The 114,642-nt window shown below is 64.2% G+C and carries 99 protein-coding genes and 6 pseudogenes (1 of these 105 running past the window's edge); 56 read left to right on the top strand and 49 right to left on the bottom strand.

The window, feature by feature from the left end:
- Window positions 1-458, bottom strand: partial view of a fructosamine kinase family protein gene (locus A7A08_RS03605; protein ID WP_069094122.1) — the 5' portion only. The gene continues 424 nt to the left of window position 1, outside the view; the window shows 458 of its 882 coding nt (coding positions 1-458); its start codon is at window positions 456-458; its stop codon lies off the left edge, out of view.
- Between the two features lie 66 nt (window positions 459-524).
- Between A7A08_RS03605 and A7A08_RS03600 the strand changes: the two genes are divergently transcribed.
- Complete coding sequence (locus A7A08_RS03600; protein ID WP_069094304.1) at window positions 525-1,346, top strand: UDP-2,3-diacylglucosamine diphosphatase; 822 nt, start codon at window positions 525-527, stop codon at window positions 1,344-1,346.
- Entirely contained in the window at window positions 1,346-2,548 is a 1,203-nt protein-coding gene (locus A7A08_RS03595; RefSeq protein WP_069094121.1) for a glycosyltransferase family 4 protein, read from the top strand. The genes A7A08_RS03600 and A7A08_RS03595 overlap by 1 nt, the downstream gene beginning before the upstream one ends.
- Window positions 2,549-2,592: 44 nt before the next feature.
- Here A7A08_RS03595 and A7A08_RS03590 read toward each other — a convergent pair whose 3' ends face one another.
- Genes A7A08_RS03590 through A7A08_RS03580 form a run of 3 tightly spaced genes read right to left on the bottom strand, consistent with a single transcriptional unit; the run spans window position 2,593 to window position 8,293 of the window.
- Window positions 2,593-3,525 carry a hypothetical protein gene (locus A7A08_RS03590; protein ID WP_141693823.1) on the bottom strand — a complete coding sequence of 311 codons (933 nt, stop codon included), beginning with the start codon at window positions 3,523-3,525 and terminating at the stop codon, window positions 2,593-2,595.
- Between the two features lie 40 nt (window positions 3,526-3,565).
- Window positions 3,566-4,576 (bottom strand): N-acetyl-D-Glu racemase DgcA, encoded by a 1,011-nt coding sequence (gene dgcA, locus A7A08_RS03585; protein ID WP_069094119.1) that lies wholly within the window; start codon window positions 4,574-4,576, stop codon window positions 3,566-3,568.
- 21 nt (window positions 4,577-4,597) lie between these two features.
- Window positions 4,598-8,293 (bottom strand): coiled-coil domain-containing protein, encoded by a 3,696-nt coding sequence (locus tag A7A08_RS03580; protein ID WP_069094118.1) that lies wholly within the window; start codon window positions 8,291-8,293, stop codon window positions 4,598-4,600.
- 424 nt (window positions 8,294-8,717) lie between these two features.
- On the opposite strand from A7A08_RS03580, the gene A7A08_RS03575 reads away from it, so the two are divergent.
- The 3 genes from A7A08_RS03575 (at window position 8,718) to A7A08_RS03565 (ending at window position 10,630) form a co-directional block, all read left to right on the top strand.
- Window positions 8,718-9,110 carry an Hpt domain-containing protein gene (locus A7A08_RS03575; RefSeq protein WP_141693822.1) on the top strand — a complete coding sequence of 131 codons (393 nt, stop codon included), beginning with the start codon at window positions 8,718-8,720 and terminating at the stop codon, window positions 9,108-9,110.
- Between the two features lie 162 nt (window positions 9,111-9,272).
- Window positions 9,273-9,593, top strand: a complete 321-nt coding sequence (locus A7A08_RS03570) for a 2Fe-2S iron-sulfur cluster-binding protein (protein ID WP_069094116.1) — start codon at window positions 9,273-9,275, stop codon at window positions 9,591-9,593.
- A gap of 8 nt (window positions 9,594-9,601) precedes the next feature.
- Complete coding sequence (locus A7A08_RS03565) at window positions 9,602-10,630, top strand: NAD(P)/FAD-dependent oxidoreductase (protein ID WP_069094115.1); 1,029 nt, start codon at window positions 9,602-9,604, stop codon at window positions 10,628-10,630.
- Window positions 10,631-10,661: 31 nt separating this feature from the next.
- On the opposite strand, the gene A7A08_RS03560 is transcribed toward A7A08_RS03565, so the two are convergent.
- On the bottom strand, window positions 10,662-11,726 hold the full coding sequence (locus A7A08_RS03560; RefSeq protein WP_069094114.1) for a hypothetical protein: 1,065 nt from the start codon (window positions 11,724-11,726) through the stop codon (window positions 10,662-10,664).
- A gap of 170 nt (window positions 11,727-11,896) precedes the next feature.
- Between A7A08_RS03560 and A7A08_RS03555 the strand changes: the two genes are divergently transcribed.
- Entirely contained in the window at window positions 11,897-12,457 is a 561-nt protein-coding gene (locus A7A08_RS03555) for an RNA polymerase sigma factor (protein ID WP_069094113.1), read from the top strand.
- A complete protein-coding gene (locus tag A7A08_RS03550; RefSeq protein WP_069094112.1) occupies window positions 12,457-13,620 on the top strand; it encodes an anti-sigma factor family protein in 1,164 nt (387 codons plus the stop codon). Before A7A08_RS03555 ends, A7A08_RS03550 begins: the two co-directional genes overlap by 1 nt.
- On the opposite strand, the gene A7A08_RS03545 is transcribed toward A7A08_RS03550, so the two are convergent.
- A complete protein-coding gene (locus A7A08_RS03545) occupies window positions 13,617-14,027 on the bottom strand; it encodes a hypothetical protein (protein WP_141693821.1) in 411 nt (136 codons plus the stop codon). The genes A7A08_RS03550 and A7A08_RS03545 overlap by 4 nt on opposite strands.
- Before the next feature lie 1,013 nt (window positions 14,028-15,040).
- Between A7A08_RS03545 and A7A08_RS03540 the strand changes: the two genes are divergently transcribed.
- Window positions 15,041-16,108 carry a hypothetical protein gene (locus tag A7A08_RS03540; RefSeq protein WP_141693820.1) on the top strand — a complete coding sequence of 356 codons (1,068 nt, stop codon included), beginning with the start codon at window positions 15,041-15,043 and terminating at the stop codon, window positions 16,106-16,108.
- A 15-nt stretch (window positions 16,109-16,123) separates the two neighbouring features.
- On the opposite strand, the gene A7A08_RS03535 is transcribed toward A7A08_RS03540, so the two are convergent.
- Together A7A08_RS03535 and A7A08_RS03530 are read right to left on the bottom strand one after the other, a co-directional pair.
- Window positions 16,124-17,101, bottom strand: a complete 978-nt coding sequence (locus tag A7A08_RS03535; RefSeq protein ID WP_069094109.1) for a YcjF family protein — start codon at window positions 17,099-17,101, stop codon at window positions 16,124-16,126.
- On the bottom strand, window positions 17,098-18,549 hold the full coding sequence (locus A7A08_RS03530; RefSeq protein ID WP_069094108.1) for a YcjX family GTP-binding protein: 1,452 nt from the start codon (window positions 18,547-18,549) through the stop codon (window positions 17,098-17,100). The genes A7A08_RS03535 and A7A08_RS03530 overlap by 4 nt, the downstream gene beginning before the upstream one ends.
- 290 nt (window positions 18,550-18,839) lie before the next feature.
- Here A7A08_RS03530 and dksA point away from each other — a divergent pair, with 290 nt between their 5' ends.
- Entirely contained in the window at window positions 18,840-19,262 is a 423-nt protein-coding gene (gene dksA, locus A7A08_RS03525) for an RNA polymerase-binding protein DksA (RefSeq protein WP_069094107.1), read from the top strand.
- A 58-nt stretch (window positions 19,263-19,320) separates the two neighbouring features.
- Here dksA and A7A08_RS03520 read toward each other — a convergent pair whose 3' ends face one another.
- Genes A7A08_RS03520 through A7A08_RS03510 form a run of 3 tightly spaced genes read right to left on the bottom strand, consistent with a single transcriptional unit; the run spans window position 19,321 to window position 22,230 of the window.
- Window positions 19,321-20,760 (bottom strand): MFS transporter, encoded by a 1,440-nt coding sequence (locus A7A08_RS03520; protein WP_069094106.1) that lies wholly within the window; start codon window positions 20,758-20,760, stop codon window positions 19,321-19,323.
- Complete coding sequence (locus A7A08_RS03515) at window positions 20,757-21,530, bottom strand: M15 family metallopeptidase (RefSeq protein WP_069094105.1); 774 nt, start codon at window positions 21,528-21,530, stop codon at window positions 20,757-20,759. The genes A7A08_RS03520 and A7A08_RS03515 overlap by 4 nt, the downstream gene beginning before the upstream one ends.
- A 31-nt stretch (window positions 21,531-21,561) precedes the next feature.
- On the bottom strand, window positions 21,562-22,230 hold the full coding sequence (locus A7A08_RS03510; RefSeq protein ID WP_069094104.1) for a transglycosylase domain-containing protein: 669 nt from the start codon (window positions 22,228-22,230) through the stop codon (window positions 21,562-21,564).
- A 272-nt stretch (window positions 22,231-22,502) separates the two neighbouring features.
- On the opposite strand from A7A08_RS03510, the gene A7A08_RS15845 reads away from it, so the two are divergent.
- Complete coding sequence (locus A7A08_RS15845; RefSeq protein ID WP_141693819.1) at window positions 22,503-22,712, top strand: hypothetical protein; 210 nt, start codon at window positions 22,503-22,505, stop codon at window positions 22,710-22,712.
- A gap of 138 nt (window positions 22,713-22,850) precedes the next feature.
- On the opposite strand, the gene A7A08_RS03505 is transcribed toward A7A08_RS15845, so the two are convergent.
- Window positions 22,851-23,204 (bottom strand): flagellar biosynthetic protein FliO, encoded by a 354-nt coding sequence (locus A7A08_RS03505; RefSeq protein ID WP_069094103.1) that lies wholly within the window; start codon window positions 23,202-23,204, stop codon window positions 22,851-22,853.
- Window positions 23,205-23,553: 349 nt separating this feature from the next.
- Between A7A08_RS03505 and A7A08_RS17250 the strand changes: the two are divergent.
- From A7A08_RS17250 to A7A08_RS03485, 5 genes and pseudogenes are all read left to right on the top strand, one after another.
- Window positions 23,554-24,429, top strand: a pseudogene (locus tag A7A08_RS17250) (PAS domain-containing protein); the annotation flags it as partial.
- A complete protein-coding gene (locus A7A08_RS03500; protein ID WP_342586614.1) occupies window positions 24,312-26,096 on the top strand; it encodes a response regulator in 1,785 nt (594 codons plus the stop codon). The pseudogene A7A08_RS17250 and the gene A7A08_RS03500, both read left to right, overlap by 118 nt.
- A gap of 92 nt (window positions 26,097-26,188) precedes the next feature.
- Complete coding sequence (locus A7A08_RS03495) at window positions 26,189-27,466, top strand: sulfotransferase family protein (protein ID WP_141693818.1); 1,278 nt, start codon at window positions 26,189-26,191, stop codon at window positions 27,464-27,466.
- Window positions 27,467-27,714: 248 nt separating this feature from the next.
- Window positions 27,715-27,963, top strand: a complete 249-nt coding sequence (locus A7A08_RS03490; RefSeq protein WP_069094101.1) for a KTSC domain-containing protein — start codon at window positions 27,715-27,717, stop codon at window positions 27,961-27,963.
- Window positions 27,964-28,060: 97 nt separating this feature from the next.
- A complete protein-coding gene (locus A7A08_RS03485) occupies window positions 28,061-28,267 on the top strand; it encodes a KTSC domain-containing protein (protein WP_069094303.1) in 207 nt (68 codons plus the stop codon).
- Between the two features lie 14 nt (window positions 28,268-28,281).
- Here A7A08_RS03485 and A7A08_RS03480 read toward each other — a convergent pair whose 3' ends face one another.
- Window positions 28,282-28,866, bottom strand: a complete 585-nt coding sequence (locus A7A08_RS03480; protein ID WP_245290789.1) for a cation efflux transmembrane domain-containing protein — start codon at window positions 28,864-28,866, stop codon at window positions 28,282-28,284.
- Window positions 28,867-29,113: 247 nt separating this feature from the next.
- On the opposite strand from A7A08_RS03480, the gene recA reads away from it, so the two are divergent.
- From recA to A7A08_RS03460, 5 genes and pseudogenes are all read left to right on the top strand, one after another.
- On the top strand, window positions 29,114-30,262 hold the full coding sequence (gene recA / locus A7A08_RS03475; RefSeq protein WP_069094099.1) for a recombinase RecA: 1,149 nt from the start codon (window positions 29,114-29,116) through the stop codon (window positions 30,260-30,262).
- 282 nt (window positions 30,263-30,544) lie between these two features.
- Window positions 30,545-32,220, top strand: a pseudogene (alaS, locus tag A7A08_RS17530) (alanine--tRNA ligase); the annotation flags it as partial.
- 126 nt (window positions 32,221-32,346) lie between these two features.
- Window positions 32,347-33,321 (top strand): DHHA1 domain-containing protein, encoded by a 975-nt coding sequence (locus A7A08_RS17525; protein ID WP_425348994.1) that lies wholly within the window; start codon window positions 32,347-32,349, stop codon window positions 33,319-33,321.
- Window positions 33,322-33,334: 13 nt separating this feature from the next.
- Window positions 33,335-34,108, top strand: a complete 774-nt coding sequence (locus A7A08_RS16690) for an ion transporter (RefSeq protein ID WP_069094098.1) — start codon at window positions 33,335-33,337, stop codon at window positions 34,106-34,108.
- Window positions 34,006-34,536 (top strand): cyclic nucleotide-binding domain-containing protein, encoded by a 531-nt coding sequence (locus A7A08_RS03460; RefSeq protein WP_425348990.1) that lies wholly within the window; start codon window positions 34,006-34,008, stop codon window positions 34,534-34,536. The genes A7A08_RS16690 and A7A08_RS03460 overlap by 103 nt, the downstream gene beginning before the upstream one ends.
- Before the next feature lie 23 nt (window positions 34,537-34,559).
- Here A7A08_RS03460 and A7A08_RS03455 read toward each other — a convergent pair.
- A pseudogene (locus A7A08_RS03455) lies at window positions 34,560-35,779 on the bottom strand (NADP-dependent isocitrate dehydrogenase).
- A gap of 218 nt (window positions 35,780-35,997) precedes the next feature.
- On the opposite strand from A7A08_RS03455, the gene A7A08_RS03450 reads away from it, so the two are divergent.
- The 3 genes from A7A08_RS03450 to rpsD all read left to right on the top strand — a co-directional run bounded on the left by A7A08_RS03450 (window position 35,998) and on the right by rpsD (window position 38,564).
- Window positions 35,998-36,816, top strand: coding sequence for an RNA methyltransferase (locus tag A7A08_RS03450; protein ID WP_069094096.1), 819 nt, complete (start codon window positions 35,998-36,000; stop codon window positions 36,814-36,816).
- Between the two features lie 94 nt (window positions 36,817-36,910).
- Entirely contained in the window at window positions 36,911-37,699 is a 789-nt protein-coding gene (locus tag A7A08_RS03445) for a hypothetical protein (protein WP_141693816.1), read from the top strand.
- A 247-nt stretch (window positions 37,700-37,946) separates the two neighbouring features.
- Window positions 37,947-38,564 carry a 30S ribosomal protein S4 gene (gene rpsD / locus A7A08_RS03440; RefSeq protein ID WP_069094094.1) on the top strand — a complete coding sequence of 206 codons (618 nt, stop codon included), beginning with the start codon at window positions 37,947-37,949 and terminating at the stop codon, window positions 38,562-38,564.
- Window positions 38,565-38,694: 130 nt separating this feature from the next.
- Here rpsD and grxD read toward each other — a convergent pair whose 3' ends face one another.
- The 6 genes from grxD to purC form a co-directional block, all read right to left on the bottom strand.
- Window positions 38,695-39,045: a Grx4 family monothiol glutaredoxin gene (gene grxD / locus A7A08_RS03435; protein WP_069094093.1), complete on the bottom strand. Its 351-nt coding sequence runs from the start codon at window positions 39,043-39,045 to the stop codon at window positions 38,695-38,697.
- Window positions 39,046-39,061: 16 nt separating this feature from the next.
- Entirely contained in the window at window positions 39,062-39,295 is a 234-nt protein-coding gene (locus A7A08_RS03430; RefSeq protein WP_069094092.1) for a BolA family protein, read from the bottom strand.
- Between the two features lie 31 nt (window positions 39,296-39,326).
- A complete protein-coding gene (purL, locus tag A7A08_RS03425) occupies window positions 39,327-41,555 on the bottom strand; it encodes a phosphoribosylformylglycinamidine synthase subunit PurL (RefSeq protein WP_069094091.1) in 2,229 nt (742 codons plus the stop codon).
- Window positions 41,552-42,241 (bottom strand): phosphoribosylformylglycinamidine synthase subunit PurQ, encoded by a 690-nt coding sequence (gene purQ / locus A7A08_RS03420; protein ID WP_069094090.1) that lies wholly within the window; start codon window positions 42,239-42,241, stop codon window positions 41,552-41,554. Before purQ ends, purL begins: the two co-directional genes overlap by 4 nt.
- A gap of 120 nt (window positions 42,242-42,361) precedes the next feature.
- Window positions 42,362-42,607, bottom strand: a complete 246-nt coding sequence (gene purS / locus A7A08_RS03415) for a phosphoribosylformylglycinamidine synthase subunit PurS (protein ID WP_069094089.1) — start codon at window positions 42,605-42,607, stop codon at window positions 42,362-42,364.
- Window positions 42,608-42,630: 23 nt separating this feature from the next.
- Complete coding sequence (purC, locus tag A7A08_RS03410; RefSeq protein WP_069094088.1) at window positions 42,631-43,404, bottom strand: phosphoribosylaminoimidazolesuccinocarboxamide synthase; 774 nt, start codon at window positions 43,402-43,404, stop codon at window positions 42,631-42,633.
- Between the two features lie 292 nt (window positions 43,405-43,696).
- Here purC and A7A08_RS03405 point away from each other — a divergent pair, with 292 nt between their 5' ends.
- The 4 genes from A7A08_RS03405 to A7A08_RS03390 all read left to right on the top strand — a co-directional run bounded on the left by A7A08_RS03405 (window position 43,697) and on the right by A7A08_RS03390 (window position 46,434).
- Window positions 43,697-44,020 (top strand): DUF1476 domain-containing protein, encoded by a 324-nt coding sequence (locus A7A08_RS03405; protein ID WP_069094087.1) that lies wholly within the window; start codon window positions 43,697-43,699, stop codon window positions 44,018-44,020.
- A gap of 65 nt (window positions 44,021-44,085) precedes the next feature.
- Window positions 44,086-44,844, top strand: coding sequence for an HpcH/HpaI aldolase family protein (locus A7A08_RS03400; protein ID WP_069094086.1), 759 nt, complete (start codon window positions 44,086-44,088; stop codon window positions 44,842-44,844).
- Window positions 44,845-44,974: 130 nt separating this feature from the next.
- Entirely contained in the window at window positions 44,975-45,466 is a 492-nt protein-coding gene (locus tag A7A08_RS03395; RefSeq protein WP_169822908.1) for an SH3 domain-containing protein, read from the top strand.
- A gap of 89 nt (window positions 45,467-45,555) precedes the next feature.
- Window positions 45,556-46,434, top strand: coding sequence for an SH3 domain-containing protein (locus tag A7A08_RS03390; protein WP_069094084.1), 879 nt, complete (start codon window positions 45,556-45,558; stop codon window positions 46,432-46,434).
- A gap of 41 nt (window positions 46,435-46,475) precedes the next feature.
- On the opposite strand, the gene purB is transcribed toward A7A08_RS03390, so the two are convergent.
- On the bottom strand, window positions 46,476-47,771 hold the full coding sequence (gene purB / locus A7A08_RS03385; protein WP_069094083.1) for an adenylosuccinate lyase: 1,296 nt from the start codon (window positions 47,769-47,771) through the stop codon (window positions 46,476-46,478).
- 124 nt (window positions 47,772-47,895) lie between these two features.
- Window positions 47,896-48,384 carry a hypothetical protein gene (locus A7A08_RS03380; RefSeq protein WP_069094082.1) on the bottom strand — a complete coding sequence of 163 codons (489 nt, stop codon included), beginning with the start codon at window positions 48,382-48,384 and terminating at the stop codon, window positions 47,896-47,898.
- Window positions 48,385-48,519: 135 nt separating this feature from the next.
- Between A7A08_RS03380 and A7A08_RS03375 the strand changes: the two genes are divergently transcribed.
- Window positions 48,520-48,738, top strand: coding sequence for a hypothetical protein (locus A7A08_RS03375; RefSeq protein ID WP_069094081.1), 219 nt, complete (start codon window positions 48,520-48,522; stop codon window positions 48,736-48,738).
- 73 nt (window positions 48,739-48,811) lie between these two features.
- On the opposite strand, the pseudogene A7A08_RS03365 reads toward A7A08_RS03375, so the two are convergent.
- From A7A08_RS03365 to A7A08_RS03335, 7 genes and pseudogenes are all read right to left on the bottom strand, one after another.
- Window positions 48,812-50,046, bottom strand: a pseudogene (locus A7A08_RS03365) (branched-chain amino acid ABC transporter substrate-binding protein).
- A 101-nt stretch (window positions 50,047-50,147) separates the two neighbouring features.
- Complete coding sequence (locus A7A08_RS03360) at window positions 50,148-50,486, bottom strand: DUF6867 family protein (protein ID WP_069094078.1); 339 nt, start codon at window positions 50,484-50,486, stop codon at window positions 50,148-50,150.
- Window positions 50,483-51,247: an ABC transporter ATP-binding protein gene (locus A7A08_RS03355; RefSeq protein ID WP_069094077.1), complete on the bottom strand. Its 765-nt coding sequence runs from the start codon at window positions 51,245-51,247 to the stop codon at window positions 50,483-50,485. Before A7A08_RS03355 ends, A7A08_RS03360 begins: the two co-directional genes overlap by 4 nt.
- Complete coding sequence (locus A7A08_RS03350) at window positions 51,244-52,092, bottom strand: ABC transporter ATP-binding protein (protein ID WP_069094076.1); 849 nt, start codon at window positions 52,090-52,092, stop codon at window positions 51,244-51,246. Before A7A08_RS03350 ends, A7A08_RS03355 begins: the two co-directional genes overlap by 4 nt.
- Window positions 52,089-53,480, bottom strand: coding sequence for a high-affinity branched-chain amino acid ABC transporter permease LivM (gene livM / locus A7A08_RS03345; RefSeq protein WP_069094075.1), 1,392 nt, complete (start codon window positions 53,478-53,480; stop codon window positions 52,089-52,091). The genes A7A08_RS03350 and livM overlap by 4 nt, the downstream gene beginning before the upstream one ends.
- 2 nt (window positions 53,481-53,482) lie before the next feature.
- A complete protein-coding gene (locus A7A08_RS03340; protein WP_069094074.1) occupies window positions 53,483-54,397 on the bottom strand; it encodes an ABC transporter permease subunit in 915 nt (304 codons plus the stop codon).
- A gap of 174 nt (window positions 54,398-54,571) precedes the next feature.
- Window positions 54,572-54,814, bottom strand: a complete 243-nt coding sequence (locus A7A08_RS03335; protein WP_069094073.1) for a CDGSH iron-sulfur domain-containing protein — start codon at window positions 54,812-54,814, stop codon at window positions 54,572-54,574.
- 345 nt (window positions 54,815-55,159) lie between these two features.
- On the opposite strand from A7A08_RS03335, the gene A7A08_RS03330 reads away from it, so the two are divergent.
- From A7A08_RS03330 to A7A08_RS03315, 4 genes are all read left to right on the top strand, one after another.
- Window positions 55,160-57,664, top strand: a complete 2,505-nt coding sequence (locus tag A7A08_RS03330) for an acyl-CoA dehydrogenase (RefSeq protein WP_083226404.1) — start codon at window positions 55,160-55,162, stop codon at window positions 57,662-57,664.
- Window positions 57,661-59,673, top strand: coding sequence for a 3-hydroxyacyl-CoA dehydrogenase NAD-binding domain-containing protein (locus tag A7A08_RS03325; RefSeq protein WP_069094072.1), 2,013 nt, complete (start codon window positions 57,661-57,663; stop codon window positions 59,671-59,673). The genes A7A08_RS03330 and A7A08_RS03325 overlap by 4 nt, the downstream gene beginning before the upstream one ends.
- Before the next feature lie 9 nt (window positions 59,674-59,682).
- Window positions 59,683-61,110, top strand: a complete 1,428-nt coding sequence (locus A7A08_RS03320) for an acetyl-CoA C-acetyltransferase (RefSeq protein ID WP_069094071.1) — start codon at window positions 59,683-59,685, stop codon at window positions 61,108-61,110.
- Window positions 61,111-61,243: 133 nt separating this feature from the next.
- A complete protein-coding gene (locus tag A7A08_RS03315) occupies window positions 61,244-62,389 on the top strand; it encodes a DUF2147 domain-containing protein (protein ID WP_169822907.1) in 1,146 nt (381 codons plus the stop codon).
- Between the two features lie 45 nt (window positions 62,390-62,434).
- On the opposite strand, the gene A7A08_RS03310 is transcribed toward A7A08_RS03315, so the two are convergent.
- Complete coding sequence (locus tag A7A08_RS03310; protein WP_245290788.1) at window positions 62,435-64,072, bottom strand: long-chain-fatty-acid--CoA ligase; 1,638 nt, start codon at window positions 64,070-64,072, stop codon at window positions 62,435-62,437.
- A 516-nt stretch (window positions 64,073-64,588) separates the two neighbouring features.
- Here A7A08_RS03310 and A7A08_RS03305 point away from each other — a divergent pair.
- From A7A08_RS03305 to A7A08_RS03275, 7 genes are all read left to right on the top strand, one after another.
- Window positions 64,589-64,858, top strand: a complete 270-nt coding sequence (locus A7A08_RS03305) for an acyl carrier protein (RefSeq protein ID WP_069094069.1) — start codon at window positions 64,589-64,591, stop codon at window positions 64,856-64,858.
- Between the two features lie 66 nt (window positions 64,859-64,924).
- A complete protein-coding gene (locus A7A08_RS03300) occupies window positions 64,925-66,163 on the top strand; it encodes a beta-ketoacyl-[acyl-carrier-protein] synthase family protein (RefSeq protein ID WP_069094068.1) in 1,239 nt (412 codons plus the stop codon).
- 32 nt (window positions 66,164-66,195) lie between these two features.
- Window positions 66,196-66,840 (top strand): DsbA family protein, encoded by a 645-nt coding sequence (locus tag A7A08_RS03295; RefSeq protein WP_069094067.1) that lies wholly within the window; start codon window positions 66,196-66,198, stop codon window positions 66,838-66,840.
- 126 nt (window positions 66,841-66,966) lie between these two features.
- Window positions 66,967-67,476: a hypothetical protein gene (locus A7A08_RS03290; RefSeq protein ID WP_069094066.1), complete on the top strand. Its 510-nt coding sequence runs from the start codon at window positions 66,967-66,969 to the stop codon at window positions 67,474-67,476.
- A gap of 60 nt (window positions 67,477-67,536) precedes the next feature.
- Window positions 67,537-67,833, top strand: a complete 297-nt coding sequence (locus tag A7A08_RS03285) for an ArsR/SmtB family transcription factor (RefSeq protein ID WP_069094065.1) — start codon at window positions 67,537-67,539, stop codon at window positions 67,831-67,833.
- A 126-nt stretch (window positions 67,834-67,959) separates the two neighbouring features.
- Window positions 67,960-68,709 carry an SDR family NAD(P)-dependent oxidoreductase gene (locus tag A7A08_RS03280; protein ID WP_069094064.1) on the top strand — a complete coding sequence of 250 codons (750 nt, stop codon included), beginning with the start codon at window positions 67,960-67,962 and terminating at the stop codon, window positions 68,707-68,709.
- 440 nt (window positions 68,710-69,149) lie between these two features.
- The gene (locus A7A08_RS03275) at window positions 69,150-69,413 is read left to right on the top strand and encodes a hypothetical protein (protein ID WP_069094063.1); all 264 of its coding nucleotides are present in this window, start codon (window positions 69,150-69,152) and stop codon (window positions 69,411-69,413) included.
- A 10-nt stretch (window positions 69,414-69,423) separates the two neighbouring features.
- On the opposite strand, the gene radC is transcribed toward A7A08_RS03275, so the two are convergent.
- From radC to sfsA, 3 genes are all read right to left on the bottom strand, one after another.
- Window positions 69,424-70,116 carry a RadC family protein gene (gene radC / locus A7A08_RS03270; protein WP_069094062.1) on the bottom strand — a complete coding sequence of 231 codons (693 nt, stop codon included), beginning with the start codon at window positions 70,114-70,116 and terminating at the stop codon, window positions 69,424-69,426.
- 10 nt (window positions 70,117-70,126) lie between these two features.
- On the bottom strand, window positions 70,127-70,945 hold the full coding sequence (gene map, locus A7A08_RS03265) for a type I methionyl aminopeptidase (protein ID WP_069094061.1): 819 nt from the start codon (window positions 70,943-70,945) through the stop codon (window positions 70,127-70,129).
- A gap of 78 nt (window positions 70,946-71,023) precedes the next feature.
- Window positions 71,024-71,800 (bottom strand): DNA/RNA nuclease SfsA, encoded by a 777-nt coding sequence (gene sfsA / locus A7A08_RS03260; RefSeq protein WP_069094060.1) that lies wholly within the window; start codon window positions 71,798-71,800, stop codon window positions 71,024-71,026.
- A 166-nt stretch (window positions 71,801-71,966) separates the two neighbouring features.
- On the opposite strand from sfsA, the gene A7A08_RS03255 reads away from it, so the two are divergent.
- Window positions 71,967-72,743, top strand: coding sequence for a competence/damage-inducible protein A (locus A7A08_RS03255; protein WP_069094059.1), 777 nt, complete (start codon window positions 71,967-71,969; stop codon window positions 72,741-72,743).
- Window positions 72,744-72,752: 9 nt separating this feature from the next.
- Here A7A08_RS03255 and A7A08_RS03250 read toward each other — a convergent pair whose 3' ends face one another.
- The 3 genes from A7A08_RS03250 to A7A08_RS03240 all read right to left on the bottom strand — a co-directional run bounded on the left by A7A08_RS03250 (window position 72,753) and on the right by A7A08_RS03240 (window position 77,712).
- Window positions 72,753-73,193, bottom strand: coding sequence for a BLUF domain-containing protein (locus tag A7A08_RS03250; RefSeq protein ID WP_069094058.1), 441 nt, complete (start codon window positions 73,191-73,193; stop codon window positions 72,753-72,755).
- Window positions 73,194-73,333: 140 nt separating this feature from the next.
- Window positions 73,334-73,969, bottom strand: a complete 636-nt coding sequence (locus A7A08_RS15840) for a histone H1-like repetitive region-containing protein (RefSeq protein ID WP_069094057.1) — start codon at window positions 73,967-73,969, stop codon at window positions 73,334-73,336.
- Between the two features lie 35 nt (window positions 73,970-74,004).
- A complete protein-coding gene (locus A7A08_RS03240; RefSeq protein WP_069094056.1) occupies window positions 74,005-77,712 on the bottom strand; it encodes a vitamin B12-dependent ribonucleotide reductase in 3,708 nt (1,235 codons plus the stop codon).
- A 313-nt stretch (window positions 77,713-78,025) separates the two neighbouring features.
- Between A7A08_RS03240 and A7A08_RS03235 the strand changes: the two genes are divergently transcribed.
- Both A7A08_RS03235 and A7A08_RS15435 read left to right on the top strand, forming a co-directional pair.
- Window positions 78,026-78,409 (top strand): NADH:ubiquinone oxidoreductase subunit NDUFA12, encoded by a 384-nt coding sequence (locus A7A08_RS03235; RefSeq protein WP_069094055.1) that lies wholly within the window; start codon window positions 78,026-78,028, stop codon window positions 78,407-78,409.
- Between the two features lie 64 nt (window positions 78,410-78,473).
- Window positions 78,474-78,947, top strand: a complete 474-nt coding sequence (locus tag A7A08_RS15435) for a DUF2155 domain-containing protein (RefSeq protein WP_245290787.1) — start codon at window positions 78,474-78,476, stop codon at window positions 78,945-78,947.
- Here the strand turns inward: A7A08_RS15435 and aat are convergent.
- The 7 genes from aat to A7A08_RS15425 form a co-directional block, all read right to left on the bottom strand.
- On the bottom strand, window positions 78,857-79,552 hold the full coding sequence (aat, locus tag A7A08_RS03225; RefSeq protein ID WP_069094053.1) for a leucyl/phenylalanyl-tRNA--protein transferase: 696 nt from the start codon (window positions 79,550-79,552) through the stop codon (window positions 78,857-78,859). The genes A7A08_RS15435 and aat overlap by 91 nt on opposite strands.
- Window positions 79,553-79,575: 23 nt before the next feature.
- A complete protein-coding gene (gene accC / locus A7A08_RS03220; protein ID WP_069094052.1) occupies window positions 79,576-80,919 on the bottom strand; it encodes an acetyl-CoA carboxylase biotin carboxylase subunit in 1,344 nt (447 codons plus the stop codon).
- A gap of 9 nt (window positions 80,920-80,928) precedes the next feature.
- Window positions 80,929-81,423 (bottom strand): acetyl-CoA carboxylase biotin carboxyl carrier protein, encoded by a 495-nt coding sequence (gene accB / locus A7A08_RS03215; RefSeq protein ID WP_069094051.1) that lies wholly within the window; start codon window positions 81,421-81,423, stop codon window positions 80,929-80,931.
- Window positions 81,423-81,875: a type II 3-dehydroquinate dehydratase gene (gene aroQ / locus A7A08_RS03210; protein WP_069094300.1), complete on the bottom strand. Its 453-nt coding sequence runs from the start codon at window positions 81,873-81,875 to the stop codon at window positions 81,423-81,425. Before aroQ ends, accB begins: the two co-directional genes overlap by 1 nt.
- A 218-nt stretch (window positions 81,876-82,093) precedes the next feature.
- Window positions 82,094-82,933, bottom strand: a complete 840-nt coding sequence (locus tag A7A08_RS03205; RefSeq protein ID WP_069094050.1) for a DsbA family protein — start codon at window positions 82,931-82,933, stop codon at window positions 82,094-82,096.
- Between the two features lie 29 nt (window positions 82,934-82,962).
- Window positions 82,963-83,595 carry a tetratricopeptide repeat protein gene (locus A7A08_RS15430; RefSeq protein ID WP_083226402.1) on the bottom strand — a complete coding sequence of 211 codons (633 nt, stop codon included), beginning with the start codon at window positions 83,593-83,595 and terminating at the stop codon, window positions 82,963-82,965.
- Window positions 83,595-84,389 carry a M48 family metallopeptidase gene (locus tag A7A08_RS15425; protein WP_083226401.1) on the bottom strand — a complete coding sequence of 265 codons (795 nt, stop codon included), beginning with the start codon at window positions 84,387-84,389 and terminating at the stop codon, window positions 83,595-83,597. Before A7A08_RS15425 ends, A7A08_RS15430 begins: the two co-directional genes overlap by 1 nt.
- A gap of 273 nt (window positions 84,390-84,662) precedes the next feature.
- Here A7A08_RS15425 and A7A08_RS03195 point away from each other — a divergent pair, with 273 nt between their 5' ends.
- Window positions 84,663-85,781 carry an aminotransferase class I/II-fold pyridoxal phosphate-dependent enzyme gene (locus tag A7A08_RS03195; RefSeq protein WP_069094299.1) on the top strand — a complete coding sequence of 373 codons (1,119 nt, stop codon included), beginning with the start codon at window positions 84,663-84,665 and terminating at the stop codon, window positions 85,779-85,781.
- 96 nt (window positions 85,782-85,877) lie between these two features.
- Here the strand turns inward: A7A08_RS03195 and A7A08_RS03190 are convergent, their stop codons facing one another.
- Window positions 85,878-88,763 carry an Rne/Rng family ribonuclease gene (locus A7A08_RS03190; protein ID WP_069094049.1) on the bottom strand — a complete coding sequence of 962 codons (2,886 nt, stop codon included), beginning with the start codon at window positions 88,761-88,763 and terminating at the stop codon, window positions 85,878-85,880.
- A 705-nt stretch (window positions 88,764-89,468) separates the two neighbouring features.
- Here A7A08_RS03190 and A7A08_RS03185 point away from each other — a divergent pair.
- From A7A08_RS03185 to prfB, 3 genes and pseudogenes are all read left to right on the top strand, one after another.
- On the top strand, window positions 89,469-90,638 hold the full coding sequence (locus A7A08_RS03185) for an N-acetylmuramoyl-L-alanine amidase (protein WP_169822905.1): 1,170 nt from the start codon (window positions 89,469-89,471) through the stop codon (window positions 90,636-90,638).
- Window positions 90,639-90,921: 283 nt separating this feature from the next.
- A pseudogene (locus A7A08_RS15420) lies at window positions 90,922-93,445 on the top strand (penicillin-binding protein 1A).
- Between the two features lie 129 nt (window positions 93,446-93,574).
- Window positions 93,575-94,688 (top strand): peptide chain release factor 2 gene (prfB, locus tag A7A08_RS03165; protein WP_141693815.1). Its coding sequence is split into 2 segments (ribosomal slippage): window positions 93,575-93,643 and window positions 93,645-94,688, totalling 1,113 coding nucleotides; the frame shifts between segments, so codons are not numbered across the junction.
- Window positions 94,689-94,813: 125 nt separating this feature from the next.
- On the opposite strand, the gene A7A08_RS03160 is transcribed toward prfB, so the two are convergent.
- Window positions 94,814-95,344 carry a bactofilin family protein gene (locus A7A08_RS03160; RefSeq protein WP_069094043.1) on the bottom strand — a complete coding sequence of 177 codons (531 nt, stop codon included), beginning with the start codon at window positions 95,342-95,344 and terminating at the stop codon, window positions 94,814-94,816.
- Between the two features lie 617 nt (window positions 95,345-95,961).
- Between A7A08_RS03160 and A7A08_RS03155 the strand changes: the two genes are divergently transcribed.
- Window positions 95,962-98,715: a YhdP family protein gene (locus tag A7A08_RS03155; RefSeq protein ID WP_069094042.1), complete on the top strand. Its 2,754-nt coding sequence runs from the start codon at window positions 95,962-95,964 to the stop codon at window positions 98,713-98,715.
- A complete protein-coding gene (locus tag A7A08_RS03150; protein ID WP_069094041.1) occupies window positions 98,712-99,512 on the top strand; it encodes an AsmA-like C-terminal domain-containing protein in 801 nt (266 codons plus the stop codon). The genes A7A08_RS03155 and A7A08_RS03150 overlap by 4 nt, the downstream gene beginning before the upstream one ends.
- A gap of 13 nt (window positions 99,513-99,525) precedes the next feature.
- On the opposite strand, the gene tyrS is transcribed toward A7A08_RS03150, so the two are convergent.
- Window positions 99,526-100,779, bottom strand: a complete 1,254-nt coding sequence (tyrS, locus tag A7A08_RS03145) for a tyrosine--tRNA ligase (RefSeq protein WP_069094040.1) — start codon at window positions 100,777-100,779, stop codon at window positions 99,526-99,528.
- Window positions 100,780-100,957: 178 nt separating this feature from the next.
- Here tyrS and A7A08_RS03140 point away from each other — a divergent pair, with 178 nt between their 5' ends.
- Window positions 100,958-102,097 carry an anhydro-N-acetylmuramic acid kinase gene (locus A7A08_RS03140; RefSeq protein WP_069094039.1) on the top strand — a complete coding sequence of 380 codons (1,140 nt, stop codon included), beginning with the start codon at window positions 100,958-100,960 and terminating at the stop codon, window positions 102,095-102,097.
- A gap of 23 nt (window positions 102,098-102,120) precedes the next feature.
- Here the strand turns inward: A7A08_RS03140 and A7A08_RS03135 are convergent, their stop codons facing one another.
- Window positions 102,121-102,783: an alpha/beta hydrolase gene (locus A7A08_RS03135; protein ID WP_069094038.1), complete on the bottom strand. Its 663-nt coding sequence runs from the start codon at window positions 102,781-102,783 to the stop codon at window positions 102,121-102,123.
- A 337-nt stretch (window positions 102,784-103,120) separates the two neighbouring features.
- Here A7A08_RS03135 and A7A08_RS03130 point away from each other — a divergent pair, with 337 nt between their 5' ends.
- The 7 genes from A7A08_RS03130 (at window position 103,121) to A7A08_RS03100 (ending at window position 110,390) form a co-directional block, all read left to right on the top strand.
- A complete protein-coding gene (locus A7A08_RS03130; protein ID WP_069094037.1) occupies window positions 103,121-104,275 on the top strand; it encodes a cysteine desulfurase family protein in 1,155 nt (384 codons plus the stop codon).
- Between the two features lie 47 nt (window positions 104,276-104,322).
- Complete coding sequence (sufB, locus tag A7A08_RS03125) at window positions 104,323-105,813, top strand: Fe-S cluster assembly protein SufB (protein ID WP_069094036.1); 1,491 nt, start codon at window positions 104,323-104,325, stop codon at window positions 105,811-105,813.
- 125 nt (window positions 105,814-105,938) lie between these two features.
- Entirely contained in the window at window positions 105,939-106,688 is a 750-nt protein-coding gene (sufC, locus tag A7A08_RS03120) for a Fe-S cluster assembly ATPase SufC (RefSeq protein WP_069094035.1), read from the top strand.
- A 45-nt stretch (window positions 106,689-106,733) separates the two neighbouring features.
- Window positions 106,734-108,131 (top strand): Fe-S cluster assembly protein SufD, encoded by a 1,398-nt coding sequence (gene sufD, locus A7A08_RS03115; RefSeq protein WP_069094034.1) that lies wholly within the window; start codon window positions 106,734-106,736, stop codon window positions 108,129-108,131.
- A gap of 10 nt (window positions 108,132-108,141) precedes the next feature.
- Window positions 108,142-109,410: a cysteine desulfurase gene (locus tag A7A08_RS03110; RefSeq protein ID WP_069094033.1), complete on the top strand. Its 1,269-nt coding sequence runs from the start codon at window positions 108,142-108,144 to the stop codon at window positions 109,408-109,410.
- A gap of 40 nt (window positions 109,411-109,450) precedes the next feature.
- Window positions 109,451-109,924 carry an SUF system Fe-S cluster assembly protein gene (locus tag A7A08_RS03105; protein WP_083226436.1) on the top strand — a complete coding sequence of 158 codons (474 nt, stop codon included), beginning with the start codon at window positions 109,451-109,453 and terminating at the stop codon, window positions 109,922-109,924.
- Window positions 109,925-109,988: 64 nt separating this feature from the next.
- Window positions 109,989-110,390, top strand: a complete 402-nt coding sequence (locus A7A08_RS03100) for a HesB/IscA family protein (RefSeq protein ID WP_245290786.1) — start codon at window positions 109,989-109,991, stop codon at window positions 110,388-110,390.
- Between the two features lie 259 nt (window positions 110,391-110,649).
- On the opposite strand, the gene A7A08_RS03095 is transcribed toward A7A08_RS03100, so the two are convergent.
- Together A7A08_RS03095 and parE are read right to left on the bottom strand one after the other, a co-directional pair.
- Window positions 110,650-112,245: a DEAD/DEAH box helicase gene (locus tag A7A08_RS03095; RefSeq protein ID WP_069094031.1), complete on the bottom strand. Its 1,596-nt coding sequence runs from the start codon at window positions 112,243-112,245 to the stop codon at window positions 110,650-110,652.
- 258 nt (window positions 112,246-112,503) lie between these two features.
- Window positions 112,504-114,584, bottom strand: a pseudogene (parE, locus tag A7A08_RS03090) (DNA topoisomerase IV subunit B).
- Window positions 114,585-114,642: the final 58 nt, after the last annotated feature.

The raw sequence follows: 114,642 nt of genomic DNA, 5'->3' as shown, positions 1-114,642 counted from the left end.
TGCTCCGCGAAGAACGGGATCCAGCGATCGGACTCTGGGTTCCGCTGGGGAAGGGGGCCGATCACAGTGTCCTTGGGGTAGCCGAATCGCGTTCCCCGGACCGAATGCAGGGCCGCGATGATCTCCGCGGCATCCCGTTCCACGGCGCCGGTGATGCGTCCGCCGTCGGTCTCGATGAAATCCATCACCAGCAGATCGGCATCGCAATGATGCACCGCCGGCACCGGGAAATCCGACAGCCGGCGCAGCTCGCTCAGCATATAGCCTTCGATCTTCAGGGGGGCTGCCCATAACCCATTGGAAAGCTGGGTTTTCCCAGGCGATCGCATGGCCTTTACGGCGAGATGCCGACCATCGCGCAGCCGGACCTCCAGCCCCTCCAGACCGAAGCCGACGGGCAAACTGGCCGATTGGACGATTTCGTCGCCCAGCACCGTCTCAAGCCGTTCCTTCAACATGACGCACCCGTGTCGCCTGTCACATCCCTGAAACAATACGGGCTTACCTGCCGCATCATCATGGATATGCCGGTTACACCTCTCACACCCCGCCCTGAAGTGAAGCATTACCGGGCATTGTTCATCTCCGATATTCACCTGGGCACCAAGGCCTCGCAGGCCGCGGCGTTCCTGGAATTCCTCAAGACGGTCGAGGCCGAGAAGATCTACCTGGTCGGCGACATCGTCGATTTCTGGCGGATCCGCCGCGGCGTCTACTGGCCGCAATATCACAACGACGTTCTGCAGAAGTTGCTTCGTAGGGCGCGCAAGGGGACCGAATTGATCGTCATCCCCGGCAATCACGACGAGGTGCTGCGCGACTACTGCGGCGCGAGCTTCGGTGCCATCCGGGTGGAACGGGACACCATTCACGAGGCGGCCGACGGAAAGCGCTACCTCGTGATGCACGGCGACGAGTTCGATGTGGTGGTCCGCTACGCCAAGTGGATCGCCTTCCTCGGCGACGGCGCCTACAACTTCGCGCTCTGGATCAACACCCATTTCAACACGATGCGGCGTTGGTTCGGACTGCCGTACTGGTCTTTGTCTGCGTATCTGAAGCACAAAGTGAAGCGTGCGGTGAATTACATTGGTGAGTTTGAGGCGGCGCTTGTCCAAGAGGCAGCCCGCCGTGGGACACAAGGGGTCATCTGCGGCCATATCCATCATGCCGCGAAGCGCCAGATCGGCGAGGTGACCTATATCAACACCGGAGACTGGGTCGAGAGCTGTACGGCAGTCGCCGAGACCCAGGCGGGGACGTTCGAGATTATTCGATGGACCCCCGCGATCTCCGGGGTAAGACCCCAGCCTATCCCCGACGAGGAGCTCGAGGCGGCGGCCTGATGAAGGTGCTCGTTGCCACGGATGCCTGGCACCCCCAGGTCAATGGTGTGGTGTGCACCTACGATCGCCTGGCCAAGGAGGTCGCCAAGCGGGGGGATGAGCTGCATTTCCTGACACCCCAGGACTTCCGCACCGTCCCGTGCCCCACTTACCCGGAGATCAGGCTGGCGCTCGCATGGCCCCGCAAGGTGGCGCGGCGGATAGAAGAGATCGCCCCCGACTTCATTCATATTGCGACGGAAGGCCCGGTGGGCCTCATGACGCGACGCTACTGCATCACGCGGAAGCGGCCCTTCACGACGAGCTACCACACGCGCTTCCCGGAATACGTTTCGGCCCGTCTGCCGGTGCCACTGCGGCTCGGCTATGCGGTCGAGCGCTGGTTCCACAATCGCGCCGCCGGCACGTTCGTCGCCACCCAATCGATGGCCGAGCAGCTGAAACGGGAGGGGATCGAGCGCATCATGCCTTGGTCCCGGGGCGTCGACACGGAGCACTACCGGCCCCGGCCATCGCGCCTCTTCGGCGACGGCCCTGTCTTCCTCTATGTCGGCCGCATTGCCGTGGAGAAGAATATCGAGGCGTTTCTCTCCCTCGATCTTCCCGGCAAGAAGGTGCTGACGGGCGGCGGGCCCCAGGCGGCCATGCTTGAGAAGAAATATCCCGATGCGATCTTCACTGGGCCCAAACATGGCGAGGAACTGGCCGAGATCTACGCCTCGGCGGATGTGTTCGTCTTCCCCAGCCTCACCGATACCTTCGGGCTGGTGCTGCTGGAAGCCATGGCGAGCGGGGTGCCCGTTGCGGCCTATCCAGTCTGCGGACCGAAAGATGTCGTCACCGATCCGGCGGCGGGCGTGCTGAGTGAGGATCTCCGCGACGCCGCGCTCAAGGCACTCGAGCTCGACGGCAGCGCGGCACGGGCCCACGCGCTGAAATTCAGCTGGGAAGTGTCGGCCGATCAGTTCTTGGAAAATGTGCTTGCCGCAAACGACGTCAGGCCTCGGCGGCGGACCTTCACCCGGTGGCGCAATGCCAACCGGCCTCAGATAGAAGGACGGCCCGGTTGGGGGGAAACCGGGCGTCTCGCACTCATGCGTCTATTGGGGGACGCTTGGGGGATAGTGCGTCCAAACTCAAATGGGAATCAGCCCCGCGGAAATCAAGAGTTTCCGCAAGCGTCTCGCCCGAAAAAATCGTAAGCGACTGAAACGATTCGGCTTTCGCGCCGTGCGCGCGACTGTGGTCAGCCGAACAGTAGGGCCAGCCTTGTCGCGTCCAGGCGGCTCATGGCGGCGTCTAGGGAATCCCGCTCTCTCGCGCTTTCGTCGTCCTGCCCCGCCGTAGGTCTTTGGGCTACATCCGCCTGGAAAGGGGACGAAGCTCCGGCCTGATCTGCAGCTTGCCGGTCTTGGGCTTCCCCAGTCGGGGCTTCGGCGTAGCCGGAGCTGGAATCGGCCGGGACCTCGGCCATGTCGGAAATATCGCCCTCGGCGACGAATTCCGGCGCCAGAGGAATGTCGGGTTCCGCGATCCCTTCCGGCGGCGTGGTTCCGTTGGACCCGGAACCGGAATCCTTCTCACGGGGCGCATCCGAGGCTTGGTGCGTCGAGGCCGGCCCGCCAAGCGCCGTCTCCAGCGCCTCCGCAATCAGCCTGAGGAGATGAATGGCGTTCTCCTTCCGCTGATAGACCACATCCTGGAACGAGCACGCGGCGTAGATATCGGCGGTATGCCGCTCGATGGTCTCGCAGGTCTTCCGGTCGATCCCCTGGTCCCGCATCTCCCAGGAAAAGTCCTGAATGGCTTCCGTGGCGATCAGAATATCCGCGGCGGCATCCTTGCTCGCCTGCTCCATGGCCGCCACGTCCCGTGCGGCGGTCTCAGCGTCTTGTTTCAGCCTCGCGAAGGGCAGGGCGGGGAAGGATCGCGCCGGCGTTCCGGCGGGATCGGATGCGCTCCCCGATACGTTCTCAGCGCCTCCCTTCACCACCCGCTCGAGCCGCTCGATGGCGGAGAGCACAAGGGTCGTGTCGGCGCTGCGGTTGCGGCGCGCATGCTCGGCGAGAAACCAGCGCCCGCGCGGCGTCTGCTGCAGCGCGGTCTCGATCTTCGCGTAATCCTCTTGCCGTCCGCCTTCGCAAGCGGCGGTCTCGGCATTCATCTGTCCCTCGGCCATGGCGAGAGAATCTAGCTGATTCGAACGGAAATCAGGGATTTCATCCCCAAAGCGCCGGCTCGGGCGGCTGAAGCTTCCCGTCGCGATAAGCGAGCGGCGCGAGCCGGTCCTCGGCCAGCAGCAGCGGCCCGTCCAGATCCACCCAATCCGCCTGTTGCGCCAGCAGCATCGCCGGCGCCATGGCAAGCGAGGTTGAGACCATGCAGCCCACCATGATCTTGAGGTCGAGACTCTGGGCCTCACGGAGAAGCGCCAGCGCCTCGGTCAGCCCGCCGGTCTTGTCGAGCTTGATATTGATCGCGTCGTAGCGGCCGGCGAGCGCGCGTAAGCCCTCACGGTCATGCACGGATTCGTCGGCGCAAACCGGGACGTGGTGGGTGATCCCGGCAAGAGCGGCGTCCTCGCCCGCCGGCAATGGCTGCTCGATGAGCTCCACACCGGCGCGCCCGGCGGCCGCCATCAAAGCTTCCAGGTTATCGGGCCGCCAAGCCTCGTTGGCATCGGCGATGAGCCGGACTGACGGCGCCGCCTCACGGATGGCGGCGAGCCGCGCCTCGTCCCCGTCGCCGCCGAGCTTCAGCTTCAGGAGCGGATATTGGGCAGCCGCCTTGGCTTTGGCGGCCATGGCCTCGGGCGTATCCAGCGAGATCGTAAAGGCCGTCTCGACGGCCTCAGGGGCAGCGAGCCCGGCGAGAGCGTAGGCCGGCTTGCCGCGAAGCTTTGCCTCCAGATCCCAAAGGGCGCAATCGAGCGCGTTCCGCGCGGCGCCTGGCGGCAGCAAGTCCTGCAAATGCGCGCGGTCTTCATGGCCAGTCAGCTGGGCGCTGGCCCGATGGATATCCGACACGACGCCTTCCATGGACTCGCCGTACCGCCCATAGGGAACGCATTCCCCACGGCCGATCGCATCGCCCGACGCGAGCGTCGCCACGGCGACCTCAGCGAAGTCCTTGCTGCCGCGGGAGATGGAGAAGCCGCCGCGAATCGGCCATCGCTCGGTGACGACGGCCAGCCGGGGCTGGCGCCCTATGGCGCCTTCCTCAGGAGACATGTCGCAGGCGACCTTGCGTTCCTAGCGCAGCCGACCGCTGGCATGGGCGAGCAGCAGATAGACGCGGCCCGTCTCGGAGACGAGATAATTGTCCAGCATCCGCCCTTCCGGATCGGCCTGCTCGGCCTCGCCGAGCAGCCGCTCGAAATCGCTCATATAGCGGTCCACGGTGGCCCGGAATTCGGCGTCCCGCGTGTAGCGCCGGCTGATCTCGTCGAACGTGCCTTGCCCCTCCTGGGTATAGAGACGGCGGTTCAGCACGCCTTCCTGGCCGGAGCGATAACGCTGCCAGACATCGGCCGCGGTCCGCTGGTCGATCGCCCGTGCGATCTCGTCGAGCCGCAAGCCGCCAGGCGCGGTGCTGCCGCCAGGCTTCGCGTTGCGCGGAGGCTGCTGCGGCCGGCCGGAGGCATTCCCCGCCTTACCGCCTTGGCCGCCCGTGTTGCGGGCGTTGCCCGAGCCGCCATATCCGCTACCCGAATAGGAGGAAGCGCCGCTGAGCTGCTCGGCCAGATTGCTCGCCACCGAGCCGATATCGCCCGACGCGCCGCCGGTCGGGCGGCCATAAGAATCGAACTCCGGCACCGGCGAGTAATCGTATTGATGCACCGGCGGAATGGTCTCGCCGCTCAGAGGCGTGGCGGCGTCGTAAGGCGACGCGCCGTAATCCGAAGATCCCCCGTAGGCGGACGAGGCTGTGCCCTTCGATGCGGAGGATGAGGAGGGGCGATACGCGCCTTCCTGGCCGCGGGAGGAGCCTTGTCCGGCGGCTTGTCCCAGACCCTGGCTGATGCCCTGGGTCGCGGCGCTGGTGAGGACCGGGGTGATCGCCTCGATCTCGGAGATCTGGTTGGCGAGCGCCTTGCGGATCGCTTCCGTCGCCTGGGCGGTATGCTCGGGCAGGGCCTCCATGCGGGTCTGCATCTCGTGGCGCAGAGACTCCAGATCGCCCGCGGTCTGCCGGGCGACCTCGCGCATGCCCTGAGTGGTATGGGCGAACTGACCGCGCATCTGCTCCATCTGCTGACCGAGATCGCCGATCACCTTGGCGAAGCTGTTCTTCAGATCGGCGACGGCGCGGGCCGTGTGGTTCTGCGCGTCGGTGCGAAGCTTCTCGATCTGAGCGACCGCCTGGCGGGCCTGATGAGACGTATCGCGGGAGAGCAGCTGGGTGGCGTGCTTGGCACGCTCCTCCGCCTCCGTCATCGAATTGGTGATGACGCCCACATAGGTCTTCATCTGGTCGTCCAGCTCGCGGGCCTTCGAGTTGACCGTGTGGAGCAGGCCGATGATCGCCTGGTGGCGGCTCTCCAGGATCGAGTCGATCTTGGTGTTGGACGTCTCCAGCGCCTTCGCGGCGGTGAGGATGCCCTGGCCCTGGTTCTCGAACCGCTGGGTGAGGCTGTGGATCTGCTCCAACAGGCCGGAGGAGACCTCTTTCAAGGAATCCGTCTGCTTGGTCAGCACATCGACGGCCTGGCCGGACTGTTTGCCCACGATCGCCGCGGTCTCCTGCAGCGACGCTGAGTTCTCCGACAGAACCCGGTGCAGCAGCTCCGTCTGGCGGCCGAAAGTCTGCTCGGCGCCCTGAACGTGCTTGGCCAGAACCTGATCCACTTCGCCTGTGCGTTGCTGGAAGGTCGTGTCGATGGCCTTGAGCCGCGCATCGAGCCCCTGGGTGACCGCGCCGCCGCGCTGCTCGATCGTGGTGTCGATGGCCTTGAGACGGTCGTCCAGGCCTTTCGCCACCTCTCCGGCGCGGTGCTGGAGCTGCTTGTCCATGGCGATCAGCCGCTCGTCCATCCGCTTGGTGGCGAAGGCCGTCCGCTGCTCGAAGGTCTCGTCGATCGCCTTCATGTTCTCGTCGAGGGTCTTGGAGACCTGCGCGCCGCGCTCCTGGAAGGTCTTGTCCAGAAGGGCCAGCTTGTCGTCGAGATTCTTGGTGACCGAGCCGCCGCGTTCGTCGAGGGTCTTCGCGATGAGGGTGAGACGCTCGTCCAGCCCCTTGTTCACCGCATTGCCGCGCTCCTCGAATGCCTTGTCCAGAAGCGTCAGCCGCTCGTCCAGCCCCTGGGCGACAGCGACCGTGCGATGCTCCAGGATCTTGTCGATGGCCGTCAGGCGCTCGTCGATACCCTTGGCCACCGCGCCCGCCCGCTCGCCGAATGCCGTGTCGACCGCATTAAGCCGCGCATTGAGCGCCTTGGAAACGGAGTCGGAGCGTTCCGCCAGGGTGCGGTCCAGCGCCACTGCGCCCTGGTTGATGCTGGAGGTGAAGGCGTCGGTACGCGAGCGCAGCGCGCTCTCCAGGCCGGTGATGCTCTGGTCGGCCGACACGGCGAACACTTCCGTGCCGTCCTCCAGGGTCTTCACCAGGGTCTGCGCTCCGCGATCGATCTGGGAGCCGAGCGCGTTTGCCCGCTCCTGGAGCCGCGATTCCAGAATGTCGCTGCGCTCCTGCATCGTCGTCTCGATACGGCGTGTGCCGTCCTCGACCAGGGACTCCAGCCCCTGGATCCGCTCCGCCAAGCTCATGGCGAAACCGGCGCTGCGCTCCTGCATCACCCGGTCGAACTGTTCCGTGCGGGAGCCGACCGCCCCTTCGAGGGCTGCGAGGTTGTTCACGGCATCCTCGACCAGCTTGGTGAGGCCGAGCTGTTCCTTGCCGAGCTCCTGCAGAAGGCCGGGCATCTTTGCCGCGATCGCGTCCTGAACCTTGTAGACTTCCTGGGCGGCCTCGTTGGAGCGCGCCACCAGAAGCTGGGTCAGCTTGAGACCGCGATCGGCGAGGTTCTTGTCGATCTCGTTGGTCGCGGCGGCAATGTCCTTGGCCACCTGCTGGCCCACACCTTTGAGCGATGCGCTGACGCGATCGGAATTGTTCAAAAGCGCTTCGCGCTCGCTCGCCAGCTCGCTGATCAGGCCGCGGACCCGGGTCTCGTTATCGCCGTAGGAGCGCTCCAGCGCGGCCACTTCGTTATGGACCAGCGCTTCCAGCTCGCTCGCCCGGCCGATAGCGCGGGAGATGCCGTCGTTCATGGCCGCCACCTGGCGGCGGATGACCTGACCGAGCGACGCGACGGACTGCTCCGCCAGCTTGTCGGGTTCGGCAAGACGAACGGCCACTTCGGTCATGGCGGATGCCATCAGCCGCAGCTCCTGGGCGCGCCATACCAGCAGGGCGAGGAACCAGAAGATCGCGATCGGGATGACGATGGCCATCGCCGCGGCGAGGGTGCTCGGCGTGGTGGAGAGGCTTTCGGAGGTCAGCAGCCCATAGCTGAGGAAGCCGCCGATCACGAACCACACGGCGCTCGCCACGGCGGCGACGACGAAAGGCGTGCTGGAAGGCTTCTGCTGCAGCGAGAAGATCAGACCGCCGATAGAGGGGAGGTCGTCATTGGCGGGGGTAGCGAGCCTGCGCGGCGGGGGGCCCGCCGGACGGCGGCGCGCCGGTTGGGCGGCATCGGGCTCTTCGTCCCGTTCCGCCTTGAGCTCGGGCGCAGCCGGTGCTGCAGGCGTTTCGGTCGCCTTGCGCTGCTGCAAACGTTCCGTCAGGGAGATGCGCCGCTTGCCGCTTGGAGCGCCTGAAGCGTCCGGCCGTGGCCGGTCGGTCGCCGCGAAGCGGGACCTCTTGGCGTCGGATTGCTTGTCCTCAGGCGATTTCTCGGTGTCGTCCGACTTCGCGTCTTTCGACCGGGCTCGTTCCTGCGCCATCACGCATTCCTCGTACAACTATACTCAACGAGAGAATTGGTGCCGCTTGAACTAGATACAGACCCGCTTACGCGCGGCCTCTCCCGGAAGTCGCCTCTATCGGACCATACAGGCCCCGAGCTTCCGTTCTCATTCCCCCGCCAGGTCATGGTTAGCGAAAAATGAATGCCATGGGAAGGTGAATCGCCAAACATCCTAAACGGAGGATAAGTCGCTCTTATTACGCAGAATTCCCTCACCACGCGGCGCATCGGCCAACGGCGCCGCGCGCCGCTGGAGTCTGGCGCTTTCCTCAATGAGATAGTGTTGGGGAGTTCATAACCTCTGACAGAGTATATGAGGCAACTACGCTGAATCGTTTTACAAACCCCGGTCCGAACGCCGCTCTACCGAGGGCGGAGGGGCCGGAGGGCGAAGTATCGACATGACGGCGACCTCAGATCCTTGCGAAACCGGCGGAAAGTTATCCACAGACCCCGGGAAAACCGCGGCATTAGATCGCGCCCATTTGGCTCGCTATACCGCCGGCGATGCCGAACTGGAGCAAGAGGTGCTCGGCCTGTTTGCAGACCAATCCGTCATCTATCTCGAACGCATGCGGTGTGCGGAGACGGAGAGCGCCTGGCGCGACGCAGCGCACTCTATGAAAGGATCGGCAAAGGCTGTCGGCGCCTTCGCCGTGGCGGCAGCGGCCGAAGCGGCTGAAACAAGCCCCGGGGGATACACGTTTGAAGAGCGAAAGAGGTTGCTCGCAACGCTAGAAGCAGCGCTTTCCGAGGCGCAAGAGCAGATCCGGAATCTGCAACGAGAGCGCTAGCGGCACGGCTCCGCAAACATGCTTGCGGGCTGGCAACCCACCGGCAATTGCCTTATAGAGCAACGATCACGCAAGGGAATGCTCCCTTTCACCGTGGGTGCAGACGATGCATTGTCTGCACATCTCCCACAACCGATGAGACGAGCGAACGTAGCCTTACGCATGGCGAAAATAACATTTATTGAGCATAGCGGGCGGGAGCACACTGTTGAGGCAGAGCTTGGCCAGACCGTTATGGAAGCCGCGGTTCAAAACTCCATTCCGGGCATTGCTGCCGAATGCGGCGGTGCCTGTGCCTGCGCGACCTGTCACGTCTATGTGCAGGAGCCGTGGCGCGAGCCCACCGGCACCCCGGAGCCCATGGAAGAGGACATGCTCGATTTCGCCTTCGATGTGCGCGATGAGAGCCGCCTCAGCTGCCAGATTACCGTGACCGAGGAACTCGACGGCCTCGTGGTCAAGGTCCCTGAGAAACAATTCTAGTAGGAACCATGTCGGAAGAACCTATTCAAACCGATGTCGTCATCGTGGGCGCTGGCCCCGTTGGACTGTTTGCCGTCTTCGAGCTCGGTCTCGTCGATCTGAAATGCCACGTCGTCGACATTCTGCCGCGCGCCGGCGGGCAGTGCAGCGAGCTCTATCCCGAGAAGCCGATCTACGACATTCCGGCCCTGCCGACCGTCACCGGCCAGGAGCTGACCGACCGTCTCATGGAGCAGATCGAGCCCTTCGGTGCCGAGTTCCATTTCAATGAGCGCGTCGACCAGCTGGAGCGCCTCGACGAAGGCTTCCGGCTGACCACCGACGGCGGCATCGTTCTCGATTGCAAGGTCGTGGTGATCGCGGCCGGCGGCGGCTCCTTCACGCCGAAGCGCCCGCCGCTGCCCGGCATCGAGGGTTACGAAGGCAAATCCGTCTTCTACTCGGTCAAGAAGATCGAGGATTTCCGCGACAAGGACGTGCTGATCGTCGGCGGCGGCGACTCAGCTCTCGACTGGAGCTTAAACCTGCAGCCTGTCGCCAAGTCGCTGACCCTGATCCATCGACGCGATCAGTTCCGCGCCGCGCCCGACTCCGTGAACAAGATGTTCAAGCTGGTCGAGAACGGCGACATCAAGTTCGAGCTGGGCCAGGTCACCGAGTTGCATGGCGACAACGGCGAGCTGACCGGCGTGACCGTGAAGGCGCCGGACGGCAACACCTTCGAGCAGCCGGCTAACGCCATGCTACCCTTCTTCGGCCTGACCATGAAGCTTGGGCCTGTCGCCGACTGGGGGCTGAACCTGGAAGAGAACCTCATTCCGGTCGACACGGAGAAGTTCGAGACCAGCGAGCCGCGGATCTTCGCCATCGGCGACATCAACAGCTATCCCGGCAAGCTGAAGCTCATCCTGTCCGGCTTCCACGAAGCCGCGCTCATGGCCCAGAAGGCCCATGAGTACATCTATCCGGACAAGAAGCTGACGTTCCAATACACGACGTCGTCCACGAGCCTGCAGAAGAAGCTCGGCGTCAAATAGCGAGGCGGGGGCCCGCAATAGGTTTGCGGGCCTAGCCGTCCTTCGCCCGGTACACTTCGATCCTGTAGGGGCTGAACAGGAAGCTCTCGAGCCGCGCGCCGAGCTTCATGTTGACCCGCGTGAAGAGGCCGGTGCCGCGCACGAGATCCCCGTCGCGGGAATCCAACAGCACGACATAGGCGGGACGGGGCCGCTCCCGGAGAGACGCCGCGATCCCGTTCATCACCTCGGCGAACACCTTGCGCGAAAACGGCGCGAAGAAATAATGCACCGTCGTTCCGCCGGGCGGCACGATCGTGGTGACGTCGGCGAGCTCGCACGCGACCTGGCGGCACTGCATGCGCGGCCGCGGGAACTGGGCGATGTTGAGCCGGGCGTCTTCGAAAAGCTCCTCCGCGAACTCCACCCCGCCGATCGACTTGAACGGATGCTGGGAGGCCATCAGCAACACCCGCCCGCGGCCGGCGCCGTAATCCACAAACCGGTAATGGCTGAGATCGTCTCGGATGGCGCTCATCACCCATTCGAAGACGAGGGCAGGGGTAGGGCGGTAGTCGCGCCCTTCCGCACGGTTGCCCCGAACGGTCAGCGTATTGATCTTGGCCTGCTTCGCCGTAGGCCGGAACAGCAGCTTGTCGAATTCCCGGTCGAACAGCATCCAGTGCCAGAAGAGCATTGAGGCCCGGGCCGCATCGCCGATGCTGGCTGGCGAAAGCGCCTGTCCGAGATCGGAGAATGAACGGACCAGCCAGCCCTGGGCATGGGAGGCCCCGCGCTTGCCGAGCCCGGCGCCCGCTCTGCCGGCCTTGCCGGAAAACGTCCTGATCTGCTTGCCGAGCGGCGCGTCGTTCACCTCGCGCTCCACCTCGGCTTCCCGCGCCAGCGTCTGCCGCGTCCGCCTCACCAGACCCGCGGTATCCTCCTTGCCGGGAGCGCTCTCGCCGTCGTTGCGTGCGGGAACGCCTTCGTCACTGGCAACTCCTTCCGCCGAGGACTGCTCGAGGCGCTTCGCCGACTCGACCGGCTCTCCGCTGCGCGAATCGTCCGGCGGCGTGGCGGCCGGGTCGGTCTCGGATTTTCGTTCGGGCTCCGGCATTTCGGCGGCCTCTGGCACGTTATGTTTTGCGCTGCAGATTAGGTTTTACCCAGATTCGCCAACAGCCTGAACAGTTTGTCGGGCCGTGCCGCCGGTTCCTTATGGTATTCTCCGATTCGCAAATAACAGGCGGCGGCCGAGGGTTCGGGGGGCGCGTCGCCGAGCGGGGAGTGACGGGTGGCAGAGTATGGCGACGAGACCGTAAGGGACGGTTTGATCACCATATTGCCTCGCTGAAGCGCTTCGCCGAGGTTCTCATCGGTGAACAGGAAGAGGGCACGGCGCTCCTAGGCCGCAGCCTGCGCGAGATGCTGGACCATGCCCACAGCTATCAGCGCGGCACGCCGCTCGACCGTTGGGCCTTCGGCGAGATCTACCGTCTCTGGCTTAAGGAGCTGCGTGGCCACGCCAATCCCATGCGCCGCGGCAGCCAGCCCGACGTGGAATTCCAGCAGCTGATCGCCGAGGAGGATGGCGCGCATCCCGATCCGCTGACCGTCTCCTTCATCGCCAATCTGCCGCCCCAGCAGCGGGTGACGCTGCTGCTGATCTACGGCGAAGGCTTCTCCTACGAGGACGCGAGCGTCATCCTGGATTGCGCCTTGGAGAGCATCGAGACCCGGCTGATCCGCGCCAGCGGCGGCCTCGCCAACAAGATCGGCGCGATTGGGGATGTGCTGCCCTCCGCCGAAGTCGAATCCCTCCACGCCCACCAAGCCGGAGCAGCGTGATGACCGAGCTCTCCGACGAGCTGTTGGTGGCCTATGTGGACGGCCAGCTTGCAAAAGATCAGAACCGCGCCATCGAGAAGGTCCTCAAGCAGGACGACGTGGTGGCCAGGCGGGCCGAGGCGCTGCAGGAAGCCCATGGTCGGCTGGAATTCGCCTTCGAATCCATCCTGGCGGGCGAGCTGCGCAACCTGGTGCCGAAGGAAAGCTTCCGCACGAATGCCGCCGAACGGCTGATTGCTGCGGAGCCGGAGCCAAGAGGCTGGCCTCTCCGGGTGCTCGCCATGTGCGGGCTTGTGGCCGGTATCGCCGGGATCGGGCTCGGCGTGATGGTGGCGCCGCGCGCGAGCCTCACGCCGTCCGTCGACCAGGCGGCGACCGATACCCCGGCGCCGGCCGGTCCGTTCGAGGCGCCCGCGAACCTGACCGCAGGCATCGAACCTGTCATGGAGACCGTGAAGGCGAAGTCGCCGAGCTTCGGTGCCTTCGATGCCCCGGCCACGTTGACGGCGGACCTCGCCCTTCCGCCGGCTCCGCCCCCGCCGCCGCCGGCACCGGCGAGCTGGCAGGAGAGGGCGGCCCAAGCCCATGCTCTGGTCAGCCGGGAAAGCCTCGAGGTCAGCATCGAAAGTCAGAAGAACCCGTATCTTTTGTCGTTCCAGCTCACCAAGGCCATCGGCCAGAACGTGAGGGGTCCGGATCTGCGCGCCGATGGCTATCGCTTCATCCGGGCTCAGGTGCTGCGCCTCGACGGCAAGCCCATCGCACAGATGCTCTATCTGCCCCAGTCGGGCGAGCCCCTGGCGCTTTACGCCACGCCTGCCGGCGAAGACGGCCAGCCGGAGTTCCTGAAGGAGGGCCCGGTCGGCGCGGTGAAATGGAGCGAGGGCGGCATTGCCTATCTGCTGGCCGCGGAGGTCGACGAGGGGGATCTCCTCCGCATCGCCGAGAAGATCCGCAACGAGCCGCGGGACGATCAACGCCTGCAAGCCGAAGACGACGCGCCCGACGATGCGGCGGCCGATGACGAAGCCGCCGGCCCGAAGGCTTCCGCAGAAGACACGGCGGAGCCGAAGGCGGAAGGTGGATCGTCTGGAGACGGGGAGTCCGATGCGGCGCCCGCCGAAGATTCGGACGCCGGGCCGAAAGGCTCAGGCAAGGACTAGTCGGCGGGACTCGCCCGGTGGGCGAAGTTCCCGGCGATGTACTGGTTGAGATCGTTCCGGATCGCGTCCGTCTTCTCCTTGGTGCAATAGCCCCGTTGCCCCCGGACCGTCTCCGTCACCGACTGATAGGTGTAGTCGTAGGCTTCCTCGATCCGGCGATATTCGGCCGCCGGTGTGCCGAGCCGCTGCATCTGCGCGAGATAGTTCGCCCGGAGCTGCGCTGGCTCGAAGATGAAGCCGCAACGGCTTGCCCGTGCCGAGGTCCACGCGACCTGCACCGGCCGGGACAGCGGATCCGCCTCGTTCATGTTCCAGGCGGCAGTTTCCTGATTCGACGTTCCGCAGCCCGCAAGGCCGGTCAGAACGGCAAGCAATGCGAGCGCGAATGCCGGAGCAGTCTGACGCAAGACGACCCTCCACTCCCTGAACTCAATCCAACTGCGCGGAGTGTACCGGATTACGCTCCGCGCGCTAACCGGCGGCGATATCAATCGGAAACGGCCGCGGCTGCAAGAGTGGAAGAGATTCGCTCTTGAGAGGTTCCGATTCGTGAGCTGAACGACCGCAACAGCGATCCCAGCAACCGCGATCCCCAACAAGAGAGCCCCTGGAATTCGAAATGCACCTCCAAACGCAAGAAAGGCGGAGCTGGCCAGCCCCGCCTCCCTTTGCGATGTCGATGCCACGCCCGTTCGGAGCGATCTATCGGCGCCGCGAGATCTTGCGATCTCACGCCGCATCGGCTTTCGCGCAAGTCGCCTCGCGCGGGGGCCGATACGACCCGGCTGCAGCCACTTGTTTTGCGTCGCGCTGCCACGACGCGGATCCGGAAATGGCCATCCCAGACCCGGGAACGGCGATGCCGCCTTCTGCGTGGGACACCCTGCCGGCTCAGCCTCAAACGGCATATCGGCAGAACCGTCAGACCGTGGTACCCCATGTTATCCGGCAGCTTCGCCTTCAGCCGTCCATGGCAGTGGACGACCTCGGCTTGCCTTGCCATATGAGCTTTCCCGGGACACCCTGGGTGGCATTGGCACGCTCCGCGAGAACGCCCGGATCACTCCGCTTGTTTTCCCGGAGCGTCCCGCCGCCGCCTTGGGGGAAACGGGTCCGCTCACAATTCGATGTTAGCTTGCCTCTTTTCACGTGCACGCATGCCGTGCAGGTTATCCCCGTTATCCACCGTTCCCGACTGTGGGAGTCTGGATTTCCATCCATCGCGGATTTCGTAAGCCCTACGAATCCGGAGTCTTGCGACCATATTCCGAGGATCGGATTTTGCGTGACCCCCGTGTCGCGTCTCCCATCTCCGCCGGGCCTATGCGACAAGGACACCATGCTTTTCTGCTCCGTCACGCCATTGCTATGCTATCCGGGCCCGCGCCATGGAGCGCGCCGGAAGGATGTGTTGTTTCAGATGAGGCCTGACTTTTTGGGCGGCCGGCCCAGTGCGGGCATCATTGCGCTCGCGTTCGTTGCCGGCATCATCGCCTCGCAAATCGTGCTCCTGCTCACCGCAGGCAGCGTCGGCATTCCAGGCGTCTACTCGGTCCATGTCATCGGGGAGAAGCACGGGGCGTCCGTGCCGGGCGAGCCCTCTGCCGCCACCAAGCCCCGCAGCCGCACCACGCCGCCGCCCATCGCCACCCCCGCACCGCCCGACGGGGAGCAGCTCCCGCAAGCCACGACCGAGGCGCCAGAGGCTGACAGCCCGCCTGTCGCGCAGCCTTCCGTGCCGCAAGAGGCCGATCGCGCCGCTAGCGATCCGGACGCCACTGCTGGGAAGCCTGCGAAGCCGGAAGTCGAACCAACGACCCCATCGAACGGCCCGGTCGGCTGGGAGGGGCCGCGAGGCGCGCCGGGCTCTGCTCCGGAAAGCGAGGGGGAGGCGGTGCTCGATGGCCCCATCGACCTCGATGTCGGCGACGCTGTAACCGATCTGAATCTCGAGGAAGCCAACGAGAACGACGCCGACAAGGACAAGGATAAGGACAAGAACGAGAAGAAGGAGAACGGAGAAGCCTCGCCGTCCGGCGGCCCGGCACCCTCCGCCCAGCCCGCACCGCCGCCGGCCGCCGGCGCCAGCGGCGAGCGCGAGGTGCTGCCTTGGGAGGCCACAGTGCCCGACCCACAGCTCATGGCGCCTGTCGACGTTCCCGAAGGCACGCCGGAGTTCAGCCTGCCGGCTGCGGACGCCGTGAAGGGCTGGCTCCAGGGCCGCGCATCCAACGCCGCCTCCGGAAACACGCGCTACGAGCTATGGCTGGAGCCGCCCATGGACATGCGGTTGCGGCTCACCGCCGTGGGTTATCAGTTCAAGCCCGCCTCGGGGGAGATGATCACGCGGCTCTCCCGCAAACCCGAAAGCGGCTTCCGCGTCTCCTTCGAAGCCGCGGCCTGCGAGGGCAGCATCACCCTCGTTCTCACCTATAAGGACGGCCGCTCCCACAAGGTGCCCGTCGATAGTTGCAACACGTTCAACTGAACGCGGCACTCGCGTCTATCGGATGCCGGCGACCTCGGCGACCATGGCCCGGAATCGCGGGCGCTTCGCCTCTATATAGGGGAGCGGCCGGCACACATCGATGGCGGCGATTCCGATCCGCGTCGTCAGCGCGCCGTTGAACATGCCTTCGCTGAGCCGCGTGGAAAGCCGTGCCGTGAGCCCGTGGCCGACCACCTGCTGGATGACATCGTCGCCCAGCGCGATGCCGCCGGTGAGCACGATGTGGCCCACCACCATGCGGGCGAGCTTCAGAAGCGCCAGCGTGCCGGGGCGCGCCCCATAGAGCGTCGCGAGCTTGCGCAGCATGCGCAGGTTCTCCGCCGCCACGAACATCATGTCGATCAGAGCCGCAGGGCTCACCGCGGTGACGACCGACACGCGCTTGGCAGACGCGGCGACGATGCCCCGCGCCAAGGGATCCAGCGGCGCCACCAGCGTGCGCTCGTCGAGCTTCAGGAGCTCGTCCGCATCCATGATGTCCCGTTCGCTCTCCGCAAGCCGGCTGAGGCCCCAGGCCATGTCCTGGCGGCCGTGATAGAGGCTTCTCAGCCGATGGGTGACGTCCTGGGCCAGCGGCTTGTCCTGCTGCCGGATCGCGCTCTCCGCCTCGTGGCGGATCTTGCCGAGCCGCCCTAGGCGCAAGAGCCCGATCGCTTCTTTGAGGACGATCATGGCAAGCGCCAGCAGCGCCACGACGGCCATCCCGATCGCCGCCCAGCCGATCCAGTCGTCGCGGGCCAAGAGGTCGCGCACCATGGCGTCGAACCAGATGGCGGCCCAGATCGACACCAGCCCGCCGATCGCGCCGATCAGGATGCTGCCCCAGGCGAAGCCGCGCTTCATCTTCGGGAGATTGCGTACGGTCGCTGGCGGGTTCGCGAGCGGCTCCTCCAGGACCGGCGGAGGAGGGGGCGGCGCGTCGATCTCCACCTCGTCGACCCGGAAGGAGGCGGGCTTTCTGGGGGAACTCATTCCAGATGGTCTCCGATCAGACTCTGAATCGCCCGGTCGAGCCGGATATTGGGGAAGGGCGCAAAGCCCCCGCCGGGAAGCGGCACCGGGTCCGGCGGCCGGAAGCGGACGAAGCGCACGTCCTCCGCCTGCATCCCTCCGCCACGCAGCGCAACGGCAGGATCTTCCGGAAGGTCGCCGGGGAAGATGGCGAATTCATCATCGCCGCCGAATTTCCGGCGCCCGATGGCCTCGCCCTGAAGCGGGTTGCCGATAATGCAGGGAAAGGTCTCGCCGCCCCGTTTCGCCGCGCCCTCGCGCGTCGCCCGGATCGCCGCCATGGCGAGCGCCTTCACGTCGGCCCCGCCATACTCGGCCCGCGCCATGGCCTGCTCGGTCAGCGCCTTCAGAATCGCCTGCAGCCGGTCATGGCTGGAATGATGCAGGTGGTCCGCCTTGGTCGCGGCGAAGACCAGTCGGTCGATGCGCGGGAAGAACAGGTTGGACAGGAACGAATTGGAGCCGGTGCGGAAGCATTCCAGGATGTCCGTCATGGCGCGCTCCAGATCGGCCACCGCTTCCGGTCCGCGATTGAGCGCCGCCAGAACGTCCACCAGCACGATCTGCCGGTCGAGACGGGAGAAGTGGTCCCGGAAGAACGGCCGCACAACATGGGTCTTATAGGCCTCGAAGCGCCGCGCCATCATCGCCCAGAGCGAGCCCTTGGGGAACTTGGTCTCGCCCTTCGCATCGAGAGGGGAGAAGGTCAGGGCCGGTGAGCCTTCCAGGTCTCCCGGCATGAGAAAGCGGCCGGGTGGCAGGGTCGAGAGGGCATATTGGTCGGCGCGGGCATCCGCCAGATACGTCTTGAACAGCTCGGAGAGCTGCACCGCCAGCGCTTCGTCGGCCGGCGCCGCCGGATCGATCTCGGCGAGCGCCTTGCGCCACCCAGCGGCGATTTTCTCGCGCCCGGCCTCCGTGCTTTGCCGCAGCGCCTGGGCCGACCATTCCGCGAAATCGAGCGAGAGCAGGGGCAGGTCGAGCAGCCACTCGCCCGGGTAATCGACAATGTCGACATGCAGCCGGTCGTAGCCGAGCTGCCGCTTCCAGAAGCCTTGCGGCTGATACTCGATGGCCAGGCGAAGCTGGCTGATCCGGCGCGTGCTCTCCGGCCAGGTCGGAGGCTCGCCCGTCAGATCCGCCATGTGAGCCTCGAAATCGAAGCGCGGCACCGTGTCGTCGGGCTGCGGCTCGAGGAAGACCCGCGAGACCCGCCCTTCGGCGGCCGCATCGAAGAACGGCAAGCGTCCGCCCGCGATCAGGTTGTGCACCAGCGCCGTGATGAAAACGGTCTTGCCGGAGCGGGCAAGCCCGGTCACGCCCAGCCGCAACGTTGGGCTGACCAGATCGCCGGCATAGTGGCCGACATTGCGGAAGATGTCGGTGGTGTCCTGAATCAGATTGACCATGAGGCGGGGAAGTCGACTTTCCTTGCATCGGCGGACGGGCGCAATCGCGGGCGCCCGGGCCCGCGCTCTTGCGTTTATGCAGCATATAAGCCCTAGCACGCGCCACCGAAACAACGCCGGTTTTGCCCGGTCGCTACAACCTATGCTGTCAAGCGTTCTCATCGCTTGACTTGGGCCATCGCTTCCGCAATACGGGGGCGGCCAGCGGGGGGAACCGGCAACGGAGCTGGCAGAGGGGTTGAGTTTAGCGCGCTCAACTCGGTGAAGTGGTTCGGGAAAAGAGGGCTGTAATGCGGCCTGAGAAGAAGCTCCCCAAGGATTATCGTCCCACCGAGGACGAGCCTTTTATGAATGAGCGCCAGCGCGCTTATTTCAGGGACAAGCTGGAAGACTGGCGTGAGGAGATCCTGCGCTCCACCAAGGAGACGCTGGAGCATCTCCAGAACGAATCGGAGCAGCACGCCGATATCGCGGATCGTGCCAGTTCCGAGAGCGAGCGGGCCTTCGAGCTCCGCGCGCGCGACCGCCAGCGCAAGCTGATCGCCAAGATCGATGCCGCCCTGGAGCGCATCGAGGACGGCACCTACGGATATTGCGAGGAGACCGGCGAGCCGATCAGCCTGAAGCGGCTCGATGCCCGTCCGATCGCCACGCTGAGCGTCGAGGCTCAAGAGCGTCACGAGCGGCGCGAACGCGTCTATCGGGACGAATAAAGAGCGCGTCACGAGCGGCGCGAACGCGTCTATCGGGACGAATTGCAGCCTCTCTCGGTCACTGGGCCGATGACAGGGGCTTTGCGACGGTCTCCAGCGACCTGCGCTCGGCGGCAACGCCCCAGCGCAGGATCACGAACACCACCGCGATCATCAGCGCGGCGCCCAGCAGGTAACCCCAGAAAACGCTCACCCGTGAGCCCGTGTCGATCAGCACGCCGAACAGCGCCGGCGCGAATACGCCGCCGATGCCCGTCCCCACCGCATAGAAGAAGGCGATAGCCAGCGCCCGGATCTCCAGCGGGAACGTCTCCGCGACCGTGAGATAGGCCGAGCTCGCTGCGGCCGATGCGAAGAAGAAGATCACCGACCAGGCAAATGTCTGCCCCGTTGCCGACAGCATATCGGCGGCGAACAGCGCGCCTGTGACCGTCAGCAGCACGCCCGAAAGCCCGTAGGTCAACGCGATCATCGGCCGCCGTCCGACCGTGTCGAAGAACCGGCCGAGGATCACCGGACCGAAGAAGTTGCCCGCCGCGAAGGGCAGCAGATACCAGCCGACGCTTGTCGCCGCGATGCCGTAGAAATCCGTCAGGATCAGCGCGTAGGTGAAGAAGATCGCGTTGTAGAAAAAGGCCTGGGCCGTCATCAGGCTCAAGCCCACGAATGTCCGCTCTCGGTGCTCGTGGAAGAGGCTGTGCCAGACTTCCTCGAGAGGCGTATGGCTGCGCGGCGTGAGCCGGACCCGATCCGGGACTTCAATCTCGTGCGGGGCGTAGTGGGGCCGCGTCTGCCCTTCGATCTCCGCGATCACCCGCTCCGCTTCCCGCGCGCGTCCGTGGGTGATCAGCCAGCGGGGCGATTCGGGAATCCACAGCCGCAGGATCAGGATCGCGAGGCCCAGCACCGAGCCGATGAAGAACGCCGCGCGCCAGCCCATGTCGGGCGGCAGCAGGCCGGGCTCAAGGAGAATGATGGAGCCTGCGGCGCCCACGGCCGCGCCGATCCAGAAGCTTCCGTTGATGACGAGATCGGTCCAGCCGCGATACCGCGCCGGGATCAGCTCCTGGATGGCCGAATTGATGGCCGTGTACTCGCCGCCGATACCGGCGCCCGTCAGAAAGCGGAAGAGGGCGAAGCTCCAGCCATCCCAGGCGAAGGCTGTGGCCGCCGTCGCCACGAGATAGACGCCCAGGGTCACCGTGAAGAGCCGCTTCCGTCCCCACCGGTCCGTCAGCCATCCGAAGAAGATCGCGCCGAGCACCGCGCCGGCGAGATAGGCGCTGTTGGCGAACCCGATCTCCGCATTGCCCATGTCGAGGACCGGGCTCTCCTTCAGCGCGCCGGCCACGGCCCCGGCAAGCGTCACCTCCAGCCCGTCCAGCACCCAGGTGATGCCCAGCGCCAGCACGACCTTTGTGTGGAACAGGCCCCAGGCGAGTCTCTCCAGCCGGGCCGGGATGTCCGTCTCGAGGACTGGCCCGGCGGATGTGCTCATTTCGCTCCGCCGCTCGTCGGACGCGGGAGGATCGGAAAATCGAAATAGGTCGAAGGGTAGGGCTCCGGCCTGAACGTGTAGTGCCAGAACTCCTTCGGGTAGTTCCTGAAGCCGTGCGCCGCCATGACCTCGACCAGACGCTGGCGGTTCTGCCGCTCTTCCGCGGTCAGGCCGGGCGCGGCCGTGTTCGCCTTGGTGTCGAAGCAGTCGAAGCTCGTGCCCATGTCCAGGCTGTCGTCGCTCGGATCGGCCTGGGTGCAGGCGACACGTTGCTGTGTGACCATCGCTTCCGCCGGCGCATCCCCTGGGACGAGGGTAAGATCCACCGTGGCCCCCCGAGAATGGCCCGACCGCGTGGCGATATAGGCCGGGAATAGGGCGTCCTTGGAGAGGCTGGGATAATACTCCCGCTTGGCTTGCGGGTCGTCGGGCGCCTTGGCCCATTCGACGAAAGCTGCCACAGCCCGTTTCGGCCGGTAGCAATCGTAGACCTTGAGCGAAAGACCGTCGCTTTGGATCTCGGCCTGAACCGCCTTCAAAGCCTCGGCCGCCGGACGCGCCAGAATACACTCCGCCGCCTCATATCCGGGCACAGGCTCACCCGTGAAGTTCTTGGAGCCCGCGTATCGCATCTCCTGGCGGATGGACGGCGCAACGTCGCGCAAATAGACGAAGCCGTCGGGCATTGCGCCGTCAGCGGCGATGGCGGGCAGGGTGAAGAGAATCGCCCAGAGGGCTGAAATGACTCCGATGGTGCCGGTTCGGTTCATGCTGTGACTGTTGGAGATGCGTGTGTCCGGGTCAACCGGGCGTTCGCCGGCATCCGTCCAACCAAACGTCCCCATGACCCGTTGGAGCGCATTGTCCGGCAACGAGGCGTTTGATCCGCTCCACGCGAACATCGAGTTCGGGATCTTCTCTCAACAGATCGAATGACGAGGGGGCTATGAGGACGGCCACCAGTCTCAGAAACGCATCTTCGGACAGCTTGGCGGGCGGTTTTCCGTAGACAGCTTGGCTCGCCGCATAGAACCCCGTCATCCACCCTTCAGGACCGCGCCCCATCTCCAATGTGTCGAGCCAGAGAGCGAGAATTTGCTGTTTCGTAAGCCGCTGCTCCAGGCCAAGGGCATAGCCGGTCTGACGCAGCTTCCCCAAACCGGGCCGAAACTGCTCAAACGCCAGCCGCTTCGATAGCGATTGGGAAATGGTCGTCGCGCCGGCCCCATCCGAAGAAAAATCCACGCCCGCATGTTCGTAAAAGGCGGGGTCCTCGACCTGAAGCAAGGATCGAAGACGCTCCGCTCCGAGGTCCCGTCCACTGCGGCCTTCAGCGATTAACGCGTCCGCCCGAGCACGGAGATCATCTGAGTCTCCCAACGCGTCGAGATATCCTTTGGCGCCGTAGCCGACCCCGGCCAGAATCACCACCGCGACGATGACAAGAGAGATCTTGAGAATGCGAGCCATGGCGCGACTTATATCAGCGCCGCTCTGGGAGGCCAGTCGCCAGGTGTTTTGGACCTGGGACCGGAGTTTGACGAACAGGAATCGATGGGCCTTTCGCTGCCTTTCCGTCGCCCCGCTGGGGAGGGGGGCCGTAGCCTGCGCAAGCAGGCGTCAAAACATAAAAATCGCCCCGCTGGGGAGCGGGGCCGTAGCCCGCGCAAGCAGGCGTCAGAACATAAAAAAACGCCCCGCTGGGGAGCGGGGCGTGGAGAGGTTTTGGGGGACTGACAGGGTTGGCTGAACCAACCGATGTCGGACCATTAGCAGGGAACTGCCGGCGATTTCACAGCGAAGCGGTCGAAAGTACCGGCGACAAGTTCTTCCGCCTGCCACAAATTACGCATGGCGACCGTGAAACCGCATCCTTTGTAACCGATCCCGACTCTTTCCACAAGAAAAACCGACGTGGCTTTTCGGCACCAGTCAATCGATTAGTGAAATGAAGGGCTTATGGTCGCGGCGAAAAATTCCCGTTAAGCGTGTGTTCGCCGTCGGGCATGCAGAGCCTGCACCCGGCACGCCACGCCGGGCGGTCTTACGCGCCTTCGTCAAGGGATAGAGGGAGGCCGACGGCCCGGAGGTCAGCTCAGCTCGGGATCCGACTGGGGACGCTCGCTGTGGTCGATGACCACGTCCTCAAGCGGATGGTCGAGAGGCTGGCGCGCTTCGATGCCCGTCTCGATCACCATGTCGACAGGGCCCCCGATCATGACGAGATGCTCCTTGTCGTCGCGGCGGATCAGATAGAGCTTCCGCTTCGCATCGACCACGGCGCTTTCCACCACGTTCAACCGGCGCTCGCGCGCTCGGAAGAAGCCCGGACCGCTTGAGTTGCTGGAGAAAAATGCCTTGAAGCCCCACACCGCCAGGGCGATCAGCGCCATGACGAACAAGAACGTGGAGATGACGAGGATCAGCTGGCTAGTGTCTGACATCCCTTCCTCGCGATCAAATCCGCCGCAATTCGCTAGAGCCCCCGCGGCCCCGGCGGGGGAGAGATAGGGCGGGCCGCTTGCGCTCTCAACCCCAAAGGAGCGTGCGAGCGCGGGAAGCCTCCCCGCAATGCCGACAATCGCTTCGGCAGAGCCCCTTCTATCAGAGGAATACGCCTGAGTGGAGGCTTATGACAATCACCGGATCGCTGCGGCCCCGAACTCGCACTGAACTGACTGCAGCAGCCGAGCGGAATTAGCGATATTCAAACGGTTTGCGGCCAGTCTCGCCGCCGCTGTCTGAGCATAATCTCCGGATCGACTCGGAGACGAATCGGATAGTTTTCCATCCATGACCGACATTGGGGCGCCGATGCGCTATTCACAGCCTGTGACGGACCGCACCGAACGCGAGGGCAGTATCGGCTTGGTCGTGCTGCTGGCCCTTGGCTTGGCGGCTGCGGCCGTCGGCCTCGCCATGGTCTCTCGCGAGATCGCCGAGCCTTTCGTGCTGGCCATCCTGGCGGGCCTGGCGGTGGTCGGCGTCTTCTGCCTGTTCGCCGGCGCCGTGGGCATCCTGCATTTCGGCCAGCGCCAGGTGAAGAACGACGTCGCCAAGGCGTTTATCGACAATCTGCCTCAAGGCGCGCTCATCGCCGACGGAAACGGCCGTGTGCTCTATGCCAATGCGGCCTACCGCGATCTCCTCGGCCTCGAAGGGAAGTCGAGCGTCCCGACCCCGGACAGGGCGTTCGCCGGCAACGCCCATCTCGCCGAGACGATTTTCCGCCTCGCCCGCGCCGCCCAGCAGGGCAGGGCGCTGAAGGAGGAGTTTCGCCTGCCGCCTCTGGGCGAGATGACCGAAGACGATTCCATCACGCCCCGCTGGTTCCGCATCTCCGTCCGGCCCATGCCGTCCTCCGCGGAGATGGAGCGCCACGGCGCCCTCGTCGTCTGGCAGCTCGACGAGATCACCGACGAACGTCAGAACCAGGAAGAGAGCTTCGAGAAGGTTCAGCAGGCCATCGCCTATCTGGATCACGCGCCAGCCGGTTTCTTCACCGCCGATGCGAAGGGCAATATCGAATATCTCAACGCCACCCTTGCCCAGTGGCTCGGCGTCGATCTGTCCGATACCGCCACGAATCAGCTGAAGCTCGAGGACATCATGTCCCGGGACGGGGCAGCCCTTCTGGCCGGCGCCGGCCGCAATACGTCCCAGAGCGCGACGCGCCGGTTCGAGCTCGATCTGGTGAAGGCCGACGGCACCAGCCTGCCGGTCCGCATCCTCCACCGTCTGCCCCGCGGCGCCCAGACTGGCTGGGCCCACGCGCTTGTTCTGAATCGTGCCGCCGGCGAGGCCTACGAGGCGCGCCCGCCGAGCTCCGCTTTGCCCGCCTGTTTCAATCCTCGCCCATCGCCATCGCGACCCTGGGCAAGGACGGCACCATCACCGCGAGCAACGCCGCCTTCGTCAGCCTCTTTGGCGCGCCCGACAAGGTGGAAGGCGCGGCCTCCATCGGCGCCATGCTGGATGCCGAGAGCCGGACGACCTACGAAAAGTCGTTCGACCTCGCCATCGCCGGCCAGGGCCTGGTCGAACCCCTCGACTTCAACCTCGCCGACGACGAGGAGAAGAGCGGCCGCCTGTTTCTCAGCCCCATCGAGCAGGTGGAAGGCGAAACCGATGCGGCAATCGCCTACGCCATCGACACCAGCCAGCAGCGTGTGCTGGAGCGTCAGATCGCCCAGAGCCAGAAGATGCAGGCCATCGGTCAGATGGCCGGCGGCATCGCCCACGACTTCAACAACATGCTCACGGCGATCATCGGCTTCTCGGACTTCCTGCTCCAGAACCACCGGCCCACCGACCCGGCGTTCAAGGACATCATGAACATCAAGCAGAACGCGAACCGGGCCGCCGGCCTGGTGCGGCAGCTGCTTGCCTTCTCCCGCCAGCAGACCCTGCGGCCCCAGGTGCTGCAGATCGGCGATCTGGTGTCGGAGCTGTCCCAGCTGCTGGGCCGGCTGCTGGGCGAGAACGTCGAGCTCGAGCTCGATCAGGGCCGCGACCTCTGGCCGGTGAAGGCCGACCAGCATCAGCTGGAGCAGGTGATCATCAATCTCGCGGTGAACGCGCGCGACGCCATGCCCGGCGGCGGCAAGCTCATCATCCGCACCAGGAACATCTCCGAAGGCGCGTCCCGGGAGATCGGCCAGCGCCATCTCGACCCCGGCGAGTATGTCGAGATCGAAGTGACGGACACCGGCGAGGGCATGCCGCCCGAGGTCATCCAGAAGATCTTCGACCCCTTCTTCTCCACCAAGGAGGTCGGCCGCGGCACGGGTCTGGGCCTCTCCACCGTCTACGGTATCGTGAAGCAGACCGGCGGCTTCATCTTCCCCGAAAGCGAGCCGGGGAAGGGCACCTCCATGCGGGTCTATCTGCCCCGCCACATCGCCCTTCCTTCCGAAGAGCCGGTCGAGGAGGAGAAGCCGGAGAAGCGGGAGACGCGAGATCTCACCGGCCGCGGCACCGTGCTTCTGGTGGAGGACGAGGACGCCGTCCGCAGCTTCGCCGCCCGGGCCCTCGGCCAGCGCGGCTACAACGTCCTGGAGGCCGGCACCGGCGCGGAGGCGCTCGAGGTCTTCAACGAGCATGACGGCGAGGTCGATCTCGTGGTCTCCGACGTCGTCATGCCGGAGATGGACGGACCGACGCTGCTCAAGGAGCTGCGCCGCGATCACCCGGACCTGCGCATCATCTTCATGTCCGGCTACGCGGAAGACGCCTTCAAGCGCAATCTGGACGAGGGCGAGGCCTTCATGTTCATCCAGAAGCCCTTCGATCTGAAGCAGCTCGCGGCGGCCGTCAAAGAGGCGTTCGAGGCTTAACCACGGGAGCCCTCCGGCCCGCGTCCCTTTCGCCTTAGGGGTTTTCTTGGGATGCAATCCCGGCTAACACCCCGGAGCGAATTTTTCCGCTTTTGTCAGCCGATTTTGGGAGCCACGTCAGCGTGCCCGACTACGAGAAGATTCCGGACGATCCCGAGCAGGCGGCCCTTAAGGCCGAGAAGCGCAAGCCGAAGCAGAAGCTCCTCGGTATCCACCGCTACGGCGGCAAGCTTCTTTACATGTGGTACGGCATGCGCTTCGGCACGCTGATGAAGCTGTTTGCCCGGGGCCGCTTCGACTTCACGACGAACTGCATCCCCGACGTGCTGACCCTGGTGCTCTGGTGCCCCATCAATACCCCGCTCTACCTCCTGAGCGAGCTGATCTATCGCCGCCGCATCAAGAACGTGAAGCTCGACAAGGAGCCGGTCTTCGTCATCGGCCACTGGCGCACGGGCACGACCTTCCTGCACGACCTGCTGGCGTCCGATCCGAACACCGCCTATCCGACCACCTATGAGTGCTTCTTCCCGCACCACTTCCTGATCACCGAGCGCACGCTCTCCCGCATCATGAAGGTGCTCCTGCCCAAGAAGCGCCCCCAGGACGACGTGCCCGTCGGCTTCGACCGGCCCCAGGAAGAAGAGTTCGGCGTGATCATGATGGGTCAGGGGAGCCCTCTGAACACCATGGCGTGGCCCCGCCACGGCCCGGTCGACAGCGACTATGTCGATTTCGAAGGCGTGCCGGAGAAGAAGCGCAAGGCCTGGTTCGACGCCTATCTGTGGTTCTACAAGCGCCTCATGGTTCGCCACGACAAGCCGTTGATCCTGAAATCGCCGGCGAACTCCGCGCGTGTTCGGTATCTCCTGGAGCGCTTCCCCAATGCGCGCTTCATCTACATCACCCGCAACCCGCTGGACGTCTATCCTTCCACCGTGAAGCTGTGGCGCGCGCTCTATTCGACCCAGGGCCTGCACAACCCGCCCTATGTCAGCGGCTGGCTCGACGACTACGTCCTCGACATGATGCAGCGGCTCACCGACCGCTATCAGGCCGACCGTCACCTCATCCCGGAGCAGAACCTCTACGAGATCCGCTACGAGGATCTGGTGAAGGATCCCATCGGGCGTCTGTCCGAGATGTACGATAAGCTCCGCATCGGCGACTTTTCGCAAGCCGAGCCGAAGATGCGCGCGCTTCTCGATGCCCGCTCCGAGCACCAGACCTCCCAATACGAGCTGCCCGCCGACATCAAGGCGCGCATCCTGGAGCGCATGGGCCCGCATATGGAGCGCTACGGCTATCTCGATCAGCCCGGCCAGGCGGCCCCGCAACAGCCCGCGGCGGAAACCGAGCAGCCTGCGTGATTTGCTTGACGCCGCTGTCGTCGCGGCGTCACACTTCCTTCTCGAAGGTCGAAACGACTCAGGGAAACTGGGCTTCGGTCTTCGGCCGGCGATCCGCCGGCGGGGGAGGGGTATTCACAGGCGATCGGGTCGGGCGTTCTCCGTTTCATTCGCGTTCGTGGCCGCGGCCTTCGGGTCCCGGCTTTCGGATTCTTGACCTATGGCCTGGGCAATTGTCCCGATGGTGAGATGGGACAGGGAGAGGTTCTATGCCTTACGTGAACTCTGGCAGCATCGTTTACGTCGAGCACGATGCGAAGCGGTCGACCATGGAAATCACCTTCCGGGATGTCGGGACCTTCACCTTTCATGGGGTGAGCGAAGAGGTCTATCTGGCCTTTCTCGATGCGCCGTCCCAGGGCCGCTTCTACAGCGACCATATCCGTCAGAACTATCCGTCCACCTTCGCCGGCTCCGTCATCGAGCCCATGCGGAGCGTGCCCGTTTTCGCCAGCTGACGAATGGGCCCGTCGCGGCCTTAAACCGGACGCGTTCCAGGACCATATGTTTGGCAGGCCTCATCTTGCGGCCGCCGAGGTTCTGGGATTTGAAGAGATGCCCTCCAGCGTCATCCGCACTTTTTTCTACGACTTCGAGTCCGGGCGTCTGACCGTGATCTTCCAGTCCGGCCGGCGCTACGTCTACGAAGCCGTGCCCGAGATCGTCTATCGCGAGCTCGCCGCCGCGCCGTCCACCGGCGCCTATTTCAACGAGCATATCCGCGACCGCTTCCAGTTCCGCCGCTTCGACCAGGCCGGGTAGGGCAACCCTGATTGTCAGCCCGCAGGCTCTTCCTGCGCGGTCGGGTTTCGCTCGGGACTGCTGTGACGCAGCTCTGAGACCGCATGGCGGATCACCGTGTAGCTGCCATGCAGCGCCAGCCCCGCCATGACGCAGGCCACCGCGATATCCGGCAGCGACGAGCCGGTGCCGAACACGCCCGCCGCCGCCGCCAGCACCGCCAGATTGCTATAGGCATCGTTGCGCGAGCAGATCCACACCGAGCGCATGTTGGAATCGCCCTCACGGTAGCGGTAGAGCATGGCGGCGACGCCCGCATTGGCGGCGAGCGCCATCACGCCGACCACGCCCATCACCGGCGCGTCCGGCACCACGCCGCTCACCCAATGCCAGATCGCTTGGCCGATCACCCACAGCCCGAAGGCCGCCATGGTGACGCCCTTGAGAAGCGCCGTTCGCGCCCGCCAGTGAAGCGCGAGTCCCACAACCGCGAGGCTGATCGCGTAATTCGCTGCATCGCCGGCGAAATCGATACCGTCGGCGAGCAGCGAGACCGAGCCGGACAGCAAACCGGCGGTGAGCTCGACGACGAACATCGCAAGATTGACGGCGAGCGCCACCCACAACACCGCGCGCCGGCGTCCTGCCTCAGCGGGATCGAGTTCGGAACAGCAGGCCATGGGGGAAAGGTAAGGGCAGGGGGCGCGGGGACCAAGCAGGACTGGGCAATAAGGCGGTAAGGTTAGTTCCGCAAAAGAACATCTTGCGAACATAGAACAAAGCGTGTACAGTCTTCGGCAATTCGAACCCAATCCCACTTAGCCATTTACCCACGCCCGAATCGCGTGTGAAAAGGGGAGAAATCCGATGTCGAACGCTGCGCTGCGCCTCGTCGAGGGAGCTGAAATGGACAAACAAAAAGCGCTCGAAGCCGCGATTTCCCAGATCGAGCGGAATTGCGGCAAGGGCTCGATCATGCGGTTGGGCGCCAACGAGAAGATCGTCGAGGTGGAGTCGATTCCGACCGGCTCCTTGGGCCTCGACATCGCCCTCGGGATCGGCGGCCTTCCCCGCGGACGCGTCATCGAAATCTACGGTCCGGAATCGTCGGGCAAGACGACCCTGGCCCTCCACGTCGTGGCCGAGGCCCAGAAGAAGGGCGGCGTTTGCGGCTTCGTCGATGCCGAGCACGCCCTCGATACGGTCTACGCCAACAAGCTGGGCGTGAACCTGGAAGATCTGCTGATCTCCCAGCCCGACACCGGCGAGCAGGCCCTTGAGATCGCCGACACCCTGGTGCGCTCCGGCGCCATCGACGTGCTGGTGGTCGACTCCGTCGCCGCACTGACCCCGAAGGCCGAGCTGGAAGGCGAGATGGGTGACATGCAGATGGGCAGCCAGGCCCGGCTCATGAGCCAGGCGCTCCGCAAGCTCACCGGCTCCATCTCCAAGTCGCGCTGCATGGTGATCTTCATCAACCAGATCCGCATGAAGATCGGCGTGATGTTCGGCTCGCCCGAAACCACCACGGGCGGCAATGCCCTGAAATTCTACTCCTCCGTCCGCCTGGATATCCGCCGCATCGGCGCCATCAAGGAGCGGGACGAGGTGGTCGGCAACCAGACCCGCGTCAAGGTGGTGAAGAACAAGGTCGCCCCGCCCTTCAAGCAGGTCGAGTTCGACATCATGTATGGCGAGGGTGTCTCCAAGACCGGCGAGCTCATCGATCTCGGCGTCAAGGCCGGCATCGTGGAGAAGTCCGGCTCGTGGTTCTCCTTCGACTCCGAGCGCATCGGTCAGGGCCGCGAGAACGCGAAGACCTACCTCAAAGAGCACCCGGACGTCGCCGCCAGGATCGAGTCCGCCGTCCGCCAGAATGCAGGCCTGATTGCCGAGCGCATCCTGGACGAGGCGATCGGAGTCGAAAGCGATGGCGAGTCGGATAGCGAATCCGGGGAGGGGGGCGACGACGACGGCGTGACCCCCATCGAGAGCAAGCGCAAAAGCCGCGCGTGATCCGGCTGCCCCGCCCCAGGGTGATGAGACCCAGGGCGATGATACCCGTGGTGTGATGGGCCGACGGGATCGTTGAGCGTATCCGGGCTTAACCGGCCTTCGGGAAATTGAAGACAGCGAACCCACGCCGCCTCATATTGAGGCGGCGTTTTGCGTCTTGTTTGCGCTTGGTTTTGCGTCTTGGCGGCTGGACAGGGTCTTTCAGCCATCATATGTCTCAGCCCGGCGTTCAGGATTTGCTCTATCCTTTCGCGGATAAGGGTTTGCGGGCGAAGCGCTCGCGTGAAAGAACGCCGAAACCGTAATTTTGATGCGATCTTCCTTCGCGACCATTTCTGGAATTTACCCGTGAGCGAAAGCACCGGCGTCAACGAGATCAGGACCGCCTTCCTGGAGTATTTCGGCGAGCGCGATCACCGCATCGTGCCCTCGGCGCCGCTCGTACCCCATAACGATCCAACCCTGATGTTCGTCAACGCAGGGATGGTGCCGTTCAAGAACGTCTTCACCGGCCAGGAGAAGGCGCTGTCTCCGCGCGCCGTGTCGTCCCAGAAATGCGTCCGCGCCGGCGGTAAGCACAACGATCTCGACAATGTCGGCTATACCGCCCGCCACCACACCTTCTTCGAGATGCTGGGGAATTTTTCCTTCGGCGATTATTTCAAGGAAGAGGCGATTCCGCTCGCCTGGGAGTTGCTGACCAAGGGCTTCGGCCTTCCGCCCGAGAAGCTTCTCGTCACCGTCTATGGCGAGGACTCCGAAGCGGCAACGATTTGGAAGAAGGTCACCGGCTTCCCCGACCACAAGATCATCCCGATCTCGACCTCCGACAATTTCTGGTCCATGGGGGAGGTGGGTCCTTGCGGTCCGTGCTCGGAGATCTTCTACGACCACGGCGAGACCATCCCCGGCGGCCCGCCGGGAAGCCCCGACGAGGACGGTGACCGGTTCGTGGAGATCTGGAACCTCGTCTTCATGCAGTTCGACCAGCAGGAGGACGGCAGCCGCAAGGAACTGCCGCGTCCCTCCATCGACACCGGAATGGGCCTGGAACGCATTGCCGCTGTTCTTCAGGGCACCCACGACAATTACGGCATCGACCTGTTCCGTCATCTGATCGAGGCATCCGTCGACCTGACCGGCAAGCCGGCCGAGGGGAAGGACCGCGCCAGCCACCGCATCATCGCCGACCATCTCCGCTCCGCCAGCTTTCTCATCGCAGACGGCGTGCTGCCTTCCAACGAAGGCCGCGGCTATGTGCTCCGCCGCATCATGCGCCGGGCCATGCGCCACGCCCATCTCTTGGGCGCGGAGGAGCCGCTGCTCTATCGCCTCTTCCCGGCCTTGGAGAAGGAGATGGGCCGCGCCTATCCCGAGCTGATCCGCGGTCAGGGTCTCATCACCGAGACGTTGAAGCTCGAAGAGACACGCTTCCGCGAGACCCTCGACCGCGGCCTCAAGCTGCTGGATGAGGCGAGCGGCGACTTGAAGCCGGGCGCCACGCTGCCCGGCGACGTCGCCTTCAAGCTCTACGACACCTATGGATTTCCGTTCGACCTGACCGCCGACGCTCTCAAGGAGCGCGGCATCGGCGTCGATACGGAAGCTTCGCCAAGGCCATGGAGCGCCAGCGAGAAGAGGCGCGCAAATCCTGGTCCGGCTCGGGCGAATCCGCCACCGAGACCCTGTGGTTCGAGCTGGCCGAAGAATTCGGCGCGACGGAATTCCTGGGCTACGAGAACGAGGCCGCCTCCGGCGAGATCGTCGGGCTTATCAAGGACGGACAGCGCGTCGAGGCCCTGGAGCAGGGCGACCGCGGTGCGGTCATCCTCAACCAGACGCCCTTCTACGCGGAATCCGGCGGCCAGGTCGGCGATCGCGGCAGCATCCATGCCGCGGGCACCCTGTTCGAGGTCGACGACACCCAGAAGAAGCTCGGCCGGCTCTTCGTCCATCAGGGCACGTTGGAGAAGGGCGGCCTCAAGGTCGGCGACACTGTCGAGCTGGAGGTGGATCACGGCTTCCGCGCCGGGTCGCGGGCCCATCACTCCGCCACCCATCTCCTCCACGAAGCCCTGCGCCGGGTGCTGGGCACCCACGTCGCCCAGAAGGGTTCCCTGGTCGAGCCGGGACGTCTCCGCTTCGACTTCTCTCATACGAAGCCCATGACCCACGAGCAGATCGAAGAGGTGGAGACCCTCGCCAACCGCATGATCCTCCAGAACAGCGCAGTCGAGACCCATCTCATGAGCCCGGATGAGGCCATTGAGAAGGGCGCCCTGGCGCTGTTCGGCGAGAAATACGGCGACGAGGTCCGGGTGGTCTCCATGGGGACCATCGACGACAGCGAGAAGGCGGGTCACGCCTATTCTATCGAGCTCTGCGGCGGCACTCATGTCGGACGCACCGGCGAGATCGGCATCATGAAGATCGTCGGCGAAACCGCGGTCGGGTCAGGCACGCGCCGCATCGAGGCGCTGACCGGCGAGGCCGCCCGCACCTATCTCAACGCCCAGGCCGATAAGGTTCGCGAGGCGTCGGAGCTGCTGAAGGTCGGTCCCGACGATGTCATCACCCGCCTCGCCGCCCTGGTGGACGAGCGCCGCAAGCTAGAGCGTCAGCTCGCAGAGGCGAAGCGGGAGCTCGCGCTCGGCGGTGGCGGCGCGCAGGCCGGCGGCGATGCGGACGCCATCCAGGATCTCGGCAAAGTGAAGTTGCTCGCTCGCACCGCTCAGGGCGTGCCGGCAAAGGATCTGCGCGGCCTCGTCGACGAGGGCAAGAAGCGCATCGGCTCCGGCGTCGTCGCTATCGTCGGCGTCAGCGAGGACGGCAAGGCGAGCCTGGTCGTCGGGGTCACCGACGATCTGACAGGTGAATACAACGCCGTCGACCTCGCCAAGGCGGGCGCCACCGTGCTCGGTGGCAAGGGCGGGGGCGGGCGCCCCGACATGGCCCAGGCCGGCGGTGCGGATGGCGCGAAAGCCGACGAGGCGCTGGCCGCCATCGCCGCGCAGCTCTCAGGCAGCGCCGCACCGAACCTCGCCGAAACCACCGCGTGAGCGGGTCTGAACGATGAGCGAGGAGACACCGTGGCGCCGCCTTCGCCGCGGCGTCTACGATGTCCTGGAGGTCGGCACCGACGCCCACCCGGCGTCCTCCTTCGTCGACGCCTTCATCATCACGCTCATCGTGGCGAATGTCTTCGCCTTCGCCTTGGAGACGGTGGAGCCCTTCGCCACGGTCCACGCCAACGCGCTCCAGCGCTTCAACACTTTCTCGGTGATCGTCTTCACCATTGAATACGTGCTCCGCATCTGGAGCGCGGTGGAGATCCCGCTGTTCCGCAACGAGCCCAACTGGCGCGCGCGGCTCAAATTCGCCCGGCGCCCGATCATGATCATCGATCTTCTGGCGGTGCTCCCCTGGTATCTCGGCAACCTGCTGCCGATCGACCTGCGCGTCTTGCGCGTGCTGCGTCTCCTGCGCCTGCTGAAGCTGGTGCGCTACTCGCCTGCGCTCCAATCCCTGCAGCGGGTCTTCGCCACGGAATGGCGCGCCCTGGTCGGCACGTTCCTCGTTATCCTGATCCTGCTGCTCTTCTGCTCCACCATCATGTATTTCCTGGAGCACGAGGCGCAGCCGGACAAGATGGGCAGCATCCCCCAGACCCTTTGGTGGGCCATGGCCACCCTGACCACCGTGGCTATGGCGACGTCGTCCCCATCACGCCCCTCGGCAAGATCGTGGGCGCGGTCGTCATGCTGCTGGGGCTCGCCGCCCTGGCGCTTCCCGTGGCGATCCTCGCCACCGGCTTCGGCCAGGAAGCAGGACGCCATCAATTCGTGATCACCTGGGGCAACGTCGCCCGCGTGCCCCTCTTCGATTCCCTGCAGGCGGTTGAGATCGCCGAAGTCTGCAGGCTTCTATATGCCCGGCACTTCCCGGCCGGCGCCCCGATCATCTCGGCGGGCGATAGCGGCAGCGCCATGTACATCATCGAGAGCGGGGAGGCCGTGGCGGAGCACGGCGACGATTTGCGGGAGCCGCTAGGGCCAGGCGACTTCTTCGGGGAGGCGGCGCTGCTGGAGCATCGGCGCCACAAATCCGATGTGGTCGCCACTTCGCCCTGCAGGATCTACGTGCTGGATTCGGTTGCCTTGGCGCAGCTCGGCCGCCGGCATCCGGAGCTCTTGCGGGCCATTCGCGAGGTCGCCAAGGAGCGCCGCCGCGACGTGCCCGAAGACAGACGTCAGACGCCGAAGCAAGAAACGTAGAGCGGCAATCGGTGTGCCACTCCTCAGCCGGCGTCCGCCATCGCCGCCTGCAGGTTCTCGTCGATCTTGTCGAGGAAGCCCGTGGTCGAGAGCCAGCCTTGCTGCGGTCCGACGAGCAGCGCCAGATCCTTGGTCATGAAACCGGACTCGATCGTATCCACCACGACCTTCTCCAGCGTCTCCGCGAACTCGGCCAGCGCCACGTGGCCGTCCAGCTTGGCGCGATGCTTGAGGGCGCGCGTCCAGGCGAAGATCGAGGCGGTGGAGTTGGTGGAGGTCTCCAGCCCCTCTTGGTGGCGGCGGAAATGGCGGGTCACCGTGCCGTGGGCGGCTTCCGTCTCGACCACCTGTCCGTCCGGCGTCATCAGTACCGAGGTCATCAGGCCCAGCGATCCGAAACCCTGCGCCACCGTGTCGGACTGCACGTCGCCGTCGTAATTCTTGCAGGCCCAGACATAGCCGCCCGACCAGCGCAGCGCGCAGGCCACCATGTCGTCGATCAGCCGGTGCTCGTAGGTCAGTCCGCGCTTCTCGAACTCCTCCCGGAACTCGGCATCGTAGATCTCCTGGAACAGATCCTTGAAGCGGCCATCATAGGCCTTGAGGATCGTGTTCTTGGTGGAGAGGAACACCGGATAGTTTCGAGCCAGCCCGTAATTCAACGAGGCGCGGGCGAAGTCGCGGATCGATTCGTCCAGATTGAACATCCCCATGCGACGCCGCCGCCAGGAAAGTCGTAGATCTCTTTTTCGATTCGTTCTCCGTCTTCGCCCACGAAAGAGATCGTGAGCTTGCCCTTGCCGGGGACCACGAAATCCGTCGCCCGGTAGATGTCGCCGAAGGCGTGGCGGCCGATCACGATCGGCTGGGTCCATCCCGGCACGAGCCGCGGCACGTTCTGGCAGATAATCGGCTCGCGGAAGATCACCCCGCCGAGGATGTTGCGGATCGTGCCGTTGGGGGAGCGCCACATCTTCTTGAGGCCGAACTCCTCGACACGCGCCTCGTCCGGCGTGATGGTGGCGCATTTCACGCCCACGCCCGTCGCCTTGATGGCCTCCGCCGCCTCGACCGTCACCTGGTCGTCGGTCGCATCCCGGTTCTCGATGCTAAGATCGAAATATTTGAGCGGAACATCGACATAGGCGAGGATCAGCTTTTCCTTGATGAACTGCCAGATGACTCGTGTCATCTCGTCCCCATCAAGCTCGACGATGGGATTCTCGACTTGAATTTTTTTCAAAACCTGGGCTCCGCGGAGGGCTAGACGCTTGTAATTATCGGGGCGGCCGGTAAGACCGCCTCGAACACGGCATAACTGAAGACGACAAGACCGAAAACGGCAGGATCAAATCTATAACATCAGGCAGCCGCGCCAAAAAGCGAGCTGCCCTGCGTCAAAGGGCAAGGGGTCGGAGCACCGGCCGAGAATAAGCCCGTGACACGAGGGAGGAGCACGAGGTGAGCCGCGCATCGCGAGCAAGCACGAAGGACAAGGCTGCAGCCCAAGCCGTTGTCGGTCCGGCCATCGTCCTGGTGCGGCCCCAGCTGGGCGAAAATATTGGCTTCGCCGCCCGCGCCATGGCGAATTTCGGCCTGGCGGATCTGCGTCTGGTCGCGCCGCGTGACGGCTGGCCCAACGAGAAGGCGACCGCCGCCGCCGCCGGCGCCTATGCCACCGTCGATTCCGCCACCCTCTACGAGACGACCGAGCTCGCGCTCGCCAAGACCAACTACGTCATCGCCACCACCGCCCGGCCGCGGGATATGGTGAAGCCCGTCATGACGCCGGAAAGCGCGGCCGCGGAACTCCTTTCCCGTCAGAAGCAGGGGCAAACTTGCGCGATTCTGTTCGGGCCGGAGCGTAGCGGCCTCGACAACGACGACATCGGCCTTGTCGACGCTCTCGTCACAGCGCCGGTCAATCCGGCCTTCGCCTCTCTCAGCCTGCCGCAGACCGTGCTCCTGATCGCCTATGAATGGCAGAAGCAGGCGGGTCCCGGCGGCCTCGGGCGGGCCACGCGGTTCGACGGTCCGGCCCGCGAAGGAACGCCGCTTCCGAACACGCGGCCGGCTGAGCGCGAGGAGATGTTCGGGCTTTTCGAGCATCTGGAAGCGGAGCTGGACGCCCATGGCTTCCTGCGCCCTGCGGAGAAGCGGCCAACCATGGTCCGCAATATCCGCAATATGTTTCACCGCATGCAGCTGACCGAGCAGGACGTTCGGACATGGCGGGGTATAGTATCGTCGCTCACTGGCGGAAAGCGCCGGAATCCTTGATTCCCAAGGCAGGGGTCATAGTTCCGCCCGCTTTCTCCTATTGCGATGTGGGTCAACAATGATAGCTTCCTGCACGGGAGGAAGAGGGCAGTTTATGGGTATGTTTTGGGTGCGTGCGAGCGCTGGCGCGTTCGCCGCGTTTGCGTTGATGTCCGGTACGCCGGCCGTAGCCGCCGACCAGGAGGCGGGCCAGGTCATGGCCCAGCAGCTTACCGAGCGGACCCGCGAGCCTGAGAGCAGCAGCGAGGGCTCGGAGAAGAAGCTCAGCGACAGCGCCGTCCGTGTCATGACGAGCTATGCCTGGTCCATCATGCCGGAACAGCTTGACGCCGGGAACGGCACGATGATCAGCATCGACAAGTCCGACCCGGCCAAGATTATCATTCCGGTGGATGATGCCCGAGACGTGATTCGGGCTGCCATGCGCTCCGCCTATGCCGAGATCTGCGATGTGCCGGAGCTGGGCCAGAAAAACTTCCGCACCATGATGGACGCGCAGGAGCGCCGGGGTATTTGGACCCTGGAACAGATGCAGTTCATCAACACCCTGCACATGTTCTCCGTCTCCTATTTTACCGGCGATATGAAGATCACCGAAAAAGAGGGCGACGAAGCTGCCGACGGTGCGGCCTCCAAGGCGAACGAGGACGACGAGGCCTTCAATCCCAAGCGGCCCACCTGTACGCCGGAGAAAAAGCAGGCCGTGACCGAGGCCATCAACGAATATCTGCAGACTGTGGAGGCCGAGCAGGCGGCACAGCCTGCGAGCCCTGTCCCTTCAGGTCAGGTGCCGTCGGGGCAAGTTCCTTCCGGTCAGGTCCCAATGAGCCCCGAGGCACCGCTGGCCCAGCCCGTTGCACCAAACAACGCCGGTGCCAATTGACACTTTCTCCGGTTTGCGTGTAACAGAGCCCCAGCGAAAGCTGAGCTTGAGCGCGAGGCGCCCGTGAGGACGGATCGGAAGGTTCGATCGTCAGGGGCCTGTTTCCATTTCATCCAAGCCGCCGCCCCGGATTACCAGGCGAATGGCCGCGTGAGAACGCATCCGGCCTGAGGGGAGAGGCGTCTTATTTGAACTGGAAACCAAGCGGGGCGCTCGCGATCGGCACTGACGAGCTTTGGAGTTTTCGATGACGAAACGCATTAACGCCAAGTACAAGATCGACCGTCGTCTTGGCGAGAATATCTGGGGACGCCCTAAAAGCCCCATCAACAAACGCGAATACGGCCCCGGCGAGCACGGCCAGCGCCGCCGCCAGAAGCTGTCGGATTTCGGCATTCAGCTGCGCGCCAAGCAGAAGCTGAAGGGCTATTACGGCAACATCACCGAGAAGCAGTTCAAGGCCATCTATCACGAGGCCGCCCGTCTGAAGGGCGACACCGGTGAGCGTCTGGTCGGTCTTCTCGAATCCCGCCTGGATGCGATCGTCTACCGCGCGAAGTTCGTCCCGACGGTCTTTGCCGCCCGCCAGTTCGTGTCCCACGGCCATGTGCGCGTGAACGGCAAGAAGGTCGACATCCCCAGCTATCGCTGCAAGGAAGGCGATGTGATCGAGGTTCGCGACCGGGTGAAGGATATCGGTCTGGTGCTGGAGGCTGTACAGAGCCCCGAGCGCGACGTGCCGGATTATCTCGATGTCGACCACAACAAGTTGTCGGCCAAGTATGTCCGGACACCGGCGCTCTCCGATGTGCCGTATCCGGTCATGATGGAACCGAACCTGGTCATCGAGTACTACTCGCGCTAGGGGCGTCTCCCTTGAGCGCTGGGGGCTTGCCTCCAGCGCCTTCTGGTCGAGACGCTTCGGGCGCAAAAAAGGGGCGCGAGGAATTTCCTCAGCGCCCCTTTTTCGTTCTGGAGACGTGTGCCCGGTCGGGCTAGGCCGTCAGTGTCTGATTGTTGTGGGAGATGCCCTTGGAGGTCAGAAGCTCCTGCAGCTCGTTGGCCTGGAACATCTCGCGCACGATATCGGCGCCGCCGACGAATTCGCCCTTCACATAGAGCTGCGGAATGGTCGGCCAGTTGCTGTAGGCCTTGATGCCCTCCCGGACGCTCATATCCTCCAGGACGTTGACGTCTTTGAAGTCCACGCCGAGGTGGTTCAGGATATAGGCCGTCTGAGCGGAGAACCCGCATTGCGGCATCTCCTTCGCGCCCTTCATGAAGAGCACGACGTCGTTTTCGGCCACCTGCCGCTTGATCCAGTCCTGGACGTCCTGTTCGCTCATCTTGGTCTGTCCTTTCCTATGCCGGCGCTTTGGTGTGCAGGGCGAGGGCATGCAGCTCGCCGCCCATCCTGCCCTGCAGCGCCGCGTAAACCATCTGGTGCTGCTGCACCCGGCTCTTGCCTCGGAAGGCCTCTGCCACGATCACTGCCTTGTAGTGATCGCCATCGCCGGCGAGATCCTCGATCTCGATCTCCGCATCGGGAAACTCGTCCCGGAGCAGCGCTTCAATCTGGGTGGCCTGCATGGCCATAAGCGTCGTCTCCTTCGGTAATTCAGGCGCGCTATTGCTCGCGGCCGCCATCCATATAGTCCGGAAGCCACTGCTCATAAGTGGACCGTAAAGTGGCGAGCGGCAAGGGGGGCTCCGCCCCGAGGCTGAGAGAATCGCCGCCCACCGTGCCCAGCGTCAGGGCAGGGAGGTCGGCCTCCGCCGCCGCCGCGATCAACGCCTCGACACCGGTCGAAGGCACCGCAACGACGTAACGGGCCTGATCCTCGCCGAACCAGAACCGGTGCGCAGGCAGGTCGCCGATATCGGCATCCAGCGCCACGCCGCGATCGCCCGCGAGAGCCATCTCCGCGATGGCGACCAGCAGCCCGCCATCGGAAACGTCGTGCACGGCGGTGACCGTGCCGTCCCGGATCAGTCCGCGAACGAAATCGCCAGCCTTGCGCTCCGCGTCGAGATCGACGGATGGGGGCGGGCCTTCCAGCTTGCCGCTGATCCATTCCTGATAGCGCGACTGATGGAGATGTCCCTTCGTCTTGCCGACCACGACGAGCACATCGCCATCGTGGGCGAGGGCGAGATGGGCCATCTTCGCCACATCGGGAATGAGCCCAACGCCGCCGATGGCCGGGGTCGGCGGGATGGCGACGCCGTTGGTCTCGTTGTAGAGCGAAACGTTGCCGGAGACGACCGGGAAGGAGAGCGCCGTGCAGGCCTCTCCCATGCCTTTCACGGCAGCCACGAACTCGCCCATGATCTCCGGCCGCTCCGGATTGCCGAAATTCATGCAGTCGGTGATGGCGAGCGGGTCGGCGCCCACTGACGTCAGATTCCTCCAGCATTCGGCGACGGCCTGCTTGGCACCTTCGAACGCATCGCCCGCGCAATAGCGGGGCGTCACATCGCAGGAGACCGCGACGCCCTTGTTGGTGCCGTGGACGCGCACCACGCCGGCATCCCCGCCCGGGCGCGCGACCGTGTCGGCCATCACCATGTGATCGTATTGTTCGTAGATCCACCGCTTGGAGCAGAGATTGGATGTGCCCATAAGCGCTTCCAGCGAGCTCAACGGGCCGTCCGCCGCGGGCACCTCCTTCGGCGCCACCTGCGGCTCCTTCGGGACCCAGGGACGCTCGTAGACCGGTGCGCCGTCAGCCAGCGCCGAAAGCGGCAGATCGGCCTCCACGGCGCCCTGATGCTTGATCACGAAGCGGCCCGTGTCCGTGGTGATGCCGATCACCGCGAAGTCCAGCTCCCACTTCTTGAAGATGGCCTCTGCCTGAGGCTCGGCACCGGGCTTCAGCACCATGAGCATGCGCTCCTGGCTTTCCGAGAGCATCATCTCATAGGCCGTCATGGCCTCCTCCCGGCAGGGCACCTTGTCGAGATCCAGCTCGATCCCGACGCCGCCCTTGTCGGCCATCTCCACGGACGAGGAGGTAAGACCCGCCGCACCCATGTCCTGGATGCCGATGATGACGTCCTCCGCCATCAGCTCCAGGCAGGCTTCCAGCAGCAGCTTTTCGGTGAAGGGATCGCCGACTTGGACAGTCGGGCGCTTCTCGGCCGACGCATCGTCGAACTCCGCCGAGGCCATGGTCGCGCCGTGAATGCCGTCGCGGCCTGTCTTGGACCCCACATAGACCACGGGTAGCCCCACGCCGCGGGCGGCGGATTTGAAGATCCGGTCGGACTTCAGCAGCCCGACGCACATGGCGTTGACCAGGATGTTGCCGTCATAGCGCGCGTCAAAATTCGTCTCGCCGCCGATGGTCGGCACGCCCATGCAGTTGCCGTAATCGCCGATGCCGGACACGACGCCGGAGACCAGATGCCGGGTTTTCGAATGCTCCGGCGAGCCGAAGCGCAGCGCGTTCATATTGGCCACGGGCCGTGCGCCCATGGTGAACACGTCGCGCATGATGCCGCCCACACCCGTCGCCGCGCCCTGATAGGGCTCGATATAGGAGGGGTGGTTGTGGCTCTCCATCTTGAAGACGGCCGCGTCGCCGTCTCCGAGATCGACCACGCCGGCATTTTCGCCCGGCCCCTGGATGACCTGGGGACCGTCTGTCGGCAGCGTCTTCAGCCAGATGCGCGAGGATTTGTAGGAGCAATGCTCCGACCACATCACCGAGACGATGCCGAGTTCCGTGAGGGTCGGCGTGCGACCGAGCTCCTTGCGGATGCGGGCATATTCGTCGGGCGAAAGCCCGTGCTCCGCGATCAGCTCCTCGGGCAGTTCGTCCGGAGCGTCGACCTTCTGCGTCGCTTCACTCAATGGAGCGCCTCCAGCAGCGAAGTGAAAATCTTGGCCCCGTCGGTGCCGCCCAGGGCCGGCTCGGCCAGCCGCTCGGGGTGGGGCATCATGCCGAGCACGTTGCCGCGCTCGTTATAGAGACCGGCGATATTGTGTTGGGAGCCGTTGGGATTGGCGTCGTCGTCCAGGCCGCCGCTCTCCGACACGTAGCGGAACGCGACTAGCCCTTCGCCCTCGACCCGCGCCAGGGTCTCGTCGTCGGCGAAATAGTTGCCGTCCTTATGGGCGATGGGAATGGTGACGATCTCGCCCGCCTCGTAGCTGCGGGTATAGATCGTGTCGTTGCGCTCCACCTTCAGCCGCACATCCTTGCAGATGAAGCGGAGCGAACGGTTGCGCATCAGGACGCCGGGCAACAGCCCCGTCTCGGTGAGCACCTGGAAACCGTTGCAGATGCCGAGCACCGGCGTACCGGCTTTCGCCCGGGCGATCACCTCGCGCATGATCGGCGAGTGAGCCGCCATGGCGCCGGAACGCAGATAATCGCCATAGGAGAAACCGCCCGGCAGCACGATCAGATCGGCCTCCGGCAGCTCCGCATCCCCGTGCCATACCATGGCCGGGGCCTTGCCGGTCACCTGGGTCAGGACGGTCTTGGCGTCGCGATCGCAGTTGGATCCGGGAAAGACGACGACAGCAGCTTTCATAGTCAAACTTGGATGCCTCTGGCTCATGCTTCGAGACGCCGCCGCGAGCGGCCCTCAGCATGAGAAGTTGCGCCTCACCCTGAGGAGCGGCGGTGCCGCGTCTCGAAGGGCGAGGCCCCCTCACGCCGCCTCGAGCTCGTAGGAATAGTTTTCGATCACCGTGTTGGCGAGCAACTCCTCGCACATGCGCTCTACTTCCGCCTTGGCGCGGTCGGGATCGCTTTCGCCGATCTCGACCTCGATATATTTGCCCTGGCGAACGTCATCGACGCCGCCGAAGCCCAGCGCATGCAGCGCGCCCTCGATGGCCTTGCCTTGCGGATCCAGAACCCCCGGCTTCAGGGTGATGGTGATGCGTGCCTTCATGCCTGCTCCCCCTCTTGAAGACGCTACTGGGAGCGGACCAGCACGGGGCCCGACTGGTTCTGTTGCGGGTTGTTCTCCACATGCAGGCCGAGCCGGCGCGCCACCTCCTGATAGGCCTCCACGAGGCCGCCGAGATCCCGGCGGAAGCGGTCCTTGTCCAGCTTCTCCTGGCTCTCGATATCCCACAGCCGGCAGCAATCGGGCGAGATCTCGTCGGCGAGAACGATCCGCATGGTGTCGTTCTCCCACAGCCGGCCGAACTCGCATTTGAAGTCAACCAGCTTGATGCCGATGCCGAGGAACAGGCCGGACAGGAAGTCGTTGGCCCGCAGCGCCACGGACATCATGTCGTCGATCTCCTGGGGGACCGCCCAGTTGAACGCCGTGATGTGCTCCTCGGTGACCATGGGATCGCCGAGCTCGTCGGACTTGTAGTAGAACTCCACGATGGAGCGGGGCAGGGGCGTTCCTTCCTCCATGCCGAGCCGCTTGGCGATGGAGCCGGCCGCCACGTTGCGCACGACCACCTCGACGGGGATGATTTCGACCTCGCGCACGAGCTGCTCGCGCATGTTCATCCGCTTGATGAAATGGGTCGGCACGCCGATCTCGCCGAGCCGCTGAAACAGGTACTCGGAGATCCGGTTGTTGAGGACGCCCTTGCCTTCGATCTTGTCGTGCTTCTGGTTGTTGAAGGCGGTGGCGTCGTCCTTGAAATGCTGGATGAGCGTGCCCGGCTCCGGGCCCTCATAGAGGATCTTGGCCTTACCTTCATAGATGCGGCGTCGGCGGTTCATACGCTGTCCTTTCAAGCCGGAGTTCCGGCAAAAAGCAAAAAAGCGCGGGGCGAACCAGTGAGCCGCGCGCTTGAGCCAATTGCCATGGTCGGAATCGCCTAGCGAAATTGTGGTTCGGAGCTTATCCGATGGCAAATGCGCACACAACGATTAGGCCCCGCGACCGATTTGCGGCCCTTTGTTGATTTAGGAACGCCGGAGGGCTATGTCTCCCCCGCAAAAATTTGCGGATTTTCGGTATGTTTTACGGCGGCGGACGTGAAGAACCGCCATTTTGGAGGATTGCGGCGCAATGGCCAGCTTTGACGATCGCGAAAAGAGCTTCGAAAAGAAATTCGCTCATGACGAGGAGCTGAAATTCAAGGCCACGGCGCGCCGCAACAAGCTGCTCGGCTTGTGGGCCGCGGAGAAGATGGGCCTCGCCGGAGACGACGCCCAGAACTACGCCCGAGAGGTGGTGAAGGCCGATTTCGACGAGCCGGGCGAGGAGGACGTCTTCCGCAAGGTCCGCGGCGATTTCGACGCTAAGAATATCGAGCAGTCCGATCATCAGATCCGCCGCCAGATGCAGGACCTTCTGGCCGAAGCGATTACCCAGATCGAGAGCGAAAGCTAGATGGCTGCCGCCGGCCGAACCGATCTCTGGCCGGCAGCGAGGCCGCTTTCCGTCGCGGGGGCCTCATGAGCGAGGACCGTTTCAGGGAAGCCGCGAAGGCCGGACGCCCGCTCTACAATGCGTGGCTCACCCTCGGCTCGCCCTTCGCCATTGAACTGATCGCCAAGGCCGGCTGGGATTGCGTCACCATCGACCAGCAGCATGGCATCGGCGGCCATTCGGAGCTGGTCGCATGCCTCACGGCGGCGAGGGCGGCGCGACTGCCTGCCATGGTCCGCATCGCCGAGAACGACAAGGCTCTCATCGGCAGAGCCCTCGATGCCGGGGCTCAAGGGGTGGTCTGCCCCCTTATCGAGTCCGCCGACGACGCGGCCCGCTTCATCCGCGCGGTGAAATATCCGCCTCGCGGCATCCGGAGTTGGGGCCCGTATCGCGCACGGCTGGAATTCGAAGGCGACTACTTCTCCGCCGCCAATGGCTGGACTATCGCCTGTGCCCAGATCGAGACGGCGGGCGCCATGGACTCCCTCGACGAAATCCTCGCCCTGGACGGGCTGGATATGGTCTGCCTGGGCCCCAACGATCTTTCCGTCGCCCTGACCGGCGAGCTGAACATTCGGGCGCCGGAGGTCATCGAGGCGATGGCTCACGTTCTCAGGAAGGCCAAGGAGCGGGGCGTTATCGCTCTCATTTTCGCCAACGATATCGACTTTGCACGCCCGGCCGTCGAGGCGGGTTGGGACGTGGTGGCCATCGGCACCGACGCCTCGTGGCTCGCGAGCACGGCCGCGGAAATCCGGCGTTCCATCGACCGGAAGCCGTAAAGCGTCCAAAGGCCGCTAGCCGAAAGCGGCCATTCCGGTGCATCATGGCGCCGATCAGAGGAACAGAATCGCGGATGCCGTCCGCGGCGCAAGGAGAGGCAGGAGCGGGACCATGGGGAGCAGGAAGACCTTGAGCACGAATAAGCTTGCGCGGCTCGCCGCGGTGCTTGCCGTCGCTTCCGTTTCCGGCCTGTTCGCTGCCGCGGCCGAAGCGCGCCAGGCTCAGACCACCGCCGACCTCAATCTCCGCACCGGTCCCGGCACCCAGTACGCGATCATCGCTACCATGCCTGCCGGCAGCCGGATCGATATCGGCGACTGCGCCGACGGTTGGTGCGCCGTGGACTGGCGCGGTCAGGACGGCTACGCCAGCATGGTTGGCCTCACGGGCGGTCCTGTCGGGCCGGCGCCCGAGGTCATCGTGATCGATCCGCCATATCCCTATCGGGCCGGTCATTACCGCTCCACCAATGTCTATCGGGAGTTGCCGCCCTACGCGGCGGTGCCGCCGCGCTTTTATCCGCGCCGCTTTATCTTGAGTCCGCGGGAGCGCAACCGCTATCGCTACCGGCCCCATATCTTCGGTCCGGCGGGGGATGCGGAAGCCGGCTACATGAAGTAGGCGCGCCGCCTTAATTCCTTTGAAATCAAGCGTTACGCCGTCCGTATAGAACGTCCGGTCCAGCCGAGGCCGGGCGGGAGGACAAACTCATGCGAGCCATCGCCGCGTTTTTCGTGGCCGCCGCCCTGGCGGCTCTGCCCATCACCGCTTCCGCCGCGCCCGCGGTGGTCACCGTCAACCTGAATGTTCGCACCGCGCCCACCACGGGCTCGCCGATCATCAATAATCTGCCGGCGGGCACCACCATCGACGCCACGAACTGCAGCTTCGGCTGGTGCGAAGCCGCGGGCGGCTTCGTCGCCGACATGTATCTGGATTTCGACGCGGTAGGCTATGGCGGGTATGGCTCCTCGCCGGGTTACGGGTATTCCCCGGGCTACGGAGATTACTCCGGCTACGATTATGGGCCCGGCTATGTGCCCTACGACCCGTACCCGCTGGTGCGGCCGTACTCGACCTACCGCTATTACGGCGGCTATGGCGGATATGATCGCTACGACGGGTATCGCGGGCGCGACTGGCACGATCACGACCGGCACTACGACCACGGGCGCTACGACCGATACGACCGGTATGATCGCGACCGGTATCACGGCGGTGGAAGCTACGGCCGTTATGACAATGACCGGGACCGCCACAGGAGCGGCAGCCGTGACGACGATCGGCACAGATCGTCCGGCAACAGGTCTTCGAGCAACAAGTCTTCCAATAAGAAGCCGTCTCAGAAAAAGGGGACCAATCCTGCGGCCCTACAGGGAAGGGCGGCTGCCGAGGGCCGCGCAAGCCCGCCCAAGCGCCCACCGGCGAATAAGCCGTCTGCGAACAAGAAACCGGCTCAGAAGAACAATACCAAGGCGCGCGAAGGCAGGGCGGCCGCCGAGGGGCGTGCAAAACCGCCAAAGCCTGCTCAGGGCCAGGGAAAGCGCGACGGAAACAATCCGATTCCCGGCGCTCGCCCCGCACGCTAAAGCCGCGTGTCGAGCCGGATCGGTTCGGGGCTTAGGCGCTCTTACGCCCCGAACACCCGCTCGAAGATCGTGTCCACATGCTTGGTGTGGTAGCCGAGGTCGAACTGGGCGCGGATCTGCTCTTCGGTCAGCGCGCCCGTCACGTCCGGATCCTCAAGGAGCTCGGTCAGGAAATCGGCGTCGCCTTCCCAGACCTTCATGGCATTCCGCTGCACCAGCCGGTAGGCGTCCTCGCGCGAGACGCCGGCATTGGTCAGTGCCAACAGCACGCGCTGTGAGTGAATGAGACCGCCGAGCTTGTCCATGTTGGACTGCATACGCTCCGGATAGACCACGAGACCGTCAATCACGCCGGTGAGGCGGTGGAGAGCGAAATCCAGCGCGATGGTCGCGTCGGGTCCGATCACCCGCTCGACGGAGGAGTGGGAGATATCCCGCTCATGCCATAGCGCCACGTTCTCCAGCGCCGGCATGGCATAGCCGCGCACCAGTCGGGCGAGCCCCGTCAGATTCTCCGACAGCACCGGATTGCGCTTATGAGGCATGGCCGATGAACCTTTCTGGCCGGATCCGAACCGCTCCTCCGCTTCCAGCACCTCGGTGCGCTGCAGATGCCGGATCTCGGTGGCGACCCGCTCCACGGAGCCGGCGATCACGGCGAGCGTTGCGAAGAACGCCGCATGACGGTCGCGGGGAATCACCTGAGTGGAGATCGGCTCGGGCTTCAGGCCGAGATGCTTGGCCACCGCCACCTCGATTCGCGGATCGGGATGGGCGAAGGTGCCGACCGCGCCGGAAATCGCGCAGGTCGCGACCTCTTCGCGGGCCGCTTCCAGCCGCTGCTTGTTGCGGTCGAACTCCGCATAGGCGAAGGCGAGCTTCAGACCGAACGTGGTCGGCTCGGCATGGATGCCGTGGCTCCGCCCGACGGTGACCGTATTCTTGTGCTCGTAGGCGCGCTTCTTCAGCGCTTCCAACAGCTTGTCGAGATCGGCGAGCAGGATGTCCGCGGCCTGCACCAACTGCAGGTTCAGGCAGGTATCGAGCACGTCCGACGAGGTCATGCCCTGATGCAGGAAGCGCGCCTCAGGACCCACATGCTCCGACACCGAGGTGAGGAAGGCGATCACGTCGTGCTTCACCTCCGCCTCGATCTCGTCGATCCGCTCGATGTCGAAATCGCCCTTCGCCCGCACGGCTTCGGCGGCCTCCTTCGGGATCAGTCCCAGATCCGCCATGGCTTCGGCGGCGGCGGTTTCGATTTCGAGCCAGATGCGGAACCGGTTCTCCGGCTCCCAGATGCGCGTCATCTCGGGACGGCTGTAACGAGGAATCATATGAAGACCTGAATGAAGGTGAGCGGTCTGCGCCGGTCACGTCGCTTGAAATTCGAGCCTTCGTCTAGCAGAGCCGCGCCCAGGCCTCAATTCAACAGAGCCGCGATTGGAGCAAGGCGCTCGCTTACGCCGCGGACGGCTCTCTCGGACCGAACAGGGCGAGATAGATGCCCGCGGCGACCACCAGCACGAGATAGGCCGGCAGGTTCTGTCCCAGCAGGAAGAGCACGAAGGTGTAGAAGTCGTTGATCGAAGCGAAATAGAGCCCGGTGAACGACCAATCCTGCTGGTTCGGATAGGTCACGTGGGTCCAGATCACCCGCAGCAGACCGCCGAAGCTGAAGAACGCCACGACGAAGATGAACAGCGCGAAGACGAAGCGGACCAGAAAGCCGCGCATGGCCGCGAACCGCTGCGCCCACCAGGCGAGCAGGGCGGCCAGCGCGCCGGAGAATCCGGCGATGCGCACGGTCACCTGGGTGATCTCGCTCATGATGTTCTGAGACTGCAGGTAGTCGCCCACAAGGATCGCTTGCATGGAGATGCCCATCACCATGGCGAACAGAATCGCCAGGATGAACCCGATAACCGTGTTGACCGTGATGGTGCCCATGCTCGTCGCCCCCGCGTCAGCCCTGGGGGGACTATGCAAGCGATTGAACGAGGCCGCAATGCCGCTCCTCATCCGCTTGCCCAACGGGTCGCTTTATGCTCCGATCCGCATCTTCGTAAGGGAGGCTTGAAGCGTATGGCATTCGACGATCTGCAGGCGGAAATCGCAAATCTGATCAACCAGATGGAAGATCAGCCGGAAGACCGGCACGAGCTTTATGAGCAGATCCGCGAGCGCCTGAACGAGATGCGGGCCTACGGCATGCCGCTGCCCGAGGATCTCGTGGCGCTAGAGAAGGCTCTTGAGGCCGAGTTCATGGCCGCCAAGGAAGCCGCGCCTCCCAAGAAAAGCTGATCTTAGCGAGAAAAGCTGATCTCAGAGCCGATCCTGAGATTCGAACGCTGACGGCCCGGACAGGGGGCCGGCGCTATTCCACCGGCTCGTTCTCCTCGCCGCCAGGCCGTTCGGCTTCCACCGGATGGACGTCGGGAGTTTCGGTGTTGGCCGGCCCCGGCTCTGCGACCTTCTCGCCGCTCTTCGAGTCGATCTCGGCGTATTTCCCGTCTTCCCAGCGATAGACCGCATAGGGCGGCAGGTTCGGGTCACCCTTCGCGTCGAAGCGGAACTTGCCGATCACCGTGTCGAACGGCGTGTCGTTCATCGCCTTTGTCACCTCGATGGATGACGTCGTGCCGGCCTTCTCGGCCGCCTTCGCCCAGGCTTGGATCGCCGCGTAGGTGTAGAGGACGTAGCCTCTGGCTCGACGCCCTTGGCCTCGAACCGGGCCACCACGTCCTTGGCCTCGGGGTTGTTGCGGGGGTCGGGCGAGAATGTCATGAGCGTGCCTTCGCCCGCATCGCCTGTAATGGACCAATACTCCTGGCTCACCAGGGCATCGCCGCCCATCAGCACCGTATCGAGGCCCTGATCGCGCATCTGACGGGTGATCAGCCCGGCTTCGGTGTGATAACCGCCCAGAAACACGAGATCGATATTGTTGCGCTTCAGCTTGGAGACGAGCGCCGAATAGTCCTTCTCGTTGGCGGTGATCGCCTCGTAGAGCTTCTCTTGAAGCCCCGCCTCATTCATCGCCTTTTTGGTCTGGTCGGCGAGACCCTTCCCGTAGGCGGTCTTGTCGTGGACGATCGCGATATTCTTTCCGGCGAAATGATCGGCGATATAGTGGCCGGCCACGGCGCCCTGCTGATCGTCGCGGCCGCAGACCCGGTAGATATTGGGTCCCGCCCGATCGTCGGTGAGGCTGGGATTCGTGGAGGCTGGCGAGATCATCACGAGATCCGCGTCGCCATAGATCTGCGCCGCCGGAATGGAAGAACCCGAACAGAAATGCCCCACCACCAGGGGGACGCGATTGCCGACCATCTGGCCCGCCACGGCCACCGCCTGCTTGGGATCGCAGGCGTCGTCGCCGTAATCGGCGGCGAGCTTCTTGCCCAGAACGCCGCCCGCCTTGTTGATGTCGGCGATGGCGAGCTCCGCGCCTTGCTTCATCTGCTCGCCGAAGGAAGCGTATTGCAGGGTGAGGGGGCCGACCACGCCGATGGTGGTCGTTTCCCCGTCAGCGCCGTCTCCGCAGCCCGCCAGGCCGGCGAACACGCCGAACGCGGCGGCAACCGCCGTGAAGCTCCAAAAACGTCGCATATCATCCCTCCAAGCGCTTCGACCGAAGGGTCTTCGGCCAAGTTGAGCCGCACTCTAGCGCAAATCCGGCCGCCGCCAACGGGCCGAGGGGCGTTGCCGCCCTAGCGGTCTCGCCAGCTCAGGGGACCGGAACGCGCGTAAAGCCACGGATATTGCGTCACCATTTGTGTCGTTCGTGTGAGCCGGTACGCCAAGCCGGCGATGGCGAGCAGCACGACATAGGCGACAAGATAGTAATAGGCGGAGAGCAGCTCTCCATCGAACAGGGCGTAGTGGAAGAACCGGACCGCACCGGCCAGCAGCAGCATATAGGCGGCGACCTTCCAGAAGGGCCGCCAGCCGAGCGCCAGGCTCCTTGCCGCGAGATAGGCGGCTCCGCCACCGATCGCGACCGTCAGCACGAAGAAGACGAGGGCGCCGTCATCGGAGAGCCAGATCATGCCTTGGCTCCTTTCTTCGCCTCGTCCGCCGACGGCGACGACGCGCCGCCTTCGAGATAGGAGCGGCGCACCTCGTCGCTCTCCAGAAGCTCCGTTCCGCTGCCCGAGAGCGTGATGCGGCCATTCACCATCACATAGCCGCAGGAGGCGAGCTTCAGCGCGTGGTAGGCGTTCTGCTCCACCAGCAGGACGGTGAGGCCCTCTTCGTTGAGCGCCTTGATGGCGGCGAAGATCTGCCGCGTGATCAGCGGAGCGAGGCCCAGCGACGGCTCGTCGAGAAGGAGCAGCCGCGGCTGTCCCATAAGCGCCCGAGCGATCGCCAGCATCTGCTGCTCGCCGCCCGAAAGCGTGCCCGCCCGCTGGTCTTTGCGCGTTGCAAGCACCGGGAATAGCTCGAACACATGGCCGAGGTCGTCCTCGTAGCGCTCCTTATCCGGTGCGATCAGGGTGCCCATCTGCAGATTCTCAAGCACCGTCATGCGCGGGAAGATGCGCCGTCCCTCCGGCGATTGGGCGATCCGCTCCAGTGCCACCGCGTGGGCGGGCAGGTCGGTGATGTCCCGGCCCTCGAACAGGATGCGGCCCGCCGAAGGCTTCGGATTGCCGAAGATCGACATCATCAGCGTGGTCTTGCCGGCGCCGTTTGCCCCGATGATGGCGGCGATCTCGCCCTCCTTCACCGACAGGTCGATGCCGTGCAGCACGGGAAGGTGGCCGTAGCCTGCGACCAGTCCGGAGATTTCGAGCAGCGCCTTGCTCACGCGCCCACCTCCTTCTCCACGTTGGCCACTTCTTCGTCCGGCACGCCGAGATAGGCGGCGATCACGTGTTCGTCGTTCTGAACCTTGGAGGGCGGCCCGTCGGCGATGACGCTGCCGTGGTCGAGCACGATCACATGGTCGGAGATGCGCATCACCACGCTCATATCGTGCTCGATCAGCAAGATAGCGGTGTTTCCTTCTGCGCAGATCGAACGCAGCAGCCCGTTCAGCTCCTCGCTCTCCCGCGCATTCAGACCGGCCGCCGGCTCGTCGAGGCAGAGCAGCTCCGGCCGGGTGCACATGGCCCGAGCGATCTCAAGCCGGCGCTGATCGCCGTAAGGAAGATCGCCCGCGGCTTGATCGGCCCGCGCGGTCAGCCCGACCCGCTCCAGCCAGTGGATGGCGAAGGACAGCGCTTCGGCTTCCGCTTGCCGATAGGCGGCAAGCCCGATCAGCGAACCAAGCGCCCGCGCCGGCCCCTTCGTCAGCATCTGGTGTTGCGCGACCATCAAATTCTCCAGCACCGTCATGCCGGGGAAGAGACGGATATTCTGAAAGGTGCGCGCCACGCCGGCCTTGGCGTTGATCACATGGTCGTCCATGCGCTCCAGAAGGTAGCGCTGACCCGAAACCTGGGTGAGGGTGATCATGCCCTCCGTCGGCTTGTAGAACCCGGTGATGCAATTGAAGACCGTGGTCTTGCCGGCGCCGTTCGGACCGATCAGGGCGGTGATCTCACTCCTGCGCGCCTCGAAGGAGACGTCGTCCACGGCCACCAGCCCCCCGAAGCGCATGGTGAGATGCTCCACCTGGAGCACCGGCGTATCGGCGCCACGCGCGCTCATCCGCTTCCCTCGCTTACGAGGTCCTTGGAGATCGAGCCCGCATCCTTATTCAGTGTCACGGTCGGCTGCCGGGTGGAAACCAGCCCCCGCGGCCGCCACACCATGATGGCGACCATGGCGAGCCCGAAGAACAGCATCCGGTAGAGCGTCGGATCGAAGCCGGTACCGAAGACCAGCTGCAGGCTGTCCGTGTGGCGGAGCGCCTCGAAGCCGCCGATCATCACCACCGCCGCGATGGCCACCCCCAGCTGAGAGCCCATGCCGCCCAGCACGACGATGGACAGAATGATGGCGGATTCGATGAAGGTGAACGATTCCGGGCTGATGAAGCTCTGCCTTGCAGCGAAGAACGAACCCGCGAACCCGCCGAACAGCGCGCCTGTCGCGAAGGCGGAAAGCTTGGTCGTGGTGGTGTTCATGCCCAGCGACCGGCAGGCGATCTCGTCTTCCCGCAGCGCCTCCCAGGCGCGTCCGATCGGCAGCCGGCGGAGTCGCAAGGTGACGGCATTGGTGATCAGCGCCATCACCAGGATGATGTAGTAGAGCCAGATGCTGCCGTAGATCGCGTCGTAGGGCAGGCCGAAGAACTGGTGAAACGTGTTGTCGCCCCGGAAGGCGAACTCCAGCCCGAAGAAGCTTGGCTCCGGGATGTTGGAGATGCCGTTCGGACCGCCGGTCAGCTCCGTCCAGTTCTGGATCACGATCCGAATGATCTCGCCGAAGGCCAGCGTCACGATGGCGAGGTAGTCGCCCCGGAGCCGGAGCACGGGGAATCCGAGAACGATGCCCCAGAACGCGGCGAGGATGCCCGCCAGCGGCAGGCACATCCAGAAGCTCCAGCCGAAGGTCGTGGCGAGGATCGCGAAGGTGTAGGCGCCGACCGCGTAGAAGGCGACGTAGCCGAGGTCCAGAAGGCCGGCGAGCCCCACAACGATGTTTAGTCCCCAGCCGAGCATCACATAGGTGAGCACCAGGATGGAGAGATCGATCAGGTAGAGCAGGGGCAGGTTCGCCCCGAAGACTTTATTGAGCACGAGCCCCAGCAGCGGGAAGACCGCGGCGAAACCGATGAGGACAAGCCCCACCCGGTAGATGTCGCGCGGCGCGCGGTCCTTCGCATCCTTGGCTGTGCGGCTGAAGAAGGGCAGCGGGGGAAACCGCCAGTCCCGATCCCACCAGAACAGGTTGAGGGCGAGGCGGCCGAAGAAGACGATCCCGACGACGACGGCAAGCAGGACGGGCCGCGGCTGCAGAGTGAGGCCATAGACCCCGTCCACCGTCCGCACGCCCAGAACCAGACAGAACAGCAGAAACGCGATGCCGGCGGCAATGGCCGCATCCCAGAGGGCCGGCAGGAGACGAGGCTTTTCGCGTACCGCCGGCTCCAAGACTATACCTTCTCGACTTCCGGGCGGCCGAGCAGGCCGGAGGGGAAGAAGATCAGCACCAGCGCCAGCATGGAGAAGGCGGCCACGTCTTTATATTCGATGGTGAAATAGGCGGACCAGAAGGTCTCGATCAGACCGATGATCAGCCCGCCCAGCATGGCGCCCGGCAAGGACCCGATTCCGCCGAGGACGGCTGCCGTGAAGGCTTTGATCCCGACGATGAACCCGATGAAGAAATCGATCACACCGTAATAGAGCAGATAGAGCAGGCCGGCGACGGCCGCGAGCGCCGCCCCCATGACGAAGGTGAGTGAGATGGTGCGGTCGACATTCACCCCGCAAAGCGCCGCCATCATCCGGTCCTGCTCGCAGGCGCGAAGCGAACGGCCCAGAGACGTGCGGTCGATGATGAGCCAGAACACCGCCATCAGCACGATGGTGGTGACCACGATCAGGATCTGAATGTTGGAAAGGGTGACGGCGAAATTGTCGCCTGCGAACATCTCAAACCGGCCGGTGATGACCGGCTGCAGCGGCTTCACCCGCGCGCCCTGCGCCACCTGCATGAAGTTCTGCAGCGCGATCGACATGCCGATGGCGGTGATCAGCGGGGCGAGGCGGAAGGAACTCCGCAACGGCCGGTAGGCGACCCGCTCGATGGTCCAGCCCCATGCGGAGGTGAGCAGCATGGCCACCACCAGCACCAGGATCAGCGCCAGCGGCACGAAGGTGACGCCCACCGCCATGAGGCCGAGAAAGCTGATCAGCGCGATGAAGGCGCCCACCATGAACACGTCGCCATGGGCGAAGTTGATCATGCCGATGATCCCGTAGACCATCGTGTAGCCGATCGCGATGAGCCCATAGATGGAGCCGAGCGCGATCCCGTTGATCAGCTGCTGTAAGAAATATTCCATCCGCCGTCCGTGTTTGCCTCCGCTCCCCCAAAACGGGAAGGCCAAGGGCGACGCAAAATTTGTTGTCCAGTTGGGTATTTAGCAGAACGGATTACGCGCCCGATGGCAAGAGGAGAGAAAAATCCCCCGCTTGCCCGTGAAAAACCGGAAATCCTCGCCATCCAAGAGCTGGCTTCAGAAGAGCATCAGATGCGAGCCGTCGCAGTAGGGCGGGTCGCCCGTGTCCTTGCAGCCGCAGAGCAGCGCCGTCTCGGTGCGCTCGGCGGTGAACAGCAGGGGCTCGATTCCCGTGCCGGCATGCTTGCCGTCGCAGAAGGGCTGCTTTTCGCTCCGTCCGCAGCGGCACCACGCATAGCGCTTACCCTCCTCAAGCTCGACCTGATAGGGGCTGAGCTGAGGGCGTTCCGGTTCTTCCATATCTCTCCCGCTTTGGCCTTATTCGTTTCCCAGAGGCGTTGAAACGCTAGTCAATTCCCGGCGGGCGTTCAAGGAACGGCGAAGCTTGGCCGTGCGGATAGATCGAGGCGCCCATCGGCGCCAAAACGGCACGCGCGTTAATCGCCGGTTAGAGGTTTTCAAGCAAAGCTTAACCATAAAGCTCGGTCAGCGCGCTTCGCAGCCCCCGAGTCCCGGCGTCTGAACCATCTTCGAAAGCCCGGGTTAGCAAGAAAACAGGAGATTTGTCGTCAAGCCGTGTCACTGTGTATGCTCTCTTCCGGGCTGGGTGGTGCGGAATTTGACACGTCTTCTTGAGAGGATCTGATGCTGCCCGGCTTACTCATGTTCTTTATCGGCCTCGCCGGACTGTTCGCGCTCGCGATGTACCGCGCGCCGCTGATCGCCTGGGCGGCCGCCGTCGCGGGCTACACCCTGGCTCTCCAGCTGGGCCTGGGCGAGGGGACGCTGCACCCGCCCGTCTTTCCATGGTGGGCCTGGGCCGGCTGGGCCTTTGCTGGTCTCCTTTTCGCCCTCACATTCGATCCTGTGCGCCGGTCGCTGATTGCCGAACCGGCCTATAAGGCACTCCGCCGCGCGCTCCCGAAAATCTCCGAGACCGAACGCGAGGCTCTCGAAGCCGGTACCACCGGCTGGGACGCGGAGCTGTTCTCCGGCACACCCGACTGGGACCGCCTGCGCGATCTGCCCGGCGTGACGCTGACGGCGGAAGAGCGCGCCTTTCTCGACGGCCCCACGGAAGAGCTTTGCCGCCGCATCGACGACTGGCAAATCCGCCGCGAGCTTTGCGACCTGCCGGAGGACATCTGGCGCTTCATCGCCGAGCAGGGCTTCTTCGGCATGCTCATCTCGAAGGAGCATGGCGGTCTCGGGTTCTCGCCCCAGGCTCAGTCCCTGGTCATCGGCAAGATCTCGTCCCGCAGCGCCGACGCAGGCGTCATTGTTATGGTTCCGAACTCGCTCGGCCCCGGCGAGCTGGTCGAGAAGTTCGGCACCGACGAGCAGAAATCCCATTACCTGCCGCGCCTCGCTAGGGGTGAGGAGCTGCCGTGCTTCGCGCTCACCGGCCCGTTCTCCGGCTCCGACGCCGCCGCCATGCGCGATGTGGGCGTGGTGACCATGGGCGAGCATGAGGGCCGCGAGACCCTCGGCATCCGGGTCACCTGGAACAAGCGCTACATCACGCTCGCTCCGAAGGCGACGCTGCTCGGTCTCGCCTTCCGCCTCGAGGATCCCGAGAACCTGCTGGGCAAGGGCACCGATGTCGGCATCACCTTGGGGCTCATTCCGACAAGACATCCGGGCGTGGAGATCGGCCGCCGTCATGCGCCGACCGGTTGCGCCTTCCCGAACGGACCCACAAGCGGCAAGGACGTCTTCATTCCTATCGACTGGGTGATCGGCGGGGCGGAGGGCGCCGGCCGCGGCTGGCCCATGCTCATGAGCTGCCTCGCTGCCGGGCGCTCCATCTCGCTGCCCGCCGTGAGCGCCGCAGCCGCCAAGTCCATGCTTCGCCACACGACCGCCTATGCGCGCGTGCGGCGCCAGTTCGGCCTGCCCATCGGCTATATGGAAGGCATCGAAGCGCCGCTCGCCGAGCTCACCGAGACCGCTTATACCCTCGAGGCCGCCCGCGGCGTGACCGCCGCGATGGTCTCCCAGGGCCAGAAGCCCGCAGTGATCTCCGCGCTTTTGAAATACGCCTCCACCGAGCGCATGCGCAAAGCGCTGGAAGCCGCAATGGACATCCACGGGGGCAGGGGCATTTGCGACGGTCCGACCAACTATCTGCAGAGCGCCTATCAGATGATGCCTATCGGCATCACGGTTGAGGGCGCCAACATCCTGACCCGCACCCTGATCGTCTTCGCCCAGGGCTCGATCCGCGCCCACCCCTATCTCCTGACCGAGATCGAGGCGGTGCAGGACGACGATCGCAAGGCGGGCTTCCGCCGCTTCGAGACGGCGTTCAACCGGCATATCTCTTTCATGCTGAGCAACGTCTTCGGCGCGGCCTTCCACAACGTGACCTTCGGCGTCTTTGCCGATTCGCCGGAAGATGCGGGCCTGACCAAGCGCTGGTACCGCCAGCTCGCCCGCGGCACGCGCTCCTTCGCGCTCGTTGCCGACATGGCGGCGGCGTTGCTCGGCGGCGGGCTGAAGAAGCACCAGCGCACCTCCGGCCGGCTCGCCGATGCCCTGACCGAGCTCTACATGCTGTCCTGCCTCATCAAGCGCTACGAGGAGGACGGCTACCAGCCGGAAGATCTGCCGCTATTCGAATACGCGGCCACCGCCTCGCTCCAGCGGTTCGACGCCGCCCTTGACGCGGCTCTTTCCGACTTCCCCGTGCCGATAGCCGGCCCCATCCTGCGCCAGCTGGTCTTCCCATTCGGATTTCGCCGCAGAGCCCCGAGTGATGCCGATGCAAAGGAGATCGTACGCGCCGTCCTGCAGCCCGGCCGTTTGCGCGACCGCATCACGGCGAACGTGTTCCAGACCGACGATCCGGTCTATCCGACGGGGCTTCTGGAGAAGGCGTTCCTGTCTGTGGTCGCCAATGAGGCCGCCGAGCGCCGCCTGGAATCCGCGATCCGTAAGGGCGAGATCATGCGGAACTACGAGACCGACTGGATAGGCGATGCGGAATCCAAGGGCATCGTGACGCCCGACGAAGCCGGGCGCCTGCGTGAGACCGAGGACCTCGTGGCGCGCGCCATCGCCGTCGACCACTTCGAGGCGGACGCCCTTTCGCCGGCGGCTCGCCATCCCGATTCCCAGAATTCGACCCACCAATACGCTGCCGAATGAGCATGATCCACGACAAGACTCCGCTGCCGGACCTCAAGGACTGGCGCTTCTCCATCGATGTCGAGGACATCGCCTGGGCCGTCTTCGACCGGGTAGACGAGAGCGTGAATTCCCTTGGCCGCAGGCCTTTGGAAGAACTCGACGCCATCGTCGCCAAGGTCGAGGAGCTCTCGGGCCAGGGCGCTGTCCAGGGCCTCGTGCTCATGAGCGGGAAGGACAACTTCATCGCCGGCGCCGACATTCGCGAGTTCGAATCCTTCGACACCGAGGAGAAGGTGAAAGAGGTGCTCGCCCCGCCCTTGGAGCTGCTCGACCGTATCGAGAAGCTCCGGGTTCCGGTGGTCGCGGCCATCCATGGCTATTGCCTCGGCGGCGGGCTCGAGCTCGTGCTGGCCTGTGATTGGCGCATTGCCGACCGGGAGGAGGGCACGCGCATCGGTTTTCCCGAGGTGAAGCTCGGCATCTTCCCCGGACTGAACGGCACCATCCGCTCGATCCGTCAGGCCGGCCCGCTGAATGCCATGACGGCCATGCTGACGGCAAAGTTCTACCGCCCGTCTGCGGCGCGGGCCATCGGCCTGGTCGATCAGCTCGTCCCGACCCGGCACGGTCTGCGCTGGGCCGCCCGCAAGGCGGTGTTGAAGAAGCGCCATTCGAAGGGCGCCTCCTGGTGGCAGCGGCTCATGCAGCTCGGACCCGTGCGGAGCTATCTCGCCGGTCAGATGCGCAAGCAGACCAAGGCGAAGGTCCGCGAGGATCATTATCCCGCGCCGTTCCGGCTCATTGATCTGTTCGAAGAGCATGGTGGCGACCTGAAGGACATGAAGCGCGAGGAGACCATCGCCTTCGCCCCCCTCATGGTGAGCGACACCTCCCGCAACCTCCGCCGCGTCTTCAAGCTCTCCGAGATGCTCAAGGCCGAAGCGCCCAAGCAGGAGAAGGGGATGAACGCGTTCCGCCCCCTTCGCGTCCACGTCATCGGCGCCGGTACCATGGGCGCCGACATCGCCGCTTGGTGCGTCGTCTCCGGCATGCAGGCATCCTTGCAGGATCTGAGCGAGGAGCAGCTTGAGAAGGGCATCGCCCGCGGGCAGAAGCTGTTCAAGAAGCGCCTTCGCGGCAAGCGCGATCAGGACGCCGCCAAGGCCCGCCTGATCGCCGACCCCCAAGGCATCCATCTGCCGCGGGCCGACGTGGTCATCGAGGCCATCGTCGAGAAGCTCGATGTGAAGCAGGGGCTCTTCAAGAGCATCGAAGGCAAGTTGAAGTCCGGCGCCGTGCTCGCCACCAACACCTCGTCCCTGAAGCTTGAGGATATCGCCGAAGGGCTAACCGATCCGGGCCGGCTCGTCGGTCTCCACTTCTTCAATCCCGTGCCCCAGCTCCCTCTGGTCGAAGTCGTGCGCGGCGAGCAGAGCCGGGAGGAGGAAGTTCGCAAGGCCTGCCTCTTCGTCACCGCCATCAACAAGATGCCGCTCATCGTGCGCAGCGTTCCGGGCTTCCTCGTGAACCGGGTGCTGGCGCCGTACATGATGGAATCCGTCGCTCAGTTCGAAAGCGGCCAGCCCCGCGAGAAGATCGATCAGGCCGCCGAGAAGTTCGGCATGCCCATGGGTCCGCTGGAGCTGATGGATATGGTCGGCCTCGATATCTGCGACCATGTCGGCAAGACTCTTGGGCTGGCGCCGGAGAGCGACAACACGCTCTCGCGGCTGGTGAAGGAGGGCAAGCTCGGCAAGAAGACCGGCGAGGGGTTCTATGTCTGGAAGGACGGCAAGCCCCAGCGTGAAGAAGCCGAATACGAGCCTGAGGAGCTGGACCGTCTCGCGGCAGAGCTGATGAAGCCGTTGCTCGACGAGGCGGAGCGCGCCCGCGACGAGCACGTGGTGGAGAACGGCGATCTCGTTGATGCAGGGGTGATCTTCGGCACCGGCTTCGCCCCGTTCCGCGGCGGGCCGCTGCATTATCGCGAAACACAGAACGCGCAGAAGAGCGCCGTCGCGGCGTAGGGGGCGATCATGGACCAGACCAACACGCAGCAGGGCTTGCGCAAAGTCGCCGTCGTCGGCGGCAGCCGCATCCCGTTCTGCCGCTCTCATACGGCCTATGCGGAGCTCACCAATCTCGACATGCTGGGCGCCGCGCTGAACGGGCTGGTGGACCGTTTCGCGCTCCACGGTCTCCATGTCGGCGAGGTCGTCGGCGGCGCCGTCGTCACCCACGCCAAGGACTGGAACCTCGCCCGCGAAGCCGTGATCGGCAGCGCGCTCTCGCCCACGACCCCCGCCGTCACCATGATGCAGGCCTGCGGGACCAGTCTTCAGGCCGCGATGAGCCTCGCCGGCAAGATCGCGACAGGTCAGATCGAATCGGGAATCGCCATCGGCTCGGACACGACCAGCGATGCGCCCATCGTTTTCCACCGGAAATTTGCCCAACGCCTGATCGGCCTCTCCAGGGCCAGATCCTTCGGCGCCAAGCTCGGCGTCTTCAAAGGGTTCAGCCCCGCCGAGCTCACCCCGCAGCCCCCCAACACAGCCGAGCCGCGCACCGGCCTGACCATGGGCGAGCATGCCGAGCTGATGGCCAAGCGCTGGGGCATCACGCGCGAGGCTCAGGATCTCCTGGCCTACGAAAGCCATAAGAAGGCGGCCGCGGCGTACGACGAAGGCTTCATGGACGATCTCGTCGTGCCATGCGCCGGTGTGTTCCGGGACAACAATATCCGCGATGATATCTCGCTGGAGAAGATCGCCGAGCTGAAGCCCGTCTTCGACAAGGCCCATGGCACCATCACGGCAGCGAATGCCACGCCGCTGACAGACGGCGCCTCGACCGTCCTCCTCGCCTCGGAGGAATGGGCCGCCGAACACGACCTGCCGGTCCTCGCCTACCTGTCCACCGCCCGCACCACGGCGATAGATTTCGTTGCTGGCGAAGGACTTTTGATGGCGCCGACGGTCGCCGTGAGCGAATTGCTGGAAAGCAATGGTCTCGCCCTGCAGGATTTCGACTATTACGAGATCCACGAGGCCTTCGCCGCACAGGTTCTTGCCACCTTGGCCGCCTGGGAGTCGGAAGACTATTGCCGCGAGCGCCTCGGCCGCGCCGCGCCCCTGGGCGCCATCGATCGCGCAAAACTCAACGTAAAGGGCTCCAGTATCGCCTTTGGTCATCCTTTCGCCGCAACTGGAGGGCGTATTTTACCGGTCTTGGCCAAGCTCCTGAACGAAGGCGGCGGCCAGCGAGGATTGATCTCCGTCTGCACCGCAGGCGGAATGGGGGTTGCGGCGATCGTCGAGGGGGTTCCTGCCGATCGTTCGCTTCAAGCATCGCAGCCCGGAAGAGAGGCGGAACCGGAGATGTCCGGAACGGAAGGTCTCGAGCCTGTCTCGGCCCCTGCAGAAAGCGAGGGGGTAGACTCCACGGCGGGGTCGCCTTCATGATGGCTACCGCAGGGCACGAAAAACGTTTACCATTTAGAAAGACCCGGAAACCGGGCATTAGGAATACAGGGGGTACTGTGTTGTGGGGCTGGCACATATGCACGCTTGCCGCGCCCATTTCGAGGAGGTGCTTATGCAGCATCGATATGTAGCGACCACCCTGGGACTTTTCGCGCTCGGCTGGCTTGGGCTGGCAGGGGAGGCGTATGCGGCCTCGCCCGTCGGTTACTGGCTCAAGGAAGACGGCGCCGCCAAGCTCCAGATCAGTCAATGCGGGCGCAACCAGCTTTGCAGCAAGATCGTATGGTTGCGCGATCCCCTTAACGACAAGGGGCAGCCGTTGCACGATGCGCGGAACGAGAATCCGTCTTTGCGCAATCGCACGATTATCGGCCTCCCGATCTTCCAGGGTCTGGTGCCCGCGAGCGCCAATACCTGGAAAGGCCAGATCTACAATCCCGAGGATGGCGGCACCTACAAGGCCACGCTCACCCTCGCCAGCTCGAATCAGATCATCCTGAAGGGCTGCATGGCTATGTTCCTGTGCGGGCAGAAGACCTGGACACGGACCGAGTTCAATGCGGAGCCGGAAGAGCCCAAGCAGATCGAGGTCAAGGAAGAGACCGAAGAGCCGGCTCAGCCGGAGCAGGTCGTCGCCGCGGCCGAAGAGCCTGAAGCCAAGGCCGAGGCGCCGCGGCCCATGCAGGCCAGTCTCGGCGGCATGCCGTCCGGACTGACGTCTTCTCGGTCCACCGAGACCGCTCAGGTCAAGGCTCGGGAGCTCGATCCCGCCATGCCGCCTGCCCATCGCGATGCGACGGCCGGCTATGGCTTCGTCCTGACCACCGCGAGCCCGGAAGCGGCTCCTGAGCTTGGCACGGCCAGCCCGTCCAGGATGTATCTCATGAGCCCGAACCCTCGGCCTATCGAGGTGAAGGCGGCTTCGGCCGAACCGACCGGATCCATCGCAACCCGTCAGACGGCGACTGCCTATAACGAGACGGGTCAGCAAACGGCTTCGGCTTCGGGCCCGACCATGTCCCAGGCGGCTACGGCCGACGCGACGGGCATGGCGGCCATCGAATCGGAAGAGACCGTGCCGATGCCGAACCAGCGGCCTCCGGAAATCGACGCCTATGCGGAGGCGGATGCCTTGGCCAACCAGGATCACCTGTCCTGGCGTGACCGGCGCCGTCTGCGCAAGCTGCGCCGTGAGCTTCCCTGGCTTGGCGGCCAGGAGGCATCGACCCAGGGCGCGGCCTACCAGGCCTACCGCTAGACGGCTCGACCGTCTGACTGAACGCAGCCTCCGCCGCGGCGCATCTTAGGCGTCGCGGCGGGCGCGCTTCCGCTCCTCTTCCACCAGCTCTTTCTTGGAAAGCTTGCCGATCATCGTCTTCGGCAGAGCATCGCGGAATTCGATCTCTGCGGGGATTTCGATCTTCGAGAGCTTCTCGCGCAGATGGGCGATCAGTGCCGTCTTGTCGGCCTCCATGCCCTCCTTGAGCTTCACGAAGGCCTTTGGCGCTTCCCCACGATAGGTGTCGGGAATGCCGATCACCGTGACCTCCTCCACGGCGGGATGCTCGTAGAGCGCGTCCTCGATCCTGCGCGGATAGACGTTGAAGCCGGAGCAGTTGATCATGTCCTTCATCCGGTCGACGATGAAGATGTATCCCTCGTCGTCCATGTAGCCGACGTCGCCTGTCCGGAAGAAGCGGCCGGTGAAGGCCTGCGCCGTCTCCGCCTCCCTGTTCCAGTAACCGCTCATCACTTGAGGTCCCGCGATGCAGATCTCGCCCCTCTCGCCGAGCGGCATCTCGGTCGCGGGATCGTCCAGCGAGCGGATCGACACCTCGGTGCCCGGCAGCGGCAGGCCGATGGAGCCCTCCCGCGGCGCGCGGTCCATGGGATTGCACGTGGCGACCGGCGCGGTCTCGCTCAGCCCGTAGCCTTCTACGAGATGGCAGCCGGCGATCGATTCGAATCCCTTCTTCGTCTCCAGCGGCAGGGCGGCCCCGCCGGAGATGCAGAATTGCAACGATGTCAGATTGAATTTCTTGATGCCCGGGTAGCGCACCATCGCGCCGAACAAGGTCGGCACCCCCGGCATCATGCTCGGCTTCAGCTTGTCGATGAGCTTCAGGGTGCCGATCAGCTCGAATCGCGGCACCAGGATGATCTCCATCCCCTCATGCACGCCGAAATTCATCACCGTCGTCATGGCGAAGACGTGGAAGAAGGGCAGCACCCCCAGAATTCTGTTCGAGTCGCGCGAGGAGGCGACCCACCAGGCCTTCACCTGCTTGATATTGACCGTAAGATTGCCGTGGGTCAGCACCGCGCCTTTCGGCGTGCCCGTCGTGCCGCCGGTATATTGCAGCACCGCGATGTCCGACGGCGAAAGGGCAGGGGCGTCGTAGCGGCCGTCATTGTCGAGCAGTGTCTGCTCGAGCACGACCTTCTCCCGCTGGGGCGAGGTGGCCACCTTCGCGAGCCGGGAGCCGGGGCTGAAGCGCAGCACGGCGGATTTCAGTTTGGGCAGCAGGCTGGCGAAACTCGCCACGATCGCCCGGTCGAGAACGCCGCTTTCGAGAACTGCTTCAACCTTCTGGAAGGTGAGGCTGAGATCAAGGGTGACCATGATCTCGGTCCCGCTGTCGCGGATCTGGAAGGCGATTTCCTCGACGCTATAGAGCGGATTGAAATTGACCACCGTGCCGCCGGCCTTCAGCACGGCGAAATAATAGACGATGAAGCTCGGCGTGTTGGGGAGGAGCAGCCCGACTCGCGTTCCGTTGCGGACACCCATGCCCTGCAGCCCCTTCGCGGCGCGTGCCACCTGCTCCGCGATTTCCCCATAGGTGAGGGTCCTGCCCATGAAATATGTGCAAGCCTGATCGCCGTAGCCTTTCGCCGCGGCGTCGAACATGTCGGTCAGGAGAGCCGGCTCTAGCGCCATTTCCCAATCGATTCCGGCGGGATACGACCTCAGCCAGGGACGTGTCGCGGCGCACGGTGCGTCAGGACGTCCCTTGTCATTCTTCGCCCCTTGCGTTATGGGCGGTCGGCTCGGAGTGCCGTTCCTGGCGTTTCTCCCCATAAGCGTCTTGGCTCTTTCTTTAAGACTTTTCGCTTAGGATGCTTTTCCGCAGTGGCCATTGCAACACGCGATGATGATTGCGGTGGCTCTTGTTGGAGCCGGTCTAGAGTTTTAATATATTTAGACCAGGGTATCGGACGGGGGCCATTGGCCTAAGCGGTTCGGAATTATGCTGAAACCGTGGCGTGTCGAGGCGTAAAAACGCCAATTTTGTTGGGGATGAGAACCCGCAGCTAGGGAGCGATTGCACTTGAGCCGGTAGACTGGAAGAGATTTTAAGTCTATTCCAATCGCCGACTTGCCCTTGCATTAGCTATGATTTAGCTCAGGGACCCATTCGATCGGACCCCGGTTCACGGGGCAGGGAGAGTAATTATGGACGATGTGGCTGACAAAATCATCGAGATTTTGCGCAAGAACATGAAGGATCCCTCGAAGACGGTGACGCTTGAGACTCCTCTCAGCGAGCTCGAGATCGAGTCCCTCGATCTGGCGGTGATCGTGTTCGATATTGAAGATACCTTCGGTATTGAAATCCCGTATAATGCGAACGAAGAGGTCGAGGCATTCGCGACGGTCGGATCTGTCGTCGATCGCGTGAACAGCATTATTGCCGAGACGAAGTCTTCGGGCGCAGCGGCTTAGCCAGCGCGTGCCGCCCGGGGTCGCACTCGGGCATGGAACGGGGCTGGAGCAACGGCTTAGCACTACATGACAAAAACGAACGGTCGCAGACGCGTTGTGGTCACTGGTCACGGCGTGGTCACCCCTTTGGGCACGGGGGTCGAGAAATTCTGGTCTGGTCTCAAGGCCGGCAAGGTCGGGATTCGCGAGGTCGAAAGTTTCGACACGCAGGATCTCTACATCACCATTGCCGGCGAGGTTCCTGACTTCGATCCCAAGGTGCATCTGAAGAGCCGGCCGTTGATGCTGGCCGACAAGTACTCCCAGTACGCGGGATGCGCCGCCGCCGAGGCGGTGGAGATGTCCAAGCTCGAAACGCCGATCTCAGACAAGGAAGCCTATCGCTCCGCTTGTGTGATCGGCTCGGGCGTGGGCGGGCTCACGACCCTCGAGTTCTCCTACAAGATGCTGTTCCAGGAGAATAAGCGGGCCACCCATCCGCTGACGCTCTTGAAGGCTATCGGCAGCTCGGCGTCGGCACACGTGTCCATCGAATACGGCATCAAGGGCCCGACCTACGGCCTGGTGAGCGCATGCTCGACCGCGAGCCACTCGATCGGCAACGTCTACCGGATGATCCGCGAAGGCCTCGTCGATCTGGGCATTGGCGGTGCGGCGGAGGCTTCCCTGAATTGGGGAGCGACGCGTGCCTGGCAGGCCATGCGCGTGCTCAGCCCCGACGGGCTGTTTCCGTTTTCGAAGAACCGCAACGGCACGGTGCTGGCCGAAGGCGCAGGCATCCTGATGCTCGAGGAGTACGAGCACGCCAAGGAGCGCGGCGCGCCGATCCTGGCCGAGCTCAAGGGCTACGGCATGACCGCCGACGCGGCGGACATGGTCAACCCGTCCATCGACGGCGCTTCGGCCGCCATTGAGATGGCTCTCGCCGACAGCGACCTTTCGCCGAGCGATATCGATTACATCAACGCTCACGGCACGGCGACCGCGGTCAACGACCTGAACGAGACCCGTGCCATCAAGCGGGTCTTCGGCAACGCCGCCAACAACGTGTCGATCTCGTCCACCAAGTCGATGCACGGCCACTGCCTGGGTGCCGGTGGCGGTATCGAGGCCGTGGCGGCCGTCAAGGCGATCGGCGAGAACTACGTCCCGCCGACGGCCGGTCTGACCGATCCGGATCCCGAGTGTGATCTCGATTACACGCCGATCCACGGCAAGGACCGCGAGGTCAACTACGCCATGTCGAACTCGTTCGCCTTCGGCGGTCTCAACGCGGTGCTCATCTTCGGCCCGCCGCCGGCTTAAACAGCCTCGATACTTCATAGGGGACTGCCCCCGTGCGAAAGCTGCCCGCCATTCTGCTGCTGACTGTGCTGCTCGGATGTGCGGGCATCGTCGCATTTGCGGCCACCAGCGGCGACAGACGACTCGGAGAGGCGATCTCCGAGCATGCCGACGAGATCTATCGCGGCGACGACCCCGTCGTGAGCGATGACGGCGGCGACGTCCCCGTGGTCCTGTTCACCGACTTCAATTGTCCCGACTGCCGCAAGGCCGAGCCCGCCATCAATCGTCTCGTTAAAGAGAAGGACGGTGTGCGCCTGATCGTGAAGCAGCTTCCGATCCTGGGCCGCGATTCAGAGATTGCGGCGAGGATCGCGCTCGCCGCTGACGCCCAGGGAAAATATTGGCCTCTGCATAAGGCGCTGTTCGAGGCGCGGGGGCGCATTACCCAAAACAGGGCCTTGCGCATCGCCGAGGATCTCGGGCTCGATATGGATCGCCTCAAATCCGACGCCAATGGCGACGAGGTCAGCGCGACCCTGGCCAAGACGTTCCTCGTGGCCGACGCCATCGACGTTCCAGGCGTCCCCTTCATGCTCGTCGGTGACCATCAAGTGCTGGAAAGTGACGATCTCTACGGCGATCTCTCCGCAGCTGTCGACGAGGTCCGCGCGAAAGGCTGCACCGCCGCCTGCTGACGCCACAGACGCCGTTCCCTCGATCTCTGGGGGAACAGCCTGCCCACGCGCTTCGTTAGCTCTTGCAACCGCGAAACGGGGAGGGGCGGAAGGCGAGCCCGCTTCCCAAACGGAGATGCAGGCGCAATGAGACCACGCAACACGATCCTTGGCATCCTCGCTGTGGCCTGCGCGGCCCTGGTGCCCGCCAGCGCCTCTGCGGCGCAATACGGCTGGTCCAGCGACCGGGACAGCGTCACCGGCTATCGCTACACGGTGCCGGGCGCGATTTTCGACCCCATCGAGGGGGACGGGCGCCCTGCGTTCAACTATTTCGTCTCAGATGATGGCCGGGCCAAGCTCATGTATGGCGCCTGGGACAAAGAAGTCGACGCGACGCCGGAAAGCCTCAAGCGATGGATGATCGAAAATGCCGGCGGCGAACAGAACCTGACCTATGAACCCAAGGGCAAAAGCTGGTTTGTCGTCAGCGGCTACAAGGGCGACCTGATCTATTACGAGAAGGTGATGTTCTCCTGCGGCAACCGCCTCGTCAGCATATTCGCCATCGCCTACCCCAAGAGTGATCGCGGCCGGTACGATCCTGCCGTCGAACGGATGGAAGACGTGTTCCGTCCGGGCTACGATTGCCGCTGATCCGTTTCGTCCGCCATCCCTTGCTGGCTGCGGCGGCCGGGGGCATATATGGCTTGAGACATGACGGCATCCGATACATCCAAACGGCTCTCGGAGCGCGACTTCGAACGCATCGCGCGTGCTCTTTCCGAGCCCCGGCGCGTCCAGATCCTCCGGGAGATCGGCGCCCATGAGGGGCCGCTCCTGTGCAGCAATCTCAACCAGTGCCAGCAGATCAGCCCGGCCACGCTCTCGCATCACATGAAGGAGCTCGAGGTCGCTGGCCTTATCCAGATCGGCCGGGAAGGGCGCTTCGCGACCCTGACCCTCCAGCGTGACGTTCTGGAGGCCTATCTGGCGCGCCTGGCCGAGATCTAGCGGACCGCAGTCGCGACCCCGTAGCCGCCCATCAGATTTTCCGCAAACGAAGGGACTTGTATCCGTCCGACGCCCACCCATTTACGTTTCGATGTTCATCTAAATATCGAAACGTAGGAGACGGGCATGAGCGATTTGAAGAACAAGGTAGCCGTCGTGACGGGTGCCTCGAAAGGCATCGGGGCTGGTATTGCGGCGGAGCTGGCGGCAAGCGGTGCCGCGGTCGTGGTGAACTATGCGTCCGATAAGGCCGGCGCCGATCGCGTGGTGGAGACCATCACGAGCGCAGGCGGCAAGGCGATCGCGGTCCAGGCGAATGTCGCAAGCAAGGCGGATGTGGAGCGCCTGTTCGGCACTGCCGTCGATGCTTTCGGTCCGGTCGACATTCTGGTCAACAACGCCGGTATCTACAGCTTCGCGGCCCTGGAGGAGGTCACGGAGGAGCACTACCGCAAGATCTTCGATGTCAACGTGCTGGGGCTGCTCCTGGTGACCCAGGAAGCCGTGAAGCATTTCAATTCGGAAGGCGGCAGCATCGTGAATATCGGCTCCATCGCGAGCGAGTGGGTGCCGCCCGGCGCGATCGTCTACTCGGCCACCAAGGGGGCCGTCGACACCATCACCATCGGCCTGGCCAAGGAGCTTGCGCCGAAGAACATCCGGGTGAACTCCGTCAACCCGGGCGGTGTCGAGACCGAAGGCACTCATACCGCCGGCGTAATCGGCAGTGACTTCGAAAAGGAGATCGTCTCGCACACTTTGCTGGGCCGGATGGGCCAGCCGAAGGACATCGCATCGGTCGTCGCCTTCTTTGCCTCCGCGGACGCAGGGTGGCTGACCGGTGAGGTCATCGAGGCCGGCGGCGGCTACTTCTAGCGGCGTCGGAACGTGGGGAGGGGGGGCGGCCGCAAGCATGCGTCGTGGCGCCTCCAGCAGAGCGTCACAGAGGACGAAGCTCCGGACCGCCGCCCACCCCTCCGAAGTCCGAAACCCCACCCTACGAGCGCTGCGCAGCCCACTGGACGAACGCTTGCAGGCCCTGCCGGCGCCCGGCTTTCAATTCGGCTTGACGGTGAACCGGCGGAGGCAGAAAGTTGCCGCGGAAATTAGGAACCGCGTCGCTGTCGGTTTGGCTCTGGAGGGAGCCTTCGTCGGTCTTGCGCAAAAGATCCAACCCAACACCAAACCATCGCCTTGCTGTGGATGCCCGCATTTTGCGATGGGTTCCCGAGCGCCGAGGTCGACGCCCGGCTCAGCGAGAAGACCTGTTTGGTGGACTGTCAATCATCCGAAAGATCAAACAACGGGAAGTGTTCATGACACAGCTGCGCGAAATTCTGCTGGTTGCTTGTTCTGTCCTCGCGCTCACCGCAAGCGTGGCCCACGCGACGGGCAAGCGCGAATGCGCCGACGACTATCGCCGCTTCTGTAGCGAATGGGGATTGGAAACCCGGGGCCTGCAGAACTGCATGCGCAGGCATGGCGATAACCTCTCGAACCGCTGCGTCAAGGGTCTCATCCAGGCCGGCGCCGTTTCGCAAGAGGAAGTGGATCGCCGCCGCGAGCAGCTCGGCCGTTAGGGCCAAGCAGCTAGATCAGCCCTAGTCCCTTGAAGCTCGCGTGTCCCTGGCGCCCCACGATGATGTGGTCGTGCACTAGGATACCGAGATTCTTCGCCGCCTGATCGATCTGCTTGGTCATCTCGATATCGGCGCGGGACGGCGTGGGATCTCCCGAAGGGTGATTGTGCACCAGCACCATCGCCGTGGCGGAGAGTTCGAGCGCCCGCTTCACCACTTCGCGCACATAGACCGGTGTGTGGTCCACGGTGCCGGTCTGCTGCACCTCGTCGGCAATCACCTGATTGCGCTTATCGAGAAACAGGATGCGGAACTGCTCCTTCGCCTCGAAGCCCATGGCGGCCCGGCAATAATCGAGCAGCTGTGACCACGAGTTCAGCACGGGCCGGTTCAGCACTTCCGCCCGCATCACCCGAAGCGCTGCGGCGCGGACCAGCTTGATCTCGGTGATGGCCGCGTCGCCCAGCCCCGGAATTTCCGCCAGCAGTTCCTCCGGCGCATTAATCACTTCGGCGAAGCTGCCGAACCGTGCCATCAGCGCCTTGGCCAGCGGCTTGGTGTCCTGGCGCGCCTTCGCGCGGAACAGGATCATCTCCAGGAGCTCGTAATCGGGGAGGGCGTCCGGGCCGGCTTCGCGGAAACGCTGCCTCAGCCGCTGACGGTGACCGAGGTAATGAGGCTTGCCGGCATCATCGAAGCCCATCTGGCGCCTATCAGCTGGTGTGGACCGGCGGCTGGAACAGATCCTTCGGAGACAGGGTGAAGATCTCGCAGCCGTCCTCCGTAACCCCCACCGTGTGCTCGAACTGCGCCGAGAGCGAGCGATCCCGCGTCACCGCCGTCCAGCCGTCGGAGAGGATCTTCACATGCGGCTTGCCGAGATTGATCATCGGCTCGATGGTGAACAGCATGCCGGGCTGCAGCGCGAGGCCTTCGCCGGGCTGTCCGTAGTGCAGGATATTCGGACGGTCGTGGAACACCCGGCCCAGCCCATGGCCGCAGAAATCGCGCACGACGCTGCAGCGCTGGCTCTCCGCATAGGACTGGATGGCATGGCCGATATCGCCGGTGGTCGCGCCGGGCTTCACCGCCGCCACGCCGCGCATCAGAGATTCGTGAGTCACCTCGATCAGCCGCTGGGCGGCGCGGCTCACGGGCCCGGCGGCATACATCCGGCTCGAGTCCCCGTGCCAGCCGTCCAGGATCATCGTGACGTCGATATTGAGAACGTCGCCATCCTTCAGCGCGCGCGCTCCGGGGATGCCGTGGCAAACGACATGATTGAGCGAGATGCAGCTCGACTTCGTATAGCCGCGATAGTTCAGCGTCGCCGGGATCGCGTTATTCGCTTCGGCGAAGGCGTAGACCATCTCGTCGAGCGCCTCGGTGGTGACCCCGGGCTGCACCTCGGGCACGAGGAGGTCGAGGCACTCGGCCACGAGCCGGCCTGCGCGCCGCATGCCCTCAAAGGCCTCCGATCCGTGTAGCTCGATGCTGGCGTCACGCGCCGCTGCAAATTCTAGATTTGTCATGCCGTTCCGAAGAGCGCTCCTTAAGCGCCTTGCCGTTCGTGAAGGGGGATCCTCCCGTTCAAGGAGGCCCATTCTGACTTAAGATGAAAGTGCTGCTCGCGCAACGGGCACGGGCGCCGATGCCGCGTTTCGCTCCTCCAATCCCGTGGCGATCGGGAACACGGTTTCGAAGCCGCGGAGGCTCGGCTGGCAGGCATAGGCCAGCACCTCGACGCCGGCGGACCGCGCCGCGGCGAGCCCATCCGCATAGGCCGGGTCGATATCGGCGGCCAGGGCGAAGCTTCGGGCATCGCTGCGCTGGATCAGATACAGCATCGCCGCGCGGCCGCCATGCTGCGCGACCTTGGCCAACTCGGAGAGGTGCTTCGCCCCCCGCGCCGTCACCGAATCCGGAAACTCCGCCAATCCGGGCTCGCGCATCAAATGGACGTTCTTCACCTCCACGTGGCACGTCGCGCCGCCCTCGTCCTGCAGCAGGAAATCGATCCGGCTATTGGTGCCGTAGCGGACCTCGCGGCGCACCTCGCCATAGCGCGCCAGCTCGGGGATCGCGCCTTGCGCAAGTGCGGCGGCGACGAGCGTATTGGGGAGCGCGGTGTTGATGCCGACCAGGGCCGGACCTTCGCCCAGATCCACCTCGATCAGCTCCCACGAAAAGCGGAGCTTGCGTTTCGGATTGTTGGACTTGGAGACCCATACCCGCGAACCTTCCGCGCTCAGCCCGAGCATGGCGCCGGGGTTGCAGCAATGGGCGGTCACGGTTTCGCCGGTCTGGAGTTTAATATCGGCCAGGAACCGCTTATAGCGGCGTATCAGCGTTCCCGGTATCAAGTCGGAAGGATAGGCGTGCAGCATTCTCCGACCCTAGGCGGGATCGGCAAGTGGCGGCAAGGGTCGGCAAGGGTCGGCCGATGCGGTCGCCGACAGTACGCCAAAGAGCACGGTGAGAGCAGGTCGAGAGTTGGGGACAACGGGTAGGGGCGTCCGCGCCGCTGCCGATGCGGAGGTCATCTTTCCGGTCATGACAGACAATGATGAGGGTGTGGAAATCGTCACGGCAGCGTTGCTCGTGATCGGCGAGGAAATTCTCTCAGGCCGCACCCGCGATGCCAACACCGGCTATATCGCCAAGGCGCTCGATGAGGTCGGCATCGCGTTGCGCGAGGTGCGCGTGGTCCCCGATGTCGAAGATGAGATCGCGGATGCGGTGAACGCGCTGCGCCGCCGCTATCGCTATGTCCTCACCACGGGGGGCATCGGTCCGACCCACGATGACGTGACCACCGACGCCATCGGCCTCGCATTCGGAGTCCCCGTTGCCGAAGATCCGCGTGCGCTCCGCGTCTTCGAAGAGCGCTACCCCGATCAGCCCGTCAGTCCCGGCCGCCGCCGCATGTCGCGCATTCCGCAGGGCGCCGAACTCATCGTCAATTCCGTCTCCGGCGCGCCAGGCTTCATGCTCGACAACGTCATCGTCATGGCCGGCATTCCCCGCATCATGCAGGCCATGATGGAGGACGTTCTTCCGCGGCTGGAAAAGGGCCGTCCGCTCGCCTCGCGCAGCATCCGGGTCGATGCGCCTGAGGGGAAAGTGGCTGGTGGGCTTTCCGACCTTCAGGACCGCTATCCGGGCGTACGCATGGGCAGCTACCCGTTCTTCAGCGACACGCGTGTCGGCACGTTTGTCGTGCTCCGCAGTGCCGATGTCGCCCTCATGGACGAAGCGGTCTCGGAATTGCGTGCGTTGCTCGTCCGCGAGGGGATGCCTCACGAGGAGGCGGAGAAGGAAGAGGTGTGAGCGCCCGCCTCAGGCCGACACGGCCTGGCGTCCGTTGAACGTGACCGCGTCCGCCATGACGGAGAGCAGCGTTCTCGAGATCTCGCTATTGAGGGCCTGAGGAAGGTTGATGGCGACCTGGGCCAAGGCATCCTGAGCGGTCGCGCTGGACGCGACGGAGGCCATCGACCACCGTCCGAACTGCCTGGTCTCGATGGGGCCGGCAGTGAGGATCGTACGCCGCTCGTGACGGGGATCGCGGCAGATCACCTGATAGATCTCCTTCACGTCCGCTTCCTTGCCCTCAAGCACCTGAGCGAAATACCGGTCGGTGCAAAGCAAAGCGCCGGTCACGTGCCGTAGGGCATTGTTGCGCCTGGCCGTGAGCATGATGTTGTGCAGTTCATCGCCTGCAGCGGTGCCAGACTTATCAAGAAGAGAGTGACTGAGATAAGCGAGCCTGTAGAGCATCCACACTTCCGTCGCGTAAACCAGACCGGGATGAGGAGCGCTTTACAGCAAAATCACTGAAAAATTCTGAATGCGGAAGATAAAGAAATGGCGCGAGAGCGGGGCCCTCGCGCCATTTTCTGTCAGCGGTGTATGGGCCGCTATTTCTTGGTGGTCGTCTTCCGCGCTGCAGGCTTCTTCGCGGCGCCCGTCTTGCGGGGCGTCGTCTTCTTGGCCGCAGCCGTGCGCGTTGCAGGCTTCTTTGCAGCCGGCTTCTTCGCGGACGTCGTCTTCGCAGTCACCGGCTTGCGCGCCGAGGCCGACTTGGCAGCGGGCTTCTTCGCCGTCGTGGTTCTGCGGGTCGTCGTCGTGCTCTTGGCAGCCGTCTTGCGGGCAGCGGGCTTTCTCGCTGCAGGCTTCTTCGCGGCGGCGGTGCCTGAGGTCTTGCGGGCGGTGGTAGTCTTTTTCGCAGCGGCCGGCTTCTTGGCGGCAGCAGGTTTCTTCGCTGCGGGCTTCTTGGCGGCCGTCGTCTTGCGCGCCGTGGTAGCGCTCTTTGCGGCAGTCTTCGCAGCAGGCTTCTTCGCCGCCGGCTTCTTGGCTGCGGGCTTCTTGGCCGCAGCAGTCGTGGTCTTCTTCGCAGCCGGCTTGCGGGCGGAGCTGCTACGGGTCGCCGGCTTGGTAGCGGCGGCGGCTTTGGTGGTCGAAGTGGCCTTGCTGGCAGACGTGCTGCCGGCGGACGTCTTCGAAGCCGGCGTTTTGGCCGCCGGCTTCTTCTTCGTGGTCTTCGTTGTGGCCATCGAGTGGGCCCTCCTATCGAGGTCTCTGACTGAGTCTACGAACAGCCACTCGTTCCGCCACAGGTATCGCATTTGAGACAGGTGCCATTGCGGACGAGTGTGAAGTTCCCGCATTCAGAACACGCTTCACCTTCATAGCCCTTAACGCGCGCTTCGGCGATAAGGTCCGTCTCGCCACGTTGCTCGGCGAGAGCTTCGACCGCTCTTGCCACGTAGTCGGAATCGGGCGTCGAAGATGATGTGTCGGATGCGGGCGAGGTTGCGGCGCCAGTGACCTGGGCGTCGGCCTCTTCTTCAGTGTCGCTCCTGAGTGCATGGGCAGGTCGCCCTTTTGCTTGGAGTCGGCTTCCACGTCGGAACTCACTAAGACGTCCGCGTGTGAAGCCTGGTGAGACGAGAGCTTCAGTCGTCTGCGCGTCGCCGTCCTCGTCACTCGAACCCAGCGTCGTGCTGCCGATCTCAGTAGGATCGACATGTGCCAACTCGTAGCGGCCCAGATAAGAGACCGCAAGCTCTCTGAACAAGTAATCAAGAATCGAAGTGGCATTCTTGATCGCTTCATTTCCGCGAACGAGGCCCGCCGGCTCAAAGCGCGTGAAGGTAAAAGCATCGACGAACTCTTCCAACGGCACGCCATACTGCAAGCCAACCGATACCGCGATCGCAAAGTTGTTCATGAGTGAGCGGAAGGCAGCGCCCTCCTTGTGCATGTCGATGAAGATCTCACCCAAACGTCCATCGGTGTACTCGCCAGTTCTTAAGTAGACCTTATGACCGCCGACGACGGCTTTCTGAGTGTAGCCCTTCCGGCGGTGAGGCAGACGCTCGCGATCCGCACGAACGCGCGCACGCTCCACGATGCGCTCGATCACGCGCTCGGCCACGGCGTTCGCCCGCTGGGCGCCCGGCTGATCGGCGGCCATCTCCTGGATCGCCTCCTCCTGCTCGTCCTCGTCATCGGCGAGGAGCTGCGCGTTCAGCGGCTGGGACAGCTTCGAGCCGTCGCGATAGAGCGCGTTGGCCTTCAGGGCCAGCCGCCAGGAGAGCATGTAGGCCTCCTTGCAGTCCGCCACGCTGGAGTCGTTCGGCATGTTGATGGTCTTAGAGATCGCACCCGAGATGAAGGGCTGAGCCGCCGCCATCATGCGGATATGGCTCTCCGCAGACAGGTAGCGCTTGCCCTTGCGGCCGCACGGGCTAGCGCAATCGAAGACCGGCAGATGCTCGTCCTTGAGGCCCGGCGCGCCCTCCAGGGTCATCGCCCCGCAGACATATTCGTTCGCCGCTTCGATCTCTTTACGCGTGAAGCCGATCTCGGAGAGCAGGTCGAAGTCCGGCGCGCTCAGGCGTTCCGCCTCCAGACCGAGGGTCTCGGTGCAGAACTCTTCGCCGAGCGTCCACTTGTTGAATACGAACTTGATGTCGAACGCCGTCGCCACGGCTTTCTCGACGATCTCGATCTTCTCTTCCGTGAAGCCCTTGGCGGCCAGCGTCTCGTGGTTGATGTGCGGCGCGCCCTTCAGGGTGCCGTAGCCGACCACGTAGTCGATGATCTCCTTGCGCGCGGTCTCTTCGTAGCCGAGGACGCGGAGAGCTTCCGGCACCATCCGGTTGATGATCTTGAAGTAGCCGCCACCGGCCAGCTTCTTGAACTTCACCAGAGCGAAATCGGGCTCGATGCCGGTGGTGTCGCAATCCATCACCAGGCCGATCGTACCGGTGGGCGCGATCACCGTGGCCTGCGCATTGCGATAGCCGTAGGCCTCGCCGAGGGCCACGGCGGCCTCCCAAGCCCGTACTGCTTCCTCCATCAGCGCAGGCTGCGGGCAGCTCGTGTGATCGAGCGGTACCGGCCGCGTCGTCAGCCCTTCATAGCCGTCGTAATCGCCCCGTGCCGCGCGGGCATGGTTGCGCATCACCCGCAGCATGGAGTCGCGGTTTGCGTCGTAATCGGGGAAAGCGCCGAGCTCCTTCGCCATCTCCGCGCTCGTCGCGTAGGCCGTGCCGGTCATGATGGCGGTGAGCGCGCCGCAAAGCGCGCGGCCTTCCTGGGAGTCGTAGGGGACGCCCGAGGCCATCAGCAGCCCGCCGATATTGGCGTAGCCCAGCCCCAGCGTGCGGTACTCGTAGGAGAGCTGCGCGATCCGGCGGGACGGGAACTGCGCCATGGTCACGGCGATCTCGAGCACCACCGTCCACAGCCGGATGGCGTGGCGGTAGGACTCGATATTGAAGCTGCCGTCCGCGTTGCGGAACATCATCAGGTTCAACGAGGCGAGATTGCAGGCCGTGTCGTCCAGGAACATGTATTCCGAGCACGGGTTCGACGCGCGGATCTCGCCTGCCGCCGGGCAGGTGTGCCAGTCGTTGATGGTCGAGTGGAACTGGATGCCCGGGTCGGCGCAGGACCAGGCCGCTTCGCCGATCTCTTCCCACAGCTCCTTCGCCTTGACGGTCCGTGCGACCGCACCGTCCTTGCGCCGGATCAGATTCCAGTCGCCGTCCGCCTCGACCGCGTTCAGGAATTCGTCGGTGACGCGCACCGAGTTGTTCGAGTTCTGACCGGAGACCGTGCGATAGGCTTCCGAGTCCCAATCCGTGTCGTAGGTCTGGAACTCGATCGAGGTGTAGCCCTGGCGGGCGAACTCGATCACCCGGCGGATATAGTTGTCCGGTACCTTCAGCTTGCGCGCGGCCTTCACCTCGCGCTTCAGCGCCGGGTTATGCTTCGGATCGAAGCACTGGTCGCCGTCGGCCTCGCAGTTCACGCAGGCCTTGAGGATCGCGTTGAGCCGCTCCGAAAGAACTTTCGAGCCGGTCACCAGCGCGGCCACCTTCTGCTCCTCGGTGACCTTCCACTTGATGAAGTCCTCGACGTCCGGGTGGTCGATATCGACCACCACCATCTTGGCCGCACGGCGCGTCGTGCCGCCGGACTTGATGGCCCCGGCCGCGCGATCGCCGATCTTCAGGAAGCTCATCAGGCCGGAAGACTTGCCGCCGCCCGACAGCGGCTCATTCTCGCCGCGGAGCGCCGAGAAGTTGGAGCCGGTGCCGGAGCCGTATTTGAACAGCCGCGCCTCGCGCACCCACAGATCCATGATGCCGCTCTCGTTCACCAGATCGTCCTCGACGGACTGGATGAAGCAGGCATGGGGCTGGGGATGCTCGTAGGCCGATTCGGATTCCTTCAGTTCGCCGGTGCGGTAGTCGACGTAGAAGTGACCCTGGGCGGGACCGTCGATGCCGTAGGCCCAGTGAAGGCCGGTGTTGAACCACTGCGGGCTGTTCGGCGCGCCCATCTGCATGGCGAGCATGTAGCGGTGCTCGTCGAAGAACGCCTGAGCGTCCTCCTCCGAAGAGAAGTAGCCGCCCTTCCAGCCCCAATAGGTCCAGGTGCCGGCCAGACGGTCGAACACCTGACGGGCATCCGTCTCCGAGCCGTAGCGCTCATCTTCGGGAAGCGAGGCGAGGGCGTCCTCGTCGGGAACCGACCGCCACAGCCAGGACGGGACGTCGTTCTCCTCCACGCGCTTCAGACGCGCCGCGACACCGGCCTTGCGGAAGTATTTCTGCGCCAGGATATCGGCTGCGACCTGGCTCCAGTGAGCCGGTACGCCAAACTTCTCCAGGGAGAACACCAGGGAGCCGTCCGGATTGCGGATCTCGCTCGCGCTATCCCTGAACTGGATAGCGTCGTATGGCGAACGGCCGGCCTCGGTAAAATGTCTTTCGATCCGCATCTCTTCTCCCCCGGATGTATGTAGCGTCAGTCGAGCCGCCCAAGCTCTGTCGATTCGGGCGCCGTAGCAAGCGGAACCCTAGATGTAGTATGAGACAGTTAACAATCCACAACAACTGTGGATTAGCTGCGGCGTTGGGCAGCGTATCCGGTCACAACTATATGGTGATTCTGCCCCCCGGCCGCGAGTCCCGCGCGGTGTTTTTGGCTCACATGAAGGCCTTGGCCGAGACAGCCTGCCACTGGACGCATTTCGCCTTTGACGCCATAGTCCGTCAGGACAAATCACCCCTCCGGACGAGACAACGAATTCGATGGCTTTCTTCAAAGAGCTCTTTGCGTGGTGGACCGGCAACACCATAGGCACGCGGCTCTTCACCTGGCGCTTCGGCAACGAGGTGGGCACCGACAGCTTCGGCAACACCTATTACGAGGACAAGACCGGCGCCCGCCGCTGGGTGATCTACGACAAGGTGGCCGATGCGAGCAGCGTCACGCCGGCCTGGCACGGCTGGCTGCACCACACCGTCGATGTGCCGCCGACGGATGAAACCTACGAAGCCAGGCCCTGGCAGATGCCGCCCCAGCCCAACCTCACCGGAACGCCGGCCGCCTATCGGCCACCCGGCAGCACCTTGCGGCCCGTCGGGGAGGAGGGGCCGCCGACCCGCGCCTACGAACCTTGGCAACCCGAATAGTCCGCCACGGCCCCGTCACTTTCATCCATCATTCGAAAGCGGAACGTGTCGGGGAAGTGGACGGATGCGCTCCCGTCCGTATAAGTGCCATTTCATGATCCAGCTTGCACGAATCGCCGCAACCTCCTGCCACATGACCGCGGTCTTGCTGACGGCGCTGGCAATGCTGCTGGTGTCGGGAGCGGCCGCGCGGGCCGACGTGATCGAGAACAAGATCGCCGTCTTCGCCGCGCTGGATAAGGTGACGGGCCGGATCTCCCATCTCGAGATCCCCATCAACGACACGGTGAAGTTCGGAGCCCTACGGGTGACGCCGCGCGTCTGCCACACGCGCCCGCCGACCGAGCAGCCGAAGACGGCCGCATTTGTCGAGGTGGACGAGACCAAGCTCTCCGGCGAGACCAGCCGCATCTTCACCGGCTGGATGTTCGCCGAAAGTCCGGGGCTTCATGCCGTGGAGCATCCGGTCTTCGATGTCTGGCTGACTAACTGCAAGATGCCGGAAGACGACATGTCGCCGGGAAGCGAAGAGAACTGACCTTCGCCGTCGGACAGCGCGTCCTCCAATAATCCCTGAAAGTCCTCCCGGTCCACCTCCACGGTGCCGAAACGCGCCAGATGGTCCGTTACGAACTGCGTGTCGAGCAGGGTGAAGCCGCCGTAAATCAGCCGCGCCACGAGATAGACTAGGGCGATCTTGCTGGCGTCGCGCACCAAGCTGAACATGCTTTCGCCGAAGAAGGCCCGGCCGAGATGGACCCCGTACAGCCCGCCGATCAGCCTATCGTCGCGCCAGACCTCGATGGTGTGGCAGTGGCCGAGATCGAATAGGTCGGCATAGAGATTGCGGATGCGCTGATTGATCCAGGTGCTGCGGCGTCCGGGGCGGGGCGCCGCACAGCCCTCGATGACTGCCGCGAAATCGTTGTCGACCTTGATCTCGAAATCGCCGCGCCGGATCGTCCGCGCCAGGCTGCGCGGCACATGCACGTTGTCGAGCGGCAGGATGCCCCGATGCTCGGGCTCGATCCAGTACAGCGCGTTGTCCCGCGCGCTCTCCGCCATAGGGAAGATCCCGCACGCATAGGCCTTGAGAAGGACCTGCGGCGTGATCTCGATCATGATGTCGTCGAGCGTGGCCATCCGCCTCTCCACCAGCTCGAGACCTACGAATCTTGAGCCAGATATTCCTCTAGCCAATGAATATCATACATTCCATCGGCGATAGCGGGTTCTGCGAGAAGCGCGTTAAAGAGCGGTATCGTCGTGTCGATACCGTCGACCACGAATTCGCCTAGGGCTCGCTTCAAACGCATCAGGCATTCGTTGCGGTTGCGGGCGTGCACGATCAGCTTGCCGATCATGCTGTCGTAGTAGGGCGGGATCGTATAGCCGGCATAGGCGCCGGAATCGACACGGACGCCAAGCCCGCCCGGCGGGTGGAAATGGGTGATGGTGCCGGGGGAGGGGCGGAAGGTTCGCGCATTCTCCGCGTTGATGCGGCACTCGATGGCGTGGCCGTTGAAGGTGACGTCTTCCTGGCGGATGGTCAGCGGCGCTCCGGCGGCGACCCGGATCTGCTCGATCACCAGATCGATGCCGGTGATCATCTCCGTGATGGTGTGCTCCACCTGGAGACGCGTGTTCATCTCGATGAAGTAGAACTCGCCGTTCTCGTACAGGAACTCGACCGTGCCCACGCCCTTGTATTTCAGCTTGCGCATGGCGTCGGCCACGGTCTCGCCGATCTCCTGGCGCTGCTCTTCGTTGAGCGCGGGCGACAGCGCCTCTTCCCAGATCTTCTGATGCCGCCGTTGGAGCGAGCAGTCGCGTTCGCCGAGATGGATCGCGTTGCCCCTGCCGTCGGCCAGCACCTGCACCTCGATATGGCGGGGCTTACCGAGATATTTCTCGATATAGACCGTCGCGTCGCCGAAGCTCGCCTGGGCTTCCGTGCGCGCCGTGGCCAGCGCCAGCTCCAGCTCGCTTTCGAACATGGCGACCTTCATGCCGCGTCCGCCGCCGCCCGAGGCCGCCTTGATCAGCACCGGATAGCCGATGTCCTTAGCGAGCCGCTTTGCCTCCGAATAGTCCGAGACCGGTCCATCGGAGCCGGGTACCACCGGGATGCCGAGCTTCTGGGCCGTCTCCTTCGCCTCGATCTTGTTGCCCATGAGCGAGATATGCTCCGAGCTCGGACCGATGAAGTTGATCTCATGCTCTTCCAGGATTTCCGCGAAGCGCGCATTCTCAGCCAGGAAGCCATAGCCGGGATGCACCGCATCCGCGTTGGTGATCTCGCAGGCCGAGACGATCTGCGGAATGTTGAGATAGCTGTCCTTGGCCGCGGCGCCGCCGATGCAGACGCTCTCGTCGGCGAGCCTCACATGCATGGCGTCGGCATCCGCGGTGGAATGCACGGCCACCGTGGCGATGCCGAGCTCTTTGCAGGCCCGCTCGATGCGGAGGGCGATCTCCCCCCGGTTGGCAATCAGGATCTTGTCGAACATCGGTGGCCGCTAGTTCGTTTCGATGACGACGATCGGCTCGCCATACTCGACCGGGTGGCCGTCCTCCACGAGGATCGAGATGACCGTCCCCGCGTGAGGGGCAGGGATATGGTTCATCGTCTTCATCGCCTCGATGATCATGATGGTCTGGCCGGCGGTGACCCGGGTGCCGACCTCCACGAAGGCTGGTGCGCCCGGCTCGGGCGATCGGTAGGCGGTGCCCACCATGGGCGAGGTCACCGTGCCCGGATGCGGTCCGGCGCTTTCCGCCTTGGAAGATTTGTCCGAACCCTTCGACGCCCCGGCGTCTCCGCCCACGACAGGTCCGCCGAAATTGCCGGCGACGATGGTCTGGTTCCTGGCAACGCGGACGCGCTGCCCGTCGTGCTCGATCTCGATCTCGGTAAGCTCGGTTTCCGTCAGGAGCTCGGCAAGCTCCTGGATAAAGGCCTTATCGAAGGCGCCCGTCTTCTTTGCGTCGGGCGTTTTCTTTTCGTCCGCCATTACTTTTTCCCGCCTTGACCGATCATTGCGGCAAGGGCCTCGATCGCCAGCTCGTAGCCTTTCGGCCCAAGCCCGCAAATCACGCCCTTCACCCCTTTGGAGATATAAGAATGCTGCCGAAACGACTCCCGGGCAAAGACATTGGAGAGATGAACCTCCAAGCTCGGCACGGGAACGGCTAGCAGCGCGTCCAGCAAGCCCACAGATGTATGCGTGAGGGCGCCCGCGTTGACAATAAGCCCGCTCGCGTTTTCGCGCGCCTCCTGGATCCAGGTGATCAGATCCCCCTCATGGTTGCTCTGACGAAAATCCACCGCCAGCCCGCAATCCTTTGCACGGGATTCGCAAACCGCCTTGAGATCGTCCAGCGTCTCGTGGCCATAGATCTCCGGCTCACGCTTGCCCAGCAAGTTGAGGTTTGGGCCGTTGAGGATGAAGATCGGCTTGGCCATGGGCGAGGAAACACCTGGCAATTGAGACAGTAACGCAAGAAAATCCGCCGCCATCTGGGCAGCATGAAGACTGCCCAGGCCGGCGCGGCGGGCAGAATAGGCCGCCGCTCTTTAGCAAATTTCTTCTAAGGCCGCAAAGCGAGAGGCGCCAGACCGTTTCGGTCCGACGCCCCCAGAAAATACCGCAAGCTGTAAAGACTTCGTAGAACGTGCCGCGATTAGCAGGTGGTCGTGCACCCGTTCTTGCGGATTTTCGCGACATTCGATTCCAGCTGCTCGAACAGATCGTCCGGCGCGCCGGCGATCATCTCGTCGCCGACCAGATAGAGCGGCGTGCCCTGGAGCCCGATCGCCTGGGCGATCTTCATGTTCTCATCCAGCGCAGCCTTGACCTTGTCGCTCTTCATGTCCTCTTCGAACTTGTCCATGTCCAGCCCGAGATCCTTGGCGATGGCCATCGCCTTCCCCTTGTTGGCCTTGCCCGGATCGTTATAGAGCCGCTGGTGCATCTCGAAATATTTGCCCTGCTCCTTGGCGGCGAGCGCGGCCCGGGCGGCATCCTCGGAGTCCTGGCCGAAGATCGGCAGCTCCTTGAACACCACGCGCACCGTGTCGTCCTCTTTGGTCAGCTTGACCACATCGGGCAGGGCGCGCTTGCAGAAGCCGCAATTGTAATCGAAGAACTCGACCACCGTGACGTCGCCGTCCGGATTGCCGCCCACATAGGAATAGTTGGAACGGAAGATCTTGTCGGCGTTGTCGCCGATGCCCTTCTTCTGCTGCTCCGCCTGGGCGCTCTGCTGGCGCTCGTCCAGCTCCTGGGACATGTCGACCAGGATCTCGGGATTGTTGACCAGATAGTCGCGCACCACGGCGATCACCTGGGTCCGGGTCCCTTCGTCGCTCATGTCGAGTCCCGAAGCCGTACCGGCCTCGGTGCTGCCGTCCGCGAACTGAACGGAATGGCCGGGGGCGAAGATCAAGAGCCCGGCCGCCGTCACCGCGGCGGACACGATCGCGGCCACGAGGGCTGCGAGGAGGCCTGTTCTTGCGGTCATCTGTATTCTCCTAGAAGACGAATGGCGTCTTAGTTGGTTTTGGGGGGTTGGAAGGCCAGGATATCGTCGGCCTGGATCCAGCTGGGCGTGCCTTCGATGAAGGCCGTCTTGGCCCGACGCGCCTGCATCTTGGCGAGGTCGAGCTGCCCTTCATAGAAATACGCTTCTGCCGAGGCAAGGTCGGCGCGCGCCAGAAAGTCTCGGCGGGCCTGGGCCGGGACACGCTCCGCCTTACGGCCATAGGCGATGGCGAGCTGGCGATACGCCGTCGCCGAGGAGCGCTCGCGGGCGAGGGCGAATTTCAGGTTCTTGATCGCCTCGTCCACATTGCGGGGCCCGGAAGCCCCAAGCAGCGCCTGAGCCAGCATGACGCGGATCAGGGGCTCCTCTGGCGCGAGTTCTACGGCCTTTTCGAGATCCGGAATGGCTTGGGCAGCGCGCCCGCTTTCGAACAGGAACTGCCCGCGGATCTCATGGAAATAGGGCCAATTGGGCTGCGCCTGGACCAGGGCATCCAAAAGCGGCATCGCGGCATCTACGCCCTTGTCGCGATAGGTCGCGATGGCCCTCGCATAGTAGGACGGAAAGCTGCGATCCGATTTCGGATATTTGTTGAACACGACCTCGGGCTTGTCGATGAAGCCGATCAGCTTCGCCCGCACTAGGTCGTGCCGGAACTGCAGCTCCTGCGGATCCTTCTTGTTGTAATAGGGCTGGAGGTCACCAACGCCCGGAGCTGCGAGAGCCGCTGGGAGGGCAGGGGGTGGCTCTGCAGGAAGGGATTGATGCCCTCCACGCCGAGCAGCTTGCTGTTCAGATATTCGAAGGACTGGACCATCCCCTTGCCGGACTGCTGGGTCGCGTTGAGAAACGTCACCGCAGCTTGGTCGGCGGAGGATTCCTCGTCCTGACGATAGGCCAGCACCGAGCGCATCATCGCCTCGGTCCCGCCGAACGCGATGCCCGCGCCCGCCTGGCCGATATCGCCTTGACCTGCCATGGCGCCCGCGGCCATGGCGGCGAGGCCCAGAAGCTGCAGCATCAGCGCCGTGGACTTGGCCTTGGAGACCTGGCTCCGCAGCCGCGCCAGATGGCCGCCGGTGATGTGGCCGCTCTCATGGGCGATCACGCCGATCACCTGGTTCGGCGTATCGGCCATCATGATGGTGCCGGCATGGATGAACATGTTGTGGCCGTCGACGACGAAGGCGTTGAAGGCTCTGTCGTTGACGAGATGGATGTCGATGCCCTGGGAGCCGAGACCCGCAGCGTTGAAGATCGGCTTGGCGTAGTCGCGAATGAGCGTCTCGGTTTCGGAATCCCGGATCAGCCCAGCAGCCGAAGCCGCATCGCTCACCGCCGATGAAACGACGAGCGCCCCCGCCAGCAAACCCGTTGCTGCGGCCTTGCCCCATTTGGAGAAGCTCATCTTGCTGGTTCGAACCGGCGCGTTCATTGTCCGGAATATGCTAACCGTTTGCGATCAATAGCCAAAGACGGGTATCGCACACGGAGCGCCCCACGGCCAATCCACTTACGCCGAACATCACCCGGATTTGATCGGAATGACCGGGCGGAAATCTTGGCGGAAAACCCTGGCGGAAACCTTGGAAAGTCGACTTTGATGCGATCGCCCACCTCGCGGACAGATGATCGCCCCGAATGGGGCAACAGCGTGACGGGACCGCTGCCGCCTTCCGTGCGCAGCCGCATCGATCCGTTCATCGTGATGGATGTGATGCGCGAGGCGAACGCCCGTGTGGCGAGGGGCGACGACATCATCCATATGGAGGTCGGCCAGCCCGCGACCCCTGCACCGAAGGCGGCCCTCGCCGCAGCTGAGGCCGCGCTACGGTCCGACAAGCTCGGTTATACCGACGCCCTCGGGATGCCGGCCTTGCGGGAACGGATCGCCGCCTTCTACGGCGAACGCTATGGGATCGGCGTGCCGCCCGAGCGGGTCGTGGTCACCGCGGGATCGTCCGGCGGCTTTATCCTGGCCTTTCTCGCCATTCTCGAAGCGGGTGACAGCTTCGGCCTGCCGAACCCCGGCTATCCCTGCTACCGCCATATCCTCAGCGCCCTCGGCGCCGAGCCCCGGCTGATCGCGCCAGGGCCGGATGATCGCTGGATGCCCCATGCCCGTCACGTCGAAGCTCTGAAGGCGCAAGGCGCGAAGGGGCTCCTACTCGCCAGCCCCAACAATCCGACCGGCACCATGGCGGTGGACGGGCGGGTCGGCGAGATCGCACGCGCGTGCGCCCGCGAGCGCCTCTGGCTTGTCTCCGACGAAATCTATCACGGGCTCGAATACGACCGCCCGGCCGAGACGGCGCTGGCCGCGAGCGGCGAGGCCATCGTGGTCAACAGCTTCTCGAAATATTTCAGCATGACCGGCTGGCGCATCGGCTGGCTCGTTGTGCCGGAAGATCTCGTCCGGCCCATCGAGCGCCTCGCCCAGAACCTCTTCATCTCCACCTCGGCCATCGCCCAGCACGCCGCTCTGGGCGCATTCGACGGAATCGAGGAGCTGGAGGAGACGCGGAAGGTCTACGCCGAGAACCGTGCCCTTTTGCTGGAAGAGCTCCCCAAGGCCGGCTTCAAGAACATCCTGCCCGCCGACGGCGCCTTCTATCTCTACGCCGAGACCAGCCATATGGCCGAAGACAGCAGGGCCCTATGTCAGGCGATGCTCGACCGGACGGGGGTCGCCGCCACCCCGGGGCTCGATTTCGATCCGGCCGAGGGCAAGCGCTTCGTGCGCTTCTCCTATGCGGGCTCTCTCGATGAGATGCGCGAGGCGAGCAAGCGCCTCAAAGCCTGGCGCGAAACGGGGCAGGGCTTCTAGGCGGCGGCCGGAATTCCATAACGGCCAGCCGGAAACGAAAGAGGCCCCCGGAGGGGCCTCTCAAGTCTTTTGGATCGTCGGGTCGGCGAAGGTCGGTTAGCGCTGCCACCAACCCCGACGCTGGGGACGATCCTCATCCTCGTCCTCGAGGACGACTTCCGTGCTGGCTTGCGACCGCTTGGCGAAGAAGGAGCGGCGATCACTCGCCTTCTCGTCGTCTTCGCTCGCGGGGCTTGCAGCCTGCTCTGTCTCGAAGCCGTTGCTCTGTGCCGAAGCCTCTTGTGCGGCGAGCTCCGGTTCGTCCTGGGGCGGAGTCTCCTCGGCGCTCTCCTCCTCATCGATGTCGTCATCGTCCGACGCGGTGACCGGCGTCACTTCAGGCCGGGTCTCCTCGCGCGTCTTACGGCCGGATTTCTTCGGTTCCTCGGCGGCGTCATCTGCATGGACGTCGTCGGACCGGGCATCGTCGGATTTGGAATCGTCGGAGTGGCCATCCTCCTGGCTCTCGTCATCCGTCTCGCCGGACTCCTGATCCGCTGCCGAACGTTCGCCGCCGCGTCCGCGGCCCCGGCCTCGGCGGCCACCGCGGCGCCCGCGCCGGCGCGGCTTCTTCGGCTGATCCTCGTCGTCCTCCGAACTGTCGTCGGAGCGGGCGGAAACCGCCTCGTCGTCGTGGGACGGCTCGTCGCTCTCCGAACTCTCGTAACGGTCAGAGCTATCGTAGCGCTCCGAACCCTCGTAGCGGTCGGAAGCCTCCTGATCGCTTCCGCCACGCCGCCGCCGGCGGCGCCTGCGGGACCGCTTGTTGCGGCCGTCGCCGGAGGACTCTTCGTCTTCCGACGAGGACGGCTGATGATGCGCCCAATCCATCTGCACCACCGCGGCATCGCCGACCGACATCTCCGTATCGGCCATCCGTTCGATGGTGAAGTTGGCGCCGTGCAGGCTTTCGCCCGCCGTGATCATGATCGGCACGTCGTAGCGGTGCTCGATATCCTTCAGATGGGCGCGCTTCTGATTGAGGATATAGAGAGCCACGTCCGGCGCAGTGGTAGCCGCGAGCGGCATCACACCTTCCGTGATCAGCTTGTCCTCGATGCTGCGAAGCACATCCAGGGCGACGGATTCGATGGAGCGGACCGCGCCGGTGCCCTGGCAGACCGGGCAGGGGGTCGTGCTGCCCTCGAGCATGCCGGTGCGCAGACGCTGGCGCGACATCTCCAAAAGACCGAAGGCGCTGATGCGGCCGACCTGGATGCGGGCCCGGTCGTTGCGCAGCGAATCCTTCAGACGCTTCTCGACATTGCGGTTGTTGCGCCGCTCGTCCATGTCGATGAAGTCGATCACGATAAGGCCCGCGAGGTCGCGCAGGCGAAGCTGCCGGGCGATCTCCTCGGCGGCTTCCAGATTGGTCTGCAGCGCGGTGTCCTCGATATTGTGCTCCCGCGTCGCCTTGCCGGAGTTCACGTCGATGGCGACCAGCGCTTCGGTCTGGTTGATGACGATGTACCCGCCCGATTTCAGGGTGACCTGCGGACTGAACATCGCCGCCAGCTGCCGCTCCACCTTGTATTTGATGAAGAGCGGATCGGGCTCCTTGTAGAGCTTCACGTTCTTCGCATGGCTCGGCATGAGCATGCGCATGAAGTCCTTTGCGTCCCGGTAGCCGTCCTCGCCGGCAACCAGCACCTCGTCGATATCCTTGTTGTAGAGATCGCGGATGGAGCGCTTGATCAGGCTGCCTTCCTCGTAGACGAGGGTCGGCGCCGTGGATTCCAGCGTCAGGTCGCGTACCGTCTCCCACAAGCGCAGCAGATAGTCGTAGTCCCGCTTCACCTCCGCCTTGGTGCGCTGGGCGCCCGCAGTGCGGATGATCAGCCCCATGCCTTCCGGCACCTCCAGCTCGTCGGCGATCTCGCGCAGGCGCTTGCGGTCGGGGGCCTGGGTGATCTTGCGGGAAATACCACCGCCCCGCGCCGTGTTCGGCATCAGGACCGTGTAGCGGCCGGCGAGCGAAAGATAGGTCGTAAGCGCTGCGCCCTTATTGCCGCGCTCCTCCTTCACCACCTGCACCAGGATGATCTGGCGGCGGCGGATGACTTCCTGGATCTTGTAGGACCGGCGGCGCCTGCGAGCACGCTCGGGCACCTCTTCCATGGCGTCTTCGGAACCGACGGATTCGACGCTCTCGCCTTCGCCGGTCTTCTCGTCACCCTTGTCCGCACTCTTGGCGCTCTTGGCTGTGCTACGTCCACGGCCCCGGCCGCGCCCGCCGCGTCCTCGGCGGCGCCGATTGCCGCCCTCGGAAGACTCGTCGTGCTCCTCATCGCCCGTGGATTCTCCATGGTCGGACGACGCCTGCGCCTCGGAGGTCTCGTCGTCTTCGTCCGACTCGTCGCTCTCGTCGGAATCGTCGTCATTTTCGTCGGACGAGTTCGGAGGCGGCGCCTCCTCGGAGATCTCGTGGGTCAGATCCTTCTTCGCGAGCATGATGTCGGAGCCGTTCTCCTCGTCATTCTCGTCATCGTAATCGTCGGCATCATCGTCGTGGGATGCGGAACTCTCGTCCTCGTCCCGATCGGAATCCGCCTCGAACTGATTTTCGTCCTTCTTCCCACGGCTGCGGCGGCGTGGCTTCCGCTTTCCGGCAGCCGCATCGTCTTCGGCCGCTTCCTGAGCGGACACGCGGCTTTGCTCCTCGGCTTCCTCTTCGAGAAGGGCCTGCCGGTCGGCAACCGGGATTTGATAGTAGTCGGGGTGGATTTCGTTGAAGGCGAGAAAGCCGTGTCGGTTTCCGCCGTAATCGACGAAGGCGGCCTGTAGCGACGGCTCGACCCGCGTTACCTTGGCCAGGTAGATGTTTCCGCGAAGCTGTTTTCGGTTGGCAGACTCGTAATCAAATTCCTCTACGCGGTTTCCCTTGACGACGACGACCCGGGTTTCTTCCGGGTGGGCCGCGTCGATCAGCATTTTGCTTGGCATGTTGTTGGTTCTCCGCCGCGCGGGACGGGAAGGGCAGATTGAGCTGCCGCGAAGATAATGGCCCGGAGGCCCGCGCGAGCTGTTGTTCAGATGACAATGAGATCGCGTGATACGGCCGGGCATGGCGAAGCGTCGCGCCGGCGGTGGCGCTCAAACGAGTAGCGCGCACCGGACCGTGCTGGGTGGGATTTGCATCCCATCCGAGGCTTCGATCTGTGCATCCGATCTGCATCACGATCTCCGAATGGCCGTAAGCTCCGGCCAGGGATGATGTCTCGAGGCGGTCGTCTCTCACCCGCCGCCTGCTCGGCGTCCGCGGTTACAGCGTGCAGGACGCGCGAAAAAATAATGACATAACAAGGCCGGCCCGCGCGTATTCGCGGCTCCAGGCCTTCGGCGGTCCGAACGAGTCGAACATGCTTATTTAGGATGCCGCACAGAGATTTGGCAAGTGCGGTGCCAAAGCGCCCTTAATTGCAGGGGCTCTAGTCTTAACCATCCCTTTCCGGATTTTTGGCAAGTTCGCAATAGCTTGGAGCTTTCTGCGGAGTCCCGCGGGCCTGTGCAGAAGGGTCGCAAGCTCAGGTTGGTTCGAATTTTTGAACGCGCGTCCCGCGAGCTTTGACCATGCGACTCATCCGAACGAGAGACACTGGCGGTTGGCCTCGCGCCATCCTCTGCCTCTTGCTCGCATCCGTCCTTGTTGTGAGCACAGGCTTCTTTCCGGCAACGATCGCCCATGCCGCCCCCACGGTGGCCAATGACGCACGCCTTGCCGGCGATCAGCAGCGCACCCGATTTATCGCCGATCTGTCGAAGAAGGTGGATGTCCACGTCTTCACCCTCGACAATCCCTACCGGGTCATCGTCGATCTGGCCGATGTGCAGTTCCAGATGCCGCCCGGCATCGGCGAAAAGCCCAAGGGCCTTATCAAGGGCTATCGCTACGGTCTCTTCGCACCGGGCAAATCCCGCATCGTGATCGACGTCGCCAGCCCGTTCCTCGTCGACAAGACCTTCGTCCTGGATGCGCGCGACGGACAGCCGGCGCGGCTGGTAATCGATCTCGTGCCGACCGACCGCAAGACATTCCTGAAATCGACCGAATCCGCGGCGGCCGAGACCTCGCCGCCGGTCCGCCCCCTGCCGCCCGCCAAGGAACGCCCGGCAAGCGCCAAGCCCATCGTCGTGCTCGATCCCGGCCACGGCGGCATCGATTCCGGTGCCGTCAGCAAGAAGGGGACCGAGGAGAAGGACGTGGTCATGGCCTTCACCCAGCTCCTCAAGAAGCAGTTGGAGGAGACCGGCAAGTTCGACGTCGCACTCACCCGCGAGGGGGACCGCTTTCTGACCCTGCGCGACCGGGTCGCCTTCGCCCACGAGAAGGGCGCGAGCCTCTTCCTGTCGATCCACGCCGATTTCTTTCCCCATAAGGGCGAGGCGAGGGGGGCAACGATCTTCACCCTCTCGGAGAATGGCTCCGACGCAGAGGCACGGGCGCTGGCCGCCAAGGAAAACCTCGCCGACGCCGTGGGCGGCTACGAGCTGCCCCAGGAGCCCGACGAGATCCTGGCCAATATCCTTATCGATCTCGCCCAGCGGGAGACCCAGAATCGCTCCATGGTCTTTGCGGGCGCGATCCTCTCGACCCTGGAAGGGCGGGTGAAGCTTCACAGCAGCAAGCCCAAATCCGCCAGCTTCCGCGTGTTGAAATCGCCCGACGTGCCGTCGGTGCTCCTGGAGCTCGGCTATCTCAGCGATACCGACGACGAGAAGCTTCTGCTCTCCGAATCCTGGCGCGAGAAGACCGCCCAAGCGGTCTCCCATGCGGTGGAAAGCTACTTCGAGCAGCGAATCGCCCGCACGCCGTTCTAGGGGCGGGCGAAAAAAACCTCCCTTCGGGCTGAGACGATTATGGCGCGAAATCGCGCACCTTCGTCCTCCTTCCGGCAATAACGCCCTGTCCCGCTTGCATTTCGGCAGGACATCAGCTTGTTGTTGCCATAATCTTGGATAGGGTCCGAAGACGCCGCAAATTCGCGGAACACGAGACGGGTTCATGGACATCACAGCTCCGATCAGGCCGCCGGAAAACGGGCGTCGCCGCAAACGTGGCAGTTTCGTGCTGCGTTTCCTCGGCTTTCTCTTCGCCGCCGGCATGATCCTTTTCGTCGCCGGCGCGGCCGTTGCCGCCTTCTTCCTGTGGAAGGTTTCCCAGGAGCTTCCGGATTACGAGGTCTTGGCGAAGTACGAGCCGCCGGTGATGACGCGGCTGCACGCCAATGACGGCCGTCTGATCGCCGAGTATTCCCGTCAACGGCGCATCTACGTCCCGATCACCGCCATCCCCGATAAGGTCGTCCAAGCCTTCATCTCGGCGGAGGACAAGAATTTCTATCAGCATGGCGGTCTGGATATTCAGGGCATCATCCGCGCGGTGGTGACCAACCTGAACAACATCCAGTCCGGCCGGCGCATGGTCGGCGCGTCGACCATCACCCAGCAGGTCGCCAAGAACTTCCTGCTCACCAACGACGTGACCTTCGAGCGCAAGCTGAAGGAGGCGATCCTCGCCATCCGCATCGAGCGCGCCTTCACCAAGGACCAGATCCTCGAGCTCTATCTCAACGAGATCTATCTCGCGTCGGGTCCTACGGCGTTGCCGCTGCCGCTCTCAGCTATTGGGACAAGTCCCTCGCCGAGCTGACCCTGGCCGACGCCGCCTACCTGGCGACCCTGCCGAAGGCGCCGAGCAACTACGACCCGTTCCGCCATCCCGATCGTGCCATCGCCCGTCGCAACTGGGTGATCGACCGCATCGTGGAGAATGGCTACGCAACAGCGGAGGAGGGCGAGCAGGCCAAGGCCCAGCCCCTCGGCGTGACGCGCCGGCCCACCGGACCCCGCATCTTCGCATCGGAGTATTTCGCCGAGGAAGTCCGACGCGAGGTGCTCGACCGCTTCGGCGAGGACAAGCTCTACGGCGGCGGTCTCTCCGTCCGCACCACCCTCGATCCGCGTCTTCAGCGCATCGCACGCAAGTCGCTGATCGACGGTCTCGTGGCCTACGATCAGCGCCATGGCTGGCGCGGTCCGAAGGAGCAGATCGCGATCGACGGCGACTGGGGCCAGAAGCTGGCCGAGATCGACGTCTGGTCCGATATCGAGCCTGGCGCCTTGCCGTGGTTCTCGAAAGCGGCACCAAGACGGCGACGATCGGCCTCCGCCCCGGCACCGACGATTTCGGCAAGGTCGTAGCTGATCGCGAGAAGGGCGAGATCGCCTATTCGGAAGTGAAGTGGGCGCGCCCGGTTCTGGAGCGCGGCCTCGGCGGCACGCCCAAGACCGTCGACGCGATCCTCAAGCCGGGCGACGTGATCTACGTCAAGCCGAAGGAGCCGGGCGACAAGCAGACCGAGGAAGATGTCGCGGGCCAGTGGTCCCTGATGCAGGTGCCGAAGGTCGGCGGTGCTATCGTCGCCATGGATCCCTTTACCGGCCGCATCCTGGCCCTAGTCGGCGGCTTCAGCTTCGCTCAGAGCGAGTTCGACCGCGCTGTCCAGGCGCGCCGCCAGCCGGGTTCGTCCTTCAAGCCGCTCATCTATTCGACGGCTTTGGACAACGGCTATACGCCGGCGAGCATCATTTATGACGGCCCGATTTCCATCGACCAGGGCCCGGGCATGCCCCCGTGGCAGCCGAAGAACTACGAGGCAGGGTCCCATGCCGGCCCGTCGACCCTGCGTTACGGCATCGAGCATTCGCGCAACCTGATGACCGTGCGTCTGGCGCGCGATCTCGGCATGCCGATCATTTCCGAATACGCCCGCCGCTTCGGCGCCTACGACAATCTCATGCCGGTCCTCTCCATGTCGTTGGGTGCCGGCGAGACAACCTTGATGCGCATGGTCGGCGCCTATTCCATGATCGCCAATGGCGGCGTGCAGATCACGCCCACCCTGATCGACCGCGTGCAGGACCGGTATGGCCGCACCGTCTGGCGCCATGACGAGCGCGATTGCACCGATTGCGACGCCAAGGGCTGGCATGGCCAAGCCGAGCCCGAGCTGGTCGAGAACCGCAAGCAGATCCTCGATCCCATCACGGCCTATCAGATGACATCGATCCTCGAAGGCGTGGTGCAGCGGGGCACGGGCCGGCGTATCGCCGCCCTCGGCCGCCCCGTCGGCGGCAAGACCGGCACCACCAACGACGAGAAGGACGCCTGGTTCATCGGCTTTACGCCGAACCTCGTGGCCGGCGTGTTCATCGGTTTCGACAATCCGAAACCCATGGGCCGCGGCGAGACCGGCGGCCGCGTCGCGGGTCCCGTGTTCCTCGACTTCATGAAAGACGCGCTCAAGGATGAGCCGCCCGTTCCGTTCCGGGCTCCGCCCGGCGTGAAGCTCGTGCGCGTCAATCTCAAGACCGGTCTTCCGGCCGGCGGCGGCGACGGCACGGCCATCATGGAAGCCTTCAAGCCGGGCCAGGAGCCCGTCGGCGCCGTTGCATCGAGCGGCTATGGCGGTGACGAGTATGGCGGTCAGCCCGACCAGGGCGGTGGTTTCTACGGCGGCGGTCAGGGCCAATATCAGCCCCAGCCGCAACCCCAGCCTCAGCCGCGTCCCCGTCAGGAGAATAGGGGCGGTTGGCGCTCCATCATCCCGGGCGGGCTGTATTAGCGCTTAAGGTTCACGTCTTTCGATCGGTTCGGCCCGCTCTGCGGATGCGCCCCTGCGTCTCTTGCAGGGCAGGGCCGGTCACCCTTATTTCTCCGACGAATGCCACAACAAGAAACGTGAGGATCGACCATGCGGGCTGAAATCGAAGCCATCGTCGACGACATCAAGGAATCGCTGTCCCTGTTGCGGAGGCATCTTTGACCCGGAAACATCCAAGGCGCGTTTAAGCGAGCTCGATACCCAGGCGGAGGACCCGAACTTCTGGGACGATCCCCAGCGCGCCCAAGGGCTGATGCGCGAGCGGCAGCAGCTGGAAAACGCGCTCACCTCCTATGACCGTCTTGCCCAGGAGCTTGAGGACAATATCGCCCTAGCGACCCTCGGCGAGGAGGAGGGCGACGAGGAGGTCGTGACCGAAGCGACCCGCGCGCTCCAGACCCTGCTGAAGGAGGCCCAGCGCCAGGAGGTCGAGGCTTTGCTCTCCGGCGAAGCCGACAGCAACGACACCTACGTGGAAATCCACGCGGGCGCTGGTGGCACCGAAAGCCAGGACTGGGCTCAGATGCTGGAACGCATGTATCTGCGCTGGGCGGAGGACCGCGGTTACAAGGTGGAGGTGATCGGCGAGACCGACGGCGAAGAGGCGGGCATCAAGTCGGCCACGATCCTGGTCAAGGGCAACAACGCCTATGGCTGGCTCAAGACCGAGACCGGCGTGCATCGCCTCGTGCGCATCTCGCCGTTCGATTCGGCGGCCCGGCGCCACACCAGCTTCGCCTCCGTGTCCGTCTATCCCGCCATCGACGACTCCATCGAGATCGAGATCGAGGACAAGGACGTGCGCGTGGACACCTACCGGGCGAGCGGAGCGGGCGGCCAGCATGTGAACACCACCGACAGCGCGGTCCGCCTGACCCATATTCCGACCGGCATCGTGGTGCAGTGCCAGAACGAGCGTTCCCAGCACAAGAACCGCGCCACCGCCTGGTCCATGCTGCGGGCTCGCCTCTATGAGGCTGAGCTGCAGCGCCGCGAGGAAGAGGCCCAGTCGGCGGCGGATACGAAATCGGATATCGGCTGGGGCCACCAGATCCGGTCCTATGTCCTCCAGCCCTATCAGCTGGTGAAGGATCTGCGCACCGGGGTGGAAAGCACCAACCCCAGCGCCGTGCTGGACGGCGCCATCGATCCCTTCATAGAGGCGGCGCTGGCCGGGAAGCTGCAAGAGGTGGCGGACGCTTAGCGGCTGCCGTCGAGCGGCCAGCGGTCAGCGCAAGACACTAGCGTAGATACAAAAAAGGGGACCTCGGCGGGTCCCCTTTTCGATTCAACGATTTGTTCGCGTGAGCAGCTTGGAAGAATCCGTCGCTATTCGGCCGCCTTCGCCTTCTCGTCGGAGGCGTCGTCGGAAAGCGTCAGAGCGTCGTCGTCGGAATCCGCCGGCGTGGAAGCCGAAGATGTGGTGTTGGCGCCGAACGCGGAGCCGAAACCGGTGGCGGTCTTCGCTGGCTCGGCGGCGGGTTTTCCGGTCTCCCGGGACTGCCGCGCTTCCTTGACCGGATCTTCCACCCGACGGGATTTCCCTTCGAAATAGGCGCCCTGCTCAATGGAGAGGCTCTGGTGGTAGATGTCGCCTTCCACGTGGGACTGCGCCTGCAGGGTCACCCGCATGCCGCTGATGGAGCCGCTCACGCTGCCGCGCACCACGACGTCATCGGCGACTACGCCACCGATCACGCGGGATTTCTCGCCGAGCAGCAGGGACACGCAATGCACGTCGCCCTGGATCTCGCCGTCGACCTGGATCTCGCCCTTGGAGGTTACGTTGCCGACGATCGTAAGATCTTCGCCGATGATCGAGGGGACCGCCTTGCCGCTATAGGATGAGGCGCTGGGCATGCTCGGCGCCGGCGCCGCAGGCTTTGACGACGGCGTAGGGCGCTCGCCGAATGGCCGCGAATCGCCTGTCAGCCGTTGTCCCAAAGACTTACTGCTGTCTCCTGCCGTGTCTCGCTCTGGCTTTTTCGTAAACATCTCCCGTCCCTCCGAAGCGAATACTGTCAGGGACCGCCAAACGCTTCCGTTTAGCGGCATGTTGCTGGTCCGAACCATAGAGCCCCGGACCCTGATTGTCCCGGAGTTTCTAAGGGCGGAGCATAAATTTTCGCGTCCCATAACGGCCTTGCCGCGCGGGCCTCAGGCGCCTTCGTTTGGTCGATTTTTCCCCGTCTTATGCGAAATATCCGAGAAAGGAATCGATAAAAGGCGCTTGCTGCGCCGAGCGGGTTCGACTCTTTCGGGGATACCGTAAAAACTGGCCATGAAATCAGCCTCGTAGTCGGGCTAAGCTAGAGTCCGGCGTCGCCGATATGCCAAGCTTGGTTCGGTCGACGCTGCACGGATGAACGAAGGCGGCGCTAAACGCCGCCCGGGAGAGGGCGCCAGCTAGTTTCATTTGCATGGACAAGCCGACTTCAACTGCGCTCGTAAAATGGTCAGGTAGGGGGCGGGCCCTTATGGCGCTTCCGGCGCAGGGGCGCGCTTTGGCCAATCGCTTGCCGCCTCCTGTGCAGAAGGAGCTGCGCAAGCTCTCCTCCCGGGGCGCCCGCGTTGCCCGCGAGGTATTCGCCGGCATCCTGGTCATCGGCTTCGTCATCATCCTCGCCGGCTACGGCCGCCTCGCCCAGGGGCCGATCTCCCTGCCGAGCCTCGTGCCCGCCGTGGAGGAGGCCATCAACGGCGAGCTCCAGGACATGCATGTGGAGATCGGCGACGCCATCCTTCAGCGTTCGCCTGACGGCCCGGGTGTCGCCTTTCGCCTCAAGAATATCCGGCTCGTCGATGGTGAGGGCGCGGTACTGGCCCAGGCGCCGTTCGCCGCCGTCGGTCTGAGCGGCAACGCGCTGCTCGCCGGCCGTATCGCGCCGGGCAGCGTCGATTTCATCGGCGCGCGTCTGTTGTTGTTCTATTCCGACGAGCAGGGACTCGCCCTGAGCTTCTCCGAAGCGGGCGATGCCGATGCCCTTCCGATTCCTCAGCCCTCCCGAGGCGCGTCTCAGGCCTCTCCTTTCGGAGAACTGGTTCCTAACGAAGAGCTGGTTGCCCGCGCCAACAAAGCCGCCGGCGAGCGCCTCAACGTCACCGAGACCGTAAGCGAGGTTTTCGAGCGCGCGCGCCAGGGAAGCAACTCCTACCTGAACCGGTTCGGTGTGGAAGATGCCCTGGTGCTGCTGAGCCACAACGGCAAGCAGACCTTCTGGGAGGTGCCGGATTTCTCCGTCGACCTGAAGCATGAGAAATGGCGCAGCCGCCTTGTGGGCGAGGCCACCATGCGCTCCGACCGGGGCGATTGGCGGCTCGAGTTCAGCACGGCCCAGGATCCCAAGCGGAACAGGCTCTCCGTGAATGTGAGGGTGGAGGACTTCGTGCCGTCGACCCTTGCCGACAAGTTCCCCGACCGCTTGGCTCTCCAAGCCCTCAACATCCCGATCACGGCCGATGCCGATATTCAGCTTTCTGAGAAGGGCCGGGTGATCAGCTGGGAGGCCGGGCTGGAGCTCAAGCCAGGCGACATCACGGTCCCCTGGGAAAAGGAGCATCCAATCTGGGTCGATTCCGGCGAGTTCCACCTGGCCTATCCGGAAGGTCAGGACCGCGTGATCGTGAAGCCGTCCAGCTTGCGCTGGGGACGCAGCCGGATCGCTATGAGCGGCAGCTTCGATGCGGTGAAGGACGATGCTGGAAAGATCGAGCGCTGGGATTACCGCCTGAAGGCCGACGAAGCGTTCCTCGCCGCCGACGAATTCGGCGTGCCGCCCATCGCGGCCGATGAGCTGAGCGCCAAGGGCTCGGTCGGCCCCGCCGCCAAGGTAGTCACCGTCGACAGCCTGGTCCTCCGCGAAGGCAGCGCCGAAGCAAAGCTCTCCGGCAAGCTCGTCAATGCCGAAGGGACCAGCCCGGCGATGACCATCAAGGGCAAGATCAGCCCCATGCCCATCGAGGTGCTGAAGCAGTTCTGGCCGAAATTCGTCGCAGCCGGCGCGCGCGAGTGGGCCGGCGAGAACGTCTCCGGCGGCCAGGTCCTCGGCGGCACCATCGACATCAATATCGGTCCGGGCGAGATCGACCAGGTGATCGACCACGGCGCGGAGTATTCCCAGCCCGTCACCTTCGATATGGATCTGGAGAATCTCCAGGTCACCTATTTCGAGGGCATGCCGCCGGTCAGCATCCCAGCGGCCTCTCTCCATCTCCGCGGGGCGAGCTTCTATGCCGAGGTGCCGGAAGGAAGCGTCAGCCTGGCGTCCGGCGAACGCATCGCGCTGAACAATGGCCGCTACGCGGTCGCCGATCTCCGCCCGGATCAGGATACGGGCGTGGTCACCTTCTCCGGCGACGGCGGTCTGTCCGCCGTCCTCCAGCTCCTCGACAACGAGCCGCTAAACTTCATGAAGGATATGGGGAAGGACCCGACCAGCTTCGGCGGCCGGGTGCGGGGCGATTTCGCAGTCACGATCCCGCTGAAGAAGGATTTGAAGCCTGAGGAGATTAGCTTCAACGGTAAGGCGACGGTGACCGATGTCGTGGCTGCGAACGTGATCGGCGATCTCGACATCCAGGGCGGAACCTACCAGGTCGATGTCACCGAGAAGGCCCTCATGCTCCAGGGCGACCTCGTTGTGAAGGAGATACCGGCTCAGGTGACGGTTCAGCGGCTCTTCGGCATGCCCAAGGAGAGCCAACCTCCGGTCAAGCTCAGCGCCGTGCTCGACGCGGCCACCCGCGACAAGCTCGGCCTCGGCATCAACGAACTCGTGACCGGCTTGCTTCCCGTGACGATTTCCATTTCCGATCCCCAGGCCGAAAAGCCGGACCTCTCGGTCGAAGCCGATCTCACGAACACGCAGGTCGTGGTCGCCGGCATGGGTTGGACCAAGCCCTCGGGCCGCCGCGCCACGATCACCTTCGATATCGACGAAGGCCAGGGCGGCACCACGGTCCTCAACGACCTCAAGGTCCGGGGCGAGAACGACGTCAACATCGACGGCTGGATCGCCCTCAACGAAGATCTCGGCCTCAAATCCTTTCACTTCAGCGACTTTTCGTTCAACGCGCTCACCCATGTCGAAATCGGCGGCGAGCGGGGACCGGACAATGTGCTGAAGGTCACGGCGCGGGGGCGTCCTATGACGGCAAGCAGGCTTTCCGCTCGCTGTTCTCCGCGGGCGAGCTGGCCAGGGATGCGTCGGGCACACCGAGCGACGCCATGAATATCGACATGGATGTCCAGGTGGACAACGTCATCGGCTATTACGGCACGACCCTGAAGCAGATGCGCGTCACCATGCAAAAGCGCGGTGGAGAGCTGGTGGCGCTCGACGCGGAAGGACAACTCAACGGCAAGGCGCCCCTGGCCGTGAATCTCAAGCGTGAAAAGGGCAAACGCATCCTGCGCGCGGAGACCGGCAATGCCGGCGATGCCTTCCGCCTGGTCGGCTTCTACCGCCAGGTCCAGGGTGGCAGCGCCACACTCCTCGTCGACATGGATGCCGGCGCCAACGACAGCAAGAGCGGTCAGCTCTGGGCGCAGGATTTCGAGGTGGTCAGTGATCGCGTCCTGGACGATGTGCTGAGCGACCAGGACGCGGCGGCAGCCTTCGGTCAGAAACGCCGCCAGAACCGCCGCGGACGCATCACCTTCAACAAGCTGCGGGCGCCCTTCACCGTCGGCAGCGGCCAGTTCGTGCTGCAAGACGCCTATATGAACGGGCCGACCCTCGGCGCCACCATGCGCGGGCGGGTGAATTTCGAACAGGACACCGTCGATCTCGGCGGCACCTACGTCCCCCTCTACGGGCTGAACTCGGCCCTCGGACAGATTCCGATCCTTGGCAACCTTCTGGTGGGCCGCCAGGGGGAGGGCATCGTCGGCATCACCTTCGCCATCAAGGGCAGCCTGTCCGATCCCGCCGTGCTGGTGAATCCCATGTCCGTGGTGGCGCCCGGCATCTTCCGCCAGATCTTCGAGTTCCAGGGCCAGCCCCCGGGCGCCGGCGCCCAGCGCTGAGCGGCGAACCGGCTTATTGCGGCATCAGGAGCGCGTGGCGCTTCTTACCGAACGACAGCTTGATCAGCCCTTCCGCGTTCAGATCGTCATAGGTGATCAGGCGCTTGGGATCGTCCACCACCGCATCGTTGATCTTGAGCCCGCCGCCCTTGATCTGGCGTCGCGCCTCGCTGGTCGAAGCCACGAGCCCGGTTTCCACGAAAGCCGTCAGCACGCCGTAGCCTTCATCAAGGGCCGCGGGCGGAACGGGGAAACGGGGCAGGCTGTCGCCCGCCACACCCTGCTCGAAGGTCTTAAGCGCCGTCTCCGCGGCCTCTTTCGCCGCCTGCCGTCCATGCAGCAAGGCGGTGGCCTCCGTCGCCAGGATCTTCTTGGCGTCGTTCAGCGAGGCGCCTTCGAGAGCCTCGAGCTTGGCGATCTCGTCCAGGGAGAGCTCGGTGAACAGCCGCAGGAACCGGCCGACGTCGCCGTCTTCCGTATTCCGCCAGAACTGCCAGTAGTCGTAAGGGCTGAGCAGGTCCGGGTTGAGCCAGACGGCGCCCTTCGCCGTCTTACCCATCTTGGCGCCCGAGGCGGTCGTCAGCAGGTTGGTGGTCAGCCCGTAAAGCTCCACGCCTTCGGTGCGCCGGGCCAGCTCGATCCCGTTGACGATATTGCCCCACTGGTCGGATCCGCCCATCTGCAGCTGGCAGCCATACCGCTTGTAGAGCTCGACGAAATCGTAAGCCTGCAGGACCATGTAGTTGAATTCGATGAAGCTTAGCGGCTGCTCGCGATCCAGCCGCTGCTTCACGGATTCGAAGCTCAGCATACGGTTGACGCTGAAATGCCGCCCGTAATCGCGCAGGAACTGCACGTAATGCAGCTTGGCGAGCCACTCGTCATTGTCGATCATCATGGCGTCGGTATTGCCGTCGCCGAAGGTGAGGAACGACTTGAATACCTCCTTGAGGCTCGCCTTGTTGGCCTCGATGTCGTCTTCAGTCAGCAGCTTCCGCGATTCGTCCCGGCCCGAAGGATCCCCGACCTTGGACGTGCCGCCGCCGATGAGCACGATGGGCTTGTGGCCCGCCTGCTGGAGCTTGCGCAGCATCATGATGCCGAGCAGATGGCCCACATGTAGGCTGGGCGCGGTGCAGTCGAAGCCGATATAGGCGATGATCCGGCCGTCCGCCGCCAGATCGTCCACGGCAGACGGATCAGTGCACTGATGGATATAGCCGCGCGCTTCCAGCGCCTTTAGGAAATCGGATCGAAACTCGCTCATGGTCGAATATCTTACGGTAATGCCCAGGGTTTAGGCTGATGCGGATAGAGATCCGGCGGCGCCTTCCGGGGCCGCAGGAAAGCCGGAATAATAGACCAAAGACTGGATGAGAACTCTGGCCGGAAACTTGGCCAGCTGCCTCTACCAGCTTTGTTGAGAAATTGCACGGGATGGAACCATGCACGACGCGGTGACGGTGATCGGTCTCATGAGCGGCACCTCCATGGACGGGATCGACGTGGCGTTGCTGTCCACCGACGGCGAGCGTCTGACCGATCGGGGCAGGGGGCTGAGCTATCCCTATCCCCTCGATACCCGCGATCGCGTCCGCGAGGCGACCAAGGCGGCCTGGCGGATTTGGGGGGCCCATCCCAAGAGCCAGGCTCCGAGCCCGGAGGATATGGCGCTGCTGGAAGCCGTCGAGCGGGAGGTGACGGAGCTTCACGCCGACGCGATTACCGATTTTCTCGATGCCTTCGGCATCTCCCGCAGCGAGATCAACCTCATCGGCTTTCACGGCCAGACCGTGTTCCACGACGCCTCGCGCCGGATCACGCGGCAGCTTGGCGACGGCCCCCTCCTGGCACAACTCGCCCGGATCGACGTGGTGCATGACTTCCGCTCCGCCGACATCGCCGCCGGCGGCCAGGGCGCACCCCTGGTGCCGGCCTATCATCGCGCTGTGTCCGACGAGGTCGGGTTCGAAAAGCCGCTCGCCGTGGTCAATATCGGCGGCATCGCCAACGTGACCTGGATCGGCGCCGATGGCAAGGTCATCGCCTTCGATATCGGTCCGGGGAACTGCATGATCGACGAGTGGATGCAGCAGGAGGCCGGGCTTCCCTTCGACCGCAACGGAGAAGCGGCCTTGCGGGGCACCGTCGACAAGGACGTGCTGAAGCGTCTTGCGAGCCATCCCTATTATCGGCGGAAGCCGCCCAAATCCCTGGATCGCTACGATCTGCCGGGTCTCAGCGAACGGGAGCTCAGCTTGGAGGACGGTGCGGCGACCCTCGTGGCGCTGGCCGCCCGGGAGATCGCCGCAAGCGCGGAATATCTGCCCCAGCGCCCGCGCCGTTGGGTCCTGGCGGGCGGCGGAGCGAAGAACCCGGCGATCGTTCAGGCGATTGTGGAAGCGGTGAGCGAGCCCGTGACCTCGGCAGATGAGATGGGCTGGTCGGCGGAGCATTTCGAGGCGGAGGCCTTCGGCTTCCTCGCCGTGCGCGCGCTCCGCAAGCTGCCCCTCACATTCCCCTCGACCACCGGCGTCCCGCGGCCGATGACCGGCGGGCGGCTCGCCAGAGCGCCCCGCCGATAAACTATTGTGAGCGGTGGGAGCGGCTACGCCTTCTTGGCCTCGGGCGCCGCGCCGAGCCGCTTGTCGAGATATTCGTCGACCGACTCCATGAGCGCATCCATGCGGCCTTCGAAGAAATGGTTCGCCTCTTCGACCACCGCGTGATCGATCACGATGCCCTTCTGGGTCTTCAGCTTCTCGACCAGGGTACGCACCGATTCCGTCGGCACGACGCGGTCGTTCGCGCCGTTGATCATGAGACCCGAAGAGGGGCAGGGCGCAAGGAAGGTGAAGTCGTAGAGATTGGCTGGCGGAGCGACCGAAATGAAGCCTTCGATCTCCGGCCGGCGCATCAGGAGCTGCATGGCGATCCAGGCGCCGAACGAGACCCCGGCGATCCAGCAGGTCGAGGCGTCGGGATTGTAGGTCTGCAGCCAGTCGAGCGCGGTGGCGGCATCCGCCAGCTCGCCCGGGCCATTGTCGAACAGACCTTCCGACCGGCCCACGCCCCGGAAATTGAACCGCAGAACGGAGAAGCCGCGCCGCTGGAAAGCGTAATACAGATGGTAGACCACCTGATTGTTCATCGTGCCGCCGAACTGGGGGTGCGGATGCAGAATCAACGCCACCGGTGCATTCGGCGTCTTCTCGTGGTGATAGCGGGCCTCAATGCGACCGGCCGGTCCGCTGATATTCACCTCGGGCATGAAACATCGACCTCGTAATGTTGTTCTGGAAGACAGGCGGACCCGTTTCCCGCTGGGCCGGAAGGGGGCGTCAGACGCCGCCATTTCGGACCTCGTAAACTTGACTCAGCCGGTCAGGAAATCTATTAGGTGCATAGATTTAGAACTGTTCCAAATCGTGCCGGCTGACCCGGATCGGCAGGGGCACAATCGACTGCCAGAATACCGATCCACGGGCCGCGCTTCATAGCATGGTACGCGGGGTCCGGCGCAAGCGCTAACCGAGGCGGCTGAGGCCGGCCGAGGCGTTAAGGCGCGGCATTAGCATCAGGAATGGCCGCTCGCGGTCGAGGAGAGCATGAAAAGACGCTCCTATCTCGATTATAACGCCACCGCGCCGCTGCGGCCTGCGGTGCGCGAGGCGATGGTCGAAGCCCTCGATCTCTGCGGCAATCCTTCATCCGTGCATTGCGAAGGGCGCGAGGCGCGCGCCGCTGTCGAGAAGGCCCGCGCCCAGGTCGCCGGGCTGGTGGGCGTGGAGCCGAACCAGGTGGTGTTCACCTCCGGCGGCAGCGAGGCCAATGCGCTCGCCCTGAGCCTGCGCCGCCGCGGCGAGCGCCCGGCCGCCTATGTCAGCGCCATCGAGCATCCGTCCGTTCTCAGCTGCGGCGGCGATGAGCCCGCACGGCTCCCCGTTACCGAAACAGGCCTCCTCGATCTCCAGGCGCTTGCGAACTGTGCTTCAGAGGCCCATCTCCAGGGGGAGGCGCAAGATCGGCCGGCGCCGGTCTTTTCGGTCATGGCCGCCAATAACGAGACGGGCGTCATCCAGCCTGTCGCCGAGGCGGCCGAGATCGTTCATGCGGCTGGCGGCATCCTCCACGTCGATGCGGTCCAGGCCGCCGGCAAGGTTGCCCTGAACTTCCAAGCCTCCGGTGCCGATCTGATGAGCCTCTCGGCCCATAAGCTCGGCGGGCCCAAGGGCATCGGCGCGCTGGTCTTGCGGGAAGGTCTCAAGATCGAGCCTCTGATCACCGGCGGTGCTCAGGAGACAAGGCGCCGTGCAGGGACGGAGAATGTCGCCGCCATCGTCGGCTTCGGTGTCGCCGCAGAGCTTGCGGCCGGCCATTCGATGCGGGAGGCGGTCCGGCCTCTGAAGGAGCGTCTCGAAGAAGAAGCCATCGCCGCCGTGTCAGAGACCGTTATTTTCGGCGCGGGCGTCGACCGGTTGCCCAACACGGTGTGTCTCGCCGTTCCGGCCACCAAGGCGGAGACCCTCGTCATCGGGCTCGATCTCGCAGGCGTCGCCATCTCGTCGGGCAGCGCTTGCTCGTCCGGCAAGGTGGAGCGCTCCCACGTACTGGAGGCCATGGGCGTGCCGCCGAAGCTTGCCGAGGGCGCCATCCGGGTGAGCCTTGGCTGGGAGACCGAAGAGACCGATGTGGAACGCTTCCTGAGCGCGTGGGTCGCGCTGGTGAAGCGGCAGCAGGCGCCGGCGGAAGCCGCAGCCTGAGAAGATAGAGAAGCGGACCAGAGAACCGAAGAGTTCGAGGAACAGACATGCCAGCAGTTGAAGAGACAGTCGAACGCGTTCGCGAGATCGACGTCGACAAATACAAATACGGATTTTCGACCGATATCGAATCCATCAAGGCGCCGAAGGGCCTTTCGGAGGATATCGTTCGCTTCATCTCTGCGAAGAAGGGCGAGCCCCAGTGGCTGCTCGATTGGCGTCTGGAGGCCTATCGCCGCTGGCTCACCATGAGCGAGCCCGAATGGGCCAACGTCCATTACCCGAAGATCGACTTCCAGGAGCTCTACTACTACGCGGCCCCCAAGAGCATGGATAAGCCCAAGAGCCTGGATGAGGTCGATCCGGAGCTGCTCGCCACCTACGAGAAGCTGGGCATCCCCCTCTCCGAGCAGAAGGTGCTGGCCGGCGTCGAAGGGGCCGAGCTGGGAACGGCGCGCCCCGGCGTGGCGGTCGATGCGGTGTTCGATTCGGTCTCCGTCATCACGACCTTCCAGAAAGAGCTGGAGAAGGCGGGCGTCATCTTCTGCTCGATTTCCGAGGCGGTGAAGACCCACCCGGAGCTCGTGAAGAAATATCTCGGCTCCGTCGTGCCGACCTCCGACAATTACTATGCGACCCTTAACTCCGCGGTCTTCTCTGACGGTAGCTTCGTCTACATCCCCGAGGGCGTGCGCTGCCCCATGGAGTTGTCGACCTACTTCCGCATCAACGAGAAGCAGACCGGCCAGTTCGAGCGGACCCTCATCATCGCCGACAAGGGCGCCTATGTGAGCTATCTCGAAGGCTGCACCGCGCCCATGCGCGACGAGAACCAGCTTCATGCGGCCGTCGTCGAGCTTGTCGCCCTGGATGATGCGGAGATCAAATACTCCACGGTCCAGAACTGGTATCCGGGCAACTCCGAAGGCCAGGGCGGGGTCTACAACTTCGTCACCAAGCGCGGCGACTGCCGGGGCAAGAACTCCAAGATCTCCTGGACCCAGGTCGAGACCGGTTCGGCGATCACGTGGAAATACCCGAGCTGCATCCTGCGTGGCGACGGCTCCCGCGGCGAGTTCTACTCGGTGGCCATCTCCAACGGTTATCAGCAGATCGATTCCGGGACGAAGATGATCCATCTGGGCAAGAACACCTCCAGCCGGATCATCTCCAAGGGCATCTCCGCGGGCCACTCCAACAACACTTATCGCGGTCTGGTCTCGGCCCACCGGAAGGCCAGCAATGCGCGGAACTTCACCGCCTGCGACTCGCTGCTGATCGGCGATCAGTGCGGCGCCCATACGGTGCCCTATCTGGAGGCGAAGAATTCCACGGCCGTGTTCGAGCACGAGGCGACCACCTCGAAGATCTCCGACGACCAGCTGTTCTATTGCATGCAGCGCGGGCTTTCGGAGGAGGAGGCGATCGCGCTCATCGTCAACGGCTTCGTCCGCGATGTGCTGCAGCATCTGCCCATGGAGTTCATGGCCGAGACCCAGCGGCTGATCGGCATCAGCCTCGAAGGGTCGGTCGGCTAAGGCGGAGACAAATGTTTATGCGTCATGCCCGGCCTTGTGCCGGGCATCCACGAGCCACAAGACGAAAGGCCAGACGTGGGTGGCCGGGACATGCCCGGCCATGACGAGCAACAGGGAACGAACGAATGCTTGAGATCAAGAACCTGCACGCCCGGATCGAGGAGAAGGAAATCCTCAAGGGTCTCGACCTGACGATCCCCACGGGCGAGGTGCATGCCATCATGGGCCCGAACGGCTCGGGCAAGTCCACGCTCGCCTATGTGCTGGCGGGGAACGAGAACTACGAGGTCACCGAAGGCTCCGTTAAGTGGAACGGCGAGGAGATCCTGGACATGGAGCCCGACGAGCGGGCCGCCACGGGCGTCTTTCTGGCTTTCCAGTATCCCATGGAGATCCCGGGCGTCGCGACCATGACCTTCCTGCGCACAGCCGTGAACGCGGTGCGCAAGGCGCGCGGGATGGAGGAATACTCCACGCCGGAATTCATGAAGGTGGTGCGCGAAAAGGCCAACGAGCTTCAGATCAATCCGGAGATGCTCAAGCGCCCCCTCAATGTCGGTTTCTCCGGCGGCGAGAAGAAGCGCAACGAGATCCTTCAGATGTCGCTTCTGGAGCCGAGCCTCTGCGTGCTGGACGAGACGGATTCGGGTCTCGACATCGATGCCCTGCGCATCGTCGCCGAAGGCGTGAACGCGCTCCGCTCTGAGAAGCGCTCCATGCTGGTCATCACCCATTATCAGCGGCTCCTGAACTACATCGTTCCGGACCGCGTCCATGTCATGGCCGACGGCAAGGTCGTCCGCTCCGGCGACGCCGACCTCGCCCTCGAGCTGGAAGAGACGGGTTACGCGGAGTTCGGCGGCAAGGCAGCGTAAGCGCGCCCTCAACCGCCGACACCATCCGCCAATAGGGAATGTCTAATGGATCTGCCGGTTCAACAGTTTCGGTCTGAGATCGAGCAGGAGCTGCTCGACAGCTTCGCGGCGTTGCACGACGCGCTGCCGGGCGCCCAGAACGATCGGGTCGCCAAGCTGCGTTCCGACGCCATGGAGCGCTATGCCTCGCTCGGGTTGCCCCATCGCCGCATCGAGGCCTGGAAATATACCGACCTGCGCGCGCGCCTGGGCGAAGCCTACCCGATGGTGCGCCCCAGCGGCCGGCCCATCGATCAGGCCGAGATCGAGAAGGGCCTTGGACCCCGCGTTGCCAATCTCGATTCCTACCGGGTCGTCATCGCCGAAGGAGAGTTCCGCTCCGAGCTTTCCGATGTTCAGGCGCTGAAGGAGGCGGGAGCCGAGCTGCGCTCTCTGGCCGAGACCCTCGAGCATCTGCCGGACGACCTCGGCCCACTTCTGGCCGAGACCGGCGAGCAGCGCTCCGGCTTCGAGGCGGCCCGTCCGACCGGCCGCAGCGGCGCCGGCCCGGATCCCATCATCGCCCTCAACATGGCCTTGATGACCGGCGGCGCGGTGCTGCGCCTCGGCGACGGCGTTTCCCTCGATAAGCCGGTCCACGTCATCCATCTCGACGGCGCCGGCGAGCCCGTTTCTTCGGTCACCCGACTGATCGTCGTCACCGGCAAGGGGGCAAGCCTGGATCTCATCGAAAGCTATGCGGGGCTGGGCGGCCGCGGCCTGCAGCGCAATGCGCTGACCCAGATCGTCGCCGGTGCCGACAGCCATATCGAGCACACCAAGATCCAGCGCGAGGAGGACGAAGCCGTCCACCTCTCCAACTGGCTCCTGACCCTGCACGAGAACGTCCGATACAACGGCTTCCAGTACACGAATGGCGGTGAGCTGGCGCGCAACGACGTCCGCGTTCTGTTCGAAGGCGAGGGCACGGTGATGAATTTCAGCGCCGCTTCGCTTCTGAAGAGCCGCCAGCACGCCGACACCACCATGGTGATCGAGCATCTGGTGCCACACTGCACCAGCCGCGAGCTCTACAAGGCGGTGCTGGACGACGAATCCCGCGGTGTCTTCCAGGCCAAGGTGATCGTGGCCCGCGATGCCCAGAAGACCGACGGCAAGCAGATGGGCCAGGCCCTGCTGCTGTCCGAGGGCGCGGAGTTCGACACCAAGCCCGAGCTTGAGATCTTCGCCGACGATGTGGTGTGCGGCCACGGCGCGACATCGGGCCAGATCGACGAGGACCTGCTGTTCTATCTGGAGGCCCGTGGCATTCCAGAGCCCCAGGCGCGCGCGCTGCTGGTCCAGGCATTTGTCGGCGAGGCCCTGGAGCAGATCGACCGCGAGCCTCTGCGCGATGCTTTGACCGGCGTCACCGCGGACTGGCTCGGCGTGAAACTCGACTAGAGGTTCATTCATGGACAAGGCGGCGAACAAGGCCGGAGACGACATCGTGGCCGCGGACACACGCGGCTACGATATCGATAGGATCCGTGCCGACTTTCCGATCCTGCAGACGCAAGTCCACGGCAAGCCGTTGGTCTATTTCGACAACGGCGCCTCGGCCCAGAAGCCTAAGCAGGTTCTGGAGGCCGTGCAGCGCGCCTATGGCGCCGAGTACGCCAACGTCCATCGCGGACTGCACTATCTGAGCAATCTGGCGACCGCCAATTACGAAGAGGCGCGCCAGACCGTGCAGCGCTTCCTCAATGCGAGGTTCGAAGAAGAGATCATCTTCACGTTCAACGCGACCGACGCCATCAATCTGGTCGCCAATTCCTATGGCGCCGAGATCGGGGAAGGGGATGAGATCGTCCTCTCCGTCATGGAGCACCACTCCAACATCGTGCCGTGGCATTTCCTGCGCGAGCGCCAGGGGGCGGTGCTGAAATGGGCGCCCATCTCCGACGACGGCGATTTCCTGCTGGAGGAGTTCGAAAAGCTCCTCACCCCGCGCACCAAGATGGTCGCGCTGACCCATATGTCGAACGTGCTCGGCACCGTCGTCCCTGTGAAGCAGGCCATCGAGATGGCCCATGCGCGCGGCATCCCGGTGCTGTTGGACGGCTCCCAGGCCGCCGTCCATATGCCTGTGGACGTGCAGGATCTCGACGTCGATTTCTATGTCTTCACCGGCCACAAGCTCTACGGCCCGACCGGCATCGGCGTGCTCTACGGCAAGAAGGAACTGCTTGAGAAGATGCGGCCCTTCAAGGGCGGCGGCGAGATGATCGGCTACGTCAAGGAAGACGAGATCACCTATGCGGAGCCGCCCCACCGCTTCGAGGCGGGCACGCCGCCCATCGCCCAGGCCATCGGGCTGGCCGCGGCCATCGACTATGTCGAAGGCGTGGGCCGCGCGAAAATCGCCGCCCACGAGGCGAAGATGACCGAGTACGCCCTGGAGCAGCTTTCCGGGCTCAACTGGTTGCGCATCTTCGGAAACGCCAAGGATCGCGGCGGCATCATCTCCTTCGAGATGGACGGGGCCCACGCCCACGACGTCTCGACCATCCTGGACCGATATGGTGTCGCCGTCCGAGCCGGCACCCACTGCGCCGAGCCGCTCCTGGCAAGGCTGGGCGTGACCTCGACATGTCGCGCCTCATTCGCCATGTATAATAGCCTCGAAGAAGTCGACGCGCTGGTGGTGGGCCTGAAGAAGGCCCACGAGATGTTTGTATAGAGCGATGTTTGCGTAACCTGTTTGCCCGACGATGGAAGCGATGAGCAACACCATGGAAGACGAAGACAAGCAGACCGAGACGGAGAATGCTGCGGAGCGCGGCATCGAGGCGGCTGCTCCCGCTGCGTCGGAAGCGGCCCAGCGCGACAGCGCCGAGGCCGTGGAGGAGGGCATCACCCACGCCCATGCCGATCTCGACCCGGCTGAGGTCGAGCGAATGACCAATGATCTCGTGGCGGCGCTGAAGACCGTTTACGACCCGGAAATACCGGTCGACATCTATGAGCTGGGTCTCATCTACCGTGTCGATATCGACGAGAACCGCAATGTCGATGCGGACATGACCCTCACCGCGCCGGGCTGCCCCGTTGCCGGTGAAATGCCCATCTGGGTGGAGAATGCGATCGCCTCGGTCCCGGGCGTCGGTCAGGTCAATGTGAACCTGGTCTTCGATCCGCCTTGGGATATGAGCATGATGAGCGAAGAGGCGAAGGTCGCCCTCGACATGTTCTAGGCTTCGAGCCGCGAGCGAGCCTCGGGCCTTGAAAGAGCGCCCCCATACATCTTATCTGGACACCATGAGCACACGCCCCCAACCCAAAGTCATGACCCTCTCCGAGGCCGCTGCAGAGCGCGTCCGTACCCTGATGTCGCGGTCCGACAAGCCCATCGCCGGTTTGCGCGTCGGCGTGAAGAACGGCGGCTGCGCGGGCATGGAATACACCATGGAATATGCGGAAAGCGCCGATCCCATGGACGAGGTGGTCGAGGATAAGGGCGTGAAGCTCCTGATCGACCCCAAGGCGGTGCTCTTCCTGCTCGGCACCGAGATGGACTACCGCACCGACCGGCTGACCTCGGGCTTCGTGTTCAACAACCCGAACCAGACATCCGCCTGCGGCTGCGGCGAATCCGTCGAGCTGACGCCTGCCGCCGAAGCGGCCCGCCGTGGTTTCGAGCCGACCCAGCGCGCCTCTTAAGAATCCAGCTTCCGAGATTTATTCCCACATCGATGCGTCATTGCCCGATCAAGTCCGGGCATAACGCCGTAATCCTCCGTTCCCACGCAGCGCCATCCATAGGTCATCACCGGGCTTGTCCCGGGGCCCCATGAACACCGTCTTCGAGACGGAACTGATGCACGGGTTATGGATGCTGGGCACACGGCCCAGCACGACAGAGGTGTCTGTAGGGGGGTAGGCGCCCCAAAAGGGCGAACGGGGGCGAAGTTACGCGCCCCTAGCTCGGGCGCACCGAACGCATCATGAAGGCGGGAACGTGGTCGCCCATGCCGCGCACCTTCTCGTTGTCGCCCTTCTTCTTGTCGTTTTTGTTGCTCTTGTCGTTCCTGCCGCCCTTGTCGGACTTGGCCGATTTCTCGGGCCGCGACGAACTCTTGTCGGATGAGCGTCTATCGGAGGAGCTTTTGTCGGACGACCCTCTGCCCTTTTTCGGCTTGTCGTCCTTCTCGGCGGACTTTGCCGCTTTGTCGTTGGGCTGATCGTCGACCGATTTCTGCGCCGGCTTGTCATCGGCCGGTTTCGCGGACTCGGAGACAGGCGCCTCGGATTTGGCCTCCACGGCCTTCTCCGGAGCGCGATCCGAACCGCCGCCGGCCGACTTCTTCGCACCGCCGCGAGAGCGTCCGCCACGACCGCGGCGCCGTCCGCCCTTATCGTCGGAACCAGCCTCTTCGACCTCGTTTTCGCTCAGGCCTTCCCCATCGAGCCACGGGATCTCCTGATCCATCATCTTTTCGATGGCCTTGATGGCCTTGATCTCTTTCGGCGTGACGAGCGTTGCTGCGAAACCTTCGCGGCCCGCGCGGCCCGTCCGGCCGATCCGGTGCACGTAGTCTTCCGGATGGATCGGCACGTCGTAATTGAACACGTGGCTCACAGCCGGAATGTCGAGACCGCGGGCGGCGACATCGCTCGCCGCGAGGAACGTGATCGACCCGTCGCGGAAGCCTTCGAGGGTGGCCGTCCGCGTGCGCTGGTCCATGTCGCCATGCAGTCCGCCGGCGTTGAAACCGTGGCGCTGCAGGGACCGCAGCACGATGCCGACATCCTTCTTGCGGTTACAGAAGATGATGGCGTTCTTGACGTTCTCCGCGCGCATCAGCTCCCGGAGCACTTCGCGCTTGCCCTTGGCCTCCACCGGTGCCTTCGCCAGGCGCTGCTTGATCGTGGTGGCGGCGGACGACCGCTGGGCCACCTCGACCCGCGCCGGCTGGTGCAGGAAGTTGTTCACCAGGCGCTGGATCTCCGCCGGCATCGTGGCCGAGAAGAACAGGGTCTGGCGGGTGAAGGGCAGGCGCTTGCAGATCTTCTCGATATCGGGAATGAAGCCCATATCGAGCATCCGGTCGGCCTCGTCGACCACCAGCACCTGGATGCCGTTCAGAAGCAGCTTGCCCCGCTGGAAATGGTCGAGCAGGCGGCCTGGCGTCGCGATCACGATATCCGCGCCGCGATCCAGCTTCTTGTCCTGCTCGTCATAGGATACGCCGCCGATCAGCAGAGCCACGGTCAGCTTGTGCTGCTTGCCGAGCACCTCGATCTCGTCCGCCACCTGGGCGGCGAGCTCGCGGGTGGGCTCCAGGATCAGAGAGCGCGGCATGCGCGCACGTGCCCGTCCTTGCTCCAGCTTGGTCAGCATGGGGAGGACGAAGGAAGCGGTCTTGCCGGTGCCTGTCTGCGCGATGCCCAGCACATCCCGACCCATCATGGCATAGGGGATGGCTTGCGCTTGAATCGGCGTAGCGGTCTCGTAGCCCGCGGCCTGGACCGCTGACAGAACTTTCGGGCTTAGGCCAAGGTCTGCAAAGCTCATATGATAGCAAAGATGCCGCGCAACGCGATCCGCTCCGCGGGGTCTACTTTCTTTTCGAGATGCACGCCCTGCTTTTTAAGGTGCATGTCTTGCTGCAACATTCTGCGCTTTCTACCAAAATCCAACGATAAATGGGAGGCGCAAAATGAAATTCGTTAATGCCTGAGATAATTGGCAAGACGGTTGGACGCAAGTGGCAATCGCATATCGTCCAAAGCCTTTCACCAATTCTGACTGTAGCAGACAGCGGCGATGCGGCTAGATGTCCAGATCCTCGGCGGTCGCAAACTCCGCGCGCTCTTGGATGAACTGGAAACGCGCCTCAGCCTTGTTGCCCATCAGCCGCTCCACCGTCTGACTGACGATGATGCGCTCGTCGTCGTCGAGCTGGACTCGGAGCAGGGTGCGCCGCTTCGGATCCATGGTGGTCTCCTTCAGCTGCTTCGGCAGCATCTCGCCGAGACCCTTGAAGCGCCCGACGTCGATCTTGCCCTTGCCGGTGAATTCCGTCTCCAGCAGCTGCTCCTTGTGGAAGTCGTCCCGCGCATAGAGCGTCTTGCCGCCCTGGCTGATGCGATAGAGCGGCGGCACCGCCAGATAGAGATGCCCGCTCTCGATCAGTCCCCGCATCTCCCGGTAGAAGAAGGTGATCAGCAGCGAGGCGATATGGGCGCCGTCGACATCGGCGTCCGTCATGATGACCACCCGATCGTAGCGGAGGTCCTGCACGCGGAAGCGCGTGCCCGTGCCGCAGCCCAGCGCCTGGATGAGATCGGAGAGAAGCTGGTTCTCCGCCATTTTAGCGGAGCTGGCATTGGCCACGTTCAGGATCTTGCCGCGCAGGGGGAGCACCGCCTGGGTCGCCCGATCGCGCGCCTGCTTGGCGGAGCCGCCCGCCGAATCGCCCTCCACGATGAAGATCTCGGTGCCTTCCTTCAAACGGGAAGAGCAATCGGCGAGTTTGCCCGGCAGGCGCAGCTTCCGCGTCGCGCTCTGACGGTTGATCTCTTTCTCTTTGCGGCGGCGCAGGCGCTCTTCCGCCCGGTCCACCACCCAATCCATCAGGCGGTTGGCTTGCGCCGGATTGCCTGTCAGCCAGTGGTCGAAGGCATCGCGCACCGTCCCCTCCACGACGCGGGTCGCCTCCTGGCTGGACAGCTTCTCCTTGGTCTGGCCCTGGAACTCCGGCTCGCGGATGAAAACCGAGAGCATGCGCCCGCGCTGCCCAGGATGTCGTCGGCGGTGATCTGGGCCATCTTCTTGTGACCCGCCATCTCGCCGAAGGCGCGCAAGCCTTTCAGCAGCGCCGCCCGCAAACCCGTCTCGTGGGTGCCGCCCTCGGGCGTGGGCACTGTATTGCAGTAGGATTGCAGGAAGCCGTCCGAACCTGCGATCCAGCCGATCGCCCATTCCACGGTGCCGTGACCTTTGACCTTCTCCACGCGGCCCGTGAAGAGCTCATTGGTCACACGCTCCTCGCCCTCGATGCGGCTTTCCAGAAAGTCCTTGAGTCCGCCGGGGAAATGGAAGGTCTCCTTCTCCGGCGTGTTGCTGTCGCCTTCCAGCAGGGAAGGATCGCAAGCCCATTCGATCTTCACGCCGCCAAACAGATAGGCCTTGGAGCGCGCCATGCGGAACAGGCGCGAGGGCTTGAAATGAGCGTTCTTGCCGAAGATCTGCTCGTCCGGCTTGAACCGCACCTTCGTGCCGCGCCGGTTCTTGATCTCCCCCACCTGGGCGAGCGGCCCCTGGGGCAGGCCTCGCGAGTAGTCTTGGCGGTAGAGCTTCTGATTGCGCGCGACCTCGACCTCCAGGGTCTCCGACAACGCGTTCACCACCGAGATGCCCACGCCGTGCAGGCCACCGCTGGTCTCGTAGGTCTTGGCGTTGAACTTGCCGCCCGCATGGAGCGTGGTCAGGATGACTTCCAGCGCCGACTTGTTCTTGAACTTCGGGTGGGCGTCGACCGGGATGCCGCGCCCGTTATCGGTGACGCTCAGGAAGCCGTCCGCGGTGAGCTCCACCTCGATCTTGTTGGCGTGGCCCGCAACCGCCTCGTCCATGGAGTTGTCGAGCACCTCGGCGAAGAGATGGTGCAGCGCGCCTTCATCGGTGCCGCCGATATACATGCCTGGCCGGCGGCGCACCGGCTCCAGCCCTTCCAGGACCTCGATGTCGGCCGCGCTATACGCGTCTTCCGCCGAGGTGCCGCGCGAAGTCTTCTCGGCAGCCTTCACTGGCTTGGCCTTCGCCTTTGGTTTGGCAGGCGAGGGCGCGTCCGCTTCCGGCGCATCGTCGGAATCATCCAGCTTGGCAAAGAGGTCGCGCGATGAGGCCATCTATCGGTCGGGTCCAGCGAGTGTCGGGAAGCCGGGCCGGGCGAATAAGGAAACAGCA

The sequence above is a fragment of the Methyloligella halotolerans genome (assembly GCF_001708935.1).
GTDB lineage: Bacteria > Pseudomonadota > Alphaproteobacteria > Rhizobiales > Methyloligellaceae > Methyloligella > Methyloligella halotolerans.
The sequence above is the reverse complement of the archived record's forward strand: the minus strand, read 5'-3'. Positions and strand labels throughout refer to the sequence as shown.

Coding starts and splice junctions, on each gene's coding strand:
- A7A08_RS16690 (WP_069094098.1), top strand. CDS start 33,335: ATGAGCGAGGAGACACCGTGGCGCCGCCTTCGCCGCGGCGTCTACGAT.
- A7A08_RS03350 (WP_069094076.1), bottom strand. CDS start 52,092: ATGAGCGCGCGTGGCGCCGATACGCCGGTGCTCCAGGTGGAGCATCTC.
- A7A08_RS03235 (WP_069094055.1), top strand. CDS start 78,026: ATGGCTTTCTTCAAAGAGCTCTTTGCGTGGTGGACCGGCAACACCATA.
- purC (WP_069094088.1), bottom strand. CDS start 43,404: ATGAACCGCCGACGCCGCATCTATGAAGGTAAGGCCAAGATCCTCTAT.
- A7A08_RS03305 (WP_069094069.1), top strand. CDS start 64,589: ATGGACGATGTGGCTGACAAAATCATCGAGATTTTGCGCAAGAACATG.
- A7A08_RS03515 (WP_069094105.1), bottom strand. CDS start 21,530: ATGAACCGAACCGGCACCATCGGAGTCATTTCAGCCCTCTGGGCGATT.
- A7A08_RS03510 (WP_069094104.1), bottom strand. CDS start 22,230: ATGGCTCGCATTCTCAAGATCTCTCTTGTCATCGTCGCGGTGGTGATT.
- A7A08_RS03275 (WP_069094063.1), top strand. CDS start 69,150: ATGACACAGCTGCGCGAAATTCTGCTGGTTGCTTGTTCTGTCCTCGCG.
- A7A08_RS03190 (WP_069094049.1), bottom strand. CDS start 88,763: ATGCCAAGCAAAATGCTGATCGACGCGGCCCACCCGGAAGAAACCCGG.
- A7A08_RS03390 (WP_069094084.1), top strand. CDS start 45,556: ATGCGAGCCATCGCCGCGTTTTTCGTGGCCGCCGCCCTGGCGGCTCTG.
- A7A08_RS03565 (WP_069094115.1), top strand. CDS start 9,602: ATGTCGGAAGAACCTATTCAAACCGATGTCGTCATCGTGGGCGCTGGC.
- A7A08_RS03160 (WP_069094043.1), bottom strand. CDS start 95,344: ATGCCCAGCGCCTCATCCTATAGCGGCAAGGCGGTCCCCTCGATCATC.
- A7A08_RS03250 (WP_069094058.1), bottom strand. CDS start 73,193: ATGCTCTACAGGCTCGCTTATCTCAGTCACTCTCTTCTTGATAAGTCT.
- A7A08_RS03335 (WP_069094073.1), bottom strand. CDS start 54,814: ATGGAAGAACCGGAACGCCCTCAGCTCAGCCCCTATCAGGTCGAGCTT.
- A7A08_RS03285 (WP_069094065.1), top strand. CDS start 67,537: ATGACGGCATCCGATACATCCAAACGGCTCTCGGAGCGCGACTTCGAA.
- A7A08_RS03595 (WP_069094121.1), top strand. CDS start 1,346: ATGAAGGTGCTCGTTGCCACGGATGCCTGGCACCCCCAGGTCAATGGT.
- sufB (WP_069094036.1), top strand. CDS start 104,323: ATGCCAGCAGTTGAAGAGACAGTCGAACGCGTTCGCGAGATCGACGTC.
- dgcA (WP_069094119.1), bottom strand. CDS start 4,576: ATGTCTCCTGAGGAAGGCGCCATAGGGCGCCAGCCCCGGCTGGCCGTC.
- A7A08_RS03530 (WP_069094108.1), bottom strand. CDS start 18,549: ATGGTCAATCTGATTCAGGACACCACCGACATCTTCCGCAATGTCGGC.
- A7A08_RS03150 (WP_069094041.1), top strand. CDS start 98,712: ATGAATATCGACATGGATGTCCAGGTGGACAACGTCATCGGCTATTAC.
- A7A08_RS03600 (WP_069094304.1), top strand. CDS start 525: ATGCCGGTTACACCTCTCACACCCCGCCCTGAAGTGAAGCATTACCGG.
- accC (WP_069094052.1), bottom strand. CDS start 80,919: ATGTTCGACAAGATCCTGATTGCCAACCGGGGGGAGATCGCCCTCCGC.
- A7A08_RS03505 (WP_069094103.1), bottom strand. CDS start 23,204: ATGTCAGACACTAGCCAGCTGATCCTCGTCATCTCCACGTTCTTGTTC.
- A7A08_RS03105 (WP_083226436.1), top strand. CDS start 109,451: ATGAGCAACACCATGGAAGACGAAGACAAGCAGACCGAGACGGAGAAT.
- A7A08_RS03580 (WP_069094118.1), bottom strand. CDS start 8,293: ATGGCGCAGGAACGAGCCCGGTCGAAAGACGCGAAGTCGGACGACACC.
- A7A08_RS03570 (WP_069094116.1), top strand. CDS start 9,273: ATGGCGAAAATAACATTTATTGAGCATAGCGGGCGGGAGCACACTGTT.
- A7A08_RS03240 (WP_069094056.1), bottom strand. CDS start 77,712: ATGCGGATCGAAAGACATTTTACCGAGGCCGGCCGTTCGCCATACGAC.
- A7A08_RS03540 (WP_141693820.1), top strand. CDS start 15,041: ATGAGGCCTGACTTTTTGGGCGGCCGGCCCAGTGCGGGCATCATTGCG.
- A7A08_RS03310 (WP_245290788.1), bottom strand. CDS start 64,072: ATGGCGCTAGAGCCGGCTCTCCTGACCGACATGTTCGACGCCGCGGCG.
- A7A08_RS15425 (WP_083226401.1), bottom strand. CDS start 84,389: ATGAACGCGCCGGTTCGAACCAGCAAGATGAGCTTCTCCAAATGGGGC.
- A7A08_RS03340 (WP_069094074.1), bottom strand. CDS start 54,397: ATGGAATATTTCTTACAGCAGCTGATCAACGGGATCGCGCTCGGCTCC.
- A7A08_RS03445 (WP_141693816.1), top strand. CDS start 36,911: ATGGGTATGTTTTGGGTGCGTGCGAGCGCTGGCGCGTTCGCCGCGTTT.
- A7A08_RS03300 (WP_069094068.1), top strand. CDS start 64,925: ATGACAAAAACGAACGGTCGCAGACGCGTTGTGGTCACTGGTCACGGC.
- A7A08_RS03205 (WP_069094050.1), bottom strand. CDS start 82,933: ATGACCGCAAGAACAGGCCTCCTCGCAGCCCTCGTGGCCGCGATCGTG.
- A7A08_RS03130 (WP_069094037.1), top strand. CDS start 103,121: ATGAAAAGACGCTCCTATCTCGATTATAACGCCACCGCGCCGCTGCGG.
- A7A08_RS03590 (WP_141693823.1), bottom strand. CDS start 3,525: ATGGCCGAGGGACAGATGAATGCCGAGACCGCCGCTTGCGAAGGCGGA.
- aroQ (WP_069094300.1), bottom strand. CDS start 81,875: ATGGCCAAGCCGATCTTCATCCTCAACGGCCCAAACCTCAACTTGCTG.
- A7A08_RS03135 (WP_069094038.1), bottom strand. CDS start 102,783: ATGCCCGAGGTGAATATCAGCGGACCGGCCGGTCGCATTGAGGCCCGC.
- A7A08_RS03110 (WP_069094033.1), top strand. CDS start 108,142: ATGGACAAGGCGGCGAACAAGGCCGGAGACGACATCGTGGCCGCGGAC.
- A7A08_RS03140 (WP_069094039.1), top strand. CDS start 100,958: ATGCACGACGCGGTGACGGTGATCGGTCTCATGAGCGGCACCTCCATG.
- A7A08_RS03315 (WP_169822907.1), top strand. CDS start 61,244: ATGCAGCATCGATATGTAGCGACCACCCTGGGACTTTTCGCGCTCGGC.
- A7A08_RS03520 (WP_069094106.1), bottom strand. CDS start 20,760: ATGAGCACATCCGCCGGGCCAGTCCTCGAGACGGACATCCCGGCCCGG.
- A7A08_RS03535 (WP_069094109.1), bottom strand. CDS start 17,101: ATGAGTTCCCCCAGAAAGCCCGCCTCCTTCCGGGTCGACGAGGTGGAG.
- A7A08_RS03485 (WP_069094303.1), top strand. CDS start 28,061: ATGCCCTCCAGCGTCATCCGCACTTTTTTCTACGACTTCGAGTCCGGG.
- A7A08_RS03325 (WP_069094072.1), top strand. CDS start 57,661: ATGAGCATGATCCACGACAAGACTCCGCTGCCGGACCTCAAGGACTGG.
- A7A08_RS03290 (WP_069094066.1), top strand. CDS start 66,967: ATGAGACCACGCAACACGATCCTTGGCATCCTCGCTGTGGCCTGCGCG.
- A7A08_RS03430 (WP_069094092.1), bottom strand. CDS start 39,295: ATGGCCATGCAGGCCACCCAGATTGAAGCGCTGCTCCGGGACGAGTTT.
- dksA (WP_069094107.1), top strand. CDS start 18,840: ATGCGGCCTGAGAAGAAGCTCCCCAAGGATTATCGTCCCACCGAGGAC.
- accB (WP_069094051.1), bottom strand. CDS start 81,423: ATGGCGGACGAAAAGAAAACGCCCGACGCAAAGAAGACGGGCGCCTTC.
- A7A08_RS15435 (WP_245290787.1), top strand. CDS start 78,474: ATGCGCTCCCGTCCGTATAAGTGCCATTTCATGATCCAGCTTGCACGA.
- A7A08_RS03320 (WP_069094071.1), top strand. CDS start 59,683: ATGGACCAGACCAACACGCAGCAGGGCTTGCGCAAAGTCGCCGTCGTC.
- A7A08_RS03400 (WP_069094086.1), top strand. CDS start 44,086: ATGAGCGAGGACCGTTTCAGGGAAGCCGCGAAGGCCGGACGCCCGCTC.
- purS (WP_069094089.1), bottom strand. CDS start 42,607: ATGAAGGCACGCATCACCATCACCCTGAAGCCGGGGGTTCTGGATCCG.
- sufD (WP_069094034.1), top strand. CDS start 106,734: ATGGATCTGCCGGTTCAACAGTTTCGGTCTGAGATCGAGCAGGAGCTG.
- tyrS (WP_069094040.1), bottom strand. CDS start 100,779: ATGAGCGAGTTTCGATCCGATTTCCTAAAGGCGCTGGAAGCGCGCGGC.
- recA (WP_069094099.1), top strand. CDS start 29,114: ATGTCGAACGCTGCGCTGCGCCTCGTCGAGGGAGCTGAAATGGACAAA.
- A7A08_RS03375 (WP_069094081.1), top strand. CDS start 48,520: ATGGCATTCGACGATCTGCAGGCGGAAATCGCAAATCTGATCAACCAG.
- sufC (WP_069094035.1), top strand. CDS start 105,939: ATGCTTGAGATCAAGAACCTGCACGCCCGGATCGAGGAGAAGGAAATC.
- radC (WP_069094062.1), bottom strand. CDS start 70,116: ATGGGCTTCGATGATGCCGGCAAGCCTCATTACCTCGGTCACCGTCAG.
- purB (WP_069094083.1), bottom strand. CDS start 47,771: ATGATTCCTCGTTACAGCCGTCCCGAGATGACGCGCATCTGGGAGCCG.
- purQ (WP_069094090.1), bottom strand. CDS start 42,241: ATGAAAGCTGCTGTCGTCGTCTTTCCCGGATCCAACTGCGATCGCGAC.
- aat (WP_069094053.1), bottom strand. CDS start 79,552: ATGGCCACGCTCGACGACATCATGATCGAGATCACGCCGCAGGTCCTT.
- A7A08_RS03280 (WP_069094064.1), top strand. CDS start 67,960: ATGAGCGATTTGAAGAACAAGGTAGCCGTCGTGACGGGTGCCTCGAAA.
- sfsA (WP_069094060.1), bottom strand. CDS start 71,800: ATGCTGCACGCCTATCCTTCCGACTTGATACCGGGAACGCTGATACGC.
- A7A08_RS03155 (WP_069094042.1), top strand. CDS start 95,962: ATGGCGCTTCCGGCGCAGGGGCGCGCTTTGGCCAATCGCTTGCCGCCT.
- A7A08_RS03360 (WP_069094078.1), bottom strand. CDS start 50,486: ATGATCTGGCTCTCCGATGACGGCGCCCTCGTCTTCTTCGTGCTGACG.
- A7A08_RS03575 (WP_141693822.1), top strand. CDS start 8,718: ATGACGGCGACCTCAGATCCTTGCGAAACCGGCGGAAAGTTATCCACA.
- A7A08_RS03380 (WP_069094082.1), bottom strand. CDS start 48,384: ATGGGCACCATCACGGTCAACACGGTTATCGGGTTCATCCTGGCGATT.
- A7A08_RS03550 (WP_069094112.1), top strand. CDS start 12,457: ATGACCGAGCTCTCCGACGAGCTGTTGGTGGCCTATGTGGACGGCCAG.
- rpsD (WP_069094094.1), top strand. CDS start 37,947: ATGACGAAACGCATTAACGCCAAGTACAAGATCGACCGTCGTCTTGGC.
- grxD (WP_069094093.1), bottom strand. CDS start 39,045: ATGAGCGAACAGGACGTCCAGGACTGGATCAAGCGGCAGGTGGCCGAA.
- A7A08_RS03195 (WP_069094299.1), top strand. CDS start 84,663: ATGGATGTGATGCGCGAGGCGAACGCCCGTGTGGCGAGGGGCGACGAC.
- A7A08_RS03330 (WP_083226404.1), top strand. CDS start 55,160: ATGCTGCCCGGCTTACTCATGTTCTTTATCGGCCTCGCCGGACTGTTC.
- A7A08_RS03560 (WP_069094114.1), bottom strand. CDS start 11,726: ATGCCGGAGCCCGAACGAAAATCCGAGACCGACCCGGCCGCCACGCCG.
- map (WP_069094061.1), bottom strand. CDS start 70,945: ATGACAAATCTAGAATTTGCAGCGGCGCGTGACGCCAGCATCGAGCTA.
- A7A08_RS15840 (WP_069094057.1), bottom strand. CDS start 73,969: ATGGCCACAACGAAGACCACGAAGAAGAAGCCGGCGGCCAAAACGCCG.
- A7A08_RS03405 (WP_069094087.1), top strand. CDS start 43,697: ATGGCCAGCTTTGACGATCGCGAAAAGAGCTTCGAAAAGAAATTCGCT.
- A7A08_RS03490 (WP_069094101.1), top strand. CDS start 27,715: ATGCCTTACGTGAACTCTGGCAGCATCGTTTACGTCGAGCACGATGCG.
- A7A08_RS03095 (WP_069094031.1), bottom strand. CDS start 112,245: ATGAGCTTTGCAGACCTTGGCCTAAGCCCGAAAGTTCTGTCAGCGGTC.
- A7A08_RS03255 (WP_069094059.1), top strand. CDS start 71,967: ATGACAGACAATGATGAGGGTGTGGAAATCGTCACGGCAGCGTTGCTC.
- A7A08_RS03100 (WP_245290786.1), top strand. CDS start 109,989: ATGAGCACACGCCCCCAACCCAAAGTCATGACCCTCTCCGAGGCCGCT.